Annotated in this window: 108 protein-coding genes (1 of these 108 only partly in view); 68 read left to right on the top strand and 40 right to left on the bottom strand. The window is 66.4% G+C overall.

The features are described from left to right. The 4 genes in view from OHZ10_RS28275 to OHZ10_RS28260 are tightly spaced (at most 17 nt apart) and all read right to left on the bottom strand, a layout consistent with a single transcriptional unit that may run on beyond the window. Positions 1-1,482, bottom strand: the 5' portion of a protein-coding gene (locus tag OHZ10_RS28275) for an integrase (protein ID WP_342705064.1). 318 nt of this gene lie to the left of the window's left edge; the window shows 1,482 of its 1,800 coding nt (coding positions 1-1,482); it begins with the start codon at positions 1,480-1,482; its stop codon lies beyond the left edge, outside the window. Between the two features lie 17 nt (positions 1,483-1,499). Beyond that, positions 1,500-2,417, bottom strand: a complete 918-nt coding sequence (locus OHZ10_RS28270) for a DUF3102 domain-containing protein (protein WP_342705063.1) — start codon at positions 2,415-2,417, stop codon at positions 1,500-1,502. Positions 2,418-2,429: 12 nt separating this feature from the next. Further along, positions 2,430-2,735, bottom strand: coding sequence for a helix-turn-helix domain-containing protein (locus OHZ10_RS28265; RefSeq protein WP_342705062.1), 306 nt, complete (start codon positions 2,733-2,735; stop codon positions 2,430-2,432). Then, a complete protein-coding gene (locus tag OHZ10_RS28260) occupies positions 2,732-3,211 on the bottom strand; it encodes a hypothetical protein (RefSeq protein WP_342705061.1) in 480 nt (159 codons plus the stop codon). Before OHZ10_RS28260 ends, OHZ10_RS28265 begins: the two co-directional genes overlap by 4 nt. A 120-nt stretch (positions 3,212-3,331) precedes the next feature. On the opposite strand from OHZ10_RS28260, the gene OHZ10_RS28255 reads away from it, so the two are divergent. Continuing rightward, positions 3,332-3,568, top strand: a complete 237-nt coding sequence (locus OHZ10_RS28255) for a hypothetical protein (RefSeq protein WP_342705060.1) — start codon at positions 3,332-3,334, stop codon at positions 3,566-3,568. Positions 3,569-3,613: 45 nt separating this feature from the next. Here the strand turns inward: OHZ10_RS28255 and OHZ10_RS28250 are convergent, their stop codons facing one another. Continuing rightward, a complete protein-coding gene (locus tag OHZ10_RS28250; RefSeq protein ID WP_342705059.1) occupies positions 3,614-3,796 on the bottom strand; it encodes a DNA-binding protein in 183 nt (60 codons plus the stop codon). Positions 3,797-3,896: 100 nt separating this feature from the next. On the opposite strand from OHZ10_RS28250, the gene OHZ10_RS28245 reads away from it, so the two are divergent. From OHZ10_RS28245 to OHZ10_RS28125, 25 genes are all read left to right on the top strand, one after another. After that, complete coding sequence (locus OHZ10_RS28245; protein WP_342705058.1) at positions 3,897-4,325, top strand: hypothetical protein; 429 nt, start codon at positions 3,897-3,899, stop codon at positions 4,323-4,325. 3 nt (positions 4,326-4,328) lie between these two features. Continuing rightward, positions 4,329-5,162, top strand: coding sequence for a hypothetical protein (locus tag OHZ10_RS28240; RefSeq protein ID WP_342705057.1), 834 nt, complete (start codon positions 4,329-4,331; stop codon positions 5,160-5,162). Positions 5,163-5,278: 116 nt separating this feature from the next. Then, on the top strand, positions 5,279-5,467 hold the full coding sequence (locus OHZ10_RS28235; protein ID WP_342705056.1) for a hypothetical protein: 189 nt from the start codon (positions 5,279-5,281) through the stop codon (positions 5,465-5,467). After that, complete coding sequence (locus OHZ10_RS28230) at positions 5,448-5,984, top strand: hypothetical protein (protein WP_342705055.1); 537 nt, start codon at positions 5,448-5,450, stop codon at positions 5,982-5,984. Before OHZ10_RS28235 ends, OHZ10_RS28230 begins: the two co-directional genes overlap by 20 nt. A gap of 67 nt (positions 5,985-6,051) precedes the next feature. Continuing rightward, positions 6,052-6,276, top strand: a complete 225-nt coding sequence (locus OHZ10_RS28225) for a hypothetical protein (protein WP_122950028.1) — start codon at positions 6,052-6,054, stop codon at positions 6,274-6,276. Between the two features lie 66 nt (positions 6,277-6,342). Continuing rightward, entirely contained in the window at positions 6,343-6,690 is a 348-nt protein-coding gene (locus OHZ10_RS28220) for a putative holin (RefSeq protein WP_342705054.1), read from the top strand. 2 nt (positions 6,691-6,692) lie between these two features. Further along, entirely contained in the window at positions 6,693-7,304 is a 612-nt protein-coding gene (locus tag OHZ10_RS28215) for a transglycosylase SLT domain-containing protein (RefSeq protein ID WP_342705053.1), read from the top strand. Then, positions 7,301-7,900 (top strand): hypothetical protein, encoded by a 600-nt coding sequence (locus OHZ10_RS28210; RefSeq protein WP_342705052.1) that lies wholly within the window; start codon positions 7,301-7,303, stop codon positions 7,898-7,900. The genes OHZ10_RS28215 and OHZ10_RS28210 overlap by 4 nt, the downstream gene beginning before the upstream one ends. Continuing rightward, a complete protein-coding gene (locus OHZ10_RS28205; protein WP_342705051.1) occupies positions 7,897-8,235 on the top strand; it encodes a hypothetical protein in 339 nt (112 codons plus the stop codon). The genes OHZ10_RS28210 and OHZ10_RS28205 overlap by 4 nt, the downstream gene beginning before the upstream one ends. After that, a complete protein-coding gene (locus OHZ10_RS28200; protein ID WP_342705050.1) occupies positions 8,232-8,564 on the top strand; it encodes a hypothetical protein in 333 nt (110 codons plus the stop codon). Before OHZ10_RS28205 ends, OHZ10_RS28200 begins: the two co-directional genes overlap by 4 nt. Before the next feature lies 1 nt (position 8,565). Then, positions 8,566-9,111, top strand: coding sequence for a DUF3486 family protein (locus OHZ10_RS28195; protein ID WP_342705049.1), 546 nt, complete (start codon positions 8,566-8,568; stop codon positions 9,109-9,111). Continuing rightward, positions 9,108-10,610, top strand: coding sequence for a terminase large subunit domain-containing protein (locus tag OHZ10_RS28190; RefSeq protein ID WP_342705048.1), 1,503 nt, complete (start codon positions 9,108-9,110; stop codon positions 10,608-10,610). Before OHZ10_RS28195 ends, OHZ10_RS28190 begins: the two co-directional genes overlap by 4 nt. Continuing rightward, a complete protein-coding gene (locus tag OHZ10_RS28185; protein WP_425394786.1) occupies positions 10,607-12,082 on the top strand; it encodes a DUF935 domain-containing protein in 1,476 nt (491 codons plus the stop codon). The genes OHZ10_RS28190 and OHZ10_RS28185 overlap by 4 nt, the downstream gene beginning before the upstream one ends. Beyond that, a complete protein-coding gene (locus OHZ10_RS28180) occupies positions 12,075-12,911 on the top strand; it encodes a phage minor head protein (RefSeq protein ID WP_342705046.1) in 837 nt (278 codons plus the stop codon). The genes OHZ10_RS28185 and OHZ10_RS28180 overlap by 8 nt, the downstream gene beginning before the upstream one ends. Next, positions 12,908-13,435 carry a phage virion morphogenesis protein gene (locus OHZ10_RS28175; RefSeq protein WP_342705045.1) on the top strand — a complete coding sequence of 176 codons (528 nt, stop codon included), beginning with the start codon at positions 12,908-12,910 and terminating at the stop codon, positions 13,433-13,435. Before OHZ10_RS28180 ends, OHZ10_RS28175 begins: the two co-directional genes overlap by 4 nt. A 214-nt stretch (positions 13,436-13,649) precedes the next feature. After that, entirely contained in the window at positions 13,650-14,765 is a 1,116-nt protein-coding gene (locus OHZ10_RS28170) for a peptidase (protein ID WP_342705044.1), read from the top strand. A 45-nt stretch (positions 14,766-14,810) separates the two neighbouring features. Beyond that, on the top strand, positions 14,811-15,734 hold the full coding sequence (locus OHZ10_RS28165) for a hypothetical protein (protein ID WP_342705043.1): 924 nt from the start codon (positions 14,811-14,813) through the stop codon (positions 15,732-15,734). 74 nt (positions 15,735-15,808) lie between these two features. Next, positions 15,809-16,141 (top strand): capsid cement protein, encoded by a 333-nt coding sequence (locus tag OHZ10_RS28160; RefSeq protein ID WP_342705042.1) that lies wholly within the window; start codon positions 15,809-15,811, stop codon positions 16,139-16,141. Then, positions 16,092-16,595: a DUF1320 domain-containing protein gene (locus tag OHZ10_RS28155; RefSeq protein WP_342705041.1), complete on the top strand. Its 504-nt coding sequence runs from the start codon at positions 16,092-16,094 to the stop codon at positions 16,593-16,595. The genes OHZ10_RS28160 and OHZ10_RS28155 overlap by 50 nt, the downstream gene beginning before the upstream one ends. Then, complete coding sequence (locus OHZ10_RS28150; RefSeq protein WP_342705040.1) at positions 16,595-17,059, top strand: Gp37 family protein; 465 nt, start codon at positions 16,595-16,597, stop codon at positions 17,057-17,059. Before OHZ10_RS28155 ends, OHZ10_RS28150 begins: the two co-directional genes overlap by 1 nt. Next, positions 17,056-17,301, top strand: a complete 246-nt coding sequence (locus OHZ10_RS28145) for a hypothetical protein (protein WP_342705039.1) — start codon at positions 17,056-17,058, stop codon at positions 17,299-17,301. The genes OHZ10_RS28150 and OHZ10_RS28145 overlap by 4 nt, the downstream gene beginning before the upstream one ends. Positions 17,302-17,304: 3 nt before the next feature. Next, positions 17,305-18,738 carry a phage tail sheath subtilisin-like domain-containing protein gene (locus OHZ10_RS28140; RefSeq protein WP_342705038.1) on the top strand — a complete coding sequence of 478 codons (1,434 nt, stop codon included), beginning with the start codon at positions 17,305-17,307 and terminating at the stop codon, positions 18,736-18,738. Between the two features lie 2 nt (positions 18,739-18,740). Next, complete coding sequence (locus tag OHZ10_RS28135; RefSeq protein ID WP_342705037.1) at positions 18,741-19,265, top strand: phage major tail tube protein; 525 nt, start codon at positions 18,741-18,743, stop codon at positions 19,263-19,265. 121 nt (positions 19,266-19,386) lie between these two features. Then, positions 19,387-19,716, top strand: a complete 330-nt coding sequence (locus OHZ10_RS28130; RefSeq protein ID WP_342705036.1) for a phage tail assembly protein — start codon at positions 19,387-19,389, stop codon at positions 19,714-19,716. 4 nt (positions 19,717-19,720) lie between these two features. Then, positions 19,721-19,846, top strand: coding sequence for a hypothetical protein (locus OHZ10_RS28125; protein ID WP_256870229.1), 126 nt, complete (start codon positions 19,721-19,723; stop codon positions 19,844-19,846). A gap of 2 nt (positions 19,847-19,848) precedes the next feature. Here OHZ10_RS28125 and OHZ10_RS28120 read toward each other — a convergent pair whose 3' ends face one another. Continuing rightward, positions 19,849-20,091 carry a hypothetical protein gene (locus OHZ10_RS28120; RefSeq protein ID WP_342705035.1) on the bottom strand — a complete coding sequence of 81 codons (243 nt, stop codon included), beginning with the start codon at positions 20,089-20,091 and terminating at the stop codon, positions 19,849-19,851. Positions 20,092-20,120: 29 nt separating this feature from the next. On the opposite strand from OHZ10_RS28120, the gene OHZ10_RS28115 reads away from it, so the two are divergent. The 10 genes from OHZ10_RS28115 to OHZ10_RS28070 are packed head-to-tail and all read left to right on the top strand — an operon-like array spanning position 20,121 to position 30,210. Further along, positions 20,121-22,733, top strand: a complete 2,613-nt coding sequence (locus OHZ10_RS28115; protein WP_342705034.1) for a phage tail tape measure protein — start codon at positions 20,121-20,123, stop codon at positions 22,731-22,733. 1 nt (position 22,734) lies between these two features. Continuing rightward, positions 22,735-23,625, top strand: coding sequence for a phage tail protein (locus OHZ10_RS28110; protein WP_342705033.1), 891 nt, complete (start codon positions 22,735-22,737; stop codon positions 23,623-23,625). Next, positions 23,625-23,834, top strand: coding sequence for a tail protein X (locus OHZ10_RS28105; protein ID WP_342705032.1), 210 nt, complete (start codon positions 23,625-23,627; stop codon positions 23,832-23,834). Before OHZ10_RS28110 ends, OHZ10_RS28105 begins: the two co-directional genes overlap by 1 nt. Further along, complete coding sequence (locus tag OHZ10_RS28100) at positions 23,822-25,027, top strand: contractile injection system protein, VgrG/Pvc8 family (protein WP_342705031.1); 1,206 nt, start codon at positions 23,822-23,824, stop codon at positions 25,025-25,027. The genes OHZ10_RS28105 and OHZ10_RS28100 overlap by 13 nt, the downstream gene beginning before the upstream one ends. Then, positions 25,024-25,626 (top strand): phage baseplate assembly protein V, encoded by a 603-nt coding sequence (locus OHZ10_RS28095; RefSeq protein WP_342705030.1) that lies wholly within the window; start codon positions 25,024-25,026, stop codon positions 25,624-25,626. The genes OHZ10_RS28100 and OHZ10_RS28095 overlap by 4 nt, the downstream gene beginning before the upstream one ends. Positions 25,627-25,679: 53 nt before the next feature. Then, positions 25,680-26,033: a GPW/gp25 family protein gene (locus OHZ10_RS28090; RefSeq protein WP_006485365.1), complete on the top strand. Its 354-nt coding sequence runs from the start codon at positions 25,680-25,682 to the stop codon at positions 26,031-26,033. Continuing rightward, positions 26,030-27,181 (top strand): baseplate J/gp47 family protein, encoded by a 1,152-nt coding sequence (locus tag OHZ10_RS28085; RefSeq protein ID WP_342705029.1) that lies wholly within the window; start codon positions 26,030-26,032, stop codon positions 27,179-27,181. The genes OHZ10_RS28090 and OHZ10_RS28085 overlap by 4 nt, the downstream gene beginning before the upstream one ends. Continuing rightward, on the top strand, positions 27,174-27,755 hold the full coding sequence (locus OHZ10_RS28080) for a phage tail protein I (protein WP_342705028.1): 582 nt from the start codon (positions 27,174-27,176) through the stop codon (positions 27,753-27,755). Before OHZ10_RS28085 ends, OHZ10_RS28080 begins: the two co-directional genes overlap by 8 nt. Continuing rightward, positions 27,755-29,647 (top strand): gp53-like domain-containing protein, encoded by a 1,893-nt coding sequence (locus tag OHZ10_RS28075; RefSeq protein WP_342705027.1) that lies wholly within the window; start codon positions 27,755-27,757, stop codon positions 29,645-29,647. The genes OHZ10_RS28080 and OHZ10_RS28075 overlap by 1 nt, the downstream gene beginning before the upstream one ends. Before the next feature lie 2 nt (positions 29,648-29,649). After that, positions 29,650-30,210, top strand: a complete 561-nt coding sequence (locus tag OHZ10_RS28070; RefSeq protein ID WP_342705026.1) for a hypothetical protein — start codon at positions 29,650-29,652, stop codon at positions 30,208-30,210. Here OHZ10_RS28070 and OHZ10_RS28065 read toward each other — a convergent pair. From OHZ10_RS28065 to OHZ10_RS28045, 5 genes are all read right to left on the bottom strand, one after another. Beyond that, complete coding sequence (locus OHZ10_RS28065) at positions 30,152-31,291, bottom strand: acyltransferase (RefSeq protein ID WP_342705025.1); 1,140 nt, start codon at positions 31,289-31,291, stop codon at positions 30,152-30,154. The two genes, OHZ10_RS28070 and OHZ10_RS28065, sit on opposite strands and share 59 nt — an antisense overlap. A 383-nt stretch (positions 31,292-31,674) precedes the next feature. Further along, the gene (locus tag OHZ10_RS28060; RefSeq protein ID WP_081052023.1) at positions 31,675-32,130 is read right to left on the bottom strand and encodes a MarR family winged helix-turn-helix transcriptional regulator; all 456 of its coding nucleotides are present in this window, start codon (positions 32,128-32,130) and stop codon (positions 31,675-31,677) included. Between the two features lie 73 nt (positions 32,131-32,203). Further along, a complete protein-coding gene (locus tag OHZ10_RS28055) occupies positions 32,204-32,437 on the bottom strand; it encodes a DUF7661 family protein (RefSeq protein WP_059240287.1) in 234 nt (77 codons plus the stop codon). Between the two features lie 44 nt (positions 32,438-32,481). Continuing rightward, entirely contained in the window at positions 32,482-33,564 is a 1,083-nt protein-coding gene (locus OHZ10_RS28050) for a serine hydrolase (RefSeq protein WP_059240289.1), read from the bottom strand. Positions 33,565-33,761: 197 nt separating this feature from the next. Next, positions 33,762-34,040, bottom strand: coding sequence for a hypothetical protein (locus OHZ10_RS28045; RefSeq protein ID WP_174991233.1), 279 nt, complete (start codon positions 34,038-34,040; stop codon positions 33,762-33,764). Positions 34,041-34,091: 51 nt separating this feature from the next. Here OHZ10_RS28045 and OHZ10_RS28040 point away from each other — a divergent pair, with 51 nt between their 5' ends. After that, entirely contained in the window at positions 34,092-34,967 is an 876-nt protein-coding gene (locus tag OHZ10_RS28040) for a LysR family transcriptional regulator (protein WP_059240291.1), read from the top strand. A 73-nt stretch (positions 34,968-35,040) separates the two neighbouring features. Beyond that, positions 35,041-35,337 carry a transcriptional regulator gene (locus tag OHZ10_RS28035; RefSeq protein WP_342705024.1) on the top strand — a complete coding sequence of 99 codons (297 nt, stop codon included), beginning with the start codon at positions 35,041-35,043 and terminating at the stop codon, positions 35,335-35,337. A gap of 69 nt (positions 35,338-35,406) precedes the next feature. Here OHZ10_RS28035 and OHZ10_RS28030 read toward each other — a convergent pair whose 3' ends face one another. From OHZ10_RS28030 to OHZ10_RS28020, 3 genes are all read right to left on the bottom strand, one after another. After that, positions 35,407-36,150: a transporter gene (locus OHZ10_RS28030; protein ID WP_059240295.1), complete on the bottom strand. Its 744-nt coding sequence runs from the start codon at positions 36,148-36,150 to the stop codon at positions 35,407-35,409. A gap of 98 nt (positions 36,151-36,248) precedes the next feature. Continuing rightward, positions 36,249-39,014: a magnesium-translocating P-type ATPase gene (mgtA, locus tag OHZ10_RS28025; RefSeq protein WP_342705023.1), complete on the bottom strand. Its 2,766-nt coding sequence runs from the start codon at positions 39,012-39,014 to the stop codon at positions 36,249-36,251. Between the two features lie 719 nt (positions 39,015-39,733). Then, positions 39,734-41,368 (bottom strand): S8 family peptidase, encoded by a 1,635-nt coding sequence (locus OHZ10_RS28020; RefSeq protein WP_059240298.1) that lies wholly within the window; start codon positions 41,366-41,368, stop codon positions 39,734-39,736. Positions 41,369-41,790: 422 nt separating this feature from the next. On the opposite strand from OHZ10_RS28020, the gene OHZ10_RS28015 reads away from it, so the two are divergent. Next, complete coding sequence (locus OHZ10_RS28015; RefSeq protein ID WP_174991228.1) at positions 41,791-42,687, top strand: glutamate/aspartate ABC transporter substrate-binding protein; 897 nt, start codon at positions 41,791-41,793, stop codon at positions 42,685-42,687. Between the two features lie 306 nt (positions 42,688-42,993). Continuing rightward, positions 42,994-44,241, top strand: coding sequence for a multidrug effflux MFS transporter (locus OHZ10_RS28010; protein ID WP_059240303.1), 1,248 nt, complete (start codon positions 42,994-42,996; stop codon positions 44,239-44,241). Between the two features lie 104 nt (positions 44,242-44,345). Here the strand turns inward: OHZ10_RS28010 and OHZ10_RS28005 are convergent, their stop codons facing one another. The 5 genes from OHZ10_RS28005 to OHZ10_RS27985 form a co-directional block, all read right to left on the bottom strand. Then, positions 44,346-45,290: a hypothetical protein gene (locus OHZ10_RS28005; protein WP_342705022.1), complete on the bottom strand. Its 945-nt coding sequence runs from the start codon at positions 45,288-45,290 to the stop codon at positions 44,346-44,348. Positions 45,291-45,293: 3 nt separating this feature from the next. Continuing rightward, complete coding sequence (locus tag OHZ10_RS28000) at positions 45,294-48,497, bottom strand: ATP-binding protein (RefSeq protein WP_342705021.1); 3,204 nt, start codon at positions 48,495-48,497, stop codon at positions 45,294-45,296. A 380-nt stretch (positions 48,498-48,877) separates the two neighbouring features. Beyond that, complete coding sequence (locus OHZ10_RS27995) at positions 48,878-49,567, bottom strand: hypothetical protein (protein ID WP_342705020.1); 690 nt, start codon at positions 49,565-49,567, stop codon at positions 48,878-48,880. 259 nt (positions 49,568-49,826) lie between these two features. Next, positions 49,827-52,082, bottom strand: coding sequence for a penicillin-binding protein 1C (gene pbpC / locus OHZ10_RS27990; RefSeq protein WP_342705019.1), 2,256 nt, complete (start codon positions 52,080-52,082; stop codon positions 49,827-49,829). Between the two features lie 10 nt (positions 52,083-52,092). Next, positions 52,093-58,134: an alpha-2-macroglobulin family protein gene (locus tag OHZ10_RS27985; RefSeq protein ID WP_342705018.1), complete on the bottom strand. Its 6,042-nt coding sequence runs from the start codon at positions 58,132-58,134 to the stop codon at positions 52,093-52,095. A gap of 304 nt (positions 58,135-58,438) precedes the next feature. Here OHZ10_RS27985 and OHZ10_RS27980 point away from each other — a divergent pair, with 304 nt between their 5' ends. The 5 genes from OHZ10_RS27980 to OHZ10_RS27960 all read left to right on the top strand — a co-directional run bounded on the left by OHZ10_RS27980 (position 58,439) and on the right by OHZ10_RS27960 (position 63,600). After that, entirely contained in the window at positions 58,439-58,945 is a 507-nt protein-coding gene (locus OHZ10_RS27980; RefSeq protein WP_034187895.1) for a sugar dehydrogenase complex small subunit, read from the top strand. Continuing rightward, the gene (locus OHZ10_RS27975) at positions 58,945-60,564 is read left to right on the top strand and encodes a GMC family oxidoreductase (RefSeq protein WP_059240313.1); all 1,620 of its coding nucleotides are present in this window, start codon (positions 58,945-58,947) and stop codon (positions 60,562-60,564) included. The genes OHZ10_RS27980 and OHZ10_RS27975 overlap by 1 nt, the downstream gene beginning before the upstream one ends. Before the next feature lie 2 nt (positions 60,565-60,566). Beyond that, positions 60,567-61,844, top strand: a complete 1,278-nt coding sequence (locus OHZ10_RS27970) for a cytochrome c (protein ID WP_059240315.1) — start codon at positions 60,567-60,569, stop codon at positions 61,842-61,844. 169 nt (positions 61,845-62,013) lie between these two features. Then, positions 62,014-62,433: a DoxX family protein gene (locus OHZ10_RS27965; RefSeq protein WP_059240972.1), complete on the top strand. Its 420-nt coding sequence runs from the start codon at positions 62,014-62,016 to the stop codon at positions 62,431-62,433. 63 nt (positions 62,434-62,496) lie between these two features. After that, positions 62,497-63,600, top strand: coding sequence for a porin (locus tag OHZ10_RS27960; protein ID WP_342705017.1), 1,104 nt, complete (start codon positions 62,497-62,499; stop codon positions 63,598-63,600). Between the two features lie 87 nt (positions 63,601-63,687). On the opposite strand, the gene OHZ10_RS27955 is transcribed toward OHZ10_RS27960, so the two are convergent. Together OHZ10_RS27955 and OHZ10_RS27950 are read right to left on the bottom strand one after the other, a co-directional pair. Next, entirely contained in the window at positions 63,688-65,007 is a 1,320-nt protein-coding gene (locus tag OHZ10_RS27955) for an MFS transporter (RefSeq protein ID WP_059240319.1), read from the bottom strand. A 42-nt stretch (positions 65,008-65,049) separates the two neighbouring features. Beyond that, the gene (locus OHZ10_RS27950; protein ID WP_059240321.1) at positions 65,050-66,234 is read right to left on the bottom strand and encodes a M20 aminoacylase family protein; all 1,185 of its coding nucleotides are present in this window, start codon (positions 66,232-66,234) and stop codon (positions 65,050-65,052) included. A 182-nt stretch (positions 66,235-66,416) separates the two neighbouring features. Between OHZ10_RS27950 and OHZ10_RS27945 the strand changes: the two genes are divergently transcribed. Both OHZ10_RS27945 and OHZ10_RS27940 read left to right on the top strand, forming a co-directional pair. Then, positions 66,417-67,319 carry a LysR substrate-binding domain-containing protein gene (locus OHZ10_RS27945; RefSeq protein WP_059240323.1) on the top strand — a complete coding sequence of 301 codons (903 nt, stop codon included), beginning with the start codon at positions 66,417-66,419 and terminating at the stop codon, positions 67,317-67,319. A gap of 175 nt (positions 67,320-67,494) precedes the next feature. After that, a complete protein-coding gene (locus tag OHZ10_RS27940; RefSeq protein WP_006478890.1) occupies positions 67,495-67,815 on the top strand; it encodes a pyrimidine/purine nucleoside phosphorylase in 321 nt (106 codons plus the stop codon). An 87-nt stretch (positions 67,816-67,902) separates the two neighbouring features. Here OHZ10_RS27940 and OHZ10_RS27935 read toward each other — a convergent pair whose 3' ends face one another. From OHZ10_RS27935 to OHZ10_RS27920, 4 genes are all read right to left on the bottom strand, one after another. Continuing rightward, positions 67,903-68,238, bottom strand: a complete 336-nt coding sequence (locus OHZ10_RS27935) for a hypothetical protein (protein ID WP_059240325.1) — start codon at positions 68,236-68,238, stop codon at positions 67,903-67,905. 487 nt (positions 68,239-68,725) lie between these two features. Then, on the bottom strand, positions 68,726-70,513 hold the full coding sequence (locus OHZ10_RS27930; RefSeq protein ID WP_059240327.1) for a chloride channel protein: 1,788 nt from the start codon (positions 70,511-70,513) through the stop codon (positions 68,726-68,728). A 20-nt stretch (positions 70,514-70,533) separates the two neighbouring features. Further along, positions 70,534-70,947 (bottom strand): MarR family winged helix-turn-helix transcriptional regulator, encoded by a 414-nt coding sequence (locus tag OHZ10_RS27925; RefSeq protein ID WP_059240329.1) that lies wholly within the window; start codon positions 70,945-70,947, stop codon positions 70,534-70,536. A 123-nt stretch (positions 70,948-71,070) separates the two neighbouring features. Further along, positions 71,071-72,246, bottom strand: coding sequence for an HPP family protein (locus OHZ10_RS27920; RefSeq protein ID WP_256086282.1), 1,176 nt, complete (start codon positions 72,244-72,246; stop codon positions 71,071-71,073). A 363-nt stretch (positions 72,247-72,609) separates the two neighbouring features. Between OHZ10_RS27920 and OHZ10_RS27915 the strand changes: the two genes are divergently transcribed. Continuing rightward, positions 72,610-73,578 carry a LysR family transcriptional regulator gene (locus tag OHZ10_RS27915; protein ID WP_059240333.1) on the top strand — a complete coding sequence of 323 codons (969 nt, stop codon included), beginning with the start codon at positions 72,610-72,612 and terminating at the stop codon, positions 73,576-73,578. 27 nt (positions 73,579-73,605) lie between these two features. On the opposite strand, the gene OHZ10_RS27910 is transcribed toward OHZ10_RS27915, so the two are convergent. Together OHZ10_RS27910 and OHZ10_RS27905 are read right to left on the bottom strand one after the other, a co-directional pair. Then, positions 73,606-74,970, bottom strand: coding sequence for an MFS transporter (locus OHZ10_RS27910; protein ID WP_059240335.1), 1,365 nt, complete (start codon positions 74,968-74,970; stop codon positions 73,606-73,608). A gap of 76 nt (positions 74,971-75,046) precedes the next feature. Further along, complete coding sequence (locus OHZ10_RS27905) at positions 75,047-75,985, bottom strand: 2-hydroxyacid dehydrogenase (protein WP_342705016.1); 939 nt, start codon at positions 75,983-75,985, stop codon at positions 75,047-75,049. Positions 75,986-76,098: 113 nt separating this feature from the next. Here OHZ10_RS27905 and OHZ10_RS27900 point away from each other — a divergent pair, with 113 nt between their 5' ends. The 8 genes from OHZ10_RS27900 to OHZ10_RS27865 all read left to right on the top strand — a co-directional run bounded on the left by OHZ10_RS27900 (position 76,099) and on the right by OHZ10_RS27865 (position 85,736). Next, complete coding sequence (locus tag OHZ10_RS27900) at positions 76,099-77,007, top strand: LysR substrate-binding domain-containing protein (protein ID WP_059240340.1); 909 nt, start codon at positions 76,099-76,101, stop codon at positions 77,005-77,007. A gap of 289 nt (positions 77,008-77,296) precedes the next feature. Next, positions 77,297-78,325, top strand: a complete 1,029-nt coding sequence (locus OHZ10_RS27895) for a TRAP transporter substrate-binding protein (RefSeq protein WP_342705015.1) — start codon at positions 77,297-77,299, stop codon at positions 78,323-78,325. A 3-nt stretch (positions 78,326-78,328) separates the two neighbouring features. Then, positions 78,329-80,215, top strand: a complete 1,887-nt coding sequence (locus OHZ10_RS27890) for a TRAP transporter large permease subunit (protein WP_342705014.1) — start codon at positions 78,329-78,331, stop codon at positions 80,213-80,215. An 8-nt stretch (positions 80,216-80,223) separates the two neighbouring features. Continuing rightward, positions 80,224-81,306 (top strand): LacI family DNA-binding transcriptional regulator, encoded by a 1,083-nt coding sequence (locus OHZ10_RS27885; protein ID WP_174991218.1) that lies wholly within the window; start codon positions 80,224-80,226, stop codon positions 81,304-81,306. Then, complete coding sequence (locus OHZ10_RS27880; protein WP_342705013.1) at positions 81,303-82,325, top strand: NAD(P)-dependent oxidoreductase; 1,023 nt, start codon at positions 81,303-81,305, stop codon at positions 82,323-82,325. Before OHZ10_RS27885 ends, OHZ10_RS27880 begins: the two co-directional genes overlap by 4 nt. Next, positions 82,322-83,176 carry an amidohydrolase family protein gene (locus OHZ10_RS27875; RefSeq protein ID WP_342705011.1) on the top strand — a complete coding sequence of 285 codons (855 nt, stop codon included), beginning with the start codon at positions 82,322-82,324 and terminating at the stop codon, positions 83,174-83,176. Before OHZ10_RS27880 ends, OHZ10_RS27875 begins: the two co-directional genes overlap by 4 nt. 635 nt (positions 83,177-83,811) lie before the next feature. Then, on the top strand, positions 83,812-84,582 hold the full coding sequence (locus OHZ10_RS27870) for a hypothetical protein (protein WP_059240342.1): 771 nt from the start codon (positions 83,812-83,814) through the stop codon (positions 84,580-84,582). Positions 84,583-84,602: 20 nt separating this feature from the next. Further along, positions 84,603-85,736 (top strand): transporter substrate-binding and LysM peptidoglycan-binding domain-containing protein, encoded by a 1,134-nt coding sequence (locus OHZ10_RS27865; RefSeq protein ID WP_174991215.1) that lies wholly within the window; start codon positions 84,603-84,605, stop codon positions 85,734-85,736. Positions 85,737-85,825: 89 nt separating this feature from the next. Here OHZ10_RS27865 and OHZ10_RS27860 read toward each other — a convergent pair whose 3' ends face one another. Beyond that, the gene (locus OHZ10_RS27860; protein ID WP_174991214.1) at positions 85,826-86,914 is read right to left on the bottom strand and encodes a calcium:proton antiporter; all 1,089 of its coding nucleotides are present in this window, start codon (positions 86,912-86,914) and stop codon (positions 85,826-85,828) included. 551 nt (positions 86,915-87,465) lie between these two features. Here OHZ10_RS27860 and OHZ10_RS27855 point away from each other — a divergent pair. From OHZ10_RS27855 to OHZ10_RS27835, 5 genes are all read left to right on the top strand, one after another. Next, positions 87,466-89,022: a 3-hydroxyacyl-CoA dehydrogenase gene (locus tag OHZ10_RS27855; RefSeq protein ID WP_342705008.1), complete on the top strand. Its 1,557-nt coding sequence runs from the start codon at positions 87,466-87,468 to the stop codon at positions 89,020-89,022. Between the two features lie 103 nt (positions 89,023-89,125). Further along, entirely contained in the window at positions 89,126-90,448 is a 1,323-nt protein-coding gene (gene paaK / locus OHZ10_RS27850; protein WP_342705006.1) for a phenylacetate--CoA ligase PaaK, read from the top strand. A 38-nt stretch (positions 90,449-90,486) separates the two neighbouring features. Continuing rightward, entirely contained in the window at positions 90,487-91,287 is an 801-nt protein-coding gene (locus OHZ10_RS27845; RefSeq protein WP_342705004.1) for an enoyl-CoA hydratase-related protein, read from the top strand. Positions 91,288-91,414: 127 nt separating this feature from the next. Further along, the gene (locus OHZ10_RS27840) at positions 91,415-92,086 is read left to right on the top strand and encodes a MarC family protein (RefSeq protein ID WP_059240354.1); all 672 of its coding nucleotides are present in this window, start codon (positions 91,415-91,417) and stop codon (positions 92,084-92,086) included. 144 nt (positions 92,087-92,230) lie between these two features. After that, the gene (locus OHZ10_RS27835; RefSeq protein ID WP_342705002.1) at positions 92,231-93,211 is read left to right on the top strand and encodes an aldo/keto reductase; all 981 of its coding nucleotides are present in this window, start codon (positions 92,231-92,233) and stop codon (positions 93,209-93,211) included. Between the two features lie 30 nt (positions 93,212-93,241). On the opposite strand, the gene OHZ10_RS27830 is transcribed toward OHZ10_RS27835, so the two are convergent. The 5 genes from OHZ10_RS27830 to OHZ10_RS27810 all read right to left on the bottom strand — a co-directional run bounded on the left by OHZ10_RS27830 (position 93,242) and on the right by OHZ10_RS27810 (position 99,529). Then, a complete protein-coding gene (locus OHZ10_RS27830) occupies positions 93,242-94,108 on the bottom strand; it encodes a CPBP family intramembrane glutamic endopeptidase (protein WP_342705001.1) in 867 nt (288 codons plus the stop codon). Between the two features lie 101 nt (positions 94,109-94,209). After that, on the bottom strand, positions 94,210-94,866 hold the full coding sequence (locus tag OHZ10_RS27825) for a VC0807 family protein (RefSeq protein ID WP_059240359.1): 657 nt from the start codon (positions 94,864-94,866) through the stop codon (positions 94,210-94,212). Positions 94,867-95,008: 142 nt separating this feature from the next. Next, a complete protein-coding gene (locus OHZ10_RS27820; RefSeq protein ID WP_342704999.1) occupies positions 95,009-96,940 on the bottom strand; it encodes a HAMP domain-containing sensor histidine kinase in 1,932 nt (643 codons plus the stop codon). A 436-nt stretch (positions 96,941-97,376) separates the two neighbouring features. Next, on the bottom strand, positions 97,377-98,441 hold the full coding sequence (locus OHZ10_RS27815; RefSeq protein ID WP_342705996.1) for a 2,3-butanediol dehydrogenase: 1,065 nt from the start codon (positions 98,439-98,441) through the stop codon (positions 97,377-97,379). 347 nt (positions 98,442-98,788) lie between these two features. Next, a complete protein-coding gene (locus tag OHZ10_RS27810; protein ID WP_342704998.1) occupies positions 98,789-99,529 on the bottom strand; it encodes a GNAT family N-acetyltransferase in 741 nt (246 codons plus the stop codon). A 211-nt stretch (positions 99,530-99,740) separates the two neighbouring features. Between OHZ10_RS27810 and OHZ10_RS27805 the strand changes: the two genes are divergently transcribed. Together OHZ10_RS27805 and OHZ10_RS27800 are read left to right on the top strand one after the other, a co-directional pair. Next, positions 99,741-100,952, top strand: coding sequence for a CynX/NimT family MFS transporter (locus OHZ10_RS27805; protein ID WP_342704996.1), 1,212 nt, complete (start codon positions 99,741-99,743; stop codon positions 100,950-100,952). Between the two features lie 44 nt (positions 100,953-100,996). Further along, complete coding sequence (locus tag OHZ10_RS27800; RefSeq protein WP_256086289.1) at positions 100,997-101,479, top strand: DUF3331 domain-containing protein; 483 nt, start codon at positions 100,997-100,999, stop codon at positions 101,477-101,479. 24 nt (positions 101,480-101,503) lie between these two features. On the opposite strand, the gene OHZ10_RS27795 is transcribed toward OHZ10_RS27800, so the two are convergent. Beyond that, the gene (locus OHZ10_RS27795; RefSeq protein ID WP_233464092.1) at positions 101,504-102,706 is read right to left on the bottom strand and encodes a GNAT family N-acetyltransferase; all 1,203 of its coding nucleotides are present in this window, start codon (positions 102,704-102,706) and stop codon (positions 101,504-101,506) included. 215 nt (positions 102,707-102,921) lie between these two features. On the opposite strand from OHZ10_RS27795, the gene OHZ10_RS27790 reads away from it, so the two are divergent. The 5 genes from OHZ10_RS27790 to OHZ10_RS27770 all read left to right on the top strand — a co-directional run bounded on the left by OHZ10_RS27790 (position 102,922) and on the right by OHZ10_RS27770 (position 108,863). Next, positions 102,922-104,400 carry a PLP-dependent aminotransferase family protein gene (locus tag OHZ10_RS27790; RefSeq protein ID WP_342704993.1) on the top strand — a complete coding sequence of 493 codons (1,479 nt, stop codon included), beginning with the start codon at positions 102,922-102,924 and terminating at the stop codon, positions 104,398-104,400. A 39-nt stretch (positions 104,401-104,439) separates the two neighbouring features. Continuing rightward, positions 104,440-104,844, top strand: a complete 405-nt coding sequence (locus OHZ10_RS27785; protein ID WP_226196377.1) for a hypothetical protein — start codon at positions 104,440-104,442, stop codon at positions 104,842-104,844. Positions 104,845-105,155: 311 nt separating this feature from the next. Beyond that, the gene (locus OHZ10_RS27780) at positions 105,156-106,751 is read left to right on the top strand and encodes a trypsin-like peptidase domain-containing protein (protein WP_342704991.1); all 1,596 of its coding nucleotides are present in this window, start codon (positions 105,156-105,158) and stop codon (positions 106,749-106,751) included. A gap of 228 nt (positions 106,752-106,979) precedes the next feature. Further along, complete coding sequence (locus OHZ10_RS27775) at positions 106,980-108,191, top strand: MFS transporter (RefSeq protein WP_340624869.1); 1,212 nt, start codon at positions 106,980-106,982, stop codon at positions 108,189-108,191. 126 nt (positions 108,192-108,317) lie between these two features. Beyond that, complete coding sequence (locus tag OHZ10_RS27770) at positions 108,318-108,863, top strand: DUF4303 domain-containing protein (protein ID WP_059240367.1); 546 nt, start codon at positions 108,318-108,320, stop codon at positions 108,861-108,863. A gap of 56 nt (positions 108,864-108,919) precedes the next feature. Here OHZ10_RS27770 and OHZ10_RS27765 read toward each other — a convergent pair whose 3' ends face one another. The 6 genes from OHZ10_RS27765 to cobA form a co-directional block, all read right to left on the bottom strand. Beyond that, the gene (locus tag OHZ10_RS27765) at positions 108,920-109,618 is read right to left on the bottom strand and encodes a fumarylacetoacetate hydrolase family protein (protein WP_342704989.1); all 699 of its coding nucleotides are present in this window, start codon (positions 109,616-109,618) and stop codon (positions 108,920-108,922) included. A gap of 115 nt (positions 109,619-109,733) precedes the next feature. Next, entirely contained in the window at positions 109,734-110,675 is a 942-nt protein-coding gene (locus OHZ10_RS27760) for a helix-turn-helix transcriptional regulator (protein ID WP_059240369.1), read from the bottom strand. An 82-nt stretch (positions 110,676-110,757) separates the two neighbouring features. After that, positions 110,758-111,357 carry a uracil-DNA glycosylase family protein gene (locus OHZ10_RS27755; protein ID WP_342704988.1) on the bottom strand — a complete coding sequence of 200 codons (600 nt, stop codon included), beginning with the start codon at positions 111,355-111,357 and terminating at the stop codon, positions 110,758-110,760. A gap of 123 nt (positions 111,358-111,480) precedes the next feature. Then, complete coding sequence (locus tag OHZ10_RS27750; RefSeq protein WP_059240371.1) at positions 111,481-112,533, bottom strand: CmpA/NrtA family ABC transporter substrate-binding protein; 1,053 nt, start codon at positions 112,531-112,533, stop codon at positions 111,481-111,483. Positions 112,534-112,538: 5 nt separating this feature from the next. Continuing rightward, on the bottom strand, positions 112,539-113,135 hold the full coding sequence (locus tag OHZ10_RS27745; RefSeq protein WP_059240372.1) for an ANTAR domain-containing response regulator: 597 nt from the start codon (positions 113,133-113,135) through the stop codon (positions 112,539-112,541). 120 nt (positions 113,136-113,255) lie between these two features. Further along, positions 113,256-114,017, bottom strand: a complete 762-nt coding sequence (cobA, locus tag OHZ10_RS27740; RefSeq protein WP_059240373.1) for a uroporphyrinogen-III C-methyltransferase — start codon at positions 114,015-114,017, stop codon at positions 113,256-113,258. Positions 114,018-114,386: the final 369 nt, after the last annotated feature.

Raw genomic sequence — 114,386 nt, 5'->3', positions numbered from 1 at the left:
ACCGCCGAACGGCAGCGTCTTGCCCTTACGGGCCGCTTCGGCCTCCGCAGGTGTTGCCGTACCGGTCACGAGCTGCTCGATCTCACGAAGCGCGTGCTGTGCCGGCGTATCGGCATGCCGCCGGTAGGTTTCGCCGATCACCGCAGCGCTTTCGGCGTAGCCGAATTCGGTACGCGTCACGACCGGGACAACGAAGAACGTCTCGTGCCCGTCTTCGCCTGTCAGGACTGCCTGCGCGGCATCGTCGCGCCACGGATTGCGCGTGATCATCAGCTTTTCGCCGACCATGACACCCGGCACCGACGACACGTCGTATTCCTCGCCACGGAACGACACGCGCAGCTTTGGCGTAACCTTGCGGCTTTCCGGTGCAGCAACCGCCAGCTCCCGGCAGACGTCGAGCGACGGGGCCTTGATCAGTTGCTGGGCGGTAATGCGCATCCACGCCTCGCTACGCGTGGCACCGTGACGGCTGTGCGTTTCCGTCGCGTTGAAGTGCATTCGCCAACGCTTCGCGAGCGCGTTCAGCTCGTCGAGGCTGTTGACCGGCTGAAACTTGAGACCCGGTTCGAATTTGCGCTCGATGATGTTCCGTGCGTTCTCGACCTGTCCCGTTGCACGGGCGTTGCCGACCTTGTGGACGATCAGCTCGATTCCTAACGAGCGACACAAGTTGCGGGTCATGGAGGCCGTGTTCGCCGAGCCCGCGTCGAGCATCAGAATGCGCGGGACACCGTGCAGCAGGTCGGCGCCGCCGCGTTCCTGCATGGCGTTAATGAGCGTCGAGCAGAGGTTTTCACCCGACTCCGCACCCATCACGTAATCGGTGTAGATCCAGTCGCTCGCGTGGTCGGAGATTTCGTAGCTCCATACGCGATCGGTAGCAATCCGGGCAAGGTTTTTCGGCTTGTTCTTGTAGAACTCGGCGTGATCCATCACGCGCAGTCCGTTCGAACGAGCGTCAGCAGACGGCTTGAGGTAGTACAGGACGCACAGGCTCGCGTCGATCTGCCATACGTGATTCGGGTGCAGGCTCGCCAGCTCGGTCACCGGGGCCGGCGCAAGCAACTGGTCAGGATGAACGCCATACATGCGCAGCGCGCGTTGAATCGCGCTATCGGACAGTGGTCGCAACTCTCCCGTCGACTCATCAAGGAATTCGGCGCGGATCATGCCGTTCGCACGCAACACCTGGACAGCGTCGCCGACCGAATACAAACGCTTGCCGTTCTTCCGGGTCGATTCGATGAGCGTCGCAGAAATGAGCATGGCTTCGTCATGGGTCAGCGAGCTTTGACCCGCGTCGCCGCGACGCTTGCGTTGCGTGGTCACAGTGGCTTCCTTCAGTTTGCGCATCAGGGTGGTGAAAGACAGGCCCAGCTCACGGCAGGCCGCGTTGTAGATCGCACCTTTCTTGCCGTGGCCGGCCGCGCGAGCTGCCTGGGCGACAGCCACAATGCGTTCGTTCAAGACGGCACTCATCGTCGCGAGCCCCCGAGTCAGTTAGCGGCGAGCGCGTTGTCGGCAGCCGCTGTCCCGGCTGCCGTATCACGCAACCATTGCGGGACGTCGTCACCGTCCGCAGCGGCCTTGACGCCGAACTCGCTTCGAAGCTGGTTGAGCGACAACTGGATTTGACCCAGGACGCCAGCCATGAAATCGTCGTGCGGCGCACCGTTCGTCTCGGCATGCTGCGCGAGGGTTTCGAACGCGGCCCGCAGATTGCCGCGAATGACCGACTCAGCTTCGAAGGCGATCGCGCTGGTTTCCTTGCGGATTTCCTCGCCTTCCTGGTCGGGCGTAACCCGTTTGACGCGTGTCTTCTTCGCGGCCAGCTCGTCGATCTTGGCGTTCTTGTCGGACAGCAGGCGAGCCTGTGCCGTGGCGTTTTCATGCGCTTCCCGAAGTGCGGCGCGCAGTTCGCGGCTGGTCATGCGATCGATGTGGTCGAGGTCCATCCCGGCGATCGTGCCGCCGTCCGCGAGTGCCGCCAGCTCTTCGTCATCCTCCGTCATCAGCTCGAACAGCTTCGTTTTTCCCAAAAGCGCCAGCGCTGGCGCTTTTGCGGACAGTACCGGGCCCATGTACTTCAACGAGGCCTGCATCATCCGTTGCGCGGTACGCTCAGGAAGGCCCAGGTGCTCGCGCACAATCGCCTCGAATTCACCGTGCGCCTCGTTCTCCTTCAGTACGATGAGGCGCTTCCCGGCCTCAAGCATGGCTTCGGCTGACTGCGCCATGTAGAAGCGAGCCTCATTCACGACACGATGGCGCTCATACGGCAAACCATCGCCGAACTGCTTCGAAATTTCACTGGAGCGTGCAGCAAGTGCGTTCGCTGCCTCGGTAAGCGCGGGGAGTACTTCCAGGGTGTCGTCAGCCGCGACGACGGTTGTTTCATGTTTGTTGCGGCCCATAGCCTTCTCCGGTTAGACGTACTTCTTCAAGCGGTTTTCGGTTTCTTCAATTCGAGCTCGGGCGTTGTCCAAGCTGCGCAGAATGCCGACGGCGTGCTGTGCCAGTTTCACGGACGGACGAATGCGACCCGTCTCGGGAATCCGCTCCGCGAACCCCATCGCCTCAAGCGTCGCCACATAGCGCGTGATGTTCGACGGCGAGAGGTTCGTCGCCTTTGCAACCTCGCCCGGCGTCAGACCGTGCGCGAAATGGCCGAGCAGGACGTTGAGGACTTCGAGCACTTTCTCGGCGGACTTTGTGGTCGCGTTCGCAGTCATTCGGGCGCTCCCAGGTCGAGTTCCGGTTGCACATGGCGCTCGACATTTCCGCGGTGCCATGCAAGCCCTTCCATTGCCTGCTGGATCGTCGCGATCGTCTCGTCGGCGTTGGCCGAGCCAGCATAGAAATCGAGCAATTGCCCGACAGCCGCGTTAAGCGTGCGCTGCAGGACCTGCATGTCTTCGGCCGAGGCATCGCGACCAGTCGGGATGTCGATGATCAGACGGCCAGCACTGGCCGCCACCCAGCGGGTGACGAAGTCTGAGCCGCAGGCTTCTTCGAACGGTCGGATCAGCGAGATCGGCATGCGGCCCGACTGGAACCACTTGTAGAGGGTCCAGTGATCGGCAAGCCCCATGTGTTCGGCGATCCGCTCGACACTGAGGTTGCGCCGTTCGCGTGCATGCTCTTTACAGAGTTCGAGTGCGTGTCGAAGGCTATGCGGCTGAATACGTTTCCAATTGCGACGGCTCATTGAGAGTCCCCATTCAGAACGGTTTCCGGCCGATTCCAAACAAATTCCCGTTTTGCGCCTATGCAACAACGTTGCGACTCGTAGAATGAAAAGCGGTTACTCTTACGGGGAAAATGTTCCATGACGGACTCGGATTTCAGTGAGTTGGCGGCACGAGTGGATGCTGTCGGGCAGACGATGCTTCGACTCATCGGCCACCTCGAAGAACAAGGCTGCGTCGACGGCGTACGCTTTTCGCAGGCACTGCGCCGTTTCGGCGCTGCCCGTCGCCAGTTGGCTGACCCGATACAGGTGCGCGGCGGCGAAGTGGTTCTGCAGATGGTGCAGATGCTGGACGAAGCGAGGTCTCGCCGATGACCGGGCTATTGACCGGGAAGCCGAAAGCGTCGCGCATAGTTCGCCTCAGGCGGCGATTTGCTTGATACCGGCCTTGACGGCAATGTCGTGCGCGCGCCCGAAATGAGCCTTGTCCACGCCGTTGAGGACGCGGTAAACCGCTTCCGGCGGAAAGCCGTTTTCTTGGGCCCATTGGCGGATGGTCTTGCCTTGGCTGCGGAGCCAAGCTTTGAATTTGGGTACGGTCACGGGTAGCCTCCGTGGTTGGGTTGTTGGAGACAGCGGCGAAGCAACTTTGCGGGTGAATTCGCTGCTGTTTGTGAGGGAAGTATCGTGGATATATTCCACGATGTCAAAGGAAATTGTGGAATTGATACACGTTCGCTTGAAGGAGGAACTCGAGCGTCTTGGGTTGAAGCCCGTTGCTGCCGCCAGACTCGCTGGGGAGCCGGACTCCCAGGGGCTTCGAGATGTCTTGGGTGGACGCAAGCGGCTGTCGGCCGACCTTCTTGCTGCTCTTGCTATTGCGGCTCGGGTCGACCCGTCTTACGTCCTAACTGGCAGTAGAAAGGAGCCGGCTCCAATGCCGTTGACTCCCGAGGAGCAACTGTTGTTGGCACGATTTCGCAGTAGCCCTCCGGGCTTACAAGACGAAGCCTTACGCGTTCTACTCGGGGCCGGGAATGACGCGTCGAAGAAGATCGAAGGATCGATGCAGGTGTTTCATAAAGCGCCAACTGGTGACATTGCCGGGCGTGATATCAAAAAGAAGAGGTAGGTCGTGGAAATGGACGGGGGCAAGCAAGAGTTCTTGGGACCAGTTGGCGACGTAGCTGGCCGTGATGTTGTCAACCACAACTACGGTCAAGGTCGGTTACTAACCAAGGTCGAACGTGCAGACCTGAACAAACTTGTCCGGCAGTTGGAAATCGAGTTTGGTACGCCAGGGTGGCAAACATGGAAGTTTCTTCACCGCACAATCGGTGTGGAAACCGTCGAGACAATGTGCTTGGTTCACCGCGACCCTGCAGAAACCATCTTGGGCTTACTTCTCGAACTTGCGAAGCTGCAACAGCCCAACCCGGGCCAAAAACCGCCAGCGACAACCTTGGCGGTGCAACTGAAAAGCAAAGAAGTAGAACTTGCTGAATTGGAGGCTCGCTTCCAAAAGCAAGGTGAAGCAATGCAGGCCCTCCGATCGGCGTTGGCAAGAGCAGAGAGAAAACCGGTCAAAATCTTCGAAGGAGCGTTTCGACCTACCGATTTCGAGGACGAGCTGAAGAAGCGACTTGAAACCAGTCAAGGGAGAAATCGCGAGCTCACCGCAGCCATCAACAACGCGAATCATCGACTCGTTGCAGGTCGAAGAAATTTGATTGTCCTTGCAGTAGCGCTGATGGTAGCCATGACGTGTGGTGCCGTTATATGGCGTAGCGCGAACAAGCTCGCAAAGACCGTTCAATTCTACGAATCCAAACAGTGCATGTACTCAGGCACTCCTTACGCTGTTGGTAGTGTGATCGATAACGCCGAAGCACCGGATATCGAGTGCGTTGCTGGTGTTGGCGATGGGCTTCCGTCGTGGAGGCAAATTAGGTCGTCGCAGAGACGTTAATGTCTCGATCTGGCGCGATCTCACGGCTCGACGTAAGCGATGGCGAACTGGCCGGCGAACAGGCCAACGCGAGTCTCAACGAGCATTAATTCCTTTTCGAAACTACGGGCAGCACAATGACCAATCCGAAGAACAATCCGAATTCCGACTCCAACAACAAGGGCGTACCGGTGTACGACAGCGTCGATCACGGCGAGCGCAGTGATTACGGCGACCTCAACAAGGGTTTCGAAGTGGTCAATACGCTGCCGCCGCCTCCGCCGCTGCCGACACGGGATAACAGCAATGGGAACGACCAGTCTTGAACTGCAGTGGCATAACCAGCTCTTCGACATTCGCCGGTCGATCCGCTACCACAACCGCCGCCGCGCGTTCTTCGATCGACTCGACCAGATGACCAACATGCTGTCGGTGATCTTCGGATCAACGGCGGTGTACGGCGTGCTCGAACAGCAATACAAGGTGGTCGCGCTCGTCGCGGCGGGGCTCGTAACGGTGCTCTCAGCGATCAACCTGGTTGTGGGCTCGTCGCAGCGCGCGCGATCGCATGCAGATTTCGCGCGCCAGTTCATCGGCCTGGAGAAGCGCATGGCGCTATCGGCGCCGGATGAAGACTTGCTGCTCGCAGTGCGCGGCGAGCGGCTGACAATCGAGGCCGAGGAGCCGCCTGTTCTGCACGTGCTCAACGTCATTTGTCACAACGAGCAAATGCGGGCGATGGGATATCCGGATGCCAATCTCGCGAAGGTCGGCTTTTGGCAGCGCGTGTTCTCTCAGCTCTTCGATTTTCAGGAGCACGCGCTGCGCGCGTCGAAGCCGTAGATTTCGCCTTGCTCCTGCGTGCGCCGATCACCTATGCTGGATGACTCCCCCGTCATGGAGTCGGCGCATGAACATTCATCCTGTCATTGCCACATTCGAACATCAGGCGAAGATCCTCGACGTGACTGGCGACACGGAAGACACGGACGATGCGATCGCATTGCTCGCCGGATGGATTGATCTCTCACTCGAACGCCTTACCGAGGCCGACGTCAGCACGCTCGTGCGCGTCGGCGGTCTGCTGTTTCGCGATGGCCTGAATCGCAGAAACGCGGCGCAAGCTGACCGCTAAAGCGGATTAAAAGACCTCCCCGTGCATGCCGTCCAAGATGACGGCATATCCACTACGGGAGGTCATATGCCCTTCATCAAGCGCTTCCCGCGGCTGACGAGCTGGATCGTCGCCGCGATCATCCTCGTTGCAGCCATCGCGCTTTTCTCGCCGCAGCAACTGCCCGTCGCCCTCTACAAACTGAGCCTCGTGAGCCTCGCGGCCGTCGTTGCGTACTGGCTCGACCGCGGGCTTTTTCCGTATGCTCGGCCGGACAGCTATCTCGAACACGACTGGCGCGTCGGCTCGCTCCAACCACCGCTCGACGCGGACTATCGCGTCGTCTCCGGCTACGAACTGGTGTTCGCCGCGGCCATGCTGCGACGGGCTGTGATCGTTCTCGGCGTCGTGGTCGGCGTCGCGCTGGGCCTTTGACCATGCGCGTGCTGATCGCCTTTGTCGTCGCGCTGCTCGGCGCAATCGCGCCGGCAGCCGCGCAAGTGCCTTCCGAGGCCCTGGCGTACCGCGCCGAGCTGACGCGCAACGCGCGCGCCGTCTGGGGCATCAATGCGCCTGTTTCGTCGTTCGCGGCGCAAATCCACCAGGAAAGCCGCTGGCGAGCGGACGCCGTTAGCATCGTCGGCGCCCGTGGCATGTCGCAGTTCATGCCGTCAACGGTCGACTGGATCGCAGGTACCTATCCGGCCGAGCTGGGCGAAGCGCAGCCGTTCAACCCGTCCTGGTCGATTCGTGCGCTCGTGCGGTACGACCGGCACCTCTGGGAGCGCATCACGGCGGCCGGCGCGTGCGACCGCATGGCGATGACGCTGTCGGCCTATAACGGCGGCCTGGGCTGGGTCTATCGCGATCAGCGCGTGACGGCCGCCGGCGGCGCCGATCGGCAGCGCTGGTTCGGTCATGTCGAGCGGTTCAACGCCGGCCGACACGCGGCCGCATTCCGCGAGAACCGCGGCTACCCGCGTGTGATCCTGCGCACGTTCGAGCCGCGCTACATCAAGGCCGGGTTCGGGCCGGGAGCGTGCTCATGAACTTTCCTGTCCTGCTTTCACGTGGCCAGTGCGTGGCGGTTGCTGTCGGTGCCGCGGCTGTCGGCGCGATTGCCGCTGGCGCGAGCGCGTACATCGGCGGGTACCACGCCGGTGCGCTTGCCGGCGACGCGAAGGTCGCGAAGCTCGAACGCCAATACGCGGACGGCGCACGCGACGCCGTCGACCAGGCGCGGATCAAAGAGCGTGCCGAGACGCAGCGCGCGGCGGCGCTCGCCAGCGACCTGTTCGCCGAGAAAGCCCGGCACGCGCTCGACGTCGACGAACTGAAACGGAGAATTCCCAGTGTCACGAGCCAATACCGCCCGGCGCCGGATGCGCCTCTTCAGGATTTGCCTCGCTGCGTTTTCACTATCGGCTTTGTCGGCGTGTGGAACGCCGCCGCCGGTGCCGATGGCATGCCCGCGACCGGTGTTGCCGCCGGAACTGCTGCACCGGCCGGCACCGATGACGCCCTTGACTCCGGGGTACGCCAGGACGACGTCCTCGCCCACCACGTCGATGCCAGCCGCCGCAGCCGCGACATCGAATCGCAACTGAACAAGCTGATCGACTACATCGAGGGAGAAACGCAGTGACGTTACAGGTGGAATTCTGGCAACTGGTGTCGATGCTCGCGACGTTCATCGGCTTGCTGATCGCGGCCGGCAAGGTGTTGCTCGTGCAAATCGAGCGTCAGCAGGCCGCTCGCGACAAGCGGCAAGAGGACCAGCTCGAAACACTGGGAAAGCAGCTCACGCGGCAAGCCGATTACACGGCGCGCCTGGAGCGCGATTTCCTGCGCTTCCAGGCGGAGCTACCGCTGCAGTATGTGCGACGCGAGGACTACGTCCGCAACCAGACCGTCATCGAAGCGAAGCTCGATGCGATCGCGCTCAGATTCGAAAACGTACAACTCCGGGGAAATCAATGACGACCACCAATCCGCTGGGAATCGACCACGCCAAGGTTCGCCGTGAATCGCTGCGCTGGTATCTGATTCTGGCCCTGTACAACGCACGGCCCGAAGAGGTCGTCGAAGAAGTGATCCAGATGACAATGCGCTCGATCTTCGCCGACATTACGGCGCTCGAAGTGCGCAAGGAGCTGGACTACCTCGCCGATCGCGTGCTGGTGAAGCTGCGCAAGGAACCTTCCGGCCGCTGGTGGGGCGACCTCACGCGCTACGGCGTCGACATCGCCGAGTACACGATCGATTGCGAGCCGGGCATCGCGCGGCCGGCCAAGTACTGGAGCCAGTGACATGGGGCGCAGCAGCGGCGTGCAACGCCTGCCGAAAGCCGTACGCGACTGGCTCGACAGCGCGCTCGTCGATGGCAATTTCACCGGCTACCAGGAGCTGGAGCAGATGCTCCGCGACAAGGGCTACCAGATCAGCAAGTCGGCGATCCACCGGTACGGCCAGCGTATCGAGCGCCGCTTCGCCGCCATCAAGGCAAGCACGGAAGCCGCACGCATCCTGACCGAAGGCGCCGCCGACGACCAGGACGCACGCTCCGAAGCCGTCATCGCGCTCGTGCAAACCGAGATGTTCGAATCGATCGTCAACCTGCAGGAAGCGACCGACGAAGACGCCGATCCGGGCGAGCGCATTACGCTGCTGTCGAAGGCCGCCAAGAACATCGCGACGCTGGCCCGCGCGAGCGTGAACCAGAAGAAGTTCCGCCTGGAGGTCCAGGCGCGTGCGGAAGCGGCGGCCGCGGCCGTCGACAAGGTCGTCAAGAGTGGCGGCCTGTCCGATGACGCTGCCGACGTGATTCGCCGGCAAATTCTCGGGATTGCAGGATGACGAACGCCGATAGTCGAGTCGACCGTGCGCCGGCCGTCCTGCTGCCGTATCAGCAGAAATGGTGCGCCGACACGTCGCCCGTCAAGGTGTGCGAGAAGTCGCGCCGCGTCGGCCTGTCCTGGGGTGAAGCGGCCGATTCCGCATTGCTGGCGGCCAGCCAGCGCGGCATGGACGTTTGGTACGTCGGTTACAACAAGGACATGGCGCAGGAGTTCATTCGCGACTGCGCCGACTGGGCCAAGTTCTACAGCCTCGCGGCCGACGAGATCGAAGAGACCGAAGAAGTCTTTCAGGACAAGGACGGCGACAAGTCGATCCTCGCGTTCGTGATCCGCTTCGCGTCGGGCTTTCGCGTGACGGCGCTGTCGTCGCGCCCGTCGAACCTGCGCGGCAAGCAAGGCCGCGTGATCATCGACGAAGCCGCGTTCCACGAGCAGCTCGGCGAGCTGCTGAAGGCGGCGATGGCCCTGCTGATGTGGGGCGGGCAGGTCCACATCATTTCGACGCACGATGGCGTCGACAACGCGTTCAACGAGCTGGTCACTGACGTCCGCACCGGCAAGAAGCCGTACAGCCTGCATCGCATCACTTTCGAGGATGCGGTTCGCGACGGGCTTTACCAACGCATCTGTTTGCGCAAGGGCGAAACCTGGACGGCCGAGGGCGAAGCCAAGTGGGTCAAGGACATTCGTGCGTCGTACGGCGCGGATGCCGAGGAAGAACTTGACTGCGTGCCGAAGAACAGCGGCGGCGCATGGCTGTCGCGCGCGCTGATCGAGTCGCGCATGTCGGCTGATACGCCGGTGCTGCGCTGGGCCTGCAAACAAGGTTTCGAGGTGCTTCCCGATCACATCCGCGCAGCCGAATGCCGAGATTGGCTCGAAGCGACGCTCGGTCCGCTGCTCACGGCGCTGCCGGCCGACGCCCGCTCGTACAACGGCGAGGACTTCGGCCGGACTGGCGACCTGACGGTCCACGTGCCGCTGATCGAGCAACATAACCTGATCCGCCGCGTGCCGTTCATCGTCGAGCTGCGCAACGTACCGTTCCGGCAGCAGGAGCAGATTGCCTTCTACCTGCTCGATCGTTTGCCGCGCTTCACGGGCGGCGCCTTCGATGCGCGAGGCAACGGCCAGTACCTCGCCGAGGTCGCAATGCAGCGCTACGGCGCGTCGCGCATCCAGCAAGTGATGTTGTCGGAGTCGTGGTATCGCGAGCACATGCCGCCCGTGAAGGCCGCATTCGAGGACGGCACGCTCGACGGCCTTCCGAAGGATGCCGACGTGCTCGCGGACCTGCGCGCCGTCCAGGTCATCAAGGGCGTGCCGCGCATCCCGGACGTACGCACGACCGGCCAGGACGACGGCAAGCGTCACGGCGACGCCGCCGTCGCGGTCGCGCTGGCGTATTACGCGAGCCGAGAACTGAACAAGGGGCCGGTGACCGCCAAATCGCGGCGGCGCCGTTCCAGCGTCCGAATGACAGAGGGTTACGCATGAGCAAGGGTTTGTGGGTCAGCCCCACCGAGTTTGTAACGTTCGGCGAGCCGGACACGTCGCTGTCGTCGCAAATCGCGACGCGGGCGCGCAGCATCGATTTCTTCGCGCTCGGCATGTACCTGCCGAATCCCGACCCGGTGCTCAAGGCGCTCGGCAAGGACATCCGCGTCTACCGCGAGCTGCGCGCGGACGCGCACGTCGGCGGTTGCGTGCGCCGCCGCAAGGCAGCTGTGAAGGCGCTCGAATGGGGCCTCGACCGGGGCCAGGCCAAGAGTCGCGTCGCGAAGTCGATCGCCGACGTCTTCGCGGACCTCGACCTGTCCCGGATCGTGACCGAAATGCTGGACGCCGTGCTGTACGGCTATCAGCCGATGGAGATCACTTGGGGCAAAGTCGGCAACTACATTGTGCCGATCGACGTCGTCGGCAAGCCGGCCGACTGGTTCGTCTACGACCCGGAGAACCAGCTCCGCTTTCGAAGCAAAGAACATTGGGTTCAGGGCGAGGAACTGCCGGCACGCAAGTTCCTGGTCCCCCGCCAGGAGGCCACGTATCTGAACCCCTACGGCTTTCCGGACCTGTCGATGTGCTTCTGGCCGACGACGTTCAAGAAAGGCGGCCTCAAATTCTGGGTGCAGTTCACCGAGAAATACGGTTCGCCGATGCTGGTCGGCAAGCACCCGCGCAGCGCATCCGATGGCGAAAAGAACCTGCTGCTCGATTGCCTGGAAGACATGGTGCAGGATGCTGTCGCCGTCGTCCCAGACGATTCCAGCATCGAGATCAAGGAAGCCGCCGGCAAGAGCGGCAGCGCCGACGTCTACGAGCGCCTGCTGCACTTCTGCCGCGGCGAGGTGTCGATTGCCTTGCTGGGCCAGAACCAGACCACCGAGGCGACGTCGACGCGCGCGTCCGCGCAGGCCGGGCTTGAGGTAACGGACGACATTCGCGACGGCGACAAGGCGATCGTCGCCGAAGCGATGAACATGCTGATCCGTTGGATTTGTGACCTGAACTTCGACGGCGCCGCCCGGCCTGTCTTCGATATGTGGGAACAGGAACAGGTCGACGAGATTCAGGCCGGCCGCGACCAGAAGCTGACGCAAGCTGGCGCGCGCTTCACGCCGGCGTATTTCAAGCGTGCGTACAACCTGCAGGATGGCGACCTGGACGAACGGCCGCTGCCGGTGTCTGCCGTCGCCACCGTCGGCGCCGCGTCCTTCGCCGAATTCGAGGCGCCCGACCAGGACGCGCTCGACGCTGCGCTGAACACGCTGTCCGCGCGTGACCTGAATGCCGACGCGCAGGCGCTGGTCGCGCCGCTTTTAAAGCGGATTGCGAATGGCGCGAGCGCCGACGAGCTGCTCGGCATGCTCGCCGAGCTGTATCCGAACCTCGACACCGACGCGCTGCAGGAACGCCTTGCCCGTGCGATCTTCGTCGCGAACCTCTGGGGGCGTCTCCATGCCTGAAGCGGTCGATCTCGGCTACTGCATGAAGCTGCCGCCGAAGAAGGCGATCGAGTACTTGCGCAGCAAGGGCTATGAGATCACGTGGGACTGGGAGGAGCTTTGGCAGGACGCCCAGGCGAAGGCATTCACGGTCGCCAAGGTCACGCGCCTGGACATCCTGCAGGACATTCGCAACGCCGTCGAAACCGCGATCAGCGAAGGCAAGACGCTGCGATGGTTCGCGAAAGAGCTGACGCCTGTCCTGCAATCCAAGGGCTGGTGGGGAAAGCAGGAACACGTCGACCAGGACACCGGCGAAGTCAGCCAGGTTCAGCTCGGCAGCCCGTGGCGCCTGCAGACGATTTACCGGACGAACCTGCAGACCGCCTACATGGCGGGCCGCTACGCCGAGCAGATCGCGAACGTCGAGGATCGCCCGTACTGGATGTACGTCGCGATCCTCGACAGCCGGACGCGCCCGAGCCATCGCGCCATGAACGGCAAAGTGTTCCGGTACGACGATCCGTTCTGGCAGTCGTTTTATCCGCCGAATGGCTGGGGCTGCCGGTGCCGCACGGTGGCGCTATCGCACGACGAGATCATCGTGCGAGGTATCAAGGTCGAGTCGGCCGGCGAGCGCCTCGGCAAGACACTCAAGCTGGTCAACGAGAAAACCGGTGAGATGCGCGAGGTCGCGACGTTCCGCACCGTCGACCCGGTCACACGTCGCGAAATCGTCGTGTCGCCGGACGTCGGCTGGAGCTACAACCCAGGTGCGGCCGCGTGGCAGCCCGATCTATCGCGCTACACGGGCGATCTCGGCACGATCGCCAGGAGGGAATTGCAGTGAGCGATTTTGTGAAGTTCCAGATCGACGACTCGGCGCTGCGCACGCGCCTGTTTCAGCTCGAACAGGCAGGACATCAGAAGGCCGGCGCGATGCGCAAGATCGCGCAAGCCCTGGTGTTGGTCACCGAAGACAATTTCGCCGCGCAGGGGCGGCCGCGCTGGCAGGCGCTGTCGGAAGCGACGGTTCATATGCGCGTCGGCGGCAACAAGGCATACAAGAAAAACGGCGAGCTGACCGCGGCCGCGTCGCGTCGCAAGGCCGGGCTGATGATCCTTCAGGACAGCGGGCAAATGGCCGCGAGCGTCTCGACCGATCACGATGACGACTCGGCCGTCATTGGCAGCAACAAGGAGTACGCCGCAATCCAACAGTTCGGCGGGCAAGCCGGTCGCGGATTGAAGGTCACTGTTCCCGCCCGGCCGTGGCTGCCGGTCACGGCCGACGGCGAGCTGCAACCTGAAGCCGTCGAGCCGGTGCTCAATACCATCCTGCGTCACTTGATGGACGCAGCGAATCGCCGCTAACCTGTCGACGAGCCGATCGCGCTCTGCGCGCCTCCGGACCACCCGACGCGCGCAACGATAGCCGTCGCCCCCTGACGCTGCCTCGTAAAGTTTTATAAAGGCTTTATGGGTTTGGTCAGAACCTGCCGCGCTCCCCTCATCGCGCGTATCGCTCCGGTTCAATCGTAAAGCCGATTAAAAGACCCGTTCCGTTCGCCGCCCGATGATGGGCAGCATGAACGCGAAACCACTCCACATTTTCCGGGCAGGCACGCAGACCGACATGAGCGGTCGCGTGCTTGAGTTCGCCGAAACGGATCTCGCCGCGACGGCTGCCGCATACGACCCGAAGGTCCACGAAGCGCCGATCGTCATCGGCCATCCGCGCGACAACGCCCCTGCGTGGGGCTGGGTCGCGTCGCTCTCTGCGTCGGCCGGCAATCTGCAGGCCGCACCCACCCAGGTCGATCCGGCATTCGCCGAACTCGTTGATGCCGGGCGCTACAAGAAGATCAGCGCCAGCTTCTACCACCCCGATTCGCCGCACAACCCGGTGCCCGGCATCTACTACCTGCGCCACGTCGGCTTTCTCGGCGCGCAGCCGCCGGCCCTCAAGGGCCTGCGCGACGTCAATTTCAGCGACGGCAACGAAGGCGTCGTCGAATTCAGCGACTGGGGTCAAGAGCTGAACGCAGGCCTCTGGCGCCGCATGCGCGAATGGCTGCTCACACAGTTCGGCCAGGACACGGCCGACACGGTCGTTCCCGACTGGCAAATCGAGTCGATCCGCGAAGTCGCGCGGCAAGACGATGCGCCGACCAGCGCGTTCGCCGAGCGCGACGCGGCAACCAAACCCACCACTCAGCAGGAGAAACCCGCAGTGACCCGCGAAGAAAAGGACGCGCTGGAGGCCGAAAACTCCCAGCTCAAGCAACAGCTCGCTGACTCGCAGGCGCGTGAGCGCAAGGCGGCGGACGATCGCCGCCACGGCGAACACGTGTCGTATGCCGAGCAGCTCGTCACCGGCGGCACGCTCGCGCCGAAGCACAAGGACGCAGTCGTCGCGGTGCTCGATTTCGCCGCGCGTGAGCCGTTCGAGTTCGGCGAAGGCGATGCCAAGCAACCGCTGGCGACAGCGTTTCGTTCGTTCCTCGGCGAGCTGCCGAAGGTCGTCGACTTCGGCGAGCACGCAACGCGTGAACGCGCTGGGGTGACGACGACTGGCGTCGACACCGTCGAGTACGGCGAGAACGTCGACCCGAAGCGCGTCGAGTTGGACGGCCGCATTCGCGCGTACATGCGCGAGCACAACGTCGACTACGCGGCAGCCGCAAACGCGGTGATCCGCTAACCACCGGCGAAAGCCACTGCAAAGGCCATTGAGCCAGGAGAAATGATGGGACGTCTCTCGAAACTGCGAATCGTCGACCCCGTGCTGACGAATCTCGCGATCGGCTACACGAACGCCGAATTCATCGGCCAGACCCTGATGCCGATCGTCGAAGTGGAAAAGGAAGGCGGCAAGATTCCGAAGTTCGGCAAGGAATCGTTCCGCCTCTACCAGACGGAGCGTGCGCTGCGCGCGAAGTCGAACCGCATGAATCCGGAAGACATCGGTAGCGTCGACGTAAACCTCGACGAGCACGATCTCGAGTATCCGATCGACTACCGGGAAGACCAGGAATCGGCGTTTCCGCTGGAGCAAGCCGCTGTCCAGACTGCGACCGACGCGATCCAGTTGCGCCGCGAGAAGATGGTCGCGGACCTTGCCCAGAACGCGAGCAGCTACGCCTCGGGCAACAAGAAGCAACTCAGCGCGACCGAGAAGTTCACCGCCGCCAACAGCGATCCCGTCGGCGTTGTCGAGGACGGCAAGGAAGCGATCCGGACGAAAATCGGCCGCCGGCCGAACACGATGGTGATCGGCGCATCGGCCTACAAGACGCTGAAAGCGCACCCGCAGCTCATCGAGAAGATCAAGTACTCGATGAAGGGCATCGTGACCGTCGACCTGCTGAAGGAAATCTTCGAGGTCGAGAACATCGCGGTCGGCGAAGCCATCTACGCCGACGACAAAGACCGCTTCACGGACATCTGGGGCGCCAACATCGTGCTCGCCTACGTTCCGCTGCAGCGCGGCGGTCAACAGCGCACGCCGTATGAACCGTCCTACGGCTACACGCTGCGCAAGAAAGGCAATCCGGTCGTCGACACGCGCATCGAAGACGGCAAGCTCGAACTGGTGCGGGCCACGGACATTTTCCGGCCGTACCTGCTCGGCTCGGACGCCGGCTACCTGATCTCGGGCATCAACGGCTGATCGCCTGCCGCACGGAATCCCGTACTGACCACGTCTCGCCTTCGGGCGAGACCCACCCGAACGGAACATGACTCATGAAAACGCATCATCCGATCCTCACCACTTCCATTACCGCGACGGCCGGCCTGAATCGCTTCCAGTTCGTCGGATTCGATGGTGGCGTGTGCGCAGCCGGCGAGAAGGCGCTCGGCGTTGCAGAAACGAGCGCCGATGTCGGCGAGCAAGCATCTGTCAACCTGCTCGGCACGATCCTCGTGATGGCGGGAGCGCCGATCGACCTGAAGGCTGAAGTCGAAGTGGACGCGGCGGGCCAGGCGATCCCGAAGGCAACCGGCAAATCGAACGGCTTCGCGCTCGATGCTGCGACGGCCGCGGGTGACGTTATCCGCATCCTGCGGGGCATTTGACGTGCGTTACTGCACGCTGTCCGACCTGAAGGTGGCCGTGCCGGAACGGACGCTCATTGAGCTGACGAACGACACGACCACCGACTACGGCGCGCCGGCGCCGACGGCGATCAATTCCGACATCGTCGAAAGCGCCGTGCGCCAGGCAGAGGAAATCGTCGACGCGCACTTGCGCGGCCGCTACAACCTGCCGCTGTCGCCGGTGCCGACGGTCATCAAGGATGTCACCGTCAATCTGGCACGGCACTGGCTGTATGCCCGCCGACCGGAAGGCGCAGCGCTGCCGGACACCGTGTCGCAGACCTTCAAAGCGTCCATGCACATGCTCGAAAAAATCCGCGACAACAAGCTGACGATCGGCGACCCGAGCGGCCCGGCGACGCCTGAGCCGGGCGAAATGAAGGTTCGCGCGCGCCGTCGCCAGTTCGACGCGGACCTGCTGGAGCGCTTCTGATGGCGACGACCCTTGAAATGGTCGACTCCGTTGTCGCACGGCTTCGCTTCAAGCTGCCGGCGCTGGTGACCGAGTATTTCCCGGAGCGCCCGGACGAATACCGCCTCAACCATGCGATCGGCGCGTTGCTGGTCAGCTATCCGGGCAGCCAGTACGACACGACCGTCGACACGAACTTGGTGGTGCAACCGCGGCGCGTGAAGTTCGCCGTCGCGATTGTGCTGCGCCAGCTCAACGGCCGCGGCGGCGCAATCGATGTGCTCGATCACGTTCGCACGGCCCTGGTGGGTTTCCGCCCGCCGGACTGCAAAAAGCTCGCGGCGGTCAGCGACAAGTTTCTCGGGGAGTCGGCCGGCTTGTGGCAGTACGTGATCGAGTTTTCGGCGGGCGCCGTGATTGTCGAAGACGCGGAGCCGAACGACGGACCGCTGTTGACGCAAGTTACCTACGAGGAGGAATCGTGAAATACCAGTACAGCGGACCGACCAGCGGCGTCACGCTGCAGGACGGCGAAAACGTCCAGGAAGTGATGCTTCATACGGGCGCCGAAGTCGAGCTGCCCGAGGAGCACGAGTACACGGCGACACTGTTGGCGATGGGCTATCTGGCACCCGCGTCGACGAAGCCGGGCAAGCCCGCGCGCACCGGCGCGACGGATGATCAACCGAAGGCCGCGGACAACGCGGTCGTCGCGAAGGGAGTGTGAGCGATGGCGGCAAACTATTTGCATGGCGTCGAGACCATCGAAAAGGAAACCGGCTCGCGGCCCGTCAAGGTCGTGAAGTCGGCTGTCATTGGTCTGATTGGCACGGCGCCGATCGGGCCAGTCAATACGCCGGTTCAGTCCCTTTCCGACGTCGACGCGGCGCAGTTCGGGCCGCAGCTCGCCGGCTTTACGATCCCGCAAGCGCTCGACGCGGTCTATGACTACGGCAGCGGCACGGTGATCGTGATCAACGTGCTCGATCCCAACGTCCACAAGAGCAATGCTGCGAGCGAGCCGATCACGTTTGACGCTGCGACCGGTCGCGCCAAACTCGCGCACCCGGCCGCAGCGAATCTCGTGCTGAAGAGCGACTCGGGCAGCTCGACGTACGCCGTAGGCACCGATTACGCCGTCGACCTCATCAGCGGCGTTATCACGCGGATCAAGACCGGCACGATTCCGGCCGGTGCGACGGCGGCCAAGGCGACCTACGACTACGCGGACCCGACGAAGGTCACGGCCGCGGACATCATCGGCGCGGTGAACGCGGCCGGCATGCGTACGGGGATGAAGGCACTGAAGGATACGTACAACCTGTACGGCTACTTCTCGAAGATCCTGATCGCGCCGGCGTACTGCACGCAAAACTCGGTTTCGGTCGAGCTGGAGGCAATGGCCGTCCAGCTCGGGGCAATCGCATACATCGATGCGCCGATCGGCACGACGCTCGCGCAGGCGCTGGCCGGCCGCGGACCGGCAGGCACGATCAACTTCAACACGTCCAGCGACCGCGTACGCCTCTGCTATCCGCACGTGAAGGTCTATGACGCCGCGACCAACGCCGAACGCCTGGAGCCGCTCTCGTCACGCGCTGCGGGCCTTCGTGCGCGCGTCGACCTGGACAAGGGTTACTGGTGGTCCAGCTCGAATCAGCAGCTCGTCGGCGTAACCGGCGTCGAGCGGCCGCTGTCGGCGATGATCGACGATCCACAATCGGACGTGAACATGCTCAACGAACAGGGCATCACGACCGTATTCAGCTCGTACGGCACGGGCCTGCGTCTCTGGGGCAACCGGTCTGCCGCATGGCCGACCGTGACGCACATGCGCAACTTCGAGAACGTGCGCCGTACGGGCGACGTGATCAACGAATCGCTGCGCTACTTCAGCCTGCAGTTCACCGACGCGCCGATCGACCAGGGGCTGATCGATTCGCTCGTCGAGTCGGTGAACGGCTTCGGCCGGAAGCTGATCGGCGACGGCGCGCTGCTCGGCTTCAAGGGGTGGTTCGACCCGGCTCGCAACCCGAAGGAGGAGCTGGCGGCCGGCCACCTGCTCATCAACTACAAGTACACGGTGCCGCCGCCGCTCGAACGCCTCACGTACGAGACCGAGATCACCTCGGAGTACTTGCTCACCCTGAAGGGAGGTAACTGATCATGGCGGGTGGCGTCCAAATCAACCGGATCACGAACGCCAACGTGTATCTGCTCAACAATTCGATGCTCGGCAAGGCAGAGGAAATCAAGCTGCCAGACGTCCAGGCGATCATGGCCGAGCACAAGGCGCTCGGCATGATCGGCAAGGTGGAACTGCCCGGCGGCCTGGACAAGCTCGAAGGCGAGATCAAGTGGAACTCGCTCTATGCCGACGTGGCAAAGGTCATGGCGAATCCGTTCAAGGCCGTCGCGCTGCAATGCCGTTCGAGCATCGAGGCGTACGGCGCGCAAGGCCGTGTGCGGGAAGTCAGCCTCGTGACGTACCTGACCGTGATGTTCAAGAAGAATCCGCTCGGCACGTACAAGCAACACGAGAACGCTGATTTCAGCTCGGGGTTCGGCGCGACCTACATCAAGCAGGTCATCGACGGCGAGGAAGTGCTGGAGCTAGACTACCTGGCGAACATCTTCCGTGTCGGTGGCGAAGACATGCTGGCCGACTTCCGCGCCAACATCGGCGGCTAACCTAACACCTCCGCAGTCGTTGTCGTCTTGGCCCGCTTCGGCGGGCCTTTTTTAATTCTCTCCTCGATACCGCTCGCGCGCGCGAATCGACAATGTGTGCTCTACCACCACGGAGCACGTCGTGAAAATCCCCCTCAAATTCCCCGTCAAACTCGCTACCGGCCAGGTGCTCACGGAGCTGAACCTGCGTCGCGGCAAGCGTAAGGAAATGGCCCTCGCTGCCAAATACAGCGAAGACGCGGGCGAACAGGAAGACTTCCTGCTCGGCATGCTCACGGGCCTCACTGCCGAAGATATCGGCGAACTCGACCTTGCCGACTCGAAGCGGCTCATGGATGCCTTTCGCCGCATGGTTGAGGGACGGGATACCGCCGAAGATGCGGGCGCCCAGCGATCAGCCGCCGAGCAAGGAAACGCAGACGCTGGACTCGGCGCTGCGACCGCTGGATGAAGTGTTGCTACTGGTGCTGAAGATTCAGCCGTCCGAAATCGCTGAACTGGACATGGACGACTACTGGCACTGGATCGACGCTGCGGAGCGGGAAATCAAGCGGCGCGTCGACGCGACAAAGCAATCCTGAGATCAGGCGGCCCGGCGCCCGAGCCGGCCGCACAGCCACGCGATGGCCTTGATCACTGCCGCGATGAGGTACGAGCCGGCCACGATGGCCGGCCCGAGGAAGGCGAAGCCTAGAAACGCCACGATGCCGAACACGATCGGCACCGACCACCAGGGCAGTTCGATGAACAGCCAGACGGCGAGCACGACGCCGGCGATTGCGATCACGGTGTACGTAATGCCTTCTGCGATGGACTGGATGTTCATGGGCGGCCTCGTCACTTTCCGGTAAAGGTATGGCAAGCGAATTCTATATTGGCGTAAAGATCGGCGCGACGCTACTCGGTAGTTTCGGCGCCGCGCTATCTGGCACGCGTACGACGCTCAACGGTCTCGGGCGGGTCGCCGACGAGCTGCGCGCGAAGCATACCCGCCTCGGCGACACGATGGCGCGGGCGGTCGCCCATCCGATGCGCAATATCGCCGAGCTGCGCGGCCAGTACGACCGCCTGGGCAGGACCATCGATCAGGTCCAGGTGAAACAAGCTGCCCTTGCGACCCGGCTGGCACGTGGCGCCGCGCTGCGCGAGCAACGCCAGGGACTCGGTGCCGACATGCTCGGCACATATGCGACCGCCGTTGCGACGGCCGCGCCTGTCATCGGGGCAGTGAAACAGGCGGCCAACTTCGAAGCCGGCCTGCGCGACATCGCGATCACCGGCAACCTGACGCGCGACGAAGAGTTCCGGATCGGCGAAACGATGCGCCGCGCGGCCCTTGCGACAAGCCAGGGCCACAACTCCATCCTGGAAGGCGTCGGCACGCTGGTTGCGGCCGGCATGGACGCGAAGGAAGCCGGCCAGAAATCCAACCTGCTCGGGCGCGTTGCGACGGCAACAAACGCCGACATGAAAGACCTCGCCGGCATGGTCTATTCGTTCTCGGAGACGCTCGGAATCAAGGGTGATGCGGCCCTGAAGGAAGCCTTCAACCGCGCCGCGTATGGCGGCAAGCTCGGCCGATTCGAGTTGAAGGATATGGCGAAGGCCCTGCCCGAAATGACCGCGGCCTTTGCGGCCAAGGGCATCAAGGGCCAAGACGCGTTGACGCAGATCATCGCCAGCCTCGAAGTCGGCCGCGAAGGCGCCGGCAGCGGCGATGAGGCCGTGACGAACCTGCGCAACTGGCTGTCGCACATGAACGCGAAAGCGACCATCGACGCCTACAAGAAAGCCGGTGTTGACTACCAGAAGTCGATGTCCAACCTGGTCGCCGGCGGTTACTCCAGCTACGAGGGCTCGCTGCAGATTGCACAGAAGTTCATCGCGTCGCGCGGCGACGCCTTCATGAAGCAATGGAAGGCCGCCGGCGCCAAGGGCGACGAAGAAGCCCAGCGCAAGCTGATGGAGAGCTTCGGCCTAAACGAGGTGTTCCAGGACATCCAGACCATCAACCACCTGCTCGCAATGCGCCAGGGCTGGGACAAATACCAGCAGAACAAGAAAGACATGGGTAGCGCGCAAGCGCTGAACACGATCGACCAGGACTACGCGCGTCGCGCGGAGCTGGCGACCGTCGCATGGGGCCGCTTTCAGACCCAGATTGCGGATCTCGGGATCACGGTCGGCCGTGCGCTGCTGCCGTCGCTCACGGACTTGATGAACACGGTCACGCCGCTGATCCAGCGCACTGCGCAGTTCGCGGCCGCTCATCCGGGCCTGATCCGCGGCCTGGTCGGCTTCGCAACGGCGGTGATCGGCATGAAGGTAGCGACACTCGCGGCCGGCTGGGGCCTGAATTTCTTCGTCAAATCGCCGCTGAACATGTTCAGCACGGCATTGACGACGGTCGGGGCGAAGTGGACGCTGTTTCGCGCGCTCTGGGCCGGCGGCGGCTCCCGTCTGTCCACCGTGTTTCAGATTTTCGGCGCGAGCGCGTCGACCGCGGGCAAATTAGCGTCCGCGCTTGGACGCGCCGGGAGTCTGTTTATGGGATTCGGGCGCGGTGCGCTGGCGGTCGGCCGCGCGCTGCTTCCGTTCGGTCAAGGCATGTTGATGACGATCGTCGGCCCGCTGCGCCTGCTCGCCCAGGGCGGGATGTGGCTCGGTCGCGTCCTGGGTGGCCAGCTCGTCAACGGCCTGATGATGGCCGGCCGTGCAGTGCTCTGGCTCGGTCGAGCGATGATGCTCAACCCGATCGGCATCGCCATCACCGCGATCGCTGTCGGCGCGTATCTCATCTATCGCTACTGGACGCCGATCAAGCAATTCTTCGGCGGTATCTGGAACTCGATTCGGACCGCGTTCGCGGGCGGGATCGGTAGCGTGATGCGGCTGATCATCAACTGGTCGCCGCTCGGCCTGTTCTATCGCGCGTTCGCAGGCGTGCTCGGGTGGTTCGGCGTTGGGCTCCCGAAAACCTTCACCGAATTCGGATCGCACCTGATCGACGGCCTGGTAGGCGGCATCCGGAGCCGCTTCACGGCTGCGAAAAGCACGCTGGTGGAATTCGGCAGCAACGTGAAGGCATGGTTCGCGAACACGCTGGGGATCAAGTCGCCGTCCCGCGTATTCATGGGCTTCGGCGACAACATCGCCCAGGGCGCCGCGATCGGCATCGGCCGCTCGTCGGCGGTCGCCGCGCGCGCGGCCGCGGGCATGGCGACGCAGGCGGCGGCCGCCGCGTCCCTGCAACGCATCAACGCAGCTCGCGGCGGCTCACCACTCGGCGCATCGGTAGCCGGCTCTGGGATGACGGTCAATTACTCGCCGACGATTACGGTCCAGGGCGGCTCGCCGGACGGCGTCAAGGATCAGGTCAAGCAAGGGCTCAACCTGTCGTTGCGCGACCTGGAGCGCATGCTCGACGACCTGCTCGCGAAACGCGAGCGACGCGCATACAGGAGCTGACGTGTTCGCAATTCTTGGTGATATCGAGTTCGACCTGATCGGTTACTTCGACGGGTTCGACGCAACCTTTGGTGCCGACTACGCGGAACACGCACTGCTGCAGGGAAAACCGCGGCTGCAGCGGATGGCGGACAAGCTCGACGAGATCCGGATCGCGCTGTCGTTTCACTACTGGTTCTGTGACCCTGAGGCCGAGCTGGCAAAGCTACGCGCGGCGGTATCTGCCAAGAAGGCGATGGCGCTGGTATTCGGCAACGGCGATTACAAGGGCTGGTTTGTGCTGACCGAGGTTCAGTCGACCAGCAAACAGACTGACACGTCCGGAACGGTGCTGGCACTCGATGCCACGATTACCCTGCGCGAGTTCGTCGGTGACAAAAAGAACCCGCTGAAGCCTCCGGCCGTGCAGCCCAAGGTGCCGCCGGCAGCGGCGCAGGCGGTTTCCAGCGTCACCTCGGCGGTGGCAACCGCACGAGGCACGATCCAGCAGGCAGTGACCTGGGCGAATCAGGCGCAGTCCGCGATGCGCGTCGCCGTCGACGCGGTCAAGACCGTCCAGAAGCTGAAAGACGACCCGTTCTCCGCGTTGAGTCGTTCGTCGAGTGTACTGACCAACATCAAGCAAGCCGCGGCGCCGCTGGCGAAGCTGTCGCCGGCGCTGGCGTCCCTGACCGACCAGCTTCCCGAGGCGGCCGGCATCCTGCGGGCCAGCAATACCGCGCTGGATGCGGTCCGATCGGCGCAAGGCGGGTTGGCGAACGCGACGATCGGGACGATTACCGGCGCGATCGACCGGGCCGCCGGGCAGCTCTCGACGGCGACCGGTGCACTGAGTTCCGCTGCGCCGAGTCTCAGCAAACTCGCCGCGCAAGTCGCGACGCGGAGGATTTGATGTTTCTGACCCACGTCACAACCGAAGGCGAGCGATGGGATCAAATCGCCTACCGGTACTACGGCGACCCGTTTGCCTATGAGCGGATCATTGCCGCGAACCCCAGTGTGCCGATCACGCCAGTGCTCGCGAGCGGCATTGCGCTGTCGATTCCGGTCGTGGCGGCCGACGACGTACCCGATGAGGAGCTGCCGCCGTGGATGCGGTGATCGACACCCCGACGTCGGTAGCCGACGTCCCTGAGCCCGTCTTCACGCTCGTGTACGAGCAGAAGAACATCACCAACGACATCGCGCCTTACGTGGTGTCGGTTTCGTTCACCGATTTCCTGTCCGGGCAGTCCGACGAGATCGAAGTCGTGCTCGAAGACACGGATGGCCGATGGCTGGACGCCTGGTATCCGGGCAAAGGTGACGCGCTGACGCTGAAGATCGGCTATACGGGGTCGCCATTGCTCGCGTGCGGCCGCTTCGAGATCGACGAGATTGCCTTCAACGAGCCGCCTTCGACCGTGACGATTCGCGGTCTCGGCACGGGCGTGAAAGCCTCGGTTCGAAGCCGTAAGGCCAAGGCGTACGAGCACACGACGCTGGCGACAATCGCAGCGCGCGTCGCCAAGCGCAATCACCTCACGCTCACCGGCCGCATTCGGGATATTCGAATCGACCGCGTCACGCAGTACCAGGAACAGGATGTGGCGTTCCTGACGCGGCTCGCGCGCGAGTATGGGTATGCGTTCAAGATCGCGGGCAGCAAGCTCATCTTCAGTGAACTGGCCGACCTGAGAGGATCGGACGCCGTCCTGCAATTCAAGCGTGCTGAGTTGAAGTCGATTCGCCTGCGCGACAAGATCAAGGATGTCTACGCGCAGGCCAAGGTCGGCTACCACAACCCCAAAACGAAGAAGCTCGTCGTCTACGGTGTGACGGGCGACTCCGTGGGCGTCGTCGGTCAGTCCGAGGTGGCTGCAGGCAAGCGGAAGCAGTCAGGTCAGGCGACGAGCGGCGACACGTTGCGCCTGTCGGCACGGGCCGGTTCGAAGGCAACGCTGCAGACGAAGGCGCGTGCAGCGCTTGACCAGGCGAACCTCAAGCAGACGGGCGGATCGGTCGAGATGCAGGGTGACACGAAGCTGGCCGCCGGCGCATCGATCGAGCTGCTTGAACTCGGGAAGCTGTCGGGCAAGTACCTGATCGAATCGGCGCGGCACCGTCTCGAACGGGGCGGCGGATACCAAACCGAAGTCGAGCTGAAGCGCTCGGCGCTCGCCGTCAAGACCGGCAAAGGCAGCACTGCCTCGAAAAAGTCGACCAAAGGGCTACAAGTCTACGGCGTCACGGCAAAGGGCGACGTCGGTGTCGTGGGAACTACGCCGGTTGCGGCGAAAGGCAAGAAAAAATGAGCGAAACCCTCAACGAATTCGGCGCCACGATCAAGTTCGGCACGGTCAGCGCGTCGAAACCCGGCTTCGCGCGCGTACGGCTGACCGACCTCGGAAACATGAGGACCATGTGGCTGCCGATCGCGTACCCGAAGACCTTGGCCGATCAGGTTTGCTGGACCTACGACAACGGCGAACAGGTCGCCGTGCTGCTGGACAGCCGCTGCGAGGACGGTGTCATCCTGGGCGCCATCTTCTCGGATGCCGACCAGCCGCCCGTGACGGACCCGAACAAGTTCGTCGTGCGCTTCAAGGATGGCGCGGCGCTCGAATACGATCGCGCCACCCACACGCTGACCTGCTCGGGCATGCAGACCGTGATCGTCGACTCGAAGTCGGAGATCGTGCTGCGCGCCGGCGACAAGGTGACCGTCGACGCGCCCGAGGCCGAGTTCACGCGTAACGTCACGGTCAAGGGCAAGCTGACCTACCAGGGCGGTATGGCCGGATCGGGTGGCGACGGTGCAGTACTGACGGGCAATGTGAACGTCGACGGCAACGTGAACGCGACGGGTACAATCATGGACGCCGGCGGTAACTCGAATCACCACAGCCACTGAGCTTTTAGCCTGCTTTAATATCCCCCAGACTGGTCGCGCGGCAACATGGCCGCATGACCCAGCTCTCCGACATCACCTCCGTTCACTGGCAGCCGGCCCTCAACCGCGAAGGCGTCGTTGAGGGCGTGGACGACATCGACCAGGCAATCCGCCTGATTCTGGGAACACCGCAGGGCAGCGATCCGCATCGCCCTGAGTTCGGTTCCAAGCTTTACCTGTACCTCGACATGCCGATCGACCGCGCCACGCCGCACGTCGTGCGTGAGTCGGTCGACGCGATCCGCCGCTGGGAGCCGCGCTGCGAGGTCGTGCGCGTCATCCCGTCGATCGCCGAGTCGCGTGAAACCATTCGCGTGCAGTGGCGGCTTGCCGATGGCGTCATCCGTGAGACGGAGGTGCCGCGATGACACTCGACGAGCCGGATTTCATCGCACGCGATCCTGACGCCATTACGGCCGAAATTGTGGCCGCCTACGAGGCACGGACCGGCAAGACCCTGTATCCCGCGCAAGTCGAGCGCGTCATGATCGACATCATCGCGTACCGAGAAACCCTCGTGCGGGTCGGTGTCCAGGAGGCCGCGAAACAAAACCTCGTCGCATTCGCGCGCGCTCCCATGATTGACTACCTTGGGGAGCTGGTCGGCGTGACGCGACTGCCGGCCCAGCCTGCGAAGACGACGATCCGCTTCTCCGTCGACGCCGCGCTGCCGTCGAATCTGCTGATCGCAGCCGGTACGCGTGTCGAGACGAGCGACGGTGCCGTTTCGTTTGCGACTGACGTTGACGTGACGCTCGTCGCCGGTCAGTTGGCAGTCGACGCGGCCGCGACCTGCGAAACACCTGGTGCGCTGGGTAACGGCTGGCAGCCGGGACAGCTCGGCTCGCTCGTCGACGACTTGGGCGACGTCGACGTGACGGTCGCCAATACCAAGATCAGTGCGGACGGGTACGAGGAGGAAGGCGACGATCGCCTGCGCGAGCGTATCCGGCTGGCGCCCGAAGCGTTCAGCACGGCGGGCTCGCGACTCGCCTACGTGTTCCATGCCAAGAGCGCGCATCAGTCGATTGTCGACGTTGGTGTGATCGGCCCCGAGATGGAAATGCGCGATGGCCGGCTGGTGTCGGTCAACGGCGTGCCGCCCGGCAGCGTCCAGGTCTATCCGCTCGTCGACACGGGGCTGCCGAGCGAAGCGATCCTGCAGCTCGTCCGCGACAACCTGACCGACGAGCGCCGGCGCCCGCTGACCGACTACGTCGACGTCCGATCGCCGACGCCGGTCGACTATGCGATCGACGTCCGGCTGACGCTGTACAAGGATGCGGACGCCGACACAACGATCAAGCAGGCACGCACCGCCGCAGAAGCGTATCGAGCCGACCGAGCCGCCGGCCTGGGGCGCGATATCGTCCCGCGCCAGCTCAGCCGAGCTGTCCAGGTTCAAGGCGTGTACGACGTTGACCTACCGGGACTCGCGCTACGCGTGCTGACGGGAAGCGAGTGGGCGCGTTGCACGAGCGTCACTGTCGTACCGACCGGGACCGCGAATGGCTGAGCTGCTTTTACCGCCTGCATTGGCGAAAGACCCGCGCTTCAAGGCATTCGCCCAGTTGACGGAACGGCTCGACAACATCGACCTGTCGCCGCTCCTGGTCTACTTGATCGACGGTGTCGACGCATCCGCATTGCCGTTCCTTGCCGACCAATTCTCGGTCATGGGCGAGGACGGCTGGAGCCTCGCCCAGTCCGATGAGGCCAAGCGTGCGCTCATCAAGGGGGCGATAGAGCTGCACCGCTACAAAGGCACGCCGTGGGCGGTCAGAGAGGTGATCCGTCGCCTGGGATTCGGCGAGGTCGAACTCGTCGAGGGCATCGGACGCCTGAACTACGACGGGACGCGCCGCCACGACGGCGCAATGGTGTACGGCGGCGATGGGCTGTGGGCGGCCTACCGGGTCATCCTGCTCGACCGTGCGATCACCAACGACCAGGCGGTGTTGCTGCGAACGACGTTGGCCGCTTTCGCGCCGGCGCGTTGCGTACTCGCCAGCCTTGAATACCGCCGCGTGCCGGTGCGCTACAACGGCGCAGCCCACTACGACGGACAGTACAACCACGGGAGCAGTTAATGGGCAAACTCGTCGAGTCCACTCAATGGGAAGAGGACCTTTATCAACTCGAAATTGCCGATCCGGTCGAAGGCGGCCCGGATGGCGTCTCGAACAAGCAGGCGAAGCAGCTCGGCGGCCGCACGCGCTATCTGAAAACACAGCTCGATCAATCGCAGTCGAGCCTTGCGCAACACATGGCCGCTGTCGATCCGCATTCGCAATACGCATTAAAGACGGACCTTGCTGCCAAGCTGGCGGCCTTGGTCGGGCAATCTCCGCAGTCGCTCGATACCTTGAAGGAGCTGGCCGACGCGCTCGGAAACGATCCGAACTTTGCGACGACGATTCTGAATGCTCTCGCCCTGAAGGCCGCGATCGACTCGCAGACTTTCACGGGTGCTCCGAAAAGCACAACGCCACCGCAGTTCGACAGCTCGACAAGGCTTGCAACGACTGCATTCGTGCAAAGCGCGCTTGGCAATTACGCTGGTGCAATCGTGGTCAACGCGGCCAGCACGCTGACCAAAGTCGCGGCCGGTCAGATTGTAGAGCTGAACGGCAGCTCGACGTTTTCGACGATTCTTCCGCTTAGCGCTACGGTCGCTGTAGGCGGGAGGATGGCCTTCATCAACCAGTCCGGTGTTGATCAAAACATCGTCACTCAGGGTATCGAAAACGTCTGGTCATACTTGGGCGGGCTGGTGTCTTCTGTCGTGCTGCGTTCGGGCGATTCGCTGGAGCTAATTTCCCGCGGAGGACAGTGGGACATCAGCGGCGGCACTGCTGCACTTAGGTATGTGCAAGGCGCCACTACTCAGACACCCCAGCAGTTCGACAACTCGGCGAAACTGGCGACGACGGCGTTCGTGCAGCGCGCGCTCGGCAATTTCCAGAACTTCTACAGCTATCAGACTTCGCAGGTGCTCATTGGTGCTCAGTCTGGTGCAGTAATCAATTTCTGGGGCACGTCGGCAGCGACGTTCACGCTTCCTGCCGCGTCCGCAATGCCGACATGCGGAGCACTCTATTTCGTCAACAGCGGCTCGGCGGCTTTGACGGTATCGCGCGCTGGTTCCGATGCCGTCGTGGGGTCTGGTGGAAGCGCGAACATGGTTCTAAATCCCGGCGATTCACTTCTGCTGGTGACGACCAATGGCGCGAATCAGTGGATTGTCATCGGCGGGTCGGCGCAGCTCCCGTATTCGTCTGTAATGTCCGGTGCGAACTTTGCGACCGCGCCGCAATTCGACAGCAGCACGAAGCTGGCGACAACTGCGTTTGTCCAGCGGGCGCTTGGCAGCTACTCCGGATTTTCACTGGTAACCGCGTCCAGTACTTTGACCGCGGCTGCAGCCGGTCAGCTCGTCGAACTGAATGGGAACTCGATCTTCACGACGACTCTGCCTGTCGGGGCAAGTGTTGTGCAAGGCGGAAAGATGGCGTTCGTCAACCAATCCAACGCCAATCAAACCATTGCGGTGCAGAGTTCGGATTCGATCTGGTCATACGCTGGAGGCTTGGCTTCATCGATCTCACTCCGCCCCGGTGACTCTTTGGAACTCGTCTCTCGCGCCGGGCAATGGGATATCTGTGGTGGGTCGGTATTGCTTCAGTTTTCGTCTTCGTTCGGCTCGCAGCTTGGTACGAGCGGCTATCAGAAGCTTCCGAGCGGACTGATCATTCAGTGGGGAACGTTCATTACTAACTCTTCGGGAACTCAAACGGTCACTCTTCCGCTGGCGTTCCCAAGTGCGCAATTGGGCGCGGTAGCGTCGGTAACGGCCGCAAATACAACGGCAACGGTCGCGACCGGTTCAGCGACGAAATCATCTCTGACCATTGGCACACGCGATTTCGTCGGAAATTCCGGGATCAGTGCCTCGGGTATCTACTTCGCTTGGGGATATTGAATATGGGCAAAAAGTTTGCGGCCTTTGATACGAACGGGAATATCAAGGCGTTCTACGACAGCGTCGACAGCCCGCCGCCCGGCGGTCGGAGAAACGTGATCGCACTTACTGACGAGGAGTGGCTGAAGTGCATTAGCCAACAAGGTCAGTGGTATGTATCCGATGGTGTCCTTGCGGCCGTCCCCGTTCCATCGTCCGCGGAACAGCTCACTACGGCCCAGGCCTCGCAGGTCGCCGTGCTGGACGCTGCCTGCGCCAAAGCAATCGTTTCAGGCTTCTCGTCCGATGCGGTCGGATCGCCATACGACTATCCGAGTTCGATCACAGACCAGACGAACCAGAACACTATCGCGCAGTGCTCAAGTGGTGGTCTGCTATGGTGTGCGTCGAAGGGTACATGGACGTTTAAGCACCATACGCAGCCTCAAGCGATGGCGGTCGTATCCAGCTTTGTCGTCTGGCTCAACAAGTGCCAAAATCAGCGGATGGCGCTGAGTGATCAAGTCAGCGCGGCGACGAGTGTGTCTGCTGTTCAGTCCGTTCTGTGGACAGATCCGAGTTAAAGCATCGAGCCGCCGTTCGCAGAATGAGCCTGCGCATCGGCTTTTCGAAGAGCAGGAAGGCGGCCGATGACGACGCCAGCACAATGAGCAGATAGGTCACTATCGCCAGTGCTGGCTGGTCGAGCATGAAGTCGTGGGCATGGGTTTCCATCGCCTTGATGATGACCTGATGCAGCATGTACATAGCGAAGCTGATTTCGCCGAGAAACACGAGAGGACGCGAACTCAGCCCCCAGCTCAGGACTCCCCGACCAAGCGCAAACACGAAGATCAGCAAGGCGAGCGCCCAAAACTGTCCACTCTGCAGAATCCATTCGGCGAGTTGTGGGGAAAAGGGCTCAATGGCTTGATACGCCGGCCAAGCTCGCATGACGCACACCGCGACGATCGCGCATGCGAGGAACTCTGCGGTTGTCCAGAAGGCACGGCCACCTGAGACGGTCGCTCGAACCTTTGTGTATACGGTGGCGGCAAGAATGCCAATGAGAAATTCGAAGGCACGGGAAACGGGGTTAATGTAGAGCAGCCCGGCCAAAACGAGGAGCGCTTCGTCGCTATTTTTTGGACGTATCACGGGATAGATGAACGCGCAGGCGACAATGCCGCCGACCGCCAGCAGCACCTTAACGCGCCAGCTCTTTTCTAGTCTCCATGAAAGAACCGGGAAAATGGCGTAGAACGCAAGTTCGGTCGATATGCTCCAAGCGACGCCATTCATCGAGAAATACCAGTTCGGGTGCGGGATCCAGCTCTGCACCAGAAGCAAATTGGCGGCGACAATGCTCCATGACGGCAGCGCCTCTCCAACAGCGAGCACCAAGACTAGCGCGGACAGCAAGTGCATCGGCCAGATACGAGCGATGCGTGCGACATAGAAGTTGCGAATTTCGGTCGCCGAGTGCAATTCTCCGTAGACCAGTCTGAGGATGAACCCCGACAGAACGAAGAAGAAGGAAACCCCTGTCGTGAAGCCCTGAAGGCTGATTGCTGGCCAAAACGTACCGTTCATATGCAGCACGACGATCATTGCGGCCGCAATGAACCTAAGTGAGGTAAGGGTGTTCAGGCGTTTCGTGTTCATGGCGGGATATCGGGTTTCGGCGATTTTATCAGTCAGGCTCGGCGGGTGAAGTCGCCAGACTGCTGGAGCCCATACCATGCCGGAGTAACGCGAAGTCACGCCGTAGGAAACGATTCTGATATCGGTCGACTGCGTCTCGGGAATTGACTCGAAGCCGCCGGTCCTCGGTGGAGCGATAATTGAAACGTTCACACGTGCAATTTCTTTCCATCTACTGCAAAGCAGGTCGACCAGAATTTATCGCGCGGCGACGCGTCGAAATATCGCGCCGCGCTTCAACCAGGGCCGTGTTCGTGTCGAGGCGGGTTGCGCTCATGATGGGCTCCGTGGAAAAGGGCGGGGAAAGCCGGGCGCGCGGCTACCACGCGGCGCGCCGGCGAGATTCATTGGTCGCCGATGCGGCGGATCAGCGGGATCGCGGCGGCAAGCGTGTCGATGTCTTCCGGATCGAGCTTCTCGATCGCCGCGCCGAGCCACTTGTGTTTCGCGGCGTTGCGCTTGCGCCGTGCGTCGAGGCCGGCCGCGGTCAGTTTGAACAGGATCTGACGGCCGTCGGTCGGATGGGGTTCGCGCTCGACGAGCGCGTCTTCCTCGAGGCTCGCGAGAATCGCCTTCATCGACTGCGGCTTCATGGCCTCGGCGCGGGCGAGATCGGCGGTCGTCATCGGCCCGTGCCGTTCGAGCCGCGCGATCGCGCTGGTCTGGGACATGCCGAGCCCTTCGGATTCGATCTCGGAGCGCAGCCGCCGGATGAGCTGGCCGACGGCGAGGGTCAGGTCGGCGGCAACGATGTCGGCGGAAACGCCGGGTTTGCGTGGCGGGTTCATGCGGCGAATCATAGAGTACGACAGTTAAACTTGCAAGTTTAACTGTCTAATATTCCGCCGGATTGCGGTGTGGTCCGACGTGCGATTACGCGCGGCGCGATTCGACCGGGACGACTTCGCTGTATCTCGGGGTCGCGTTCTCGTGCAGCAGGTCGCCGAGGTATTGCGCGAGTTCGTCCGCGGCGAGCGCGGACGGAATCTGCAGGTTGGCCGGGCGCCGCTTGCCTTCGACGCCGAGATCGAACACGGCCCAGCGGCCGTTCGTACGCACGACGGCGAGCAGCCGTCCGAATGCATTGAAGCGGTATTCGTCCTGCATGGCATCGCTCCCGTCAGGTGAACGCGCCGGCTGCCCGCGCGCGTTTACTGGATCGAGCAGGACAGCCAGCGGTGGATTTTGAGTGCGTCGCTCGACACGCCCGCACGCGTCGGCGCACCGAGCAGCACGACCGTTTCGCGGCGGCCCTTCACGCGCATGCGCATCACGACGCCGTGCCCCGATTCGTTGATGAAGCCGGTTTTCTGCAACCGGATCGGCAGGCGGCGGTAGCGGACGAGCGGGTCGGAATTCACGTACACGAGTTCGCCGTCGCCGGGGCGCACGGTGGTCGACGTGTCCGTCGAGAAATAGCGGATCAGCGGATCCTGTGCGGCCGCGCCGACGAGCCGCGCGAGATCTTCCGCCGTCGACACGTTGTGCGGCGACAGGCCGGTCGGCTCGCGGAAGTGCGTATGGCGCATGCCGAGCCGGCGCGCTTCGCGGTTCATCGCGTTGACGAACGCGGCGCGACCGCCCGGATAGTCGCGGCTCAGTGCGGCCGCCGCGCGGTTCTCGGACGACATCAGCGCGATATGGAACATGTCGCGGCGCGACAGCTCCGAGCCGACCTGCAGGCGCGAGCCGGTGAACTTGATCGTGTCGCGATCGTGCGCGGTGACGCGCAGCACGCCGTTCAGCGGACGATCGGCGTCGCGCGCGACGACGGCCGTCATCAGCTTCGAGATCGACGCGATCGGCCGCACGGTGCGCGCGTTGCGGGCCAGTAGCGGTGTGCCGGAATCGACGTCGAGCACGTAGGCCGCGCGTGAATGCAGCGATCCGACTGCACGTGGCGTGTAGCCGCAACTGGCGAGCAGCTTCGGTTTCGCGGGCGGGCGCGGCCGCACGGCGGCCGCGCGTTTCGCGCGCCGTTGCTGTGGCGCGGGTGCCGCGTGCCGTTTGGCTGCCTGATGCGTGACGCGAGGGCGGCGATGCTTGACGGCCTTTTTCTTGCGGTGGGGCTTCTTCTTGACGGCCTTCGTGTGCGCATGCGCTTGTGCATGGACGGTGCGATGCGGCTGCACGCGTTGCGCGGACGCATTCGCGGCGAACGCGAGCAACAGGAACGAGAGGGCGAGGATCAGGGTGGTCCGGGCGCGAGGCAGGCGCGCGATGAGGCCGGTCAAGCGAAAGTCTCCTTTTCACGCGCAATGCGGCTGCGCGGAATGCATGGGCGGTCGGCGGGTGCGGGAAATTATACGGTCGATCGCGTGGCGATGACGATGGGATGAGTCGCAATGACGCGTGATGCGGGCGGATTTGGGGCGTTTTCGTGCTGCCGACCGGCGGTGCGCGTGTGGCGAAGACCGGGCAGGCGGGCCGCTCAGCGCGGCCAGTGCCGCCGTGACACGACCGCGAAGCTGATCGCGATCGAACCCGTCACGGCACGCGGCGGCGCTTCATTCAGCGCATCGCCGAAACGAAAGCGGCGGCTGCGTCCGTCCGTGCGTTCGGCACGACGCTTCGGTGCGCGGGCATCGGCCGCGGCCGCATGTTCGTTGGTGTTTTCGACATCGCAAGATGGCTCGGCGACACAATCGGCCGCTTGATCGACAGGCATGACGGTGAATTCCGGGAAGGGCATGCCCGTATTGAACGGCATCGCATTCAATCGGTAAAATGAATATTTCAATCGATACGATTCTTTTCAGGAATGGAACTGAAACTGCTTCGCACGTTCCTGACGGTCACCGAGCTGTGCCATTTCAGCCGCGCGGCCGATGCGCTGCACATGAGCCAGCCGGCGCTGAGCAAGCAGATCGGCGCGCTCGAGGCGAGCCTCGGCGGCAAGCTGTTCGAGCGCGGCCGCCACGGCGCGGAGCTGACGCCGTTCGGCGAACGCTTCCTGCCCGACGCGCAGGCGCTCGTGCGCGATGCCGACGAGATCCTTGCGCGTGCGCGGGAGGCGACCAGCGGGCAGCGCGGCCATCTGCGGCTCGGCATCTGCCTGTCCGTGCTGACGCTGGTGCCGAAGCTCATCGCCGAGTTTCGGCGTCGCAATCCGGGCATCGCGGTCACGCTGAGCGACCTGTCGTCGTCCGAGCAGACGCGCCGGCTGCGCGCGGGCAAGCTCGACGCGGGTTTCCTGCGCCTGCCTTCCGACGAAGGATTGTCGTCGTTCAAGGTGATCGACGAGTCGCTCGCGCTCGCGGTGCCACCGCATCTCGGCTTCAAACGCGTGCCGGCGGACCTCGACGTGCTCAACGAGATCGGCTTCATCGCGCTGCAGCGGGCGCGCGGCCCGGGGCTGGCCGCGCAGATCGACCGATGGTGCGTCGAGCGCCGCTTCGTGCCGCACGTGATGCAGCAGGCGGAGGACGTGCAGTCGGTGTTGACGTCGGTCGCGGCCGGCGTCGGCGTCGCGTTCATCCCGTCGAGCGCGCAGTATCTGCTGCGCGATGCGACGGTGATGCCGCTCGACGGCCGGGATGCGAAGTGGCGCGTGGGGCTCGCATGGCTGTCGGATCGCGACGATCCCGTCACCGCGCGTTTCGTGTCGTTCATGCGCACCGCGCTCAAGGGCGCGTGACGCGGCGTATAGTGGTTGCGATTCCCTTTTCCGAATGAAGGCCGGCCCGGCGCCGGCCGACGAACCCGAACCGATGACTTCCGAATCCGACGATTCCCCGCTCGATCCCGCGCTCGATCCCGCGCTCGTTGCGACGCTCGCGACGCTGAACGAGGCCGCGAACGATCCGGCCGGCAAGACCTGGTCGCTGCCGAAGATCGCGAAGCGCACGCAATTGCCGATGAGCACGCTGCGCCGCGTGCTGACGCAGCTCGACGCGGCAGGGCTGAGCGCAACGACGCTGAACGACGACGGCACCGGCAGCGCCGCGTTGACCGACGAAGGGCGCGCGGTGTGCGCGCAACTGTTCGGGGCGAACGACGCCCGATGAATGAAAAACGGGCCGCCGATGCGGCCCGTCGTGTGCTGGCCACGCGCGTCCGCCGCGCCGGACCGCACATCACCAGCGGGCAGTCACGCCACCCATCACAGAATGACGGTAGGTCTGGTCGTTCAGCCCGCGCCGGTAGCCGATGTCGAGATCGAGCCAGCGCGTCGGCGAATAGATCGCGCCCGCGAGCACGAACGCCGGATTCGCGCCGGCCGTGCGTTCGGTGTTGCGCGACGTGCCGATGTCGGCCACGAGTTGCAGCCGGTCGGTCGCCTTGTAGATCGCCGCGGCCGACACGGCCCAGACCGACGTCAGGTCGCCCTGGCGATTCGGCTGGTACGTGAAGCCCGCGTTCGCGAGCAGCGAGACACGCGTGGCGTCGGCCTGCACGAGCAGCGTCGCGCCGGTGCCGACACGGCCCGTGCCGAGCCCGCGGCTGTCGTTGCCGGTCGGCATCGTCAGTTTCGGTTTCAGCGCGAACGACAGCGGCCCGCGTTCGACGAATCGCCATTTCATGCCGATCTCGACATCGCCGATGCCGGCGCCGTTCTCGTCGGATCGCGTCTGCAGATGCGTGTACGGCGCGTTGACGTACACGTCGACGTGTTCGCCGAAGCCGCGCGTGAGTGTTGCGTTCCACAACTGGTGGCGGCCGCTGTCTTCCTGTTTCGAGGTTTCCTCGCCGTTGAACTCGAACTGCCAGTTGGCGTTGCCCTGCGTGCCGGTGTCGTCGCTGACGAGCGGATGGGCGGCAAAGGCTTCGATCGGCGCGAGGAGTGCGCTCGCGGCGGCGAGCGGAAGGATTCTTTTCATCACGTTACCCGTAGAGCGTCGTGAGCGCGCCGGCCCGCAGCGTGGTGCGGGCCGGCGCGTCGTCATCCGGTCGGAATCGGTACAGATTCAGGACGGAATCAGAACCACTGCTTGTAGCGGCGCACGTAGATCGTCTTGACCATCTGCGCGAGCACGATGTAGCCGACCATCGTCGCGGCGAGCCACAGCCAGTAGGTGCCCGGCAGGTGCATGAAGCCGATCGCCTCCGCGAACGGCGAGAACGGCAGCCAGCAGCCGATCGCGATCGCGGTGAAGGTCGACAGCAGCACCGGCAGCGACGCCGTGCTCTGCAGGAACGGGATCTTCTGCGTGCGCAGCAGGTGTACGACGAGCGTCTGCGACACGAGGCTCTCGATGAACCAGCCCGAGTTCATCACGATCTGGCCGCCGGTACCGCCGTTCAGGTGATACAGCGCGCCCGCGCCGAACACGGTCCACATCAGGATGTACGTCGTGATGTCGAACACCGACGACGTGGGCCCGACCCACAGCATGAAGCGGCTGATGTTGCCGGCTTCCCACTTGCGCGGCTTCTTCAGGAACTCGGGATCCATCTTGTCCCACGGCAGCAGCATCTGCGACGTGTCGTAGATCAGGTTCAGCACGAGCAGCTGGGTCGCGAGCATCGGCTCCCACGGCAGGAACGCGCTGGCGACGAGCACCGAGAACACGTTGCCGAAATTGGAGCTGGCGGTCATGTTCAGGTACTTCAGGATGTTGCCGAACGTTTCGCGGCCCTTGATCACGCCTTCCTCGAGCACCATCAGGCTCTTTTCGAGCAGGATGATGTCGGCGGTTTCCTTTGCGATGTCGGCGCCGCTGTCGACCGAGATGCCGACGTCGGCGTCGCGCAGTGCCGGGGCATCGTTGATGCCGTCGCCGAGGAAGCCGACCGTGTGGCCGTTCGCCTGCAGCGCCTTGACGATGCGTGCCTTCTGCAGCGGCGTGAGCTTCGAGAACACGGTCGTGCGTTCGACGACCTTGGCGAGCGTTTCGTCGTCGAGTGCTTCGATTTCCGCGCCGAGCATCGGCTTGCCGGGCTCGAGGCCGACCTGGCGGCACACCTTCATCGTGACGGTCGGGTTGTCGCCCGTCAGTACCTTGACCGCGACGCCGTTCTCGCGCAGCGCGGCGAGTGCCGGCGCGGCCGATTCCTTCGGCGGATCGAGGAAGGTCAGGAAGCCGCGCACGACGAGATCGTGTTCGTCGGCAGTGCGGTACTGCGCGCGTTCGTCACCGCGCGCAATCGTGCGGGTCGCGAGCACGAGCACGCGGAAGCCGTCCTCGTTGTACGCGGTGGCCTGTTCGAGCAGCCGCTTGCGCGCGACGAAGTCGAGCGGGCGGATGCCGTCCTCATCCTGCACGTGGGTCGACACCGCCAGCATTTCCTCGACCGCGCCCTTGCAGATCAGCTGGTGCGTGCCGTGCTTGTCCTCGACGACCACCGACAGGCGGCGCCGCACGAAGTCGAACGGCAGTTCGTCGATCTTCTTGTAGCCCTGCGGCTTCACGCGCTCGCCGATCTCGTCGGCGCGTGCGACGACCGCGATGTCGATCAGGTTCTTCTGGCCGCTCTGGTGGAAGCTGTTCAGCCAGCCGAGCCGCAGGATTTCCTCGTTCTTGTGACCGGACAGGTCGAGGTGATGTTCGAGGATGATCTTGTCCTGCGTGAGCGTGCCGGTCTTGTCGGTACACAGCACGTCCATTGCGCCGAAGTTCTGCACCGAGTTCAGCCGCTTGACGACCACCTTGCGGCGCGCCATCGCAACTGCGCCGCGCGCGAGGTTCGCGCTGACGATCATCGGCAGCATCTCGGGCGTCAGGCCGACGGCCACCGCGAGGGCGAACGTGAGCGCGCTCAGCCAGTCTCCCTTGGTCAGCCCGTTGATCATGAACACGATCGGCACCATCACGAACATGAACTTGATCAGCAGCCAGCTCACGCTCGCGACGCCGCGGTCGAAGCTCGTCTCGATGCGCTTGTGGCTCACGACGTTGCGCGCGAGCGACCCGAAGTACGTATCCTCGCCGGTCGCGACGACGACGGCGGTTGCCGTGCCGCTGACGACGTTGGTGCCCATGAAGCACACGTTCTCGAGATCGAGCAGCGACGCCGACGCATCGTTTGCCGCGCCGGCCGCACGCGTGTTCGCGGATTTGCCGGCCACCGCGCCGAGCGTGTCGTACTTCTCGACGGGCAGCGCCTCGCCGGTCAGCACGGCCTGGCTGATGAACAGGTCGCGCGATGCGAGCAGGCGCACGTCGGCAGGGATCATGTCGCCGGCCGACAGGTGCACGATGTCGCCGGTCACGACTTCGCGCATCGGCACCTCGCGGCGCGTCGGCTCGGACGTGTCGGTCACGGCACGCTGCACGGTGGCCGTCGTGCGGACCATCGCCTTGAGCTTCTCGGCGGCGCGCAGCGAACGGAATTCCTGCACGAAGCGCAGCAGCGCGCTGATCGTGACCATCGTCAGCAGGATCGTCATGCCGACGTAGTCGCGATCGTCGGGCGCCGCGAAGTAGACGTCGGTGAAGAAGCTGATGGCGGCCAGCACCAGCAGCACGTAGACGAACGGGTTGTGGAACGAGAGCAGCAGCTGGCGGGTCCAGTGCGGCGGCTTGTCGTGCGCGATTTCGTTCGGGCCGTAGTGCTGCAGGCGGTCGGCGGCCTGGTCGTAGGTGAGGCCGCGCGTGCTGGTGTGCAGCGCCTTGAGCGTGTCTTCGAGCGGACGGGCTGCTTCCTGCGCGGCGCGCATGATGCGCGGTGCGTTCTGCTGGCCGGCGCCGGTCTTGATGAAGCCGCGCTGTTTCTTCTGCGATGTGTTGTGTCGTGTTGTCATGAGTCGCTCCTTGCGCACGAGGCGGCGGGCGGGGAGCGGCCGTGACGTTATCGACGCACGAGCGCTCCCCGCCGCGTCGCGTCAGGCGCGATCGGCTGTGGATCGGTAAAGGCGGGAACGCTCGCCGGCGCGCGCGATGCGGTCGGCGTGTCGATGCGCAGCGTCGCACCGGCGAGCGGTAATCGACTACTGTCGTCTGAGTTCATCTGCACTCCTGTCGGTTGCGGATAATCGGCACGGGCGATCGATTGCGCCACGCGCAACGAGGCGCGCGGCCGGACGGCACGCGAACGGAAGGTGCACGCGGCTGGCGCTGCGCGCAACACGAATGCACGCGCGCGACGGCGCGTCGCGTGCATTCGACAACATCGAAAAATTCGGCGGGAGATCGGGCCAGTATTCAGGCCGGAAGGACGCCGCATCCTGCTTCCCGGGATGCGGCAGAAGACGAGGCTCTGCGCGTTTTCCTCAGGCAGCAGTCAAGTTGGCCAAGCACCAACTACAACTCGCATCGGTGTTCACAGAACACTCCATGTAATTAGACGGGAGCGATGGTAATGGCTCGCTGTGCGAAGCGTCAACCCTTTTGTCAGGTGTTATTTCGAGAAGCGTAACCGGGCCGATGCGCGCTCGCCGGCGCGCCGTTGCGCCAACGAAGAAACGGCCGCGCGCAGGCCAGGTTGGCATGCGCGCGGCCGAGTCGACGCGGCGTACCGGCGTCAGTGGGCTGCTGCCACGGCGGCGCCTGCATCGAGGATGCCCGAGCCCGCAGGCATCGCGGTGCACGACGTGCCCGCTGCCAGTTTCGCCGCACGCGTGCCGCCTTGCAGCTTCTGCTGGATCTGCGCGGGCGTGAGGTTGCCGTTCACCGACAGCATCAGTGCGGCGACGCCCGTCACTTGCGGCGTCGCGAGGCTGGTGCCGTTCGCGAGGCCGTAGGTGTCCGAGCCCGGCGTCGTCGTGCCGGTGTTCGACGTCGACAGGATGTTGACGCCCGGCGCGCTCAGCGACACATCGGCGCCGAAGTTGCTGAACGATGCGCGTCGGCCGGTCGCGTCGGTCGCGCCGACACTGATCACGCCGCGGCAGTTCGCGGGCTGGTCGAGCCCGGTCGACAGGCCGTCGTTGCCGGCCGCGACGACCACGGTCACGCCCTTCGCGGTCACGTCGTCGATCGCCTGCTGGAACGTCGTGCTGCATGCGCCGACACCGCCGAGGCTCAGGTTGATGACCTTGGCCGGCGTCGGGTTCGTCGGTACGCCGTTCACGGGGATGCCGGCTGCCCAGCGCATCCCGTCGGCGATGTCGCTCGTCACGCCGCCGCACTTGCCGAGCACGCGCACCGGCAGGATCCGGCCGAGCCACGACACGCCGGCGATGCCGGTGCCGTTGTTGGCGGTCGCGCCGATCACGCCCATCACGCGCGTGCCGTGCCAGCTGCTGTCGCTCGGCTGGCTCTCGCATTGATAGTACGGGCCGCTCGCGTTGCTCAGTTCCTGCTGCGTGACCCAGTCGCCCGGATCGGTTGCGTCAGGGCCGCGCGACAGGCCGTTGTTGCTGGTGTTGACGTTGGTGATGAAGCTGTAGCCGGGCAGCAGGTTGCCGACGATGTCGGCGTGCGGCCGGTATCCGGTGTCGAGCACCGCCGTGACGACGGTCGGCGAACCCTTGGTCACGTTCCAGGCGGGCGGCAGGTCGATGCCGGCGGTCGGGTCGGACAGATACCACTGCTGGCTGTAGAGCGGGTCGCTCGGCGTGTCGCGGATCTGCATCGGATGATCCGGTTCTGCGTAATCGACATCGCCGTCGGCTGCGAACGCCTGCGCGAGCGCGGCGGCGTCGGTGGACGCCATGCGCTGGCCGAGCGACAGCACGGCCGCGCCGTTCGAGATCGTCCGTTCGACCTGTACGTTGACCGGCGCCTGCGCCACGGTGCTCGCATAGGCGCGTGCACTGCCGGCGACCGGCGCCGTCCAGCGCGTCATCGACCGCTGGATCACCGCGTCGAGGCGCGTGCCGTTGTCGATGGCGGCCATCGCACGCGTGGCGGTCAGCGTCTTCAGCTTGACGATGATGTGATCGACCGGCGGCTCGACGGGCGCGGCCTGTGCGGCCATCTGCACGGCAGCCTGCTGCGTGGTGCATGCATTGCTGCCGGTCGAGGCGGGCGGGGTCGTCGGGGCGGGCGCGGGCGCCGGTGCGGGCGCCGCGTTGGAGGAAGACGGGTTGCTGCCGTCGCCGCCTCCACCGCCGCAACCGGCGAGAGGCAGGAGGGCGGCGGCGGATAGCATGCCGGCGAGCATGCGCGCGTGTGCGGAGCGCGCCAGCGCAAAATTGAAACGTTTGGCTCTCATGTGAAACTCGATCCTCGTAGATAACCGTCGTGCCGGCGGTGGCGCTGGTCCGGCTGACCCGGACCTTGTCGTTTTTGTCTGACGGTTGCAGCAAGGTTGCTGCGACGCGCCATGCACTGGGTAACGGCGTGCGCGACGGCTTCTTGAGCAGGTTTCACGAGAAAAACAGGGGTTGGCGCAAACGATTACGTTGCTGCTTCGCAGCATGAACGCGCGTTTGGAACGGCCGGCACAGAAGGTGGGGTCGAGCCGGCGCGCGGCCCGGTCGGGTGAAACGTGCCGCGCGGGCCGGTTTGCGCGGTACGGAAAACATCTTTCAGGATCCGGCCGCGGTGGAAGGTTGTTTACGCTTCCCCTGATGTGACGCGAATATTGTCGGGCGTACGATCGTGCTTCGCTCAACGTTTCGTCAGGAGACAAGCATGGATCGCCGTTTCCGTTGGCTGGCCGTCGCGCTGTCCTGTGCGCTGGCAGGCGCCGCGCACGCCGAGGCCCTTACCGGTACGCTGAAGAAGATCAAGGACACGGGCATCGTGTCGCTGGGCATTCGCGAGTCGTCGGTGCCGTTCTCGTATTCGGACAATCAGCAGAAGAACATCGGCTATTCGCGGGACATCGCGGCGCGCATCATCGATCAGTTGAAGACGGACCTGAACCTGCCGAACCTCGCGGTGAAGGAAATTCCGATCACGTCGCAGAACCGGATTCCGCTGCTGCAGAACGGGACGATCGACTTCGAATGCGGATCGACGACGAACACGCTCGAACGGCAGAAGCAGGCCGCGTTCTCGAACAGCATCTTTTTGTATGGCATCCGCTTCAGCACGCGCAAGGATTCGGGCGTGAAGGACTTCACGGACCTGGCCGGCAAGACGGTCGCGACGACGGCCGGCACGTCGGACGAGCGCCTGCTGCGCAAGCTCAACGAAGAGAAAGGGATGAACATGACGATCATCAGCGCGAAGGATCACGCCGAAGCGTTCATGAACGTCACGACCGGGCGCGCGGTGGCATTCGTGATGGACGAGCCGCTGCTGTACGGCGAGATCGCGAAGGACCGCAACCCGGGCGCGTATTCAGTCACGGGCACGCCGCTCGTCCACGAAAACTACGCGTGCATGATGCGCAGGGACGATCCCGCGTTCAAGCAGGTGGTCGACGGCGTGATCGCGAAGATGCAGACGTCGGGCGCGGCCGAGAAGCTTTACGACCGGTGGTTCACGCAACCGATTCCGCCGAAGGGCGTGAGCCTCAACTATCCGCTGTCGCCGGAGATGAAGCAGCTGTTCAAGAATCCGACGGACCAGGCGCAGTACTGATCCGGCCGTCACGGTGAACAACCGCCGGCGCGTGCCGGCGGGTCGGACGGGAAGGGCGACTGACGCGAAACGCGTCGGGCGGCGAGGTTCGGCGCGCGTGGCGCCGGGCCGTCACGATGACGGATGCATCCCGGCTAGCGTCTTTCAGGATGTGCCGCAATCGGCATTCAACCTCGCCTGCGCCAGGGGAATCCTGTCGCCTGATGCAACAACAGGCACAATACGGAATTCGCCACGATCGCACGCATGTTCGCAATTCGAACATTGACGGTGCGACACTGCTGCCCGAGATCCTTCCCAGTCGTCATGAACGCCACGTCCACTCCCGCGCGCGAGTCGAATTCGCCGCGCTTCCTGCTGTTCCTGATCTGCCTGTTTTCGTCCGCCGGCCAGCTTGCGATCGACATCTACGTGCCGGCGCTGCCCGACATGGCCCGGTCGTTCGCGACCACGCCGCAGGCGATCCAGTCGAGCGTGTCCGGCTACATGGCGGCCTATGCGCTCGGCCAGCTGATCTTCGGGCCGATCGCCGACGCATACGGGCGCAAGCGGGTGCTCGCGTTCGGGCTCGTGATCTACACGATCGGCTGCGTGCTGTCGCTCGGCGCGCCGAACCTGGAAACGTTCGTGCTCGCGCGCTGCCTGCAGGGCTTCGGGATCGCGACCACCAACCTGCTCGCGAAGGCGATCATCACCGATTCGTTCTCGGGCCAGGCGCTGATGCATGCGTTCACGTACATGTCGATCGCGTGGGGGCTCGCACCGATCATCGCGCCGGTGATCGGCGCGCACCTGCAGGAATGGTTCGGCTGGCGCGCGTGCCTCGTGTTCCTGCTGGTGTACTCGCTGGCGATGTGGGCGCTGCTGTGGCACTACCGTGAAACCTTGCCGAAGCCGGTGCATCTCGAGCCGCGCACGCTGATGACGAATGCGGGCAAGGTGCTCGCGAGCCCGGTGTTCCAGAGCTGCTTCCTCGCGCAGGGGCTGTGCTACAGCATCCTGCTCGTGTTCAACATCGTCGGGCCGTTCATGGTGCAGACCACGCTGCACAAGCCGCCAACCTTCTTCGGCTATCTCGCGCTCGGGATCGGGCTCATGTATTTCCTCGGCGGCCTGTCGAACCGGATTCACGGCCGCGGGCTGCCCAGCGCCGAGCAGCGGCTGCGCATCGGCGCGCGCGTGATGGCCGGCGCATCGGTCGCGATGCTGGTGCTGGCGCTGACCGTCGGCCTGCGCGTGTGGACGCTCGCGACGCCGGTGCTCGTGATGGGTTTCTGCGCGGGCGCGATGTACCCGACGCTGATGGCCAAGGGCAATTCGCTGTTTCCGCATATCGCCGGCCTGACGAGCGCGATCCTCGGTTGCGCGCTGCTGCTCGTGTCGTCCGCGATGATGGGGCTGGCCGGGTTCGTGTCGATTCACGTGCTGACGCCGCTCGCGGTGTTCTTCGTCGCGTTGTCGTTCATCGTCGTATGGATGGTGACGAAGCTGTTGCGGTACCTGTCGCAGCAGCAGGCCGCGCCCGTCGTGTGCGGGAGCGGGGAAGCGGCGTAGCAGGCCGGAAGGTGGCGCCGCCACTGAATGCATGACGCTATGCGCGCATGCCTGCCAAGGCTGCGTTGTGCGGTCGTGATGTCACGACCGGGACGTATGCATGGTCACGATGGACGACAGCTTTCGCCGACACGTTCATAACCCGAATCGCATTCCCACGAGCGCCCGGTGAAATCGACATGCGCGTTGGGTGGCACGCGCAGTCGTGCGCAGCTTCCACCGGTCTGAATGAAGCCGGCGTCGCATTCCCATCCGAAACCGGTTGGAATCGCGTGCGCGTGCTGCGGTATGGCAGCCGGCACGCATGACGATCCGATGCGGCTGAGGCCGTTGGGGCACGGCGATTCGTGCTCAGTCTGGCGCGACGCGCCCGGACACCCGAGACGATCGACTCCCGGCGGACAGGATTCCGGACGAGGCGCCTCCATTTGCATCGGTGGCCGCGTATCGAGCACGGGCGCATTGACCGTTTGCTTGAGCGGTGTGGGGCGAGATTGCGATCGCGCGCGCTCCGTGAGCGTCGGCGGCGACTCCGATCGCTCGGGGCGGCCGCTGTCGCGCTGCTGAAGTGCGATCGGTGCCGGGTGGCTTTCGATGGTCGTTGCCGCGTGCCGCTGGCCGGCGGGCCGGCCGGGTGCTTCCGCGGGCCGTGTGGACGGGCGATGGATCAGCGCGAGGGTCGCGCCGGCTACGAGGGCAATGACTGCCGCGCCGGCGGCGATCCGGCGTCCGTATCCGACACGCGATGAAGCGCGCCTATCCCGCTGCGTGATGCTGCGGCGTTCGACGATCCCGTGGTCGGGAAGCCCGTCGGACACGATAGGTGTGGCAACGGCCGGTGCGGAACGTATGCCGTCGGGCAGGGTGAGGCCGCATGCGATGGCGTCCGCATCGGCTTTCGGTGTGCCCGCCGAGCGCAGTGCGCCGATGACGTCGGTGCCGGCGTCACGTGCCGTGCCTGCGAGTCGGAGCCATTGGAAATAGGTGTCGGCGTCGATCGTATCGCTTGATTCGGCACGATGCGTGGCACGTTCCATCACGTTGTCCATTCGTTATGCCTCGTCGCACAGCAGTATCGTGGTGCCGTGCCGGGCGACGCCCGGCCACGTCGTCCGATGTTCGAGCGTGACTGCGCATTCGCTGAAAAACGGATAGTCTCGCCACGCGTCGCGATTGCCTATCACATAGAGTATGCGTTTGGCGCGGCTGACTGCGACGTTGAGCAGGTTCGGCTTCTCCGATGCCCATGCTTTCGCGCCGTGGCGCTCCGGATGGCCGCCCAGTACGAGCAGGACGACATCCGATTCCTTGCCCTGCACCGTATGGATCGTGCCGATCTTGACATTCCCGTATCGATTGCCGAGCGTGTCTTGCAAACCTTGTGTCACCTCCCGGAACGGGGAGATGACGTAGATCGTTCCGGAGACGTCGTCGTGCGCATGAATGTCGTCGAGAATCGTGGCGACGACACGCCCCTCGTCGGGGATCCAGTGCCCATGCGCGTCGCGTCCCTCGACATGAATCCAAGTCGTGTCGGGAAGAGCAAGTTTCGCACGCGTGACGGTGCCGAATACCATCATCCCGTTGTACGCGATTTTGTTGGCGACATTGAACATGGCGGAGTCGCAGCGACGATGAACCCGAAGCGGGGCGCTGACCCAGAGCGCGTTGCCTTCGTGATCGGGAAGATAGGTGCCGACCGTCGAGATCCGGTCGGCGAGTCGCTGGATCGACTGGCGGCCGGGCGTCCACGTCGCATCGACACCGAAGCGGGTGCGCAACGCCTGTTGCGAGGTGAACGGCAGTGGCAGGATCGGCTCGAGCTGAAGCGGATCGCCGACCACGACGGCCCGCCTGGCACGCCAGAGCGCACCCACGGCGGCCTGCGGCAGCCCTTGTCCGGCTTCGTCGATCAACAGCCAGCCAATTTCCTCGCGTTGAAGATTGGTGAATAGGCGACCGAACGAAGCGAACGTGCTGGATATGACCGGCACCACGGTGAAAAGCGTTTGCCACGCGGATTTCACGGCTTGGCGGGATACGCCTCCCGGTACGGAACCTTGCAGGATGTCGACCATGCCGAAGAGATTGGACCGGAAGATATGGGCGTTTTCGGCTGCGAACGCCTGATGCAGATTCAGCGCTTCAAGAAACACCTTCGCCCGGGCGTCATTCCAGGCCCGGTCGGTCCAAGGCGACGACAGTTCGCGGTTGTGGTCCGTGCAATCGCGATCAACGAAATGGTCGCCCAGGATCGCGCGTGCGTGGACGAGCCCGGCATCGAGTCGCGTGATGTCGTCCGCCAGCAGCGTGATTTCGGCGTGAGCCTCGCGTTCGAGTTGTTCCGCGCCTTGGCGCGCGACATTGGCCTGATCCACGATGCCGGCGGCGGCGTCCATCGCATCGCCGGCCTGTTTTTCGGTATCGACGCATGCGAGAAATCTGATTCGCCAGTCCCGGTGCGCGCGACCGAAGCTGAACAAATTCTCGATGAAGCCCGGGCGGGCATGCAGGTGATCGATTTTTTGAGCATGCGCCTGTCTTGCCCGTTCGATCGCTGCCGTATGACGTGTTCGTGCGACTTCGTGCGCGTTTGCCGCGTTCGCTGTTGCCTGATTGCGGTCCCGTGCAAGTGCGCGCAGCGCACCCAGGCGCGACCGCGCGGCATGAAGCAGGTCGGCTTGCCGGGCCCAGTCTTCGCGCTGTGTCCGCAGTTTCGATTCATCGGAACAGGCTCGTCGGAAGCGCTCGACCGACTCGCGCCATATCGACGGCCGGCGTCTGGCGTGATCGCCGAGCCAGGTCAGCAGGCCCGGCAGCCCTTTTTCGCTCGCCGGTTCGTCGTTCGATCGACGCTCGTCCTTTTTTTCATCCCACCAGACATCGCGAAGGAACGCCATCCGGTTCGTCTTGTTGCCGAGACGGGCCGCCAGCAAGCCCCATACCGGCTTGTCGTCACCGAGCGCGCGCGCGGCGAGATCCGGGAAATAGTTGATGCTCGGTTTCCAGATGTCGTCAATCGCATCGGCTCCCGGTAGTTCGAGGGTGATGTTTTCGACCGCGCCGTTGTTGGCGGAGGCCACCACGATCTCGAAGCCCGAGAACTCCGGCTTCCATAAATGGATGGTTCGCTGACGATTGTCGGATCCCCAGCCGTCGATACCGTTGAACGCGTCTTCCGGTCTGCGCAGCGAAGCAAGCTTTTCAGCCCGTTCGACGACGATGTGCGCGACGAGATCGCGGAGCAAGGTGGTCTTGCCCGTGCCGGGCGGTCCGTTGACACTGAATATGCCGGCGCCGCCGTCCAGTTCGCGAGTCATCCGATTGATCGCGAACTGCTGACTGAAGACCAGCGGGTGGTGTCCGTTCGCCGGCCAGCGCCCGGACGGGTAGCGGTCGGGCGACAGGGCGTCGTACATCGCATCGACCGATTGCCGTGTGTCGTTGCGTGCTGCGTTGTCAATCTCGCTATCCGGGCTCAGGTAGGACGATAAAGCGGCTCCCGTGTCGTTCCGCTCGAAGGCGTCGGCGACCCGCTTCAGGTCGTCGACAAAGAAGCTGTTCAGGAAGTCGGCGCGGTCGACCTGATATTCCTTGCTCGTCGCGACTTGTCGCGACTGGATGCGGGCACGCTCGTCCGGCACCTCTTTCGTCAGACCGATCTCCTTGAACAGCAATTCGGTGATGGCGTCGACGTCGCCCAACGTCAGCTTGCGCCCGACGTCGATTTTCTGCGCGAGTAGCGCCTTACCTTCCTCGTCGTCGTCAGGAACGGCGAACATCTGGCGCAACTTGATCAGAAAGTCATCGGCGAATAGCTCGAATCCATTGAGCCAGCCCGGCGAATCCGGGCCCAGTGTGATCGTGCGTCCCCATGCCCACGCGCATGCGGACACGACGAACGTGTCGAAGAGCGGACGCCCGTCATGATCGACACGAATCAGGAAGCATGCGGAAAGACTGTCCAGCCGCGAGTCGAATGATTGCGGATCCTTCCCGAAGATCGATTCGAGAAATTCGCGTACACGCCGAACCAGATAGACACCGCCGTAGATGTCGTGGCGCCATACACTGTCCTCCTCCGCGGCCGGAAGGCGCTTGAATCCGGGTTGCCAGGGCGCGAGATTGTCTTCCGGCGTAACCCTGTCTGTCTGCTTCGTTCGCTTGCCGGGTTTCAGATCAATATCGGGAACGGATTGCGGATTGAAGATTTCAGTGGCGCGCCAGTAATTTAGAATCTTTGCTTTCGTATTCATGTGACTCGGAAGGGTATTGCGCTACGTGAGGCGAATGAAGTGCCTGCGTCGTCAGATGGTGGGCACTCTACCCAATTGTTCGTCGGATGGGAAATGTGTGGTCTAACGCTGATTGTTTAGGAAATGGTGGCAAACCGCCTTTTATTTCAATTCAAGAAAAAATAAGGCGGATATGCTCGATGTCGATCATTTCAGTCAATCGGAGACCGGCGATCGGATTTTGAATGAAAATAAGCCGGATACGTGACCCATTTAAATCGCGGCGGCATGCATCGATCTGGCGCAGTGAACGGGATTCCCGGATGAATTCCCGCCGATTGGCAGTTACAGCGGCGATGAATCTGAAATATCCGCGAGATCGTCCGCGATCAAGTCGGGTCTTACAGCGGATGCGCGGCGCCGGCCTGCGCCAGTAACGATACGGCAGCCGGATCCGGCTGCCCGTTCGAATCGATCGCGCCGGCCTTGGTCAGCGCGACGAGGTCGCTGTCGACACCCGGTTGCCCGACCACGAACGACGTCGTCAGGAACGCCGGCGCCGCGAGCGTGACCGCATAGCGCTGCTGCAGGTTCGATACCACGGCCGATTGTGCGGCCTGGACCGCGCTCGGATCGTTCATCACCTGCTGATCGTGCAGGCTGCCCTGGAAATTGCCGATCAGCCCGGCCGTGTTCGTGCCGAGCTGCGCGGCGAGATAGACCAGCATCAGCTCGGTCTCGGGCGTCGTATTGAAGGTGCCGCCCGCATAGGCGAGCGAATGCAGGCTCGTGCCGCCCGACGCCACGGTGATGACGCACGGCAGCGTGGCGTTGACCGTCACACGATAGTTGCCGCCGCCGTCCGTCAGCGTCGTCGCCGAGCCTGCCGCGCAACTGACCGTCACCTGCGCGCTGGCGAGCGGGTCGCCCGTCGCGACCGTGCCCGACAGCGCGACGGTTTGCGTGTTGTTGTTGAAGCACGCGTCGACGCCGAAGCAGGCATCGCCGTTGCACGCCTGGAGGGCGGCGAGCGTTGCAACGCACAAGACGCCCAGCGCGGGGCGGGTGAAGCGCATCGGGCGGATGTTCATGGTCGCTGGTCTCCGGGAGAGGGAAGCAGCTGAGATGCGCCCGGGGACGCGGCGCTGTTCACATTCTAGATTCCGGATCTGCGGGCTGCATGCCCGTTTGCCGGCTCCGCCGGAAACCTTCAGTCCCCTTCGCGATGGGTTGTGTCGCGGGACGATCAAAACGACCGGAGAACGTGCCGTCCACGAGCGAGCCGGCGCGCCGTTTCCGACATACCCTCCAAACGACAGGCAGGCCGGCCAGTCAGGCCGGCTTGCCCGCTCAGGGCTTGCGCGCGGCCGCTTTCGCGAACGCGCCGCGCACCTCGAAGCTGATCGTATCCGCGACGTTGCCGCGCGCATCGACGAGTTCGAGCCGGTGCCGGCCCGGCCACGGCAGCCAAGCGATACGGTCGGCATGCCCGATCACCTTGTCGTCGAGCCGCCACGCGAACTTCGTCGCGCGTCCGGCCGAGCGCTCGAACCAGATGCGCTGGTTCTTCGGCGGAATGTCCGGGTCGATTGCGAAGATCGTGCCGTCGGTCGGCGCGCCGATCGTCAGCGGCGCACGCGCGCCGTCCTTGCCCGGCGTGACGGGCGCCGCGAGCCGGATCGTGTCGACCGCCGTCCCGGCGAGGAACCACTCGTTGCGCGCCGGCTCGATGTCGCGTTCGAACGCGATGCGGCGCGTCTCGACGCCGGCCGGCGCGCGCGGCGCTCGGCTCGGCAGGTCGCGGTGCAGGTAGCCGACGACGGCCGACCACACGGGCGACGCGCCCGTGACGCCCGACACGTCCCACATCGGCGAGCCGTCCGCATTGCCGACCCATACGCCGACCGTATAGCGCGACGTGAAACCGACGGTCCAGTTGTCGCGCATGTCCTTGCTCGTGCCGGTCTTCACCGCCGAGAAAAAGCGCGTCGCGAGCGGGTTGTCGAAGCCGAACGTGCGGACGCGCGCGTTGTTGTCGGACAGGATGTCGGTGACGACGAAGCTGGCTGCCTCGCTGAACACGCGCGTGCCGCCGTCTGCACGCGCACGCGCCGGTGCCGACGCGCCGGACGCCGGTGCCGGTGCCGGTGCAGCGGCCGGCAGGTCGACGACCTGGCGCGCGACACCGCCGTTCGCGAGCGCGCGATACGCATTGGTCAGCGACAGCAGCGTGACGTCCGCACTGCCGAGCGCGAGGCTGAAGCCGTAGTAATCGCCTTCCTGCGCGAGCGGCAGGCCGAGCGCGGTCAGCGTGCGCGCGAAGCGGTGCGGCGTGACGAGCACGAGCGTGCGCACGGCCGGTACGTTCAGCGAGCCGCCGAGCGCGCTGCGCACGCTTACCCAGCCCTTGAAATCCTTGTCGTAGTTCTGCGGAATGTACAGCCCGCCGCCGGCGGCGAGGTTGATCGGCGCGTCGTCGAGCAGCGACGCGGCCGTCAGCCGTTTCTCGTCGAGCGCCTGCGCATAGAGGAACGGTTTGAGCGTCGAGCCGGCCTGGCGCGGCGCGAGCACGGCATCGACGTCGCGCGCGCTCGACAAGGCCCCCGACGATCCGACCCACGCGCGAATCTCGCCGGTCGCGTTGTCGATCACGACGACCGCACCGTCCTGCACGTTGCGCCGGTGCGCGGGCGCGTTGAGTTCGGTCAGCGCGCGCACCAGCGTGTCGCGCGCGAAGCGTTGCAGCGGCGCATCGAGTGTCGTGCGCACCTGCGCGCCGGCCGCCGGCTTGACCTCGGCCGCGATGCGCCGCGCGAAATGCGGGGCGAGGGCGGCGCCGTCGTCGCGCACCGCGTTGGCCGGGCGCGCGACGATGAGCTGCACATAGCCGTCGAGCGATGCGCACGCCTGCTCGGCGTGCATGTCGCGCAGGATCCGGCACGCACGCTCGGCGATTTTCGCGGGTGCTGCGTTGGGCGCGCGCACGAGTGCCGCCGCGATCGCGGCTTCGCGCGCGTCGAGGCCCGACGGCGCCTTGCCGAACAGCACCTGCGACAGTGCGCCGAGCCCGACCGTCTCGCCGCGGAACGGCACCAGGTTCAGGTAGGCCTCGAGGATCTGGTCTTTGCGCCAGCCGCGTTCGAGCAGCAGCGCGTTCATCGCCTGCGTGGCCTTCTGCGGCAGCGAACGCTGGCCCGAGCGGCGCGGCGAATCGCTGAGCAGCCCGGCGAGCTGCATCGTGACGGTCGATGCGCCGCGCGTGCGCTCGTTCCACAGGTTGCCCCATGCGGCGCCGGCGATCCCGCGCCAGTCGACGCCGCTGTGTTCGTAGAAGCGCTTGTCCTCGGACACGACGATCGCCTCGCGAAACGCGGGCGATACATCAGCGAGCGACACCCAGTCGCCGCGCCGTTCGGTGAGGTCGACGCGCGTACGTTGCAGCGGCGTACCGTCGCGCGCGAGCAGCACCCAGTCGGAGCTGCGCCAGTTGCGGCGCACGTCGTCGTAGCCGGGCAACGCATGCGCGACCAGCGGCGCGGCCAGCACGACGGCGACGAACAGGCGGCCGGCGAAACGCGCCGGCCGCGGCAATGCCAGATCGATCATCACTGACTCGTTACTTGCTCGCGTCGGCCGCCTTCACGGTCATCGGCGGGTTCGGCCACAGGCCGTACACGGACGGCGCGTACAGCGCCTCGACGCGCGTCGGCGGCAGCCCGAACGTGCCGACGTTGTTCAGCCGCACCGTGTACTCGACCGAGAATTTGCCCTTCGGCAGATAGTCGTAGTACGCGCGGTAGCCGTCGAAATCGCGCTCGATGAACGCCGGCCATGCGCCGTCCGGCGTCTTCTCGCCCTGCGTCGCCGCTTCGGAATCGCGGCCGAGGCCCGAGCCCAAGATCGTCGCGCCGGCCGGGATCGGATCGTTGACGGCGACCCACGTCATGTCGCTTTGCGCATCGATGTCCAAATGCACGCGCACGACGTCGCCGCGCGTCAGCACGCCCTTGACGGCAGGCGACACCGGCGTGACGGTCTTCGTGATCCGGTAGCCGGCCGCGAACGGCGAACGCAGTGGCACCGCCGCGAGGCTCTCGACCGTCGCCCACGGGCGGCCCGTGCCGTCCTGCGTGACGGACAGCGTGGCCGGCGCTTGCGATGCACGCGGCCACGGCAGCAGCACGCTGCGTGCGGCGGCGGCGCGGGTGGCGGCCGTGGCCGATGCCGGCGTGTCGGCCGGCGCCTGCGCCTGCGACCACGAGATCGAGCGCTCGTCGCCGCCCAGCGCGATCTTCGTTGCGCCGGCGACCGGCGCGCTCTCGTAGGCACGCGAGAAGCGCTCGATCGCGAGCAGGCCAAGCGCATTCGACGTCGTCGTCTGCCACGCGCCCTGGCGTTGCAGCGCGAGCAGGCCGGCCGTCACGCGCGGCATCTCGTCCTTCCATGCCGGGTCGCCCGCGAATTCCAGCGCGAGACGCGCGGCGTTGGTCTCGTTGCTGGTCATCAGCCACCACAGGTCGTCGTCGCGCGCGGTCGAGAACACGAGCTGCGTGCCCTGGTACGTGAGGCGCGCGCGCAGGATCTGTTCGACCTGTGCGCGTTTCTCGTCGCGTTGCGGGATGTCCTTCACGCGCGTCAGGATCGCGTGATAGTCGATCACCGCCGACGTCGGCCACTGGTTCGGCGCGATCTCGATCGAGCCGAGCATGCGGCCCTGTGCGGCGCCGAAGCGCGACAGCGCCTCGATGGCGGCCAGCTTGCGCAGATCGCGGTCCTGGCGCGGCGCCCATGCGTTGCGCTCGATGCGGCCGTCGACGAAGCGCGCGAGCCCGGCTTCGAGCTGGGTGCGCAGGTCTTCCGGCAGCGCGAAGCGCGGATCGAGGCGGCTGGCTTCGTCGGACACCACGAGCAGGTACGACGACAGCGTCGGGCTGCCGTGGTGCGAATCGTCGGACGACGGCGGGAAGTAGCTCGCGAGTCCGTCGCTGTCGAGGTAGACGGGCATGCGGGCGATCAGCGCCTGCCATTGGGCGGGATCGCGCAGCCCGATTGCGCGCGACGTCTGCTGTTCGAGACAGCGGTACGGATAGCGCTCGAACCAGCGCCGGACGCCGGGCAGGCCGTCGGCGAGCTTCGACTGCATCGACACGGCGATGCCGCCGCGCGGCGAACCCTGCGCGTTGTTCACGGCGCCGGCCGGGGCCGACACGGGCACCGTCAGCGTGCCGTCGACCTGTGCGAGCGTCGCCTGCTGCACGGTCACCGGCAGCGCGGGCACGACCTTCTGCGCGACCGCCAGCGCGTCGGACGCGCGCTTGCCGCCTTGCTCGGCCGCTTCGATGCGCCAGTTCAGCGCACCGGCCGCGTCGAGCGCCTGCTCGGGCACGGTGATCGTCCACGCGACCTCGGTCGCCGTATTGGCTGCCAGCGACACGGTTTGCGGTGCGACCTCGAGGCCCGTCACGCGCGGCGTCACGACGACCTGCATCGCGCGGTCGGTCGTGTTGCGCAGCGTGACCTGCGCGCGGAACGCGTCGCCTTCGCGCACGAGCGGCGGCAGGCCGGAGATCAGCTGCAGATCCTGCGTGCTGCGGATCGACGTGCTGCCCGTGCCGAAACGGTCGGGGCCGACCGCCGCGATCGCGACGATCCGGAAGCGCGTGAGCGCGTCGTTCAGCGGCACCTCGACGGTCGCGCTGCCGTTCGCGTCGAGCGTCACGCGCGGGTTCCACAGCAACAGCGTGTCGAACAGCTCGCGCGTCGGCGCGCTGCCGCCCCCGCCGCCGGCCGGCACGGCCTTGCGGCCGAAGTGGCGTCGGCCGACGATTTCCATCTGCGCGGTGGCCGTCTCGACGCCGTACGCGCGCCGGCGCAGCATCGCGTCGAGCAGGTCCCAGCTGTTGTTCGGCATCAGTTCGAGCAGCGCTTCATCGACGGCCGCGACGGCGATTTGCGTGCCGGCCGGTGCGGGCTGGCCGTTCGGCAGCGTGACCTTCACGTGCGCCTGCGCCTTGCTGCGCACCGTGTAGCGCGTCGCGTCGGTCGTCACGGTCACGCCGAGTCGGTGGACGCCCGTGCCGACCTTGATTTCGCCGAGGCCGTAGCGGAACGCGGGCTTCGACAGGTCGACGAATGCGGTCGGCGCTTCATAGTGGCGGCCTTCGCGCCAGAATGCGCGCGCCCATTCGACCGGTGCTTTCCAGCCCCACGTGAAGAACGAGTACCACGGCACCTCGCGGATCCGGCCGCGCAGCGCGAGCACCGACACGTAGACGTTCGGCCCCCACGATTCGCCGACCTTCAGGTCGACGGTCGGGTTCTTGCCGTTCAGTTCGACGATGTGCGTTTCCATCACGCCACCGCGTTCGACCGCGACGAGCGCGGTGGCATAGCGGAACGGCATCCGCACCTGGAAGCGGGCCGTTTCGCCCGGTTCGTACGAAGTCTTCTCCGGAATCACGTCGATCCGGTCGGTGTTGTCGCCGCCGAACCAGAGTTCGTCTTCACGCGTGACCCACACCGACGTCGACGCGTTCGACGTGCGCCCGTCGCCGTCCTTCGCGACCGCGATCAGTTGCACGTTGCCGGCCTGTTCGAGCGTCGCGTCGCAGGCCATGCGGCCCTTGTCGTCGGTCTTGCCCGAGCACAGCACGCCGAGGTCGCGCGTGTCGCTCTTGTTGTCGTACGCATAGAAGCCGCCGACCATCCGCTTGCGCGACGACGTCGTGATGTGTGCGACACCCTTGATTTCGATCGGCACGGAGGCGCGCGGCTTGCCCTGCAGGTCGACCGCCAGCGCCTGAACCGGCACGCGCTGGCCTACCGACACCCAGCGGCCCGCCTTGATGCCGGCCACTACCGCGGCCGGCCACAGGATCGTGTCGCCGCGGATCGTCTGCACTTCGCCGTTCGGATCCGCGAACGTCGCTTCGAGCGCGATGCGCTTCGGCGCGTCGACATCCGGCAGGCCCTTGAGCGTGACCGAGCCCGCGCCGTTGCGGTCAAGCGTCAGCGGCAGCTTGTCGGCGATCAGCTTCGTCGCATCGGGGTCGTTGTTCGAAGACGACGACGTGTTGTCACCGTCCTGCGAATCGTCGTCGGCGTTGCCGTCGCTCGCGTCGGGACGATACGGCGTGAAGCTGAAATCCTCGAAGCGATCCGCGAACGGCGGTGACGCCCACTTCATCAGCGCCGATACCTGCACGGGCAGGTTCGATGCGCCGCCGCCCGACACGTAGTCGATCTGCACCGCGAGCGGCGCTTCCTTCACCGCGACGAGCGGGCTCTTCTGCGCGTCGCGCGCACCGATCGAGCCTTTCAGCACCGGCAGGCGGAACGCCTCGACGCGGAAGCTGCCGCTGTAGTAGGTGGCGGTCGGTGCATCTTCCGGGCCGCCTTCGAGTTCGACGCTGTATTCGCCGAGCTTCGCGGCGGCCGGCAGCGTGAACTGCGTGTCCGCGCTATGGTCGGCCGCCCACGTGAGCGGCAGCTTGTACGTCTGGCCCGTGCCGAGATGGCGGATCGTCACGCGCGTCGGGTATTGCGACGGGAACGCGAGGCTCTGCAGCGTTTCGGTGCGGATGAAATGCTTCATCGACACGGTTTCGCCCGCGCGCAGCAGCGTGCGGTCGAACACCGTGTGGGCGCGCACGGTCGGCGCGCTGTCGGTGTCGGTGGGCACGTTGAAGCGCCACGATTCGATCCCGCGGTTCCAGCCCGAGCTGACGAACGCCATGTCGGGGCCGGTCTTCGGATCGTCGACCCGTGCCGACACGAAGTAGTCGTCGAAGCGCTGCTCCGACGAACTGCACGCGCGCTTCGGCTCGAACGGCCCGTCGATCTTCAGCAGGCCCTGCGCGTCGGTCTTGCCGGACGCGATTTCATCGCCGTTGCAGTCCGACACGCGGATCTGCGCGTTCGGCACCGGCTTGCCCTTGTCGAGCGTCGTGACCCATACGAGGTTGTTCTCGCGGCCCTGTTTCAGGTGCACGCCGAGGTTCGTGACGAGCACGGTGGTGCGCACGTACATGCTCGACGGCTTCGCGAGCAGCGAGCGGCCGAGCGCGGGCGACGCGAGTTCGAGCACGTAGAAGCCGGGCTTGTCGATCGGCACGCCGACCACTTCGAACGGGCGCAGCGTCTTCGGATCGGCCTTCGGCAGCGTCAGCGTCTGCGCGCCGGGCTCGCCCTTGAGCAGCGACAGCGAGCGCACGTCGATGCGGCGGTTCTTCGGCGCGGGTTGCTTTTCTCCGGCCTCGAGCGGCACGAAGACCGGGTGCTGGCCCTTGCGGTCGAGCAGGCCGGGAATCTGGCTGTCGATCGAGCCGGCCGTCATCGACCAGTTGTCGAAGCGGTCGACCGTGCGTATCCACTGACGAATTGCCGTGTCGTTCTCGACCTTCAGGTTGGCAAATTGCGCACCGCCCGCGTTGAGGCCCGCGATATGCAGGTCGGCCTCGACGTTGCGCAGCGTGACGGGCACGAGCGCGGGCGTATCGGGTTCGGCGAAGCGCTCGACGATCCCGAACGTGCCCGACGAGAATTTCGCGAGCGGCGGCATCGGCGCGGTGCGCGTCGCGAGCGGGAACAGGTCGGCGTTCGACAGCGCACGGTCGGTCACGTCGCGCAGGCCCGACGGCAGTTCGATCGTCAGGGCGGCCTGCGCGGGCAGCGGCGGGTTGAACGTGACGGTCGTCACTTCCTCGCTGTGATCGTCGGCCGCGAAAGTCGGGTTCAACGAGCCATCGGGGCCGCGCAGCTTGATCGCTTCGGCGTTCTTGCGCGAGATCGGCGCGTTGAACGACAGCGTGAGCGGACGGAGCGGCGTGCAGGGCGCCTTCGCGTTCTCGCGTTCGCACGAGAAGCTCGCGGCGAACGGTGCGCGCACGGTGAAGTCGAAGCGGCGTTCGGTTTCGTTCGCGATGCCGCTCGGGCTCGCCACGCCCTTGCCGTACACGAGCTGCATCTTCGCGCTCGCCGGCAGTGCCTGCGAGCATGACAGCGTCAGCACGCGCGCGGCTTCCTTCTTCAGCCCGAAATGATCGAGCAGGGCGTTGCGCGTAACGTCGTCGGCCGCCGTGACGGGAATGCGGTTGCCGATGCCGGCCGCTTCGCACCAGATGTTCGCGAGCGCCGAGCGCGGCTCGGCCGGGCCGTTCAGTTTCATCACGAAGACCTGGCGTTCCTCGATCTCGCGCGAGCCGGGGCGTACGGACACCGGGAACGGGCCGCCCGTCTGGAACGTGAAGCGGCGCGGGCCGCTCGCCGCATTGCCGGCGACCGAGCGCAACGTGTCGTTGAGCGCGACCGAGCAGCGAACGCCGGGCGGCAGGTCGTTTTCGAAATCGTAAACCCAGGTCTTGTCGTCGAGCCAGTGACCCTGGCCGCGCGCGGCCGTCGAGTCGTTACAGGTCACGCGCGCGGGATTCGGCGCGGAGGCCGAGCCGAACGCGACCATCGGCTCGTCGAACTTGACGACGCTCTGCCGGACTTCGGTGACGGTGCCTTGCGGCGACACGCTCACCGTGCGCGCAGCGCCCGCATGCAGCGACAGCGCCGCGGCGCCGCCGAGCAGCGCGACGGCGCCGATGCGCCAGAGCAGCCGGGTGGTGTGGCCGGGTTGATGCGTTTCTTTGTTGTGCTTGTCGTGCTGCTTCATCGCTCGATTGCCCTCGGAGGGAAGCTTTCTGTTTGATTGCACGCGATTCTAACCGACGGTCATGCACGCGCATCGCGGCACGCAGTCTGTCGCCGGCATGCGACACTGGTGCCGGTGCCGCAGATTTGTCGCGTCAACGACACAAAAATGCAGCGAAATGTCGATTGTCTCGGATTGCGGAACATTTAATGGACTATAAAAAGATTGTTCGATCCGATTTGTGCGCGTACATTTCAGGTCCGCGCCAATGTTTGAGAAATATCAAGCGTGGTTTTCCCGAATCCGGTGTTCGAGAGAAGGAAACATGCACAACGACAACACTCCCCACTCGCGTCGTGAAAGCGACGCAGCCGCAAGCGGCATCACGCGGCGTCAATGGCTGCAGGGCGCACTGGCGCTGACGGCGGCGGGCCTCACCGGCTCGCTGGCGTTGCGGGCCCTGGCTGACGATCCCGGCACTGCGCCGCTCGATACGTTCATGACGCTCTCCGAAGCATTGACCGGCAAGAAGGGGCTGAGCCGCGTGCTCGGCGAACGCTTCCTGCAGGCCTTGCAGAAGGGCTCGTTCAAGACGGCCGACAGCCTGCCGCAACTCGCCGGCGCACTCGCGTCCGGTTCGCTGAATCCCGATCAGGAAGCACTCGCGCTGAAGATTCTTGAAGCGTGGTATCTCGGCATTGTCGATAACGTCGTGATTACCTACGAAGAAGCATTAATGTTCAGCGTCGTATCCGATACGCTCGTGATTCCTTCGTATTGCCCCAACAAACCCGGCTTCTGGGCCGAAAAACCGATCGAGAGGCAAGCCTGATGGCCGATACCGATACGCAAAAAGCCGACGTCGTGGTTGTCGGATCGGGTGTCGCAGGCGCGATCGTTGCCCACCAGCTCGCGATGGCCGGGAAGTCCGTGATCCTGCTGGAAGCCGGCCCGCGCATGCCGCGCTGGGAAATCGTCGAGCGCTTTCGCAATCAGGTCGACAAGACCGATTTCATGGCGCCGTACCCGTCGAGCGCATGGGCGCCGCATCCGGAATACGGCCCGCCGAACGATTACCTGATCCTGAAGGGCGAGCACAAGTTCAACTCGCAGTACATCCGCGCGGTGGGCGGCACGACGTGGCACTGGGCTGCGTCGGCGTGGCGCTTCATCCCGAACGACTTCAAGATGAAGACGGTGTACGGCGTCGGCCGCGACTGGCCGATCCAGTACGACGACATCGAGCATTACTACCAGCGCGCCGAGGAAGAACTCGGCGTGTGGGGCCCGGGCCCCGAGGAAGACCTGTACTCGCCGCGCAAGGAGCCGTACCCGATGCCGCCGCTGCCGTTGTCGTTCAACGAGCAGACGATCAAGAGCGCGCTCAACGGCTATGACCCGAAGTTCCACGTGGTGACCGAGCCCGTCGCGCGCAACAGCCGCCCGTACGACGGCCGGCCCACCTGTTGCGGGAACAACAACTGCATGCCGATCTGCCCGATCGGCGCGATGTACAACGGCATCGTGCACGTCGAGAAGGCCGAGCAGGCCGGCGCGAAGCTGATCGACAGCGCGGTCGTCTACAAGCTGGAGACCGGGCCGGACAAGCGCATCGTCGCAGCGATCTACAAGGACAAGACGGGCGCCGACCATCGCGTCGAGGGCAAGTACTTCGTGATCGCCGCGAACGGCATCGAGACGCCGAAGATCCTGCTGATGTCCGCGAACCGCGATTTCCCGAACGGCGTCGCGAACAGCTCCGACATGGTCGGCCGCAACCTGATGGACCATCCGGGCACTGGCGTGTCGTTCTATGCGAACGAGAAGCTGTGGCCGGGCCGCGGCCCGCAGGAAATGACGTCGCTGATCGGTTTCCGCGACGGCCCGTTCCGCGCGACCGAAGCCGCGAAGAAGATCCACCTGTCGAACATGTCGCGGATCAATCAGGAAACGCAGAAGATCTTCAAGGGCGGCAAGCTGATGAAGCCCGCGGAGCTCGACGCGCAGATCCGCGACCGTTCCGCGCGCTACGTGCAGTTCGACTGCTTCCACGAAATCCTGCCGCAGCCCGAGAACCGCATCGTGCCGAGCAAGACGGCCACCGACGCGGTCGGCATCCCGCGCCCCGAGATCACGTATGCGATCGACGATTACGTGAAGCGCGGCGCCGTGCACACGCGCGAGGTCTACGCGACGGCCGCGAAGGTGCTCGGCGGCACCGAAGTCGTCTTCAACGACGAGTTCGCGCCGAACAACCACATCACGGGCGCGACGATCATGGGCGCGGATGCACGCGACTCGGTCGTCGACAAGGACTGCCGCACGTTCGACCATCCGAACCTGTTCATCTCGAGCAGCTCGACGATGCCGACCGTCGGTACGGTGAACGTGACGCTGACGATCGCGGCGCTTGCGCTGCGGATGTCGGACACGCTGAAGAAGGAAGTCTGACCGTGCGGAAATCTACTCTCACCTTCCTCCTCGCCGGCTGCCTCGCGCTGCCGGGGCTCGTCCGCGCGGCCGATTCGGCCGATCCTGCGCAGGTCAAGCGCGGCGAATACCTCGCGATCGCGGGCGACTGCATGGCGTGCCATACCGCGAAGGGCGGCAAGCCGTTCGCGGGCGGTCTCGGCATGCCGGTGCCGATGCTCGGCAAGATCTATACGAGCAACATCACGCCCGATCCCGATACCGGTATCGGCAACTGGACCTTCGACGACTTCGAGCGCGCGGTGCGTCACGGCGTCTCGAAGAACGGCGACAACCTGTACCCGGCGATGCCGTACGTGTCGTACGCGAAGATCAACGACGACGACGTGCAGGCGCTGTACGCGTACTTCATGCACGGCGTCGAACCGGTCAAGCAGGCGCCGCCGAAGAACGAGATCCCCGCGCTGCTGAGCATGCGCTGGCCGCTGAAGATCTGGAACTGGCTGTTCCTGAAGGACGGCGTGTACCAGCCGAAGCCGGCGCAGAGTGCCGAGTGGAACCGCGGTGCGTATCTGGTGCAGGGCCTCGCGCACTGCAGCACGTGCCACACGCCGCGCGGCATCGCGATGCAGGAGAAGTCGCTGGATGAAACCGGCGGCAGCTTCCTGTCGGGTTCGGTGCTCGCGGGCTGGGACGGCTACAACATCACGTCCGACCCGAACGCGGGGATCGGCGGCTGGACGCAGCAGCAGCTCGTCCAGTACCTGCGCACCGGCAGCGTGCCGGGCCTCGCGCAGGCGGCCGGCCCGATGGCCGAGGCGATCGAGCACAGCTTCTCGAAGATGACGGAAGCCGACATCGGCGCGATCTCGACGTACATCCGCACGGTGCCGGCGGTGGCCAGCGGCGACGCGAAGCAGTCGCGCTCGTCGTGGGGCAAGCCGGCCGAGGACGGCCTGAAGCTGCGTGGCGTCGCGCTCGCGTCGTCGGGCATCGATCCGGCACGGCTGTACCTCGGCAACTGCGCGACCTGCCACCAGATGCAGGGCAAGGGCACGCCGGACGGTTATTACCCGCCGCTGTTCCACAACTCGGCGGTCGGCGCACCGAATCCGACCAACCTCGTGCAGGTGATCCTGAACGGCGTGCAGCGCAAGGCCGGCAGCGAGGACGTCGGGATGCCGGCGTTCCGCCACGAGCTGTCGGATGCGCAGATCGCCGCGCTGACGAACTACCTGACCGGGCAGTTCGGCAACCCGGCCGCGAAGGTGACCGAGCAGGACGTCGCGAAGCTGCGCTGATGCGGCGCGCGACAAAGCAGGGCGACAACCCAGAGGAGGCGCACAGCACATCGGGCGGGCCCGATGCCGGTTGTTGCAGAGCGGGGCGGGCGGCGCAGGCGGCCGCCCGTCCTGGTTCGTTGGCAATCCGGTGCGCGTAGGCCGCGCATCGATTTCGTTGATCGAGACCATGACACCGAATCAACCGTTTCTCGCGTCCCAGCGCGATGTGCTGCTGCTGCTGTCCCGGATCCTGCTCGTGATCCTGTTCGTGATGTTCGGCTGGAAGAAGATCGTCGACTTCTCCGGTACGATCGCGTTCATGGGTTCGGAAGGCGCGCCCGCGCCGATCATCTCCGCCGCGATCTCCGTCGTGATGGAGCTGTTCGCCGGGATCGCGATCCTCGTTGGTTTCCAGACGCGCCCGCTTGCGCTGTTGCTTGCGCTTTATACGATCGGCACCGGCATCATCGGTCACCACTACTGGACGATGACGGGCGGCGAGCAGATCGACAACATGATTCATTTCTACAAGAACATCGCGATCGCGGGCGGCCTGCTTGCACTGTGCGCAGCGGGCCCCGGTCGATATTCGATCGATCGCGGATAAACAGACCCTGGGCGCGCGCATGGGGCGCGCGCGGGAAGGTCGAGACTCCGAGGGGGCATCATTTTGCGACTTAAACATTTCGCATGGCTGATCGCGGCTGCCACACCGGCGGCTGCTTTTGCACAGACGAGTGTGATGCTGTACGGCCGGATCGACGGCGGCATCGAATACCTGAACCACATCGCGACGCCGAACGGCAGCAAGTCGCGCTGGAGCGCGGAAGGCGGCGACTGGGGTACAAGCATGTTCGGCCTGAAGGGCTTCGAGGATCTCGGCGGCGGGCTGTCGACCGTCTTCAACCTGGAAACCGCGTTCCAGGTGATGAACGGCACGACGGGCGGCGGGCGCATGTGGTCGCGGCGCGCGTATGTCGGGCTGAAGAGCGACACGTGGGGCCAACTGCAGGCCGGCCGCAACCTGTTCATCGACAGCGACGGCGTGTGGGAATTCGATCCGTTCGTGCAGCAGGCGTTTTCGTCCGCGTCGCTCGTGCGCGGCCGCAACTGGCAGCAGAGCAGCAACAACATCGAATACCACAGCCCGGTGATCGGTGGCTTCGACGTGCAGGCGCAGTATGCGTTCGGCAACCAGTCGCGCGGCTTCAACTACGGTGCGGCTGACGATTTCGGCCGCTCGGACGGGATCATGATCTCGTACCACTCGCCGGTGTTCGACGTGCGTGGCATGTACGACGAACTGCGCGACAACAACGGCAAGTTCAGCAACATCTTCACGGCGTCGCGCGAGTACTTCGTCGGGGCGAACGTGAAGGTGTCGAAGTTCAAGATCCAGGGCGCGTATACGCACTACCAGGCGCCGGACAGTCCGGCCGGCGTCGCCGATCGCGCCGATCAGTACTGGCTCGGCGCGACCTATGCGGCGAATCCGCAATGGGCCGTGACGGCCGGCGGCTATTACGTGAAGGTGGGCGACGGCGGCAGCGATGCGTCGCACGATCCGTCGGGCCACGCGATGATGTACGTGCTCGGCACCACGTACAACCTGTCGAAGCGCACGTTCCTGTACGGCACGGTGGCGTATGTGCGCAACGGTGGCAACTCGAACTTCTCGCTGCTGGCGACGCCGCGCGATGCGACGTCGGGCACGAGCCCGCTCGCGGGTGAGTCGCAGACGGGTGCGTATGTGGGGATGATGCATACGTTCTGAGCGGGGCAACGCCAGATACGCAAAAGGCACGGGTGGTCGCACCCGTGCCTTTTTTCGTTTGCGGCGCGCGGCCACATCGCTCACCGCTCAGTCGAGCGCCTTCCCGGCTTTTTCATCCATGCAGCGAATCGCGAGCAGCGTCATCGCGCCGCAGCCGATCGCATACCACGCGGGCGCATTCGCATTGCCGGTCGCGGCGATCAGCCACGTGACGAAGAACTGCGCGAAGCCGCCGAAGATCGCGACGCCGACGCTGTACACGAGCGCGCCGCCGGTCGCGCGCACCGCACGCGGGAACAGTTCGCCGAGCATCGCGCCCGTCGCGCCGATGTTGATCGCGTGCACGATCGACAGCGCGGCGATGATCGACAGCAGCGATGCGGCACCCGGCCAGCGATTCAGCGCGATGAACGCCGGGTAGATCGCGACCATCAGCACGATGCGTGTCCACCAGACGATCCGGTTGCGACCGTACACGTCGGACAGGTGGCCGCCGATCGGCGTCACGAGCATCAGGATCGCACCGGCGACGCAGCCGGCCGTCATCGACAGCCAGGTCGGCAGGTGCAGCACCTGCACGCCGTAAATCGCCATGTAGAACACGATGATGTAGTGGATCGACGTGCCGCCGATCGTTACGCCGAGCCCCGCGAACACGGCCTTGCCGTGATGGCGCAGCACGTCGGCGAGCGGCAGCGATGCGACCGGCTCGTCGTGCGCGGCCGCCGGTGCGGTAGCCGGCACTTCCTCGACGGTGCGGCGCAGCCAGTAACCGATCGGCACGAACAGCGTGCCGATGATGAACGGCACGCGCCAGCCCCAGCTTTCGAGCTGCGCGGCAGTCAGCGTCGACGTCAGCGCGACGCCGGTCAGCGCGCCCGCGAGCGCGGCGAGCCCCTGGCTCGAGAACTGGAACGATGCGTAGAAACCGCGACGGTGCTGCGGCGCCTGTTCGAGCAGCAGCGTCGTCGACGCGCCGACTTCGCCGCCCGACGCGAACCCCTGCAGCAGGCGGGCGAGCACGAGCAGCATCGGTGCGGCAATGCCGATCTGCGCGAAGGTCGGCGCGACCGCGATCGCTGCCGTGCCGAGCGCCATCAGCAGCAGCGTGAGGATCATCGCCTTCTTGCGGCCGGCACGGTCGGCATACATGCCGATCACGAGCCCGCCGAGCGGACGCGTGACGAAGCCGACGCCGAAGCTCGCGACCGCGAGCATCAGCTGCCCGAACGACGAATGCACGGGAAAGAACAGCTTGCCGATCAGGATCGCGAAGAAGCTGTAGACCGTGAAGTCGTAGAACTCGAGCGCGTTGCCGACGGCGGCGGCCGCAATCAGCCGGCGTTTCTTGGCGGCGGCGCGGGCATCGACCGGCGTGCCGGTGAACGGAAGGGCGGACGTTTCCATGGGGTTCCCCCGGTAAGCGCGAAACTGCGTGGTGAAGGGCCGTCAGGCCGCGAGCCAGGCTTCGGCGACGCGAACCCAGTAGCTCGCGCCGATCGCGAGAATGTCGTCGTTGAAGTCGTAGCCGGGGTTGTGCACCATGCAGCCGCCCTTGCTGCCGATCCCGTTGCCGATGAACGCGTAGCAGCCGGGGCGGGCTTCGAGCATGAACGCGAAATCCTCGCTGCCCATCAGCGGCGCGGCGTCGGTTTCGACACGGTCGGCGCCGAGCATCTGGCGCGCGATGTCGGCCGCGAATGCGGTCGGTTCCGCGTGATTGACGAGCACCGGGTAGCCGTAGTCGTAGTCGACTTCCGCGGTGATGCCGAAGCTTTCCGCCTGGCCTTTCGCGAGTGCTTCGATGCGGCGTGCGAGCAGCGCGCGCACGTCGGCGTTCAGCGCGCGCACCGACAGCTTCATCACGACGGTTTCGGGAATGATGTTGAACGTCTCGCCGGCCTGCACGCTGCCGACCGTGATCACGGCCGCATGCTGCGCATCGACCTCGCGCGCGACGATCGTCTGCAGCGCGACCATGATGCTGCCCGCTGCCGACATCGGATCGCGCGCGAAATGCGGCATCGCGCCGTGACCGCCGACGCCGCGCAGCGTGATCGTCACGCGGTCGGCCGACGCCATCGCGGCGCCGGTGCGGAACGCCATGTCGCCGGCCGCGCGGCCCGGCATGTTGTGGATCGCGAAGATCGCGTCGCACGGGAAGCGGTCGAACAGGCCGTCGTCCATCATCGCCTTCGCGCCGCCGAAGTTTTCCTCGGCCGGCTGGAAAATCAGGTTCAGCGTGCCGGAGAACTGGCGCGTCGCCGCGAGGTGGCGCGCCGCGCACAGCAGCATCGCGGTGTGGCCGTCGTGACCGCATGCATGCATCTTGTTCGCATGGCGGCTCGCGTACGGCAGGCCCGTGGCTTCCGCGAGCGGCAACGCGTCCATGTCGGCGCGCAGGCCGACCGTGCGCGTGCCTTGCCCTTCGCGCAGCACGCCGACGACACCCGTCTTGCCGATGCCGCGATGCACTTCGTAACCCCAGCCGGCGAGCAGCTCGGCGACGAGATCGCTGGTGAGCGTTTCTTCGAACGCAAGCTCGGGATGAGCGTGGATGCGGCGGCGTACCTCGACCAGCTCGGGGGCGATCGCGGCGATACCGGGGATGACGGGGTTCACGGCTTGCGGCATGGTGTCTCCTGTGGGGGCGATGGGGCGTTTGACGCACCTATGACGAGCAAGCATATAAATTTCTTTTGCGTACCAGAAGCTGATAAATTGCTTTGGTGCACACCATCGGTTGCCGCTCGGGAATACCCTGATGCGGCACACGTCGCGACGCACAGGGTTTCCACGGATCACGCGTTGCCGCCATGAAATACCATCAGCTGAAAGCGTTCGTCACCGTTGCCGAAGAAGGGAGCATCCGCGCGGCCGCGCGGCGCCTGAACGTGTCGCCGGCGGCGTTGACGAAGGCGGTCAAGGAGCTGGAGATCGCGCTCGGCGTATCGCTCGTCGTGCGCACCGCGCGCGGCGTGCAGCTCACTGCGTTCGGCCAGCAATTGCAGGTGCGCGCGCGGCTGATCGTCGCCGAAATGCAGCGCGCCCGCGACGATATCGAGCAGGCGCAGGGCGCGATGACGGGTTCCGTCGCGGCGGCGATCACGCCGGCGGCAGCGGTGACGATCCTGCCCGACGCGTTCCGTGCGTTCCGGCGCCGCTTCCCGGTGGCGCGCGTCAACCTGATCGAAGGGTTTCCGGGCGTCGCGCTGCCGCGCCTGCACGACGGCTCGCTCGATTTCGCGGTGGCCGTCGTCGTGCCCGAGCTGCTGGCAGCCGAGTTCGATCACGCGGAGCTTTACGCGAGCCGCTCGCTGATCGTCGCGCGCAAGGGGCATCCGCTCGCGTCGGCCACGTCGCTCGCCGATCTCGTCGACGCCGACTGGCTGATGAATCCGTCGCCGGAAAGCTCCACCCAAGTGCTGTTCAATTCATTCGTTGCGTACGGGCTGCCGGTGCCGGCGCGTGTCGTCGAATGCCCGAGCTTCGGGCTCGCGCACAGCCTGATGACCGGTTGCGACCTGATCGCATCGATGCCCGAGCAATTGCTGCAGGGCGAGTGGGCGCGCGACCAGCTCGCGGTGCTGCCGATCCGCGAGCGCCTGCCGGGCGTCTCGGTGCAGGTCGTCACGCGCCGCGACAGCCCGCTGACGCCGGCCGCGGCGATGCTGCTCGACTGCCTGCGCGATTCTGCGCGCCGCAAGGGATTGCGCTGAGCCGCCGCTCGCCGGCGATCGCATAGTCATCCTGATTGTTTGGCGCTCGGCACGCGGCCGGCGGCGTGCCGTTCCGGCACGCGTCGCGCGAGCCGGTATGATATCGGCCGGCCAGCCGCTCCGGCCGGCCGCCGACAACTATCGCCATCCAGCATCCAGCAATCAGAGGCATCACATGACCAGTGCAACCCAATTCGACAACGTATCGGTCGTCAAGCGCGCGAACGTCTATTTCGACGGCAAGTGCGTGTCGCATACCGTGCTCTTCCCGGACGGCACGCGCAAGACGCTCGGCGTGATCCTGCCGTGCGCGCTCAACTTCGGCACGGACGCTCCCGAATTGATGGAAGTGCAGGCCGGCAAGTGCCGCGTGAAGCTCGACGGCAGCAGCGAATGGCAGACCTACGGCGCCGGCGAGTCGTTTTCGGTGCCGGGCAAGAGCCGCTTCGACATCGAAGTGCTCGAGACGCTCGATTACGTCTGCAGCTACCTGTAAGCGCAGGCGGCAGCAAAAGAAAAGCCCCGCCGAAGCGGGGCTTGTCACAAGCGGATGGCGCAAGGCCATCCGGAGCGCCTGTTCTCGTTACAGGCAGGCGTTGATGTCGCCGGCCGACGAGGCATCGCCGCCGCGGAAACCGACCCAGGTCTTCGCGTTGCCGGCATTGGCCGGGCGCACCACGGCGGCAGCGCCGTTAGGCGGCTGCTGGCCCGGCGCATAGACGGCCATTGCGAGGCCGTTCGCCAGTTCGTACTGCGACGTCACCTGTTGTTGCGACTTGTCGGCCCACGTCTTGGCGATGCACTGCGCCACCTGGTCGGCGGGCTTTTGGCTTTGTCCCACGTTCTGCAGGGCAGAATCGGCTGCGTGAGCAGAAAATGCCACGGTCAATGCGATGAGCGGTAAGTATTTCGCGTTCACGTTATCTCCCTCGAGTCGTGATTGATTGAGTGGGATGCGCAGCAGTACTGCGTGCTAGTGAGATTGCATCGGGCACGCACGGTTCCGGCTATTCCGAAACAAGTTGTTAACGCGCTTGCCAAATGGCGGCTCAGGTGCTGTGCAGCGTTGCTGCGATGCGGCATGCGTCGTATGCGGCTCGACGTCATGCGTTGCTCGGTCGGCGCGCTGCCCGGTCGTGTGGTGTCGTGACGGCCGCGGCAAACGGCATGGGTGTGCATGCCGTGCCGCGGCTCTTTATTTGATGGCGAAGTGGAATGGCTGATTGATGGCCCCGTCGCATGGCAGCCATGATGACAAACTTTCGTCGGTCGAATTGTTAACCAACTTTAAACACGGGACGCGACCGCATGCGATGCGGCGCGCGACGGGCGCGCCGCATCGTGCAGCGAGGTGAGGCGGGATGAGCAAGCGGTGCGCGGCCGGGGTGCCGCGCACGCGGGTGGCGTCAGCCGGCCTTGCGGGTGCCTGCGTCGCGCAGGTTGGCCGGGACGATCGGGCGGAAGCGCTCGCGCTTGTGTTCGTCGTCGAAGTGCTGGAGTGCGGGCTTGATCAGGTCGCTGCGCGACACGATGCCGGTGATGCGCAGCGATTGCTCGTTGTCGACGACCGGCAGGCGTTCGAGGCCCAGCATCGCGAGGCGCGATGCGACGACGCGGCACGTTTCGTGTGCGAGTGCGACGGACGGCGCGCGGTTGGCGAATGCGCCGGAGATCGGCGCGTCGGCGCCTGCCTGCGCGCGCTGCGCATCGAGCGTCGCGCGATCGACGAGACCGAGCAGGCGGCCGTTCTGCACGACCGGGTACGCGCGATGCGTCTGCTTCGCGCCGAAGTACTGCGACTCGACGGTATCGAGCGTCGCGGCGCCGTCGATCGCGACGAGCACGTCGGCCGACGTCATCACTTCGCCGATGTCATGGCGCTCGAGCGGATCGACGCCATATTCGCGATAGATGTGATAGCCGCGGCGGGCGATTTTCTCGGTCATGATCGAACGCTTCATCACGACGGTCGCGAAGCCGTGCGCGACGAGCGTCGCCGCGAGCAGCGGCAACAGCGCGTTGGCGTCGTGCGTGAGGCCGAATGCGAACACGATCGCGGTGAGCGGGGCGCCGAGCGTCGCGCCGAGCGTCGCGGCCATGCACACGAGCGGCCAGAGCGCCGGATCGCCGCCAGGCAGCATCGGCGACAGCACGGTGCCGAGGCCGGCGCCGAGCATCAGCAACGGGGCGAGCACACCGCCCGACGTGCCCGAACCGAGCGCGATCACCCACATCACGGCCTTCACGATCAGCAGCGCGAGCGCGATCTTCAATGCGATGTGCTGATGCAGCAGGTCGCCGATCACGTCGTAGCCGACGCCGAGCGCGCGCGGCTCGAGCCAGCCGCCGATGCCGATCACGATCGCGCCGAGCGCAGGCCACCACATCCAGTGCACGGGCAGCTTCGCGAAGGTGTCCTCGACGCGGTAGAGCGCCGCCGACAGGCCGCATGCGAGCATGCCCGACAGCAGGCCCGCGACGATGCACGACAGCAGCGCGACCGGCGTCGGCGCGGCCGTCGTCAGCGGAAACAGCGGATCGACGCCGAAGAACACCGCGCGTGCGAACCCGGCTACCGCACAGGCAAGCGCGACCGGCAGGAAACTGCGCGGCCGCCATTCGAACAGCAGCAGCTCGACCGCGAGCAGCACGGCTGCGACCGGTGTGCCGAACACGGCCGTCATGCCGGCGGCCGCACCGGCGACGAGCAGCGTCTTGCGCTCGGCGGCGGTCACGTGCACGCATTGCGCGATCAGCGAGCCGAGCGCGCCGCCCGTCATGATGATCGGGCCTTCGGCGCCGAACGGGCCGCCGCTGCCGATCACGACGCCGGACGACAGCGGCTTGAGGATCGCGACCTTCGGCGACATGCGGCTCTTGCCGAACAGGATTGCCTCGATCGCTTCGGGAATGCCGTGGCCGCGGATCTTCTCCGAGCCGAAGCGCGCCATCAACCCGACGATCAGCCCGCCGATCACCGGAATCACGATCACCCATGCGCCGAGCGTGTTGTTTGCCGGAGAGCGGTCGGCGAACGAGAACTGCTGGAAGAAGAACAGGTTCGTGAACAGGTGGATCAGGCTCAACAGCACGAACGCGGCGAGCGTGCTGAGCAGGCCGATCCCGGCGGCAAGCAACGCGATCCTGGGCAGGCGTTCGTTGGTCGAAAAATCGCGTTTGTGTGGTGCGTTCATCGGAGTGGAAAGAGCAAGGGTCAGTAATCGATCTGGGGAACCTGGAACGCGTCCTTGAGCGACTTCAGCTCGGCGCGATGCATGGCTGCGAGACGGGCGAGCAGCGTCTCGCCGGCTTGCTCGAGGTGGACCTCGACCTGGCGGCGATCGGCTTCGCTCGGTTTGCGCTTCACGAGCCCGAGCGCTTCGCAGCGCGTGACCAGCGCGACGACGCCGTGGTGCTGCGCCTGCAGGCGTTCCGCGATTTCGCCGATGGTTGCCCATTCGCGATGCGGATAGCCCTTGATGTGCAGCAGCAGCAGGTATTGCAGCGGCGTCACGCCTTCGCTTTGCGCGGCGCGTTCGGAGAAGCGCTCGAAGCAGCGCATCTGGTAGCGGAACTCGGACAATTGCTGGAAATCGCTTTTCGCCAGCGCGCGTCGGGTATCGTTCATCGGGGTCGGTCGGTCAGTCTGTTTCGGTAGCGCAAAATATATCACAACATGATATAAATGGCCGAGCTTGGGCGGAATGAATGCATTCCGCGTTGTGTCAGCCGTTACGGTGCATGACGCGCGTTACGCGGCCTCGAGCATTTTGGTCTGCCGATAAAGCCCCGTCACGAGATCCGTCTGCGTAATGATCCCGACGAGCCGGCGCGACGCATCGACGACCGGAATGTGGTGGTGGCCCGAATGCGTGAACAGCGGCACGAGCGCGGTGATCGGCATCGTTTCCGGCACGCACGCGACGTCGCGCGTCATCACGGTGGCGACGCTCGCGGGCTGACCGCCGAGCGACTGCGGCAGCCGCGCGGACAGGCGTTGCCACAGCGGAGTCGGACGGCGCAGCTGGCGCGTGAGGTCGGCGCGCGTGACGATGCCGGCCAGGCGGCCTTCGCCGTCGACCACCGGCAGCGCCTTCACGCGGTGGCGGTCGAGCAGCGTCAGCGCGGCCGTTACCGAGGTCGACGGCGCGACCTCGATCGCATTCTTCGTCATCAGGTCGGCGCACGTGAGTTGGCCGAAGGTGCGCGTATACGCCTGCATCTCGGTTTCGCGCAGCAGCGATTCGAGATCGTCCGGATCGACGTCGAGCCATTCGCTGCGGCGCTTCAGTACTGCGTCGAGGTCGCTGCGCGTGAAGCCGCCGCGCGCCGGTGCCGCGCCGCCCGCCTGCGGCTTCGCTTCGGGGCGCACGCCGCCGTGCGGGTAGCGGTGCCCGGTCAGTGCGTGATACGCGAGCGCGGCCGACAGCAGGATCGCCGATTGCAGCGCGATCGGCTCCAGCACGAAACTGAAGCCGAGCGAATGGATCGCCGGGCCGCCGACCACGGCCGTGAGCGCGACGGCGCCCGATGGCGGATGCACGCAGCGCAGCACGAACATGCCGCCGATCGCGCACGCGATCGCGACCGCGGCGGCCGTGATCGGATCGGCGATCCATTGCGCGCAGGCCACGCCGACCGTCGCCGCGACGAGATTGCCGCCGATGATCGACCACGGCTGTGCGAGCGGGCTCGCCGGCACCGCGAACAGCAGCACGGCCGAGGCCCCCATTGGCGCGACGAGCAGCGGCACGAGGCCCGGCACGCCGGGCAGCAGCCGCATCGTGACGCCGACCGTCGCGATCCCGACGAGCGCGCCCGTGCACGAGCGCAGGCGTTCGCGCCAGCCAAGCGACATCGGATGGGGAATGAAGCTGTGCAGCCATTGCTGCAACGTGCGGCGCGACGGAGAGGAGCCTGACGACATGGACGGGTAAGCGGTAAAAATGACGGCGCGGGGCGTGCGGCGACAAAAACGCGATTATATCGTGTTGTGATACAAATTGTCGCATCGCATCAACGCGTTGCATGCGCACGACGCGTGAGTCTTTCCAGAACCTTTCATCGGATGAAAGCCTGGAGGCCGGGCACGCGCGCAAAATTGTCTGCAGCGGCGTACAATTCGGGCCACTGAATCCCCCGTCATGCCAGAACCACGTCCGCGATGCCCGCTCTCCTGCCTGTCCCCCGGCTCGGTGATCGATTCGACGTGGTTCGCGGCTGCGTTCCGTTCCCCACCTGACGCGAGCGCCGCCGACGCCTCCCCACCGACTCTCCCCAAGCCAATCCAATGGACATGCTCGAAAACATGCGCCTGTTCGTGCGCGTTGTCGAAGCCGGCAGTTTTACTGCGGTCGCGAAGGAAATCGACGCGACCACCGCGCAGGTGTCGCGCGCGGTCTCGAACCTCGAAGCGCACGTACAGACGCGCCTGCTGCATCGCACGACGCGCCACCTCGGCCTGACCGAAAGCGGCGAGCGCTATTTCGAGCGCGCGAAATCGATCCTCGCGGAAATCGACTACGCGAACGCGGAGGCGCGCAACGCGTTGCTCCGGCCGAGCGGGAAGATGCGACTTCATGCGATGACGGGGCTCGGGCAGAGTCACGTCGTGTCGTCGATCGTCCGCTACCAGGAGGACAACCCCGACGTGTCGGTCGAGCTGACGCTCGCGCAGCGGATGCCGAATCTCGTCGAGGAGGGCTACGACGTGTCGATCGTGACGGCGTCGCAACTGCCCGATTCGGGTTACGTCGCGCAGACCTGCGGCACGAGCTGCAGCGTGCTCGTCGCGTCGCGCGAATACCTGGCGCGGCACGGCACGCCGCAGACGCCCGACGAATTGCCGAACCACGTGTGCCTGCGTCTGGACACGCCTGCCTCGCCGGCCAGCGAATGGCGGCTCGAGCGCAGCGACGGCGAGGAAACCGTCTACGAACTGCAGCCGGCGCCGTTCCAGGTCAACGTGCCGGACGCGCTGTGCGTCGCGGTGCGTGCCGGGCGCGGGATCGCGTGCGTTGCGCTGTACACGGTGCTCGACGACATCCGCGAAGGGCGGCTGATCCGCGTGCTGCCCGAGTACCGGCTGCAGACGGTGAGCGTGTATGCCGTCTATGCGACGCGTCGCTATCTCGATGCGAAGATCCGCACGTTCCTCGACCACCTGCGCACGACGCTCACGCCTGCGCTGGAACACGACCTGCGCGAACTCGACCGGCTGACGATCGAGCAGACACCGGGCGGCCGCAAGCGCGCGTGACGGCGCGCCTTCGCGCCGCCGCGGCGTTCATGCGGCCGGCACGATGCGAATCCGCTCGAAGCGGCCGGCGAGCCATGCATACGCGGCAATGCCGATCAGCCCGTGCGCGGCGACGAACCACAACGCACCGGCGAACGAACCCGTGCTGGCCACGAAGTAGCCGATCACGAGCGGCGTGACGATGCCGGCGATGTTGCCGAGACCGTTGAACACGCCGCCGCTCAATCCGACCATGCCTTCCGGCGCCGTGTCGGCGAGCACGGCCCAGCCGACCGCCGCGAGCCCCTTGCCGAAGAACGCGATCGTCATCAGTGCGATCACGACCGCGTTCGACGAGGCGCCGTTCGCGAGCACGAGCAGCGTCGCCATCGCCATGCCCGCGACGAACGGCGTCTTGCGCGCCTTAGACGGATGCATGCCGCGCCGGATCAGCCAGTCCGACAGCACGCCACCGAGCACGCCGCCCGTGAACCCGCAAATCGCCGGCAGCGCGGCGACCCAGCCGGCTTCCATGATCGTCATCCCGCGCCCCTTGATCAGGTAGATCGGGAACCACGTGATGAAGAAGTAGGTGAGCGCCGTGATGCAGTACTGGCCGATATAGATCGCCCACAGGTTCCGGTGGCGGAACAGTTGCGACACATCGTGCCACGACACGCGCGGCCGTTGGCGCACGCGGTTCGCCTCGAGATCGACGAGCGCGCCGTGTGCGCGCAGGTAGTCGCGCTCCGCATCGGTGACGCGCGGGTGGCCGTGCGGCTCGCGATACCAGGCGAACCACAGCGCGGCGAGCGCGATGCCGAGCAGCCCCATCCACAGGAACACGTGTTCCCAGCCGAGCGCATGCGTGAGCCAGGCCATCGCGGGCGTGAACAGCACGACGGCCATGTACTGAGCGGAATTGAACAGTGCCGACGCGGTGCCGCGCTCGGCGGTCGGAAACCAGCACGCGACGATCCGCGAATTGGCCGGGAAGGCGGGCGATTCGACGAGGCCGAGCATGAAGCGCATGACGAACAGCGCGAGCGTCGCGGCTGCGCCCTGCACGGCGAACCCGCCAACCGTGCCCTGCAGCATCGTGAATACCGACCACAGCAGCAGGCTCAGGCCATACACGCGCCGCGCGCCGAAGCGGTCGAGCAGCCAGCCGCCCGGAATCTGGCCGATCGCATAAGCCCATGCGAACGCCGAGAAGACGATGCCGAGCTGCACGGGTGTCAGCCCGAGGTCGTGTGCGACGCCGGTGCCGGCGATCGACATCGTGGCGCGGTCCGCATAGTTGATGACGGTGACCGCGAAAATCAGCGCGAGGACCGCATAGCGGACGCGGCCGATCGTGCGCGAGGCGGCGGGCGACGCGGCGAGGGCGGCGCCGCTGGATCGATTGGACATGCGTGTCTCCTGGCCTCCGTCGCGCGGAAGCATCGGTTGTCGTAACGGGGATGCCGGCCGTGCGGCCGCGCGGCGGTCAGCCGGTGACGCTGGTCGGCGGGCGCTGGCCAGCGAAGCACGCGGCGAGGTTGGCGAGCACGATCCGGCCCATCTCTTCGCGCGTTTCATGCGTGGCGCTCGCGCGGTGCGGTTGAACGACGACGCGGTCGAGTTCAAGCAGCGCGGCCGGCACGTGCGGTTCGTTCGCGAAGACGTCGAGTCCGGCGCCGGCAATCGTACCGTCGGCAAGTGCGCGTATGAGCGCGGCTTCGTCGACCAGCTTGCCGCGCGCGACATTGATCAGGAATCCTTGGGAGCCGAGTGCGGCGAGGACGTCGGCCGTCACGAGCACGTTGCCGTGATCGGCCGATGCCGCGATCACGAGCACGTCGCTGTCGCGCGCGAGTGCGGTGAGGTCGGGCACGTAGCGATAGCCGCTGTCGCGATGCTCGCGCGGCCCGAAGTAGCTGACGGGCATCCGGAACGCCTGCGCACGCTGCGCGATCGCGCGCCCGACGCGGCCCAGCCCGATGATGCCGAGCCGCTTGCCCGTGACTTGCGTCGCGAGCGGCTGGGCTGCCTTGCCCCAGCGGCCGGCACGCACGATCCGCTCGCCGGCGCCGAGGTCGCGCAACGTCATCAGGATCAGCCCCAGCGCCATGTCGGCAACGTCGTCGGTCAGCACGTCGGGCGTCGTCGTCACGTGGATGCCGCGCGACCGGGCGCGGTCGAGATCGACCGCATCGGTGCCGATGCCGCTGATCGCGACGATTTCGAGCGCGCTCAGCCGGTCCATCAGCGCGGCGGACAGGCCGTTCGCACCGCCGGTCACGACCCCGCGAATGCGCGAGGCCACGCGATCGAGCAGCGCGTCCGGTTGCGCGGCCGCATACAGCCGGTGCACCGCGTAACGGGCGGACAGTTCGGCGTCGATGGTGTCGGGGAGCGGCTGGGTCAGCAGGATGTCGATGGTCATGAAGGTCTCGGTCGTCGCGTGCGGCACGGGCCGCGCATCAGGTGGAACCGAGTATAGAAATCGCATCGATATGCGTCTAACATCAAAAGACTATCGATTGATTCAAGAATTGGATGATTGAACTGCACCAGCTTCGCTGCTTCGTCGCGGTGGCCGAGGAACTGCATTTCGGCCGCGCGGCCAAACGGCTCTTCATGACCCAGCCGCCGCTCAGCCGGCAGATCCAGCTGCTCGAACACGCGCTCGGCATCGCGCTGCTCGAGCGCAGCAGCCGGCAGGTCAGCCTGACCGCGGCCGGCGAGCGCTTCCTGCGCGACGCGCGGCACATCCTCGAATTCTCGGCACGGGCCGAACAGGCCGCGCAGCGCGTCGCGCACGGCGGGGCCGGCCGCATCACGCTCGGTTTCACGGCCGTCAGCGCGTACCGGATGATTCCGGTGCTGCTTGCACACGCGGCGCATGCGCTGCCGGACGTCGACGTCGAATTGCGCGAGATGGTGTCGACCGTGCAGATCGATGCGCTCGCGTCGCGGATGCTCGACGCGGGTTTCGTGCGCCAGCGCGCCGCGCGCCAGCCGCTCGAATACCGGCTCGTGCAGCGCGAGCCGATGCTCGTCGCGGTCGCGGAAGGCGCGCCGCTTGCCGCCTACGAGCAGATCGGCCCCGACGAGCTCGACCGGCAACCGTTCATCGCGTATTCGCCGAACGAGGGGAAGTACTTCCACGACATGATCTCGGGGATGTTCGCAGGCGCAGGCCGGCTGCCGAACTACCTGCATTACGTCGGGCAGACGCATACGATCCTCGGCCTCGTGCGCGCGGGGCTCGGCGCGGCGCTGGTGCCGGCGTCGGCGCGCGAGCTTCACGTGGACGGCGTGGTGTTCCGGCCGCTGGCGGGCGTGAACGTGGCGGCCGAGCTGTATCTCGCGTGGCGAGCGGACAACGACAATCCGGCGCTGCCGGTGTTCAACGCGATGGTCGAGCGGTTTCTGACCGAGAGCGCAGACGACGCGGGCGTCTAGGCGCGCCTGCTCGCATGAGCATGAGCCTGCGCAGCGCGTCTGCGCAGGCCGAAAAGTCTGTCGTCTGACAATTGAAAACTCGGGCTTCAATCGTTTTCAGTTCATCCGGAATGCATGGAAACTGCACGGATTCCACGCGAATCCGGTTGGGAACAGGTCTGGCGACTCACGCATTTTCATCCTGGACAGGGGAAACCCTCATTTTTCTCTCATCGGTCGTCGTACTACTGTATCGATACACTAAATCGATACAGCGCGTCGTGAGACGCCATCGCAAAGGAGACGGCCCATGAAAACCTACACCCGGCGGCGCTTTCTGCAGACGGTGTCCGCCGCGACGCTCGCGGCCGCAGGCGGCTTGCCGGAAACGGTGCGCGCGCAGCCGGTCGTGACGCTGCGCTGCGCGTCGTCGATGCCGGCCGACCAGAACGCCGCGCATTACGTGTGGTACGAGCGTCTTGCCGCGAACCTGAAGGCGAGTGTGGGCGACGCGATTCGGGTCGACTACTTTCCGAACAGCCAGCTCGGCAAGGAGAGCGACGTCGTGCAGCAGGTGAAGATCGGGGCGATCGACATGATGATCGCGGGGTCGTCGATCTGGGCCACGGTCGCGCCGGAGCTCGGCATGCTCGATCTCGGCTACCTGTTCGACAGTTATGCGCACGTCGCGAAGACGCTCGACGGCCCGGTCGGTGCAAGCCTGAACGCGCTGCTGCAAAAGCGTGCCGGTTGTTCGGTGCTGACCTGGGGCTCGCATTTCGGCGGGCGCTGCGTATTCACGAAGCAGCCCGTGTCGGCGCTGCAGGGGCTGAAGGGGACGAAGCTGCGCGGGCTGCCGACGCCCGCGTTCATGGATACCTTCAAGGCGATGGGCGCGGTGCCGACGCCGATTCCGTTCGGCGAGCTGTACATGGCCGTGCAGACGGGTGTCGTCGATGGTCTCGAACACGATCCCGCCACGGTGCTCGCGAGCCGCTTCGACGAGATCGTGAAGTCGTGCTGGCAATCGCACCACGTGTTTGCGGCGATGACCGTCGTGATGGGGCGGCGTGCGCTCGACCGGATTCCGGCCAACCTGCGTGCGGCGTTCGACCGTGCGGTTGCCGACGCGACCGTGCAGCAGCGCGCGATCGCCGTGCAGAAAGCCGCGCAGGCGGAGCAGGCGCTGAAGCAGCGCGGCATGTCGTTTCACCCGCTGGCCGATGCCGAGCGCGTAGCGCTGCGGCAGACGATGCACGACCGGCTCTATGTCGGGTTCGCGAAGCAGTATCCGGCGACTGCGCCGCTGTTTCCGGCGATTGCCGCCGCGCGGGGTTGAACGATGGACCTGCATTCCGTCTCGAGTGCCGCGCCGGCGTCCGGCGCAGGCCTTCCGGTGCATCGCGCCGCCCGCGTGCTGGATGCGGCGCTGCGCTGGATCGAATACCTGGCTGCCGCGGTGCTGGCTGTCGACGTGCTCGTCGTGTTCGTGTCGGTCGTGTTTCGCTATTTCCTGCACGACCCGGTCGACTGGGCCGAGGAGGTGGCCAGCGCATTGATGATCGTGCTGGTGTTCTTCGGTGCGGCGACGTTGCTGGGGCGTAGCCAGCATGTCGGCATCGATGTGTTTCGCGGCCTGCTGCCGGCGCGCTGGCAGGGCGCGTCGATCCAGGCCGGTCACTGGATCGTGGCCGCCGTCTCGCTGAATCTGCTGGTGTCGTCGTGCCAGTTGCTCGCCGACTCGTACGGCCAGATGACGACGGGCGGCCTGCCGGGCTGGATCAACGGCTATCCGATGATGTTCGGCGCGCTGTTCATGACGGTATTCGCGCTCGCCAATGCGCTGAATGCGCCGCGGCGCCGCGTGATCGGCACCTTCGTGTGCTGCGCGGCGCTCGCGGCCGCCGTGTATGGCTGGAACGCGCTGTGGCCCGCGCGGGCGATCGCGCCGGGCGCGCTGCTGGTCGCGGGTTTCGTCGGCGGGCTGGTGCTCGGTGTGCCGATCGGTTTCGTGCTGGCGTTTTCGGCGTTGCTGTACTTCCTCGCCGATCCGACGCTGCCGCTGCTCGTCTACTCGCAACAGGTGATGGCCGGTGCCGACCACTTCGTGCTGCTCGCGGTTCCGTTCTTCGTGCTGGCGGGGCTGCTGATGGAGTCGAACGGGATGTCCGCGCGGCTCGTCGAGCTGCTGCTGCGGATCTTCGGGCGCGTGCGCGGCGGGCTCGGCCTGATCGTGATCTTCGCGACGGCCTGCTTTTCCGGCGTGTCGGGATCGAAACTGGCGGACATCGCGGCGGTGGGCGGCGTCGTGATGCCGGCGGTGCGCCGCGCGCGGCAGGACCCGAACGAAACCGCCGCGCTGCTCGCGTGCAGCGCGGTGATGGCCGAGACGATCCCGCCTTGCGTGAACATGATCATCATGGGCTTCGTCGCGAACATTTCGATCGCCGGCCTGTTCGTCGCGGGGATCGTGCCGGCGGCCGTGCTGGCCGCGTCGCTCGCGGTCGTGACCGTGGCCACCGGGGGCAAGATCGACGTGGCCGAGGTGTTCGCGGAGCGTCGCGCGTGGTTGCCGCTCGTGGGCGGTGCGCTCGTCGCGCTGGTCATGGTTGCGATGATCGGCAAGGGCGTGACGTCGGGCATCGCGACGTCGACCGAAGTCTCCGCGTTCGCAGTGGTCTACGCGCTCGTCGTGGGCTGGCTCGCGTTCCGCGAACTGACGTGGCGATCGGTCGGGCGCGTGTTCGTGCGTGCCGCGTCGATGGCGAGCGGTATCCTGTTCATCGTCGCGGCCGCGTCGAGCGTGTCGTTCGCGCTGTCGATCGAGCAGATTCCAACCCTCGTCTCGGGCACAATGACCGCGTTTGGTCATCAGTACGGCTCGACGATGTTCCTGTTGCTGTCGGCGCTGCTGATGATCGTGTTCGGCGCGGTGCTCGAAGGCGCGCCAGCATTGATCATCTTCGGGCCGCTGCTCGCGCCGATCGCGCTGCAGCTCGGCATCAACCCGCTGCATTTCGGCACCGTGGTGGTGGTGGCGATGGGGCTCGGGTTGTTCGCGCCGCCTGTCGGGCTCGGTCTGTTCACGACCTGTGCGATCACGGGCACCGAGGTCGGGCAGGTGGCCCGGCCGATGGTGAAATACCTGCTGGTGCTGTTCGCTGCCCTGGTGGCGTTGATCTTCGCACCGGCGTTTTCATTGTGGCTGCCGGCCCGGTTCGGCCTGTAGCCCGTTCTATGCAAGACGACATGAGTACGATTCAGGACGTGGCCCGTCAGGCGGCGGTTTCGGTCAGCACGGTTTCGAACGTGCTCAACGGGCGCACCGACCAGATGAAGCCGGAAACGCTCGAACGCGTGAAGGCCGCGATGGACGCGCTGCAGTACCGGCCGAGCACGCTCGCGCGCCAGCTCAAGACGGGGCAGACGCCGCTCGTCGGGCTGTTGGTGCCGTCGATGGCGAACCCGATGTACGGCTATATCGCACGCGAGGTCGAGACCTGCGCGCAGGAACGGTATGGTCATCGCGTGCTGATCGGCAACACGTATCGCGATGCGGGCAAGGAGGCGTCGTTCTTCGACGACCTGTACGCGCATGGCGTGCGGCGCGTGATCGTGATCTCGTCGCTCGCCGACGAAAGTCACCTCGAACGGGCCGCCGAACGCGGGATGACGGTCGTCAGCTACGACCGCCGCGCGACACCCGGCGAACAGTCGAAGGTCGACCACGTGACGGCCGACAACGAGGCGGCCGCGCGGCTCGCGACGCGCCGTCTCGTCGATGCGGGGCATACGCGGCTCGCGTTCGCGACGGTCGCCGGCATCACGGTGAGCCGCAGCGACAAGATCCGCGGTTTTCTGGCCGCGGCACGCGATGCGGGCGGCGCCACACAGGCGCGCGTGCTCGACGGCGGCCCCGCCAACGAATACGGGGACTCGGTGATCGTCGATGTCGGGCGTGCGCTCGGCGTCGGGCTCGCGGCCGATCCGGCGCGGCCGACCGGCATCGTCGCGGTCAACGACCTGTTTGCGCTCGGCCTGATGGCCGGGCTGCGCGACGGCGGGCTGCGCGTGCCGGACGACGTGTCCGTCATCGGGATGGACGGTCATTTCCTGTCGGCGATCTCGTGGCCGGCGCTGACCACGGTGCAACTGCCCGTCACGGAAATGGCCGAGGAAATGGTGCGGCGCGTGATGCGGCAGGAGGGCGACGCACCGTCCGCGCCCGGGCAATGCGTGTTCGCGGGCGTGACGCTCGTGGAGCGCGCGTCGGTGGCGCCGCCGCCGCGCGTGGCCGGCCCGGGAGGAGATCACGCATGACGCGCGTCTACGTCACCCATCCGGCCGGGATGATCGACCATTACTTCGGCGCCAGGGCGCTGCGCGCGCTGGGTGCGATCGCGGACGTCACCTGCAACCCGCTCGATCGCGAACTCGGCACGGACGAACTGATTGTCGCCGCGCAGGGGTGCGACGCGATCATCGCGTACCGGCAAACCCCTGCGCCTCGCGCGCTGTTCGAGGGGCTGCCGGCGCTCGCCGCGTTCCTGCGTTGCGCGGTCGACATTCGCACGGTCGACGTCGCCGCGGCAAGCGCGTTCGGCGTGCTGGTCACGCAGGCAAGCCCCGGTTTCGCGCCGGCCGTCGCGGAGTGGGCAGTCGGCGTGATGATCGATCTCGCGCGCGGCATCGGCCGCTATGCGGATGCCTACCACCGTGGCGCACCGCCGGTACCGCGGATGGGGCGCGAATTGCGCGGCAGCACGCTGGGCCTGATCGGCTACGGGCAGATCGCGCGCCATCTCGCACCGGTCGCGACGGCGCTCGGGATGCGTGTGCTCGTCAGCGATCCGTACGTGCGTGTCGATGCGCCGCCGCTTGAACAGGTCGCCCTTGCCGCCTTGCTGGGCGATGCGGATTTCGTCGTCTGTCTCGCGCCGGCTACGTCGGCGACCGCGAACCTGATCGACGCGGACGCATTCGCCGCGATGAAGCCGGGCGCCTGTTTCATCAATGCGTCGCGCGGCGAACTCGTCGACGAGCAGGCGTTGGTCGACGCACTCGCCGGCGGCCGGCTGGCCGGTTGCGCGCTCGACGTCGGCCGTGCGGCGGACCAGATGCCGACGCCCGCGCTTGCCGCGCATCCGAACGTCATCGCGACCCCGCATATCGGCGGGTTGACGCTGCCGGCGGTCGAGCATCAGGCGCTGGAAACGGTCGACCAGCTTGCCGCGCTGCTCGCCGGGCGCGTGCCGGACGGCGCCGTCAACGCCGCGCAGGCGACGCGGCTCGCGCGCTGGTGCGCGACGAACGCATCCGTCGAACCGGGGGCACGATGACGCGCCGCGCCGGCGGCATGCCGTTCCCGGATGCGTGCGATTGCCATATCCACATCTACGACGATGCGTATCCGCTCGCACCGACGGCGACGTTCCGGCCGCCGCATGCGCCGGTGGACGCGTATCGCCGCGTGCAGCGAGCGCTCGGTTTCGCACGCGTGGTGATCGTGCAGCCGACCGGCTATGGCGCCGACAACCGATGCACGCTCGACGCGCTGGCGGCGTTCGGCCCGCAGGCGCGCGGCGTCGCGACGTTGCCGGTCGACGTACCCGATGCCGAGCTGGAACGTCTGCATGCCGCGGGCATGCGCGGCGTGCGGTTCATGATGCTGCCGGGCGGCATCGCGCGCTGGGACGATCTGGAGCGGATGGCGGCGCGGATCGCACCGCTCGGCTGGCATGTCGACCTGCAGATCGATGGCCGCACACTGCCCGGGATCGAGCGGACGCTGGCGCGGCTGCCGGCACGCGTCGTGATCGATCACACGGGCAAGTTCCTGACGCCCGTCGCACCGGATGCGCCGGCTTTTCTCGCCCTGCGACGCCTGCTCGATCGTGGCCACGTGTGGGTGAAGCTGTCCGCGCCATACGAGACGTCGCAATCCGGCGCGCCGGGCTACGACGATGTCGCGTGCCTTGCCGCCGTGCTGGCGCGCGGCCATTCGGCACGCTGCGTGTGGGGCAGCAACTGGCCGCACCCGAACGCGTCGCCGCTGCCCGACGATGCCGGCCTGCTCGGCTGGTTGCACGATTGCACGGCCGACGATGCGCTTGCCCGGGCGATCCTGGTCGACAACGCGGCTGCGCTTTACGGATTTCACGCAGACACCGGCTTCGATGCCGCTACGTAACAAGCTTTCGATCCGGAAGCCGGTCGCATCGTGACGACAAGCAATCCTGATCGAGCAGGGCGCGTCCCGGTACCACCGGAATCCTTGCGATTCTGAAAGCTGACGTCGCGCGCACGTTTTCAATTGCGAAAGGCAACGCACTGCGGCGACCGCTTGACGCTGCATGCCGGTCGGCGCAGGATACGTCCGTGCATTTGGAGCGGGACGCGCCGGCCGCGCGGTTCCTGCACCCGCGACACGCAAAAGAACAACGATGAGCCTTTACGCCCTCGTACCGGAATACCGGCGCGGCATCGGTCCGCACGCCGGAACAACGCTTCACCCGACGCCCGTCGCGTCACGTATCCGTCATCCCGTTTCGTACCGTGCCTCGGTACACTTTCCCGTCCGCGCGCTGGCCGCGCCGATGAACGGCGCCGATCCGGCCTGCCGCATCGCCCCGCCGCACGCTGCCCCCGATCACCGCATCCCGACCGGCGCCTACACCGGCGTCTCGTGACGTCCGCACGCGCCCGTCCTTGTATTGCGCCGCCGGCTTTCCTGACTGCCAGGCGGCACCGGAGTCCGAAGCATTTCGGTTGAGCTTGAAAAAGCACACGTACGCAGTTCGGTTCGAGGTTCAAGGAGAAAAACTCATGTCGCAGCTTTCGAATGAAGCAAACGGCAGTTCGGGGAGTGGCAAGGTCAAGCTGGTCAAGTGGGCGATCATCATTGCCGGCGTCGCGATCGCGGCGCCGGCCGCGCTGTTCATCCTGAAGGGCGTGATTGCGCTGGTCACGGCGGGCGTGATCGGTCTCGGCGCGATCTATTTCGCGCCGGTCGTCGCGATGAAGTTCGCGAACCAGAAGGTGAAGATGATCGTCGAGGAGGCGCAGGCGAATCCGATCGAGACGCTGATCAACCAGCTCGCGGAAAAGCGCCAGGCCGCGCAGAAGTTCGCGGACAGCATCACCGCGTTTCGCACCGAGGTGAAGAACTTCGAGAACAAGACGGAGCTGTTCGAGAAGCAGTACCCGGACGACGCGCCGCGCTTCCGGTCGCAGCTCGACACGATGAAGCAGCTGCTCGCGTTCCGCGAAGGCCGCTACAAGCAGGTGCAGGCCGAACTGAAGAACTTCGCGTCGGCGATCGACCGCGCGAAGGCGATGTGGGACATGTCGCAGGCGGCGCAGCAGATGAACAAGCTCGCGGGCCGGCAGGCGTCCGATACGTTCGAGCAGATCAAGACCGACGTGGCCGTCGATTCGGTCATGCGCTCGGTCAACAAGGCGTTCTCCGAGATGGAGACGTCGCTGATGGATAACCCCGAGGTCAAGCAGGCGCAGCAGCAGGCGGTGATGAACGGCGGCCACGCCCCCGGCCTCGACGCGGCGAACCCCGCGCAGTTGCCGTCGAAACAACAATAACTTCCCGCAGGCCCTCAACCATGAAAAAACTTCTTGGCGCAGTTGCGTTTCTGGTCGTGCTCGTCGGCGTATGGATCGTGCATCAGGGCGGCCTGTCGACGCTGATTCCCGCGCATGATGCGGCGCCGTCCACGACGGCCGCGCAAAGTGGCGACACCGGCCAGCCCGCGCAGACGCCGCCGTCGGCCAATGTGCTGCCGGCCGGCTTCACGCCGCAGGCCAGCACGCTGAAATCGATTGCCGAAAACGGCATCGTCCGGATCTCGGTGCAGAACCCGAGCGAGCCGTTCTTCGGCGAGGACAAGGGCGCACCGCACGGCTTCAACGTCGAGTTCGCGCGGCTCCTGTTCGCCGATCCGTCGTTCTCGCACGGCGGCAAGCCGGTCGTCGTCGATACGCGTCACGAGGTCGACACGTACCCGGGCGTGCCGAAGCAACTGCTCGATACCGATGCGAAGGGGAACCACGTGGTCGACGTCGCGATGGACGGGCTGACGTTCCCGGACAACGCGCCGGCCGGCGTCGTCTATTCGGTGCCGTACGTCGACGATTTCGGCTATTCGCTGATCGTGCGGCAAGGCTCGGCGATCCGCTCGACCGACGATCTCGCCGGCAAGACGGTCGGCATCCTGAAGGGCGACCCCGATGTGCGCGCGTTCGTCACGCGCCAGTACCCGAACGTGCATTTCGTCGAAGTCGACGATTCCGATCCGGCGTTCATCGCGAAGAGCCTCGACGGCCATACGGTCGACGCGTTCATCTACGACTACCCGTTCGCGGTCAGCTCGATCAAGGGCACCGACCTGAAATTCGCGGTGACCAAGCTCGACGGCTCGAACATCGCGTACAAGATCGGCGTGCGCGCCGACGACCAGGACCTGCTGATCTACCTGAACGCCGCGATCGCGAAGCTCAAGCAGTCGCCGCAGTATCTCGAGCTGCTGCGCAAGTACTTCGTCAGCGACCAGGCGGTGACGACCGCGGCCGCATCGGGCGAGCACACGTATGTGGTGAAGGCGGGCGACACGCTGAACCTGATCGCGGCGAGCAAGCTCGGCAGCGGCCAGCGCTATCGCGAGATCCAGCGCCGCAACAACCTCGCGAACCCGAACCTGATCCTGGCGGGCCAGCATCTGGTGATTCCGGTCCGGTAACGATGGCGTGACGTGAACGAACGCGGGTGAAGGGGCGAAAAAAAACGCGGCCCGGCGGCGTGATCCGCCGGGCCGCGCGTTTTCGGGCGTCAGTGCGTGATCGACAGGAACAGGTACGCGGCGAACAGCGACAAGTGCACGACGCCGTGCAGCACCGTCGTGCGCCCCTGGCTGAGCGTCAGCGTGCTGACCAGCAAGGTCAGCGCCAGCAGCACGGTTTCCATCGGCCCGATGCCGAGCGTGAGCGGCTGGCCGACCCAGATGAACACGGCCGCGACGGTCGGGATCGTGAGCCCGATGCTCGCGAGCGCCGAACCGAGCGCGAGGTTCATGCTGGTCTGCAGCCGGTTCGCACGCGCGGCGGTGACGGCCGCGAGCCCTTCCGGCAGCAGCACGAGCGCGGCGATCACGATGCCGACCGCGGCTTCGGGCGCGCCAAGCTTCAGCACGGCGTGCTCGACCGCCGGCGACAGCAGCTTCGCGAGCAGCACGACCGCGACGAGGCTCACGAACAGCAGGATCATGCTGATGATGGCGGTACGCGTACTCGGCGCCGCGGCGTGCACCGACTCGTTCGCGCTGTCGTGCGCGGCGAGGAAGTAGTCGCGGTGGCGCACGGTCTGGACGAACACGAATGCGCCGTACAGCACGAGCGACGAAACGCCGGCAAACGCGAGCTGAGATTTCGAAAAGAACGGGCCCGGCGCGGCGCTCAGGTAGTTCGGCATCACGAGCGACAGCACCGACAGCGACGCGAGTACCGCGAGCGCCTTGCTCGCGCCGCGTCCCTGGAAGTCCTGTTCGCCGTGTTTCCACGCGCCGACCAGCAGGCAGATGCCGACGATGCCGTTGCAGATGATCATCACGGCGGCGAACACGGTGTCGCGTGCGAGGCCCGATTTCTCGGGGCCCGCGCCGAGCATCACCGACACGATCAGCGCGACCTCGATGACGGTCACGGCGACCGCGAGCACGAGCGTGCCGAACGGTTCGCCGACGCGGTGCGCGACGACTTCCGCATGGTGGACGGCGGCGAACACGGCGCCGGCGAGCGCGACAGCGAACACCGCGATGACGAGACCTTCGGCCGGCACGACGCGCGACAGCGCGAGTACCAGCCAGGCGGCAAGCGGGGCCCAGAGGGTCCAGCGCGGGAGCTGGTTGGACGAGAGCGGCATGGAGGGTTTCCTTATGCGAGTGGCGGCGCGCGACGCGCCGTCACGGGTTGACGAAGCCCGGCCGTACTATCCGCCGAACGAGGACGATGAAACCGAAGGGTGGCAGCACGCAACGGTGCTGCCCTGGGTTCGCTGCCGTGAGGCGGCGAGGGGCGCGGGCGGGCTGAAGCCCGTCGCTGGATGAAACGGTTCGATGCAGCTGCCCGCAGACGGCGAGGCAAGCACACGCGACGACGCGCGGGCCGGAGGCTCGGTTCCGCCCCGGAGAGGGCGGCGGGCGGTGGACGGCGGTGGCGGCGTGACACGCGGTTTCCCCCTGAAATCCGGCGGTTTGTCGAATTTTATCAGGCGTTCGGGGGTCACTATCTCATATTCGAACGCTTACGTTGACCTTTCGGTTTACAAAAAGTGCCCTGATCTTCCAATTTTTTTACCTTTGCAGTTTCCGTAACGCGCTCTTGCACGACAAATTCGGGCTCGCCCTGACATAAATCTACCGACCGGTCGGTTTATAATAGGCCGCACTTCCACTTCATGACGGATCGCAAGCGATGGCTGTTTCCTCTGCACAATCGGTGAACTCGGGCGCGCTGGCGCCGTCGTCCGTCGTCGGCGTGATCGGCGCCGGCGCGATGGGCGCAGGCATTGCGCAGGTCGCAGCCGCGGCCGGCCACACGGTGCTGCTGTACGACCTGAACGAAGCGGCGTGCGACAAGGCGCTCGCCGGCATTCGCGCGCAGTTCGCGCGACTCGCGGAGAAAGGCCGGCTCGAACCGGCGCAGGCCGACGCGGCCGGCAACCGGATCCGTGCAGTGCGCGCGCTGGGCGACTTCGCGGGCGCCGCGCTGATCGTCGAGGCGGCGGCCGAGCGGCTCGACGTGAAGCGCGAGATCTTCGCGACGCTCGAACGCCATGTCGACGACGCGTGCGTGCTGGCGACCAACACGTCGTCGATCTCGATCACGTCGATCGCGGCCGGGCTGCGCGTGCCGCAACGCGTCGCCGGCCTGCATTTCTTCAATCCGGCGCCGCTGATGGCGCTCGTCGAGGTGGTCAGCGGGCTCGCGACCGCGCCCGGTGTCGCGCAGGCGCTCCATGCGACTGCCGCCGCGTGGGGCAAGCGGCCCGTGATGGCGAAATCGACGCCGGGTTTCATCGTGAACCGCGTCGCACGGCCGTACTACGCGGAGGCGCTGCGTGTGCTGAACGAGCAGGGCGGCACGCCGGCCTCGATCGACGCGGTGATGCGCGAAGCCGGCGGCTTCCGGATGGGGCCGTTCGAGCTGATGGACCTGATCGGCCACGACGTGAACTTCGCCGTCACCGAATCGGTGTTCCGCGCGTATTTCAACGATCCGCGCTACACGCCGTCGCTGATCCAGCAGGAACTCGTGAATGCGGGCTTCCTCGGGCGCAAGTCGGGGCGCGGCTTCTATGCGTATGCAGACGGCGCGCCGCCGCCCGCACCCGATCTCGAACCGCCGCGCGACGCGCCGGCCGACGTCGTGCTGTTTGCGCAGGACGGTCCGGCTGCCGCGTTGCATGCACGCTTCGCCGAACGTATCGCCGGCGCCCGGCAGGCCGGCGCGCAGCCGGACGACCTGCTCGCCACGGCCGGCCGCGCGTCGATCGCGTTGACGGACGGCCGGGCGGCCACCGCCCGTGCCGCGCAAACGGGCGTGGCCGATCTCGTGCTCGTCGATCTTGCGCGCGATTACGCGCAGGCCGGGCTCGTCGCACTGACGCGCGCGCTCCAGTGCAGCGACGCGGCATATGCGGACGCGGTCGGCCTGTTCCAGCAAGCGGGCTTCCGCGTCGTCGGCGTCGCCGACGTGCCGGGGATGGTCGCGATGCGCACCGTCGCGATGCTCGCGAACGAGGCGGCCGACACGGTGAACCAGGGCGTGTGCTCGCCCGCCGATCTCGATCTCGCGATGGAGAAGGGCGTGAACTACCCGTGCGGCCCGCTCGCGTGGGCCGATGCGATCGGCATCGGCCGCGTGCATCGCGTGCTGTCGAACCTGGCGGCGAGCTACGGCGAGGACCGCTATCGCGTGTCGCCGCGCCTCGCCGCGCTGCACGCGGCCGGCCGCACGTTCCGGTCCTAACCGCCAGGGCCTGTTCCCGCTCATCACGGACTTGCATTGGCGGGAACAGGCCCCGGTCACACCGAACACGAAAACGACATCACTCCATTGGAGGAGCACCCCGATGACTCACCCGACGCATCCCGCCGCCGCCCTCGAGCCCATCGAGACCGCCAGCCGCGACGAACTGCAGGCGCTGCAGCTCGAGCGCCTCAAGTGGTCGCTGCGCCACGCGTACGACAACGTCCCGCACTATCGCCGCACGTTCGACGCGGCCGGCGTGCATCCGGACGACCTGAAATCGCTCGCCGATCTCGCGAAATTCCCGTTCTCGACGAAGAACGACCTGCGCGACAACTATCCGTTCGGGCTCTTCGCGGTGCCGCGCGAGCAGGTCGTGCGCGTCCATGCGTCGAGCGGCACGACCGGCAAGCCGACCGTGGTCGGCTACACCGCGCGCGACATCGATACATGGGCGAACGTGACCGCGCGCTCGATCCGCGCGGCCGGCGGCCGCCCGGGCGACACGCTGCACAACGCGTTCGGCTATGGCCTGTTCACGGGCGGCCTCGGGATTCATTACGGTGCGGAGCGGCTCGGCTGCATGGTCGTGCCGATGTCGGGCGGGCAGACCGAGAAGCAGGTGCAGCTGATCCGCGATTTCGAGCCGAAGATCATCCTGGTCACGCCGTCGTACATGCTGAACCTGATCGACGAGATGGTGCGGCAGGGGATGGACCCGGCCGAGTCGTCGCTGAAGATCGGCATCTTCGGCGCCGAGCCGTGGACGCAGGCGCTGCGCGAGGAAGTGGAGACGCGCGTCGGCATCGATGCGCTCGACATCTACGGGTTGTCGGAAGTGATGGGCCCGGGCGTCGCGTGCGAATGCGTCGAGACGAAGGACGGCCCGGTGATCTGGGAAGACCATTTCTACCCGGAGATCATCGATCCCGTCACGGGCGAAGTGCTGCCCGACGGCAGCCAGGGCGAGCTCGTGTTCACGTCGCTGACGAAGGAGGCGATGCCGGTGATCCGCTACCGCACGCGCGATCTCACCGCGCTGCTGCCGCCGACCGCACGCGCGATGCGCCGGCTCGCGAAGGTCACGGGCCGCTCCGACGACATGCTGATCGTGCGCGGCGTGAACGTGTTCCCGAGCCAGATCGAAGAGATCGTCGTTGCGCTGCCGCAACTGTCGGGCCAGTTCCAGATCACGCTGTCGCGCGACGGTCACATGGACCGTCTCGACCTCGCGGTCGAGCTGCGCTCCGAGATGGCGGCGTCCGTCACCGACGGCGATCGCGCGGCGCTTGCGCGCGAGTTGCAGCACCGGATCAAGACGATGGTCGGCGTGTCGTCCGGCGTGACGGTGCTGGCGGCCGGCGGGATTCCCGCGACCGCGACCGGCAAGGCGCGGCGCGTGATCGACCGCCGCCAGGCCGCCTGAGCCCGATGTTTGCCGTTCTACCCGAGGAAACCTGTTCGATGGATGGATTGAAGACCCTGGCCGTCACGGTCGATGCGCGCGGCATCGCGACCGTCGCGCTGCAGCGCGGCGACGTGCTGAACGCGTTCGACGAGACGATGATCGCCGAGCTGACCGATGCGTTCACGACGCTCGGCCGGCGCGACGACGTGCGCGCGATCGTGCTGCGTTCGGACGGCCGTGCATTTTGCGCGGGCGCCGACCTGCAGTGGATGCAGCGCGCGAGCGCGAACGACGCAGCCGCGAACCTGCGCGACGCCGAGCGGTTTGCTGCGATGATGCACGCGATCCGGCAGTGCCCGAAACCCACGGTCGCACGCGTGCAGGGCCACGCGTTCGGCGGCGGCGTCGGCCTGTGCGCGGCCTGCGACATCGTGATTGCAAGCGACCACGCGCGCTTTTCGGTCAGCGAGGCCCGCTTCGGGATCCTGCCGGCCGTGATCGGCCCGTATCTGGTCGAGGCGGTCGGCCAGCGCCAGGCGCGCCGGCTCGCGCTGACCGCGACTCAGCTTGCCGCCGCCGAAGCCGTCGCGATCGGCCTGATCCACCAGGCCGTGCCGCTCGATGCGCTCGACGAAACGCTCGACCGGACGCTCGTCGAGCTGGGCCGCAACGGCCCGAACGCGCTGATGGAGATCAAGCGCTTTTTCGATGCGATCGGCGAGTATCCGCCGTCGGACGCGCGCGCGGCATTCACCGCGCAGACGATCTCCCGCATGCGGGCGACGCCGGAGGCGAAGGAAGGCTTCGCGGCCTTTTTCGCGAAGCGGCCGCCGGCCTGGGAGGCGGGCGCCGAGTAAGGCAGGACGACGACGATCGACGGCGAGCCGGGCCCGGCCGCAATTTGCGTCTCGGGCCCGGGCGCTTGCTCTACAATGCGTGACCCCCGGCGCGCTGCCGGCCCAGCCCTGACCGATGCTTCGCCCGATGATCGTCAACCGCCTTATCTCCGAGATCCTGTTCGGCTTCACCGGCCTGATCGGCATCATCAATCCGATCGGTATCGCATTCCTGTTTCTCGAACGGACCGAGGCGCTGACCGAGCATGAGCGCGACCTGCTCGCGAGGAAGGTTGCGTTCAACTCGTTCGTCGTGCTGCTGGTGGCGTTCTTCGCCGGCACGCCGGTGCTGCATTTCTTCGGGATCTCGATGGAAGCGCTGCGGATCGGCGGCGGCTTCGCGGTCGCCGTGGCCGGCTGGCAGATGCTGAACGAACCCGACGGCCCGGGCGGCGGCGACACGCCGGTCAAGCCGATCGACGCGAACGCGATCATGACGCGCGCGTTCTTCCCGCTGACGGTGCCGCTGACGGTCGGGCCCGGCTCGATCGCGACCGCGATCGCGCTGAACGCGAACCGCACGCACAAGCTGTCGGAGTTCATGCTGTCGAGCATCGTGTCGATCGCCGTCTCCGTGCTCGTCGCGGTCGTGATCTGGCAGGTCTACAGCCGCTCCGCGCTGCTTGCGCGCTACCTCGGCAGCGAAGGGACCAAGGTTGCGAAGCGCGTGTCGGCGTTCCTGCTGCTGTGCATCGGCGTGCAGATCATGCTGACCGGCTTCTCCGCGTTTCTGCAGCCGATCGCCGACCAGGCCAAGTAACGGGCCGTCCCGGTTCATCCTTTCACGCAGCCTGCGCGCGTGCACGTGCCGTACGCGTTTGTGCCCTGCGGGATACCATGCGACGTCCGGCGGATGCGCGATGCGCATGTCGCCGCAAACCCAACTTGAGTGGCGAGGCGTGCAATGGAATACGTGAAATTCGGGTCGACCGGGCTGGACGTGTCGAAGCTGGTGCTGGGTTGCATGACGTTCGGCGAGCCGTTGCGCGGCACGCACCCGTGGACGCTGCCGGAAGCGGAGAGCCGCCCGATCATCCAGCGGGCGGTCGAAGCCGGCATCAACTTCTTCGACACCGCGAACATGTATTCGGACGGCACGTCGGAGGAGATCGTCGGCCGCGCGCTGCGCGATTTCACGAAGCGCGACGACGTCGTGATCGCGACCAAGGTGTTCTACCGGATGCGACCGGGGCCGAACGGCGCCGGCCTGTCGCGCAAGGCGATCATGACCGACATCGACCAGAGCCTGAAGCGGCTCGGTACCGACTACGTCGACCTCTACCAGATCCACCGCTGGGACTACGGCACGCCGATCGAGGAGACGCTCGAGGCGCTGCACGACGTCGTGAAGGCCGGCAAGGCACGCTATATCGGCGCATCGTCGATGTTCGCGTGGCAATTCGCGAAGGCGCTGCATATTTCGAAACAGAACGGCTGGACCCGCTTCGTCAGCATGCAGAACCACTTGAACCTGCTGTATCGGGAAGAGGAGCGCGAAATGCTGCCGCTGTCCGCGGACGAAGGCATCGCGGTGATTCCGTGGAGCCCGCTCGCGCGCGGGCGCTTGACGCGCAACTGGGACGAATCGTCGGAACGCCAGCAGAAGGACGAAGTCGGCCTGCGGCTGTACGACGCGACGGCGGAAGCCGACAAGGCGGTCGTCGAGGCCGTCGCGGCGATTGCCGCCGCGCGCAACGTGCCGCGGGCGCAGGTTGCGCTGGCGTGGGTCGCGCAGAAGCGCGGCGTGACCGCGCCGATCGTCGGCATCTCGAAGCCGCAGCAACTGGACGATGCACTCGGCGCGCTCGAGCTGCAGCTGACCGACGACGAAATCGCCACGCTCGAACGTCCATACGTGCCGCACGCGGTCGCCGGGTTCAACTGAGCGGCCGCGCGGGCGACGCTCGCGCCGCGCTCAGTGCGCAGCGGCGAGCATCGGGTAGGTGAACAGCCCGAAATGGACGACGTTCAGCCCCGCATGCGCGGTGGCGGCGGCGAGCAGGCCGCCGCGTCGCCACGCGAGGCCATAGCCGACGCCGGCCACCGTGCCGAGCACGATCCATTGCCAGCCGCCGGCCGCATGGGCGGCCCCGAACAGCACCGCGCCCGTCGCGAGCGCGGCCCACGGGCCCCACGCGTAGGCGCGGAGCGCGCGCGTCAGCCCGCCTTGCACGTAGCCGCGGAACAGGGCTTCCTCGGCGAGCGTGACCAGCAGCAGGTTATTGACGAGCCATAGCCAGCCCGACGGCGGCCACTTGGGCGCCCAGCCGACCATCCCGATCGCGAGTGCGCCCGCCAGGCACGCGGCGGCCGTTGCGACGGCCGCGACCACGCCGGTGCGCAGCGCGCGCGACAGTGCGACGTCGGGGGCGACCCACGGCAGCACCCACAGCAGCCACAGGGCGACGAGCGGCTTGTCGAAATTCAGGTACATCGTGAACGGTACGGCGTCCGGCGTGAAGCGCGTCGGCGCGATCACGCGCGGATTGTGGAAGCCGGGAAGCAGGTGCAGGCTCAGCGCGATCGCGAGCGCGGCAAAGACGAGGTGCGCGGCGATGCGCACCGCGAACGGGCGTTCGGGCAATACGCCCCAGGCCGCCGCAACCAGCAGCGCGAGCGGTGCCAGCGTGACCGGCGCGAGCTGGCCGAACGCCAGCGCGCCCGCATAGCCGAGCGCGGCGAGGCCGATGCTCAGGCCATGCAGCGGGCGATGCCAGGCGAATGCGGCGGCCGCGAACAGGGCGATCCAGATCGTGGCGCACGGAAGGAGCGAAAGGGACATGACAGGAGAGGCATTTGTCGGATGAGACGCCGCGCATCATACAGCAGCGGCCGTGACACGCCCTCGGGCCGGCGATGGCCGGGCGGCCGGCCTGCCGGGCGTCAGCGCCCGGCGGTCTCGGTGACGCCGTTGCGGCCCGGAATGTCGACGCTGTTGCGCACGCGCATCCGCCGCCGGTACCAGAACGTCCACGCCAGCAGACAGCCGAACACGGTGTAGCCGATGACCGGCGACACGACCAGCACGCGCTCGACCGGCCAGGTCATGACCATCCAGCAGCGCAACAGCATTTCGAGCGTCATGAAGGCGCCCCAGACGAACGTCATCAGCCGCAGCATCTGCCGCAGCCCCGGCTGCGCGTCCCAGACCGCTTCGAAATGGGCGGCGCCGCCGTCCATTTCGCGGGCCACGGTGGCGCGAGCGAGATAGAAGATCAGCGGGCGTTCACGGAACAGCGACAGCAGGAACACGACGCCGATCGTGCCCGACGCGAGCGATTCGCGCATCAGCAGCGTACGCGGGCTGCCGCCGAGCGCCATTCCGACGATCGAAAGAGCGATGCCGAGCAGCACGATGGCCGCCACCGCGTCGACGCGCCGCGAGCGGATGAATTCGATGATCGACCAGATGATCGGCGGAATCGCCGACGCGTACAGCGCGCCGGTTTCGCCGAAATGCGGATGCGCGACCCGATAGGCCACCCACGGCAGCACGAGGTTGACGAAGAGTTCGAGAATCAGTCCGGCTCGCGGTTTCACGGGTCGCAATTCCACGCAGGTTGGGGCGAACGCGCGAAAGGTGTGGTTGCCCCCGGTTGCCCCGAAAAGGGTTCGGTCCAGTATATCGAAGAATCGCGCCGGGCTGCGGTGTCGCAACCGCCGGTTGCCGGCGCCGGCGGCGTCACGCGTTGACCGCCGCCGGCAGCGTGATCGTGATCGTGGTGCCTTGCAGCACGGCGCTCTGCACGCGGATCTCGCCGGCGTGCCGTTCGACGACCGCCTTGACGAACGCCATGCCGAGCCCGACGCCGCTGGTTTCCGGTTGTCCGGCGGTGCGGAAGCGCCGGTAGCGTTCGAACAGCCGTGCCTGGTCCGCGCTGCCGATCCCGCATCCGTTGTCGCGGATCGTGCAGCGTACGGTCCTGCCGTCGGCGCCCGGTTCGACCCGGCATTCGACGCTCGTGAGCGGCGCGCTGTACTTGATCGCATTGTCCAGCAGGTTGATCAGCGCGCGCGACAGCAGGGCCGGGTCGCCCGGCACGATCGCGTCGTCGCGCCGTGGCACGTCGTCGATCGAGATATGTTTGCGGTGCGCGATCGGCCATACGGCGTCGCGCGCCTCGTTCATCAGGTCGGCGAGGTTGACCGGCACGCGCTCGTATTCGCTGGCCTCCGCGCGCGACAACTGCGCGAAACCGTCGGCCATCGCCAGCGTGTGGCGCGCGAGCTTGCCGATTCTCGCGCACTGTCGCTTCGTCTGCGCATCGCCCGCACGGTGTTCCTGCGCGTCGATCAGGATGATCAGCGACGTCAGCGGCGCGCGCATGTCGTGCGAGAACAGCGTCAGCATGTCGTTGCGCTGGCGTTCGAGCATGTCTCGGCGGACATACGCATTGCGCAATACCTCCAGCGCGTCGTGGATGCGGGTGATCTCGGGCCCGATCCCGCGCGGCATCGCGACGTGCGTCGTATCGCCGTCGCTGAGCGCGACGATCCGGCGGCCGAGCGTATCGAGCGGCTTGGACAGCAGCCGCTGCGTGCCGCGCGTGAGCGACAGCAGGATCGCGACGCTGAGCAGGGCCGCGATCGCCGACATCGCCACCTTGATCCGGGCCGTGTTCCGGTCCGAGACGGCGCGCCGCCGCGCCAAGTCGATCACGCGGTCGCGCAGCAGTTCGCAAGGCTGGAAGTACGGGACGATCGTCCTCGAGAAATCGGCGGCGCTCATCGGGTAGGCACCGGTCTGGCCGCTTGCGACGACCGTGTCGACGAGCGGGAGCAGGCGATCGTCGAACGCCGCGATGAGCTGCGCGTACGCGCGGGCGACGCCGGCATCGTCGAGCTGCGCGCCGATCGCGCCGTCGATCCGCGCGCGCAATTGCTCGATGCGGCCGCGCATCCGCATGATGTCCGCGAACTGCGGGCGGTCGAGCGCCTGCCGCCTGTACATCGGCGCAACGAGCAGCGAGCCCGTGCGTCCCGCGTATTCGCGGAGATCGCTCAGGAGCCGCGCCAGCAGGATCGCGCCCGACGTGTGCGGGTCGCCCATCGCCGTATCGGTCATCGCGCCGTCGATCAGCAGCGACACGGCGTCGACGACGCGGAACAGGCGCGCCTGCGCATGCTGGATCGCGTGGACGGTGCGTGATGCGAGCGGCCGGGCGTCGAGCGCGTCGACTTCCGCGCGGGCATCGGCGAGCGTGATCCGGATCGCGTCGAGCGAGCGCAGCAGGTTGCTGCGCTCGCGGTCGTCGAGCGCGGCGGCCTGCCCGATCGCGGTACGAAAGCGCGCGAGTGCCTGGTCGGAACGATCGCGTGCCGCGCGCAGGTTGCGCAGCTCCGTCGCATCGTCGCGCTGCCGGCGCACCAGCAGGTCGTTCGTCGGGCCGCGCTCGGCCGAGATCATGTTGGCGGCGGCCATCGCGCCGTGGATGAATTCGAAGCTTTGCAGATCGGCGTTTTCCTGCCGGTATTGCCGGACACTCCCCCAGATGATCGTGCCGCACAGCAGGGCCAGCAGCGTGGTGACGAGTGCAACGCCGATATGCGTCTTCTGCTGGATCGTCAGCGATCGAACGTTGTTTGCGCATTCCCGATTGAACGAGAGATTCATGACACACCCTGTTTGCAAGCTATCCCGGGAAGGCCCGTATTCTCGGCCTGTCGGCGCGATTGCGCCGCGCGGTTCAACAGGTGTTCCGCCGTCGCGGGGCGGCAACGATCGCGGCCGGGAAGCCGGATCGCGCGTGGCGCCGGATCGCCTTGCGCCACCTTCCTGTCGACACCGGAAGAATCGCGCTTGACCCGGGGAAACCCTGATCGTGCGCCAGGCGTGCGGCACGTTGCGGTGAATGGTTTGGATTGCGAATGTTCATGGATGCCGTTTCGCAACGGAGATCGGCATGACGGCCGCGTCCGGCGATGGCGGCAAGGAGAAGGGCGGCGGAGGGAAAGCGTCGGCAGGCAGGCGCGTCGCCCGTGTGCGGGCGACGCTCAACGGCGGACCAGAGGGGGACGCGGTGCGAATCGATACCGCACCGCGCGCGGCGTCAGGAGACGGCCGGCTGGACGATGATCTTCACGTTGCGGTCCTTGTGGTTGACCAGTTCCTCGAAGCCGTGTGCGACGATGTCGCCGAGCGCGATGCGTCCGGTGATGAGCGGCTGCACGTCGATGCGGCCGTCCGCGATGAAGCGGATGACATCCGCGAATTCGCCGTTGTACGCGAGCGAGCCGATCACTTCCTTCTCGGTCGACACGATGTCGAAGAAGTTGAACGGCGTCGGTTCCTCGAAGATGCCGACCATCACCGACTTGCCGGCCTTGCGGATCACGTCGATCGCGAGCTTCGCGGTGGCCGTGTGCCCGATGCACTCGAACGACACGTCGGCGCCGTAGCCGCCCGTCAGCGCCTTGACTTCCGCGATCGCGTCGGACGTCTTCGGATCGATGACGACGCTCGCGCCGACCTCCAGCGCCTTCTGCTTGCGCGCGGCCGACATTTCCAGCGCGATCACGCGCCCGGCGCCCGCGGCTTTCGCGCACATGATCGTGCACAGGCCGATCGTGCCCGCGCCGACCACGACGACGGTTTGCCCGACGATGTTGCCGGCCTTCTTCACCGCATGCAGCCCGACCGCGAGCGGTTCGATCAACGCACCGGCTTCGGTCGGGAAATGGTCGGGCAGCTTGTACAGCAACTCGGCCGGCACGTTCACGTATTCGGCGAACGCGCCGTTGTTCATCAGCCCGGTGAAAGCGAGGTTCTCGCAGATGTTGTACAGCCCGTGCCGGCAATACCAGCAGGTGCCGCAATGCTGGCAGGCGTCGGCCGTCACGCGATCGCCGACCGCGAAGCCGGAGACGCCCGCGCCCAGCTCGGCGATTTCGCCGCTGAACTCGTGACCGAGGATGCACTGGCCCTTCAGGCCCGTCAGCGGGTGCGGCGCGTCGACCGGGATGAATACGGGCCCGGCGACGTATTCGTGCAGATCGGAGCCGCAGATGCCGCACCAGTGCACGCGAATCGTGACCCAGCCAGCGGGCGGGCGCTCCGGAACGGGAACCTCTTCGACGCGGATGTCCTGGCGGCCATGCCAGACGGCGGCTTTCATGCGGGGGGCGGTGTTCGGTGCCGGTGTACTCACGTTGCTGTCTCCGTCGGGTTGTCGTCGGGCGCGAGGCGTGGCTGCCGGTGCGCCCGTCGCGCGATTGCGCGATCGACCGGTATGCAGGAACGGGGCCAGCGTGAATCGGGACGGGATGCGGCGCTCGGTCGGCGTGTGAAGTGTGCGGCGCAACATGCCGGCTTTCGTTGACGTAACGCAATCCGGCGGGTTGCGCGCGTCATGTTTGTTGCGACTGCGAAACGGTGAATCGGCTGAGACGCCGGGACATTCGTCTCAGCGAATGAGACGAATCGCGAGACGCATCACGATCGGCGGCACGATTCGATGCGCGTTCAGGCCAAGACTTCGTCCACCGAGACCGGTGCGAGCGGCGTGAATCCGGCGGCGCGGTACAGCGGCTGGCCGGCTTCGGTCGAGATGAGCCACACGCGCTGCGCGCCGCGTTGCCGCGCGTGCGCGACGATCGCGGCGAGCAGTTGCGTTGCAAGGCCGCGACGCCGGAATGCGTCCGCGGTTCCGACACGATCGACCACGATATCGCGCGGCGACGCAAAGCCGTAGCGTGCGGTGGCCGCGATCTGCCCGTCGAGCCGGTGCGCGAACAGGAACGCGGCCGGATTCGGCTGGAACGGCGGGAATGCGTCGCTGGCGTTGAACGCGTCGACGCCGCCCGGCGTATCGCAGGCAAGCGCATGTGCGAGTGCGTCGTTGCCGGACAGCACGCCGATATCGGCGGCCATGAAATGCTCGTCCGACAGCCGGCGTGTCCTGCCGTGCAGCGTGGGCGGCAGCGGGGCGGCGCCGTAGCGCGTGATCCACGCGCCGACGGCGAACGGGCCGTCGCCGGACACGGGCGCACCCTCGATCACGAAGTGCTCGAAAGGCCGGCCCATGCCGCCGTCGAACTGCACGACGTGGCCGTCCGGGCTGTCGCGCAGCGGTGCGTCGCGCCGGTCGCGCGCGGCGCAGTAGCCGGCGATGAAGGTGCGCACGGCCGCCTTGCGGCGGGGAAAGGCCGACCAGGCTTCGTCGAGCGGGAACAGCGTGACCGGGGCGGGGGAGGCGGTCGGCATGGGTGGGCGCGCAGCGTTGTCGGGACAAGGCCGACAGCTTAGATCAGGATGCCGCCGCGTGTCGCGCGGGCCATTGCTGCGATCGCTGAAATGCAGCGTTGCGCACATTACCCCTTTACTTGAAGTTAACTTCAATTTGTATCATGTGCGCCAGTCCGATTGCGAACGCGTGGACATCCCGTTGCACGCGGCCGTTTCAACGGAGGTGAAGATGACCGAAGCGCCTGTCGCGGCCGATGCCGCCATGCGGCCGTCGCGCAGCTACCGGGCCGCCGTCGCGAACGTCGTGCTGGCCAGCATCGTGTCGGCGTTGCATGTCGGCAAGGCGACGATTGCATTGCCGTCGCTCCAGCACGAGTTCGGCGGCTCGCTCGCATCGCTGAGCGGGATCATGTCGGTGTTTCCGTTCGTCGGCGTGTTCGGCGGGATCGCCGCCGGCCTGCTGGTGCGGCGCTGGGGCGACCGGCTGTTGCTGATGACGGGCCTCGTCATCCTCGGCCTGTCGAGCATCGCGGGCGCGTGGGCCGGCAGTTTCGCGCTGCTGCTGGCCACGCGCTTCGCGGAAGGGCTCGGCTTCGTGATCGTGGTGGTCGCCGCACCGGCCGTGCTGAACCGCGTGACGCCGCCCGAGCGGCGCAATCTCGCGTTCGGCCTGTGGAGCACGTTCATGCCGGCCGGCATGGCACTGTCGATGCTGGTCGGGCCGCTGCTCGGCGGTTGGCGCAACGGCTGGCTGGCGGCCGCGGCGCTCACGCTCGTCGCGGCGGCCGCGGTGCCGGTCACCACCTCGGCCGATGTCCCGTCGCGGCAGGCAAGCGCCACGCGCATCGGGCCTGCGCTGCGCGACGTGCTCGCGTCGCGCTCGACCACGCTCCTCGCACTGGGCTTCGCGACCTACAACGTGCAGTTCTTCGCGGTGATGACGTTCCTGCCGGTGTTCCTGATGCAGCGCCTCGGCGTTGCGGTGGGCGCGGCGGGGCTGATCAGCGCGGCAATCGTCGCCGCGTGCGTGACCGGCAACCTGACCGCCGGCTGGCTGTTGTCGCGCGGTGCGCGGCCGGGGATCGTGATGGCCGCGACGTCGATCGCGATCGGCGCGGCCGGCGCAGGGCTGTTCAGCGCGGCGACCCCCGCGCCGCTCGCGGTCGCGCTGGGTTTCGCGTTCTCGGCGATCGCCGGGATGCTGCCCGCGACGATCCTGGCCTGCGCGCCGGGCTCCGCACCGTCGCCGTCGCTGGCGCCGCTCAGCATCGGCTGGGTCGTGCAAGGCAACTATCTCGGCCAGGTGATCGGCCCGCTGACGATTGGCGCGATCGTCGGGGCATTCGGCTGGTCCGGCGGCATCGGCCTGATGCTCGCGGCGGCCGTCGCCGGCGCGGCGATCGGCCTGTCCTTGCTGCGCGAGCCGATGGGCCGGCGCTGAGCGCGGCGCCGGCGCCGTTCAACCTGCACGGAAATCCGTCAAGCATGTTCAACATCATGGAAAGCCTGATCTGCGAAGAAGACCTGTCGTGCGATGCACCGGCGTTGGACGATCACGATGCGATGCCGTCGCGCGGCGCCGGCGTCGCGCATCCGCTCGTGACGATCGGCCGTGCGCCGATTCCCGAGCACGCCGAGGCGGCGGTCTCGCCGTTGCGTCCGCAACTGTTCGTCACGGTGCTGGAGGCGGGCGACGACGGCCTGCTGATTCGTTGGGTCGAGAGCGGCCGTTGCCATTACGGCGAGCAACGCTGGCGCTTGCGCGTCGCGTTACAGCCCGGTCGCTGCGCGATCTCGGGGCAACCGATCGAGGCCGGCGAACCGGTGTTCCGGCCGGTGCGGCGGCCCGTGCCGGCCAATGGCGACGAGATGATCTGCCCGGCCTCGGTGCCAGGCGTGGCCGGCGCGTCGCGTGACGGCGCGCCGGGGGACGGCGACGCACGCGATCCGGCCGATGTCCACGGCTGAACACCGGCCGGTAGCGGGACGGCGTTACTTCTTCAGATCGTGCCGGTACTGGATGAAACCGCCATTGTTCGCGAGCTTGTCGTAGAGCGCACGTGCGGTCGTGTTGGTCTCGTGCGTGAGCCAGTACACGCGGCTCGCGCCGGCTTCGCGCGCGCGTTCGTACACGGCTTCGATCAGCGCGCCGCCTGCACCTTGCCCGCGTGCGTCGGGGGCGGTGTACAGGTCCTGCAGGTAGCAGTACGGCCCTTCCGTCCAGCACGAGCGGTGGTAGATCGAGTGCACGATCCCGACCAGTGCACCCGATGCGTCGAATGCGCCCAGCACGAACATCGGTTCGGCGGGATCCATCAGGCGCGCCCACGTGGTGGCGAATACCGCGTCGCTCAGCGCCGTGTCGTAGAACTTCTGATAACCCTGCCACAGCGGGCGCCACGCGGCTTCGTCGGCTGCAACGAGCGGGCGCACCGTGACGCGCGTGGCGTCGTTCGCGCGGCTGGCCGCATCGCGTTCGCTGGCTTGTGCGTGGCGGATCGCGGCGAGTGACTGGCGCTGGTTGCCTTCAGCGTCGAAGTTCCCGGGCGCAAGCCACGTTTCGAATGCGGCGCGGACGTCCGGCCATTCGCCGTCGATGATCGAGAACCACGCGGTGTCGCGGTTGCGGCCGCGATAGATGATCGCCTGCCGGAACGTGCCTTCGTAACGGAAGCCGAGCCGCGCGGCCGCCTTGCGCGACGGTTCGTTGAGGTCGTCGCACTTCCATTCGTAGCGCCGGTAGCCGAGCGTGTCGAACGCATACTTCATCAGCAGGAACTGCGCTTCGGTCGAGACCGGCGTGCGCTTGAGCAGCGGCGAGAACGTGACGGAGCCGACCTCGATCACGCCGTTGGCCGGATCGATGCGCATCAGCGCGAGCGTGCCGACCGCGCGGCCGGTGGCGCGATCGATCACCGTGTAGTGCAGCGGATCGGGGCTCGCCTGCGCGCCTCGCGCGTAGTCACGGTAGCTCGCCTCGTCGGCGTACGGGCCGTGCGCGAGATAGGTCCAGTCGCTGCCGTCGGGCGCTTGCGAGTAGGCCGCATACAGGTCGGCCGCATGGCGCTCGGCGTCGAGCGCTTCAAGCCGGCAGTAGCGGCCTTCGAGCGCGATGCGCTCCGGGCGCGGGCGCGCGGACCAGTCGGGAACGGGTTGGCCGATGGATTGCTGGAAAGCGTTGGTCAGCGTGGACAAGGTCGATCTCGCTTCGGTTGGCGGCCGGCGACATGCCGGCATGCAGACGATCGTAGTCCCGGCGAGGTACCATGAGAAGCGCCAGAGAGCGGTAAATTTATGGTGCCACGATATGTGGCCGCCCGCCGCCCGCCGCCCGCCGCCCGCCGCCCGCCGCCCGCCGTGCGCCGTGCGCCGTGCGCCGGATTCCGACACTTTCACGCTGCGACGTTCCGATGACGACTGCCTTTTCTCCCGGCGACGCGCCGTTGCTGCCGCTCGATGCGCCGCTGGCGCGCACGCCGGGCGCACCTTCGCTGCAGCGCCAGCTGTTGCGCCGCGTGCGCGACGCGATTCTCGGCGGCACGATGCCGGCCGGCACGCGGCTGCCCGGCACGCGCGCGCTGGCCGAGACGCTTGGCGTGTCGCGCAACACGACGGCCGCCGTTTACGAGCAGCTCGTCGCCGAGGGCTTCCTGCAGTCGGACCGGCGCGGCACGCGCGTGGTCGGGCTGTCGCGGCCCGCACCGCCGCGCCGGCGTGCCGCGCCGCCGGCCGTCGCGCAGCGGCTCGCGCGGATTCGCCCGAGCCTTGTCGGCACCGGCGAAACGGAAGGTTTCCGGCCTGGCGTGCCCGCGCTGACGCATTTCCCGGTGGACGCGTGGCGGCACGCGATCGACCGCGCGCTGCGCCGCGCCGGCCGCGACCTGCTGGCGTACGGCGATCCGCTCGGCGAGCCCGCGCTGCGCGAATCGATCGCACGCCACCTGGCCGTGACGCGCGGCGTGCGCTGCGATCCCGAGCAGATCGTGATCACGGAAGGCGCGCAGGGCGCGATCGCGCTGTGCGCGCAGTTGCTGACGAATCCCGGCGATACGGTGTGGGTCGAGGAGCCCGGTTATCGCGGCGCGCGTACCGCGATGCAGGCGGCCGACCTCGACGTCGTTCCGATGCCGGTCGACGCGGAAGGGTTGCACGCGGAAGAGGACGACTGGCGCGAACGGACGCCGCGCCTCGTCTACACGACGCCGTCGAACCAGTTCCCGACCGGCGCCGTGCTGTCGATCTCGCGCCGGCTCGCGCTGATCGATGCGGCGCGTCGCCATCGCGCATGGATCATCGAAGACGACTACGACAGCGAATTCCGTCACACCGGCGAGCCGATCGGCGCGATGCACGGGCTCGCGCCCGATTCGCCGGTCGTCTATCTCGGCTCGTTCAGCAAGACGATGTTTCCGGCGCTACGCATCGGTTTTCTCGTGCTGCCGGAGGCGTTGCTGGCCGCCGTGCGGCCGGTGCTGCCGGAGATGCTGCGCGGCGGGACGCGGCACGTGCAGCTTGCGCTCGCCGATTTCATCGAGACGGGCGAATACGGCCGGCATCTCGGGCGGATGCGCCGGCTGTATCGCGACCGGCGGCGATTGCTGCTTGCGGCGCTCGACGGCAACCTGAGCGTGCCGCATCAGGTCGAGGGCGGCCCGTGCGGGCTGCATCTCGCGCTGCGGCTGCCGGCGCGCTATCGCGACCGCGCGATCGTCGACGCGGCGCGCACGCACGGGATCGGGCCGTTTCCGCTGTCGGGCTTTTCGATCGATGCGGGGCGGGCGGGCAACGGGCTCGTGCTCGGTTTCGGCAATACGTCGGCCGATGCGTTCGAGCCGATGTTGCGGATGTTGTCGGCGATTGCGGAGCGGGTGGACGCGGGTGACGCGTGACGGTATGGTTCCGCCATTCGAACTTCCCGCTGACCGCTCATGACGACGCTCCGTCAATCATTCCTGTTCGTTGCCGTTGCCTGCGCATCGCTGGCGGCGGCCGTCACACACGCGCAACCCACGAGCGATGGCTTCATCTGCGATACCGACAAGCATCACGTCGTGATCGACCGCGTTGCGGATGGCGCATTGCGCTACCGTGCCTGGAACAAGCCGCGTCCGGTCGACCAGAAGCCGGACGTCGAAGTGCGCGGCGGCATGGAAGCAACGGGCGGAACGGATCCGTGCGTGAGCACCGACTGGTCGTTCAAGCGCGGCAATATCGTGTACTGGGTGTCGGACAGCGCCGCATGCACGGACGGCAAGCCGCCGCGCGGCGCTTACGGGATGGTCTCGGTGACGATCAACAAGGAATTCGCGGCGCGCTACTGGTGCGTCAAGTAACCCGCGTGTGGCGATGCTGTTCGGCCAAGGGCGGCGAGGCATTCTGCGCATGCCGGCTGCGCCGGTCTCTCGTGTCCGGTCAACGCCGGCGCAGGCCGCGTGATCGGATTTGTGCGGATTGACGAATCGCCGACTTTGTTCGAAACGACCGCCATCGCGGCTTCGCACCTGCCGCCTCCCGCCGGCATACGGGTTTCGATTCGTATGTTCCAACCGGCGCGTGGGCTATAAATGGATGCGTGTACCGGTGCTTGTCGGGCGCCTGCGCGTTTCGCGCAAGTTGGCGCCGCGACTGCCGGGGGAGGTGCACCGTGGTTTGCCAGACGCTTGCTCGCGCCGTGCTTCGCACCGCGTTGATCGGGGGCGTGTTTGCCGGATTCTTGCCGCCGCCGGCGGCCATTGCCGCCACCGTCGCGCCGCCTGCCGCGCCACGCGCGATGAAGCAGAGGGTGCCCGCCGTGCCGTATGCGATGCCGGTCGATTTCCCGGCGATCGTCGAGCGCTACGGCCCGGCGGTCGTGACCATCATGGCCACCGCACCCGACCAGCAATCCGGCGGCCCGTCCTTCGCGATCCTCGATCCCGACGATCCGCTCGCCGCATTCTTCCGGCACGACGCACCGCCGCCGGCGCAGGGGCCAGCGCAGGGGCCAGCGCAAGGGGCACAGGCTCCGCAGGCGCCGGCGCCCGACACGGCGCCTCGCGCGGTATCGGGTAGCGGCTCGGGCTTCATCGTCAGTGCCGACGGCCTGATCCTCACGTCGGCCCATGTGGTCGACGAAGCAACCGACGTGACGGTGCGGCTGACCGACCGCCGCGAATTCAAGGCGACGGTGCTGGCCGTCGATCCGCAAAGCGATGTCGCCGTGCTGCGCGTCAACGCGACGAAGCTGCCGTTCGTGCGCGTCGGTGATTCATCGAAGGTCCGCGCAGGCGAACCGGTGATGACGATCGGCGCGCCGGACGGATCGGGCAACACGGTCACGGCCGGCATCGTCAGCGCGACGTCGCACCGGCTGCCGGACGGCAGCGCGTTTCCGTTCTTCGAGACCGACATCGCGCCGAACCCGGACAACTCGGGCGGCCCCGTGTTCAATCGCGCGGGCGACGTGATCGGCATCGCGGTGCAGGTCTATACGGGCGCCGACCGCTACGCGACCGCGACGTTCGCGATCCCGATCGCGTTCGCGGCAAAGGTGCGCGCGCAGTTGCAGGCGCAACAGCAGGCCCAGATGCACGCGCAGCAGGCGCCGGCGCCGGGCGCGTCGCCCGGCAATGCGTTCGGCGTCGACGTCCAGGACGTCGGCGTCGGGCTGGCCGCGGCGTTCGGGCTGCCGCGTCCGGCCGGTGCGCTCGTCAACGGTGTCGCGCCCGGCTCGCCGGCTGCGGCCGCCGGACTGAAGCCCGGCGACGTGATCGTGAAACTGGGCGACAAGGCGATCGGCCGCTCGGCCGAACTGAACGACCTGGCCGCCGCGCTGCCGCCCGGCGAAAAGGCGCCGCTGCGGGTGATCCGCAACCGCGCGCCGGTGATGCTGACGATTACGGGCGCCGACGAGGCGGCCGGCACCGCGGGTGCGGCTGCGGGCATGGCCGCGCCGGCGCTTGCTGCGCGGCCGGGGCCGGCCGCCGGCGACCGCGGCGATCGCCTCGGGCTGACGATGCACGCGCTGAGCGACGACGAGCGCCGTTCGACGGGGCTTGCGGTCGGGATGATGGTCGACGCGGTGCACGGCCCGGCGGCGAGCGCGGGCATCCAGCCGGGCGACGTCGTGCTGGAGCTCAACGACACGCTGCTCGAGACGCCGGACGACGTGCAGTCGCTCGAAGCGAGCGGCGGCAGCGTGATCGCCGTGCTGATCCAGCGCAACAACGCGCGGAAGTTCGTGTCGGTGCGCGCGCGTTAGGGCGTTGACGCGGCCGGCGCCCTCCGCCTAACATCGTCCGGTATCGCTGGCAGCCAGCCACGCCTTCAGGAGCCATTCGGCATGAAAACGGCTTGCTTCATCGTAGTAGTCCACAGGCGCAGGGTCCGGTAGCGGCACCGCGCCGGCACCCATGCGCCCCCGACTCGTTCGGGGGCTTTTTTTTGCGTTGCGCACGGCCATGCGGCGCGTGCGCGGAGGGCCATCCGCTTGCAATCGAACCTGTCGTCCGTGTCCGAACCGGCGTCGCCGCGACATGCGACGCTGATCCTGCTGTGCGCGCTCTCGGTACTGCCGCTGAGCCTGTTCCTGCCGTCATTGCCGGCGATCGCGCGCGACCTGCACGCCGACTATGCGCTCGTCGCACTGTCGCTCGGCGGTTACGCGGCGGTGGCCGCGTCGCTCGAGTTCGTGACGGGGCCGCTGTCGGACCGGTTCGGGCGGCGGCCGATCGTGCTGACGAGCGTTGGCGTGTTCGCGCTCGGCTCGCTCGGCTGCGCATTGGCGACCGATATCCGCATGTTTCTCGCATGCCGCCTGATGCAGGCGGCGATCACGTCGGTCTATCCCGTGTCGATGGCGACGATCCGCGATACCGGCGGCGGCGCGCGCGCAGCGAGCCGGATCGGCTATGCGGCGATGGCCGCCGCGTTCGCGCCGATGCTCGGCCCGACGCTCGGCGGCGCACTCGATCAGATGGCCGGATGGCGCGCGGGTTTCGGGTTGCTCGGCGCAGCCGGCATCGCGCTGTTCGGCTGGTGCGCATTCGATCTCGTCGAAACCCATGCGAACCGCTCGTCGAGTTTCCGGCAGCAGCTTCGTGCGTATCCGGCGCTGCTCCGCGCGCGCCGTTTCTGGGCCTATGCGTTTTGCATGGCGTTTTCGACGGGCGCGTTCTACGCGTTCCTGGCCGGCGCGCCGCTCGCCGCGAAAACGGTGTTCGGCATTGCGCCGGCGGAGATCGGCGTCTACATGGGGACGATCACGGCCGGGTTCGTCGGGGGCAGCTTTCTGGCCGCGCGTGTCGCGCGCCGCTACGCGCTGGCCACGACGATCCTGTGCGGACGGATCGTCGCGTGTACGGGCCCGTTGATCGGCCTTGCACTGATATCCGGCGGCGCGACGCATGCGCTTGCATGGTTCGGGCCGTGCGTGCTGGTCGGCATCGGCAACGGGCTGACCAATCCCGGCGCCCACGCGGGTGCGTTGTCGGTGCGCCCGGAGCTGGCGGGCAGCGCATCGGGGCTGGCCGGCGCGATGACGATCGCCGGCGGCGCCGCGTTGTCGTCGCTGACGGGCGCGGTGCTGACCGCCGGCAACGCCGGTTATGTGCCGCTCGCGATGATGCTGCTGTCGGCGGCGATTGCGCTGGCGGCCGCCTTTTGCGTGCGGGCGTTCGATGCACGGGACGCCGCGCGATGACCGCGGGTGCGGCCCGGTACCGTGTCGCGGCCGAATGACGGACAATCCGTCGCATACCGAGAGACGACGCACCCTCCGCGAGCCATGTTCCCCGACGCGCGCGAAGGGTGACTGGACGAGGATGCGATGAGCGACTTTTCAGATTTCCAGCGGGACATTGCCGATGCCGCGCGGGCGACCTTCAAGGCACTGCGGGCGTTGCACCCGGACGAGCATTTCTACGTGTTCGCGCTGTATACGGACAGTGGCGCGATGACGGTGGTGCCGGCGGCCAATTCGATCGAAGGGTTGCGCCGGATCCGCGCGCAACGGGCGATCGCGGACGACGATCCGGCGCCCTGGTACAGGTGGGGTTCTGCCGAATGGGCCTATGAGGCGGCAGAAGCGTCGCCGTTCAATGCGATCTGCGGCAGGCTGGCCGACGAAGTGCTGAGCCCGCAATTTGCGCAGTCGCGATTCGCGGAGTTCACCCGGCAACTGCACGCCGACATGATCGAAGGATTGCGGCTGCTCGACCGCGAGGGCCTGTTCGGCACGGGCGAGGAGCGGGCGGCGATCACGCTGTTCGTGTCGATCAGCGACGACGACGCAGCCAGGGCGCTGGAAAACGCCTCGGCGAAAGCGCTGAATCCGCCGGCCGTCGCCGACGCATTCCTGCGCCGTTTCGGCTGACCTGCATCGGGATATCGCACGGCGGCCCCGGACGGGCAGCCGCCGCGCACGCGTCATTACGGCTTGGCGCCCACCACGAATTCGAACGTCGCGACGCCGTCGACGCCGCCCGTCACGCGGTCGCCCGGCTGCAGCGCACCGACACCGGCCGGCGTGCCGGTGAAGATCAGGTCGCCGGCCTTCAGCTCGACCGAGCGCGACACGTACGCGATGACATCGGGCACCGCCCAGATCATGTCGGCCAGGTCACCTTGCTGACGCGTGTCGCCGTTGACCGCGAGCCAGATGCGGCCCGCCGCCGGGTGGCCGGTGGCCGATGCCGCGCGCAGTGCGGTCACGGGGCCCGACGCATCGAAACCCTTCGCCCAGTCCCACGGACGGCTCAGCTTCTTCGCTTCGGCCTGCAGGTCGCGGCGCGTGAGGTCGACGCCGACGCCGTAGCCCCACACGTGCGACAGCGCGTCGGCCGAGTCGATCGACCGGCCGTCCTTGCCGATCGCGACGACCAGCTCGATTTCATGATGGAGGTCGTTCGTCAGCGGCGGATAGGCGACCGTGCCGCTGGCCGGGACGATCGCATCGGCCGGTTTCGTGAAGAAAAACGGCGGTTCGCGGTCGGGATCGGCGCCCATTTCACGGGCATGGTCGGCGTAGTTGCGGCCGACGCAAAATACGCGGCGCACCGGAAAGCGCGCGGACGACTGTTCGACTTCGACGGAAGGACGCTCGGCAGCGTCGATGACATAGGCGGACATCGGATGGCCTCGTTCGGTAGGAAGACGGAGGCCGGCGCACGGGCCGGCATGCGTGAAACGATACCCGACGAACGTGCGCCCGGATGCGACGCAACTGCGTTTTACCGGGACAAATCTACGCGTCCGCGGCCGGCGGCGTGTCGTCGCTGTCCGGCAGCGAGGCATTCGCGTCGCGGTAGGCCTTCGGCGACAGGCCGACCCGCGCGCGGAAGCGCCGCGCGAAATAGCCTTCGTCGCGGAAGCCGACCGAACGCGCGATGTCCGCGATGCGCCGGCTCGTATGGGCCAGCAGCGACTGCGCAAGCGCGATCCGGCGCTCGGTCACGAGATCGGTGAACGTGCTGCCGGTTTCCTTGCGGACCAGGTGCGCGAGGTAGTTCGGCGACAGGAACGCGGCCTCGGCGGTCGCGGCGAGCGTCAGGTCCTCGCGGGTCAGGTTCGCGCGCACGTGGCGCAGCACGCGTGCGAGCGCATCGCGCCGGCCCGCACGCTGGGCGCCGCGCTGCGCGAGCTTGTCGAGCGCGCCCGCGTACTGCGTGCAGACGAGCCCGATCAGCTGCAGCAGGTAGCCGCGCAGCAAGGTGGTCGAGCCGAACGTGCGCACGCGATCGGTGTCGAGCATGCACAGCGCGAGGCGGCGCGCTTCGTCATACGAGTCGCCGGTCAGGATGAAATCGAGATGCTCCTGGAAACGGAACGGCGTCAACTCGGGAAAGCGGTGCGCGGGCACGTCCTCGAGATCGAGCGGATCGACGTCAAGATCGGCGCGCAGGAACGCCTGGCTGAAGTTGATCACGATGAAATGCGCGCCTTCCGGATGCGGGATCAGGTGCTCGCGGTGCGGCAGCACGAACGCGAGCGCGCCGCGCGGAAACGGCCGCGTGACGCCGCCGATCCGCTGTTCGGTGTCGCCGCCGAGGTTGAACTGGATCTGGAAATACGCGTGCCGGTGCGGCTCGGTGATTGCCTGGCGCGAGGCCTGGTCGCGGATGTAGAAGTCGAGCCGGTCGCTGCGTTCGGGCATCCCGTACAGGCGCGGCGGGGCGATGGAGGGCATGAAGGATTCTGCTGTTCGTGACGCGGTTGAGCCGCGATGGTACAGCGAACCGGGCGCGACGGGGACGGCCGCGGTCGCGCGGTCAGCCTTGCACGAGCGGCGCGACCCGGCGCCGCAGCTCGGGCACGACCTCGGCGTCGAACCACGGGCGATGCATGAACCATGCCTGGTTGCGCGGCGACGGATGCGGCAGCGGCAGGACGTCGGGGCCGTAGTCGCGCCATGCCTGCACGGTGTCGGTCAGCGTGGCCTTGCGCGCATCGCGAAGGAAATGCCGCTGCGCGTACTGGCCGATCAGCAGCGTCAGCCGGATCGACGGCAGTTCGGCCAGCAGCCGGTCGATCCACAGTTGCGCGCATTCGGGGCGCGGCGGGTTGTCGCCGCTCGCGCCGCGGCCCGGGTAGCAGAAACCCATCGGCACGATCGCGAAGCGCATCTCGTCGTAGAAGGTCTCGGCGTCGACGTCGAGCCAGCCGCGCAGCCGCTTGCCGCTCGCGTCGTCCCACGGGATGCCGCTCGCATGGACGCGCGCGCCCGGCGCCTGCCCGACGATCAGGATGCGCGCGTCGCGATGGGCGCGCACGACGGGGCGCGGGCCGAGCGGCAGGTCGGCTTCGCAGGCACGGCACGCGCGGATTTCGGTGAGCAGCACGTCGAGCGGCGCGCGCGTTCGTTTCGACATCGGTTCTGAGCGGGGGCGGAGTGGCAAGGCGGTGTCGCACGGGCGGCGCAGGCAGCCGCCGGGCGCCCCGGATCGGCGTGGCGCGGCCCGGGAGCACGCGCCTGTCGCACCGCACGGCACGCATCAGGCCCGCGACGGACCCGCTGCGCTGCCTTCGGCGACCGCTGCGTCATACAACGCGGTCTGCGCGATCGCCGCGGCGATTCCCGCGTCGTCGTGCGAACCGTCGAGCATGCCCCAGCGCCGGTATTGCGACAGGAACCACTGGCCTTCGCGCGGATCGGGCCGGTTCACGGTGCCGCCGTCGTGAAAGCGGATCGGCAGCGGCGGCGCGGCGAACGGCCCCGCGCCGTAATCGCCGAGCAGGCGCGGCGCGATCAGCCGGGCCGGCACGCCGAGCGCATCGGGCGACGCGAGCCAGTCGGCCGCCTCGCGGCGGTGCGCGGCGCTGTCGAGCCACGCGCACGCATCGACGAGCGTGCGGATCAGCGCGCGCGCGGTGGCCGGATACAGCGCGACGAAGTCGCGCCGGGTCGCGAGCACCTTCTCCGGATGATCGGGCCAGATCTCGCTCGTGACGGCGACGGTCCGGCCTGCGCCGCATGCGTCGGCCACCGCGTGCCACGGCTCGCCGGAACAGAAGCCGTCGAGCTCGCCGCTGGCGAGCGCGGCGACCATCTCCGGCGGCGGGATCACGACGCTGCGCACGTCGCGCAGCGGATCGACGTCATGCGACGCGAGCCAGTGGTTCAGCCACATCGCGTGCGTGCCGGTCGGGAACGTCTGCGCCAGGAGCGGCTTGCGGCCGAGCGTCGCGAAGGCGGCGCGCACGCTCGCGGTTTCACGGTACGCGTCGGCGAGCCCGCGCGACAACGTGATCGCCTGGCCGTTGCGGTTCAGCACCATCAGCGCGGCCATGTCGGCCTGCGGGCCGCCGATGCCGAGCTGCAACCCGCAGACGAGCCCGTACAGCGCATGCGCGGCGTCGAGTTCGCCGCTCAACAGCTTGTCGCGCACGGCGGCCCAGGACGGCTGGCGGCTCGGTTCGAGCGTGAGGCCGTGACGCGCGCCGAGGTTCAGGCGCTGCGCGACGATCAGCGGGGCCGCGTCGCTCAGCGCGACGAACCCGAGGCGAAGATGCGCGCGTTCCGGCGCGGCGGGAGGTGAGGTATCCATGGCAGTCATGACTGGGGTGAAGCGTCGAGCAGTTGTCGCGCGACGTCGACGATGCGCAGGCCCTGATCCATCGCACGCTTGCGCAGCGCCGCGTACGCGTCGTGTTCGGACAGCTTGCGCTGGTCCATCAGCACGCGTTTCGCGCGGTCGATCAGCTTGCGCTCCGCGAGTTCGCGCTCGACGTCGGCCAGCCGGCGGCGCAGTGCATCGTCGTGCGAGAAGCGCGCGAGCGCGACTTCGAGAATCGGTGCGAGACGCTCGGCCGACAAGCCTTCGACGAGATACGCGCTGACGCCCGCGCCGACCGCCGCGCGGATCAGTTCCTGGTCGGCGTCGTGGCTGAACATCAGCACGGGGCGCGGTGCGGTCGCGTGCATGACCGCGAGCTGCTCGAGCGTGTCGCGCGACGGCGAATCGGTGTCGATGATCACGACGTCAGGGCGTTGTTCCTCGACGGCCGCCGGCAGGCGCGCGGGCGTCGCGACGTCGTTCAGCATCTCGTAGCCGAGGCGCGCGAGCGCGTCGCCGAGCTCGCCGATCGGCTTGTCGGTGTCGGTGACGAGCAGCACGCGCAGGCGGGCGGACAGGGCAGGCGAACTCATGAGGCGGGCGACAGGGGCAATGGGGCTTCGGTGCAAGTTGCTGACGACGTATGCAGGCCGGACGCGCGGCCGGTGGTGGCGGGAACGGGAAGCGGCCGAAGCCGCACGATGCCGGGCATGTCACGCGGCTCTCGAAAACGCCGCTTCGGTGGCGGCGTCCGTGCCTTGCACGGCTGCTTCGCCGATCGCCCCGCCGACGAGGATCACGGCCGGGCTGCCGAGCCGCGCGGCCTCGATGCCGTGTGCGAGCGTGCCGAGCGTGCCGGTCCAGCGGCGTTCGTCGGGCGTGCCGGCCCATTGCACGGCCGCCGCCGGGGTCGACGCGGGCAGCGCGGCGAGCAGGCCCGCCGCAAGGCTGTCGACGCGGCTCATCCCCATGTAGATCGCCAGCGTGGTGCCGGTGGCCGCGAGCCGTGCCCAGTCGGGTTCGCCGTGGTCCTGGCGGTGCGCGGTGACGAACGTGACGCCCTGGCAGTGCTCGCGGTGCGTGAGCGAGATGCCGAGGCTCGCGGCGGCCGCGAATCCCGACGAGATGCCGTTGACGATCTCGACCGGAATCGCGGCTGCGCGCAGCGTCGCGAGTTCTTCGCCGGCGCGCCCGAACAGCAGCGCGTCGCCGCCTTTCACGCGTACCACGTGTGCGCCGCGCAGCGCGTAGCGGCGCATCAGTTTCTCGATGAAGGCCTGCGGCGTGGAGCGGCAGCCGCCGCGCTTGCCGACGCGGATCACGCGCGCCTGCGGGGCGAGTTCGACGATGCCGGGCGCGACGAGATCGTCGAGCAGCAGCACGTCGGCGGCGGCCAGCGCTTTCACGGCCTTCAGCGTGAGGAGATCGGGATCGCCGGGGCCGGCGCCCAGCAGCGTGACTTTGCCAGTCGTCATGTCGTGTTCCTGTGCCGCATCGCGAGCGTGCGGCGGTCTGCTAACGCGTTGTCTGCGCGGCGGCGGCGGGCGGTCGAAACGCACCGGCATCCGGCCGTGCCGCGCACGGGGGGACACCGTTGTCCTGACGGGCCCACCGTGAAGGGCGGGCAGGGTTTGCGGGGACTGCCCACCGGCGCCGTTGCCGGTGTGATGGATGAGGTTGAGCAATATCCGGGCCAACCCGGGCAACACATGGTGACCGCGTGGCGCGACGCACCGCGCGCCGGCCGCACGTATGCAGCCGGCCGCGGCGTGCGGCCGTCCGCAATGCCGCATCGGTGTGCATCGTGCCCCGCCAGCGCGCACCGCGATGTCGCACGGCGACAG

Origin of the sequence: Burkholderia arboris, assembly GCF_038723655.1 — a bacterium.
In the GTDB taxonomy this organism is placed as follows: Bacteria; Pseudomonadota; Gammaproteobacteria; order Burkholderiales; family Burkholderiaceae; genus Burkholderia; species Burkholderia arboris.
The sequence above is the reverse complement of the archived record's forward strand: the minus strand, read 5'-3'. Positions and strand labels throughout refer to the sequence as shown.

Coding starts and splice junctions, on each gene's coding strand:
- OHZ10_RS28270 (WP_342705063.1), bottom strand. CDS start 2,417: ATGGGCCGCAACAAACATGAAACAACCGTCGTCGCGGCTGACGACACC.
- OHZ10_RS28265 (WP_342705062.1), bottom strand. CDS start 2,735: ATGACTGCGAACGCGACCACAAAGTCCGCCGAGAAAGTGCTCGAAGTC.
- OHZ10_RS28260 (WP_342705061.1), bottom strand. CDS start 3,211: ATGAGCCGTCGCAATTGGAAACGTATTCAGCCGCATAGCCTTCGACAC.
- OHZ10_RS28255 (WP_342705060.1), top strand. CDS start 3,332: ATGACGGACTCGGATTTCAGTGAGTTGGCGGCACGAGTGGATGCTGTC.
- OHZ10_RS28245 (WP_342705058.1), top strand. CDS start 3,897: ATGTCAAAGGAAATTGTGGAATTGATACACGTTCGCTTGAAGGAGGAA.
- OHZ10_RS28235 (WP_342705056.1), top strand. CDS start 5,279: ATGACCAATCCGAAGAACAATCCGAATTCCGACTCCAACAACAAGGGC.
- OHZ10_RS28230 (WP_342705055.1), top strand. CDS start 5,448: ATGGGAACGACCAGTCTTGAACTGCAGTGGCATAACCAGCTCTTCGAC.
- OHZ10_RS28225 (WP_122950028.1), top strand. CDS start 6,052: ATGAACATTCATCCTGTCATTGCCACATTCGAACATCAGGCGAAGATC.
- OHZ10_RS28220 (WP_342705054.1), top strand. CDS start 6,343: ATGCCCTTCATCAAGCGCTTCCCGCGGCTGACGAGCTGGATCGTCGCC.
- OHZ10_RS28215 (WP_342705053.1), top strand. CDS start 6,693: ATGCGCGTGCTGATCGCCTTTGTCGTCGCGCTGCTCGGCGCAATCGCG.
- OHZ10_RS28210 (WP_342705052.1), top strand. CDS start 7,301: ATGAACTTTCCTGTCCTGCTTTCACGTGGCCAGTGCGTGGCGGTTGCT.
- OHZ10_RS28200 (WP_342705050.1), top strand. CDS start 8,232: ATGACGACCACCAATCCGCTGGGAATCGACCACGCCAAGGTTCGCCGT.
- OHZ10_RS28195 (WP_342705049.1), top strand. CDS start 8,566: ATGGGGCGCAGCAGCGGCGTGCAACGCCTGCCGAAAGCCGTACGCGAC.
- OHZ10_RS28190 (WP_342705048.1), top strand. CDS start 9,108: ATGACGAACGCCGATAGTCGAGTCGACCGTGCGCCGGCCGTCCTGCTG.
- OHZ10_RS28185 (WP_425394786.1), top strand. CDS start 10,607: ATGAGCAAGGGTTTGTGGGTCAGCCCCACCGAGTTTGTAACGTTCGGC.
- OHZ10_RS28180 (WP_342705046.1), top strand. CDS start 12,075: ATGCCTGAAGCGGTCGATCTCGGCTACTGCATGAAGCTGCCGCCGAAG.
- OHZ10_RS28170 (WP_342705044.1), top strand. CDS start 13,650: ATGAACGCGAAACCACTCCACATTTTCCGGGCAGGCACGCAGACCGAC.
- OHZ10_RS28165 (WP_342705043.1), top strand. CDS start 14,811: ATGGGACGTCTCTCGAAACTGCGAATCGTCGACCCCGTGCTGACGAAT.
- OHZ10_RS28160 (WP_342705042.1), top strand. CDS start 15,809: ATGAAAACGCATCATCCGATCCTCACCACTTCCATTACCGCGACGGCC.
- OHZ10_RS28155 (WP_342705041.1), top strand. CDS start 16,092: ATGCTGCGACGGCCGCGGGTGACGTTATCCGCATCCTGCGGGGCATTT.
- OHZ10_RS28150 (WP_342705040.1), top strand. CDS start 16,595: ATGGCGACGACCCTTGAAATGGTCGACTCCGTTGTCGCACGGCTTCGC.
- OHZ10_RS28140 (WP_342705038.1), top strand. CDS start 17,305: ATGGCGGCAAACTATTTGCATGGCGTCGAGACCATCGAAAAGGAAACC.
- OHZ10_RS28135 (WP_342705037.1), top strand. CDS start 18,741: ATGGCGGGTGGCGTCCAAATCAACCGGATCACGAACGCCAACGTGTAT.
- OHZ10_RS28120 (WP_342705035.1), bottom strand. CDS start 20,091: ATGAACATCCAGTCCATCGCAGAAGGCATTACGTACACCGTGATCGCA.
- OHZ10_RS28115 (WP_342705034.1), top strand. CDS start 20,121: ATGGCAAGCGAATTCTATATTGGCGTAAAGATCGGCGCGACGCTACTC.
- OHZ10_RS28105 (WP_342705032.1), top strand. CDS start 23,625: ATGTTTCTGACCCACGTCACAACCGAAGGCGAGCGATGGGATCAAATC.
- OHZ10_RS28095 (WP_342705030.1), top strand. CDS start 25,024: ATGAGCGAAACCCTCAACGAATTCGGCGCCACGATCAAGTTCGGCACG.
- OHZ10_RS28090 (WP_006485365.1), top strand. CDS start 25,680: ATGACCCAGCTCTCCGACATCACCTCCGTTCACTGGCAGCCGGCCCTC.
- OHZ10_RS28085 (WP_342705029.1), top strand. CDS start 26,030: ATGACACTCGACGAGCCGGATTTCATCGCACGCGATCCTGACGCCATT.
- OHZ10_RS28080 (WP_342705028.1), top strand. CDS start 27,174: ATGGCTGAGCTGCTTTTACCGCCTGCATTGGCGAAAGACCCGCGCTTC.
- OHZ10_RS28075 (WP_342705027.1), top strand. CDS start 27,755: ATGGGCAAACTCGTCGAGTCCACTCAATGGGAAGAGGACCTTTATCAA.
- OHZ10_RS28070 (WP_342705026.1), top strand. CDS start 29,650: ATGGGCAAAAAGTTTGCGGCCTTTGATACGAACGGGAATATCAAGGCG.
- OHZ10_RS28065 (WP_342705025.1), bottom strand. CDS start 31,291: ATGAACACGAAACGCCTGAACACCCTTACCTCACTTAGGTTCATTGCG.
- OHZ10_RS28060 (WP_081052023.1), bottom strand. CDS start 32,130: ATGATTCGCCGCATGAACCCGCCACGCAAACCCGGCGTTTCCGCCGAC.
- OHZ10_RS28055 (WP_059240287.1), bottom strand. CDS start 32,437: ATGCAGGACGAATACCGCTTCAATGCATTCGGACGGCTGCTCGCCGTC.
- OHZ10_RS28045 (WP_174991233.1), bottom strand. CDS start 34,040: ATGCCGTTCAATACGGGCATGCCCTTCCCGGAATTCACCGTCATGCCT.
- OHZ10_RS28040 (WP_059240291.1), top strand. CDS start 34,092: ATGGAACTGAAACTGCTTCGCACGTTCCTGACGGTCACCGAGCTGTGC.
- OHZ10_RS28035 (WP_342705024.1), top strand. CDS start 35,041: ATGACTTCCGAATCCGACGATTCCCCGCTCGATCCCGCGCTCGATCCC.
- OHZ10_RS28030 (WP_059240295.1), bottom strand. CDS start 36,150: ATGAAAAGAATCCTTCCGCTCGCCGCCGCGAGCGCACTCCTCGCGCCG.
- mgtA (WP_342705023.1), bottom strand. CDS start 39,014: ATGACAACACGACACAACACATCGCAGAAGAAACAGCGCGGCTTCATC.
- OHZ10_RS28020 (WP_059240298.1), bottom strand. CDS start 41,368: ATGAGAGCCAAACGTTTCAATTTTGCGCTGGCGCGCTCCGCACACGCG.
- OHZ10_RS28015 (WP_174991228.1), top strand. CDS start 41,791: ATGGATCGCCGTTTCCGTTGGCTGGCCGTCGCGCTGTCCTGTGCGCTG.
- OHZ10_RS28010 (WP_059240303.1), top strand. CDS start 42,994: ATGAACGCCACGTCCACTCCCGCGCGCGAGTCGAATTCGCCGCGCTTC.
- OHZ10_RS28005 (WP_342705022.1), bottom strand. CDS start 45,290: ATGGACAACGTGATGGAACGTGCCACGCATCGTGCCGAATCAAGCGAT.
- OHZ10_RS28000 (WP_342705021.1), bottom strand. CDS start 48,497: ATGAATACGAAAGCAAAGATTCTAAATTACTGGCGCGCCACTGAAATC.
- OHZ10_RS27995 (WP_342705020.1), bottom strand. CDS start 49,567: ATGAACATCCGCCCGATGCGCTTCACCCGCCCCGCGCTGGGCGTCTTG.
- pbpC (WP_342705019.1), bottom strand. CDS start 52,082: ATGATCGATCTGGCATTGCCGCGGCCGGCGCGTTTCGCCGGCCGCCTG.
- OHZ10_RS27985 (WP_342705018.1), bottom strand. CDS start 58,134: ATGAAGCAGCACGACAAGCACAACAAAGAAACGCATCAACCCGGCCAC.
- OHZ10_RS27980 (WP_034187895.1), top strand. CDS start 58,439: ATGCACAACGACAACACTCCCCACTCGCGTCGTGAAAGCGACGCAGCC.
- OHZ10_RS27975 (WP_059240313.1), top strand. CDS start 58,945: ATGGCCGATACCGATACGCAAAAAGCCGACGTCGTGGTTGTCGGATCG.
- OHZ10_RS27965 (WP_059240972.1), top strand. CDS start 62,014: ATGACACCGAATCAACCGTTTCTCGCGTCCCAGCGCGATGTGCTGCTG.
- OHZ10_RS27955 (WP_059240319.1), bottom strand. CDS start 65,007: ATGGAAACGTCCGCCCTTCCGTTCACCGGCACGCCGGTCGATGCCCGC.
- OHZ10_RS27950 (WP_059240321.1), bottom strand. CDS start 66,234: ATGCCGCAAGCCGTGAACCCCGTCATCCCCGGTATCGCCGCGATCGCC.
- OHZ10_RS27945 (WP_059240323.1), top strand. CDS start 66,417: ATGAAATACCATCAGCTGAAAGCGTTCGTCACCGTTGCCGAAGAAGGG.
- OHZ10_RS27940 (WP_006478890.1), top strand. CDS start 67,495: ATGACCAGTGCAACCCAATTCGACAACGTATCGGTCGTCAAGCGCGCG.
- OHZ10_RS27930 (WP_059240327.1), bottom strand. CDS start 70,513: ATGAACGCACCACACAAACGCGATTTTTCGACCAACGAACGCCTGCCC.
- OHZ10_RS27925 (WP_059240329.1), bottom strand. CDS start 70,947: ATGAACGATACCCGACGCGCGCTGGCGAAAAGCGATTTCCAGCAATTG.
- OHZ10_RS27920 (WP_256086282.1), bottom strand. CDS start 72,246: ATGTCGTCAGGCTCCTCTCCGTCGCGCCGCACGTTGCAGCAATGGCTG.
- OHZ10_RS27915 (WP_059240333.1), top strand. CDS start 72,610: ATGGACATGCTCGAAAACATGCGCCTGTTCGTGCGCGTTGTCGAAGCC.
- OHZ10_RS27910 (WP_059240335.1), bottom strand. CDS start 74,970: ATGTCCAATCGATCCAGCGGCGCCGCCCTCGCCGCGTCGCCCGCCGCC.
- OHZ10_RS27905 (WP_342705016.1), bottom strand. CDS start 75,985: ATGACCATCGACATCCTGCTGACCCAGCCGCTCCCCGACACCATCGAC.
- OHZ10_RS27900 (WP_059240340.1), top strand. CDS start 76,099: ATGATTGAACTGCACCAGCTTCGCTGCTTCGTCGCGGTGGCCGAGGAA.
- OHZ10_RS27895 (WP_342705015.1), top strand. CDS start 77,297: ATGAAAACCTACACCCGGCGGCGCTTTCTGCAGACGGTGTCCGCCGCG.
- OHZ10_RS27890 (WP_342705014.1), top strand. CDS start 78,329: ATGGACCTGCATTCCGTCTCGAGTGCCGCGCCGGCGTCCGGCGCAGGC.
- OHZ10_RS27885 (WP_174991218.1), top strand. CDS start 80,224: ATGCAAGACGACATGAGTACGATTCAGGACGTGGCCCGTCAGGCGGCG.
- OHZ10_RS27880 (WP_342705013.1), top strand. CDS start 81,303: ATGACGCGCGTCTACGTCACCCATCCGGCCGGGATGATCGACCATTAC.
- OHZ10_RS27875 (WP_342705011.1), top strand. CDS start 82,322: ATGACGCGCCGCGCCGGCGGCATGCCGTTCCCGGATGCGTGCGATTGC.
- OHZ10_RS27870 (WP_059240342.1), top strand. CDS start 83,812: ATGTCGCAGCTTTCGAATGAAGCAAACGGCAGTTCGGGGAGTGGCAAG.
- OHZ10_RS27865 (WP_174991215.1), top strand. CDS start 84,603: ATGAAAAAACTTCTTGGCGCAGTTGCGTTTCTGGTCGTGCTCGTCGGC.
- OHZ10_RS27860 (WP_174991214.1), bottom strand. CDS start 86,914: ATGCCGCTCTCGTCCAACCAGCTCCCGCGCTGGACCCTCTGGGCCCCG.
- OHZ10_RS27855 (WP_342705008.1), top strand. CDS start 87,466: ATGGCTGTTTCCTCTGCACAATCGGTGAACTCGGGCGCGCTGGCGCCG.
- paaK (WP_342705006.1), top strand. CDS start 89,126: ATGACTCACCCGACGCATCCCGCCGCCGCCCTCGAGCCCATCGAGACC.
- OHZ10_RS27845 (WP_342705004.1), top strand. CDS start 90,487: ATGGATGGATTGAAGACCCTGGCCGTCACGGTCGATGCGCGCGGCATC.
- OHZ10_RS27840 (WP_059240354.1), top strand. CDS start 91,415: ATGATCGTCAACCGCCTTATCTCCGAGATCCTGTTCGGCTTCACCGGC.
- OHZ10_RS27835 (WP_342705002.1), top strand. CDS start 92,231: ATGGAATACGTGAAATTCGGGTCGACCGGGCTGGACGTGTCGAAGCTG.
- OHZ10_RS27830 (WP_342705001.1), bottom strand. CDS start 94,108: ATGTCCCTTTCGCTCCTTCCGTGCGCCACGATCTGGATCGCCCTGTTC.
- OHZ10_RS27820 (WP_342704999.1), bottom strand. CDS start 96,940: ATGAATCTCTCGTTCAATCGGGAATGCGCAAACAACGTTCGATCGCTG.
- OHZ10_RS27815 (WP_342705996.1), bottom strand. CDS start 98,441: ATGAAAGCCGCCGTCTGGCATGGCCGCCAGGACATCCGCGTCGAAGAG.
- OHZ10_RS27810 (WP_342704998.1), bottom strand. CDS start 99,529: ATGCCGACCGCCTCCCCCGCCCCGGTCACGCTGTTCCCGCTCGACGAA.
- OHZ10_RS27805 (WP_342704996.1), top strand. CDS start 99,741: ATGACCGAAGCGCCTGTCGCGGCCGATGCCGCCATGCGGCCGTCGCGC.
- OHZ10_RS27800 (WP_256086289.1), top strand. CDS start 100,997: ATGTTCAACATCATGGAAAGCCTGATCTGCGAAGAAGACCTGTCGTGC.
- OHZ10_RS27790 (WP_342704993.1), top strand. CDS start 102,922: ATGACGACTGCCTTTTCTCCCGGCGACGCGCCGTTGCTGCCGCTCGAT.
- OHZ10_RS27785 (WP_226196377.1), top strand. CDS start 104,440: ATGACGACGCTCCGTCAATCATTCCTGTTCGTTGCCGTTGCCTGCGCA.
- OHZ10_RS27770 (WP_059240367.1), top strand. CDS start 108,318: ATGAGCGACTTTTCAGATTTCCAGCGGGACATTGCCGATGCCGCGCGG.
- OHZ10_RS27765 (WP_342704989.1), bottom strand. CDS start 109,618: ATGTCCGCCTATGTCATCGACGCTGCCGAGCGTCCTTCCGTCGAAGTC.
- OHZ10_RS27760 (WP_059240369.1), bottom strand. CDS start 110,675: ATGCCCTCCATCGCCCCGCCGCGCCTGTACGGGATGCCCGAACGCAGC.
- OHZ10_RS27755 (WP_342704988.1), bottom strand. CDS start 111,357: ATGTCGAAACGAACGCGCGCGCCGCTCGACGTGCTGCTCACCGAAATC.
- OHZ10_RS27750 (WP_059240371.1), bottom strand. CDS start 112,533: ATGGATACCTCACCTCCCGCCGCGCCGGAACGCGCGCATCTTCGCCTC.
- OHZ10_RS27745 (WP_059240372.1), bottom strand. CDS start 113,135: ATGAGTTCGCCTGCCCTGTCCGCCCGCCTGCGCGTGCTGCTCGTCACC.
- cobA (WP_059240373.1), bottom strand. CDS start 114,017: ATGACGACTGGCAAAGTCACGCTGCTGGGCGCCGGCCCCGGCGATCCC.